Below are 115,343 nucleotides of genomic sequence, written 5' to 3' on the forward strand. Positions count from 1 at the left end.
ATCCCAGCGCCCTTCGGGTATGGGCAAGGCAGCAGCCGTGCGTAAAGTAATGGTCGACGGCGGCCTGTTTCTGCGAATCAGAGTAGCGCTCTTTGCGGGGCAGGGAACTGATATTGCCACCGCTGGCTTCCCATGCCTGTACCCATCGCCGGAGGTTGCGCTCTGTGGGGTAGCCCAATTCACGAATAACAGAGGTGATCTTTCTACCGAATTTAAAATAGAGCTCAATAGCACGAAGGCGCTCAGCTTTTGAATACATAAATTATCTCCTGAGAGTCCAGGAAATCGTCCGCACCCCCTTTCCGGTCTTATATCAGTGTTGCTGACAACTGCGGCCGCAGTCATGTTGTAGGGGGAAAGTAGCCGAAAATCAATGAATTGACTTTCCTGTTTTTTTATTGGGTGTCATCCTCTCGTTCTGTGCGAACATGAGGTTTGTCATCAGACTCAAAGCCCCCAAAGGAGATTTTAAATACAACTTAACACTTTGAAATAAAAGAATTTGTTTCATGTCATATCCACATGTTGACCACATCGATACTAGAAGAGGCCCCGCGAATGCGGGGCTTTCTTTTAATTATCCGTTTCGACAAATACTCCCTCGAAGACAACGAATAAACCGTAACCAGCCGCCCTGACAGGCGACTTTTTAATACCCGCCATCACACGCCCTTAGAGCGACGACACACCGCCGCAATCGACAACCTCCCAACGACTCACCCGACACCATCACAACGCGATAGCGAGCCGCTGAGACGCGAGGAAAATAAATAACCCGGCTCAGCGCGCAATGCTTTCCCCGCCACGCCAGCCCGGTTAACGGGTTGCTTTTAATGCAGGTACATCAGGAGCCCCGAGCCCTGCCAGCGCTGATGCTGGCTGACAAACGCTGGAATGTAAAACGGATGCAAACTCATGCACCTGATGCATGCAGAGTTTAAAAACGACATAATCGCCAGTAAATGGCATAAAAAGACCGGCATTCTAAGTGCCGGTCTTGTGGCTTAATTCAAGCATCAGTTTTGCCATGAAATGATGTCGTCCAGACCAGAGAGCAGGTCGGGAAAGTAACTTTCATCAATATCGAAGGAATCATCAAGAGTAATACTGTCAGCATGGTTTTCAGGCTTAAGTACCATACTAACGCCAACAGTTCCGGCAAAATGTGCCTGATGAAACTTAAGCACAACCTGCTCGAATGCCGAGGTTAAATTAATATCCTTAAATTTCGCCCCTGCCTTTAAGGCCTGATGGAAATCATGTGTATCATTCCTGAACTGCTCCAACTGACCGACAAAAAACTCTGCAGCAAACTCTGTTTTTAAGGCAGGGATTGAGAATTCAACCCAAACCATAATACGGCTATAGGCAGGCTCTTCGGGCTCAGCCAGCCTTTCATAAGGCGTTAATTTAAGGTGCCTGTCACCGCTTGTGATATCTATCATGATCCCCTCTTACGGCATGTACTGAAAATGCATGATAGTCCAGTCAGCTTCCCTGACCAAAACCTCAAGACGGTAAGACTTATAAATATAAGTGCCTTTATTTTGCCTGTCTTCCACAAGCTTATACATACGAGCCTCGTAACGGAAAAGCCCTGGCTTTTTGAGAGGATCCGGCTTTCTTATGCCATAACGAATGGCCTTTTCCTGAATCTGTAAAGGCACATAACGACCAGGGGTCAGCATGTGCTTTGCCGATGACTCACTCATCCTGAGCGCGCGAACTGATAAGCCCATTTTAAGACGGCCGCGCAAGAGACTGATGGTAGCCTCACTGAGCCTCACAGTTACGGCGGCTTTGACACCACTTTCCAGTAACGCCTTACCTGCCCGTAAAAGACGAAATGCACCAAAAGCAATTAAAGCGAGGTCTGTTGGGTCAATCAGGGGGGCCTCTAATGGCGCTTCTTCCAGCCTGACAAACATGCCGTCTGCATCATAAATCTGCCATAAACCGGGAGCCTGAGCGACGGAATAACCAATACACATCCCGCTTTCGTCATCAACGATGGGTTTTGAGTTCAGTGGAGGATTGCGGGGGCGAAATTCGAAATATTCACCGGCTGGCAATGTAGACTGGAAGGTGTAGAAACGTCCTGGCTCGTCTGTAATTAATCCAACGCTCATTGTCATGATTTCCTTTTGGGCTAACCTTTGAGTCATCATAAAGGACGTTTTTACTTCAATCTACTTTTCCTGATTCTGATTTTATCGACTTAGAAGCTAAGGTAATCCTCCCATTTTTAACCGTAGTTAAAAGTAGAGATTAAGCAGCCGGACAGCAGTTGCGCTTTCAGCTCCCTCGGGTCAGTGGTGTTTCAGGTGGCCCGCCAGTTCGCTTACGCTCCCGCCGCACCTTTATTCGCTTTCACTCTTTTCAAGGCTTGCCTGAGATTGACTGGTTCACAGATGGCTTCCATCAGCCACGCTGCTGACGACGGACTTTCTCTGCTCGCCAGTGCCTGCACGGTTTCAGCCTCCTGTTCGCCAGTTAGCCTACCCTACGGTACGCTCAGTTCTGAATGCAGAACGACGGACAGGCCTTCTGGGGTAAGTTCGGCCTCTTTCACCACGCCCTGCCCAATCTACCATCCCGGCTCTTGATGGTTATCGCCTTTTTAATCAATGAATTGCTCAGCCTGCCGGGTAGGCCTTTTATCGGGTTTCTGTTCGTCAGGTCATGGTTTTGCTTCACGCTTCCTTCAGACCCCACCTCGCGACGGCGCCCTTGCGCTTCACTAGTCCTTTGCCACCAACAGGCTGGACAGGGGATTTTCACCCCCCGATGTGCTGAGCATGCCCGGCACACCACAAAAAAACCCGCCGAAGCGGGTTTTTTTCAGTAACAGAGCAGACGATTAAGCCTGGCCTTTCACTTCTTTCAGACCGTTGAACGGTGCGCGGTCACCCAGAGCTTCTTCGATACGAATCAGCTGGTTGTATTTAGCAACACGGTCAGAACGGCTCATAGAACCGGTTTTGATCTGGCCTGCTGCAGTACCTACCGCCAGATCAGCGATGGTTGCATCTTCAGTTTCGCCTGAACGGTGAGAGATAACGGCAGTGTAGCCAGCATCTTTCGCCATCTTGATAGCAGCCAGAGTTTCGGTCAGAGAGCCGATCTGGTTGAATTTGATCAGGATGGAGTTAGCGATACCTTTTTCGATACCTTCTTTCAGGATTTTGGTGTTGGTTACGAACAGATCGTCACCAACCAGCTGGATTTTGTTGCCCAGCGCTTTAGTCTGGTATGCAAAACCGTCCCAGTCAGATTCGTCCAGACCGTCTTCGATAGATACGATCGGGTACTGTTTGGTCAGGTCTTCCAGGAAGTGAGTGAACTCTTCAGAAGTGAAGGCTTTGTTACCTTCGCCAGCCAGAACATATTTGCCGTCTTTGTAGAATTCAGAAGCAGCACAGTCCATAGCCAGAGTAACGTCTTTGCCCAGCTCATAGCCAGCAGCTTTAACAGCTTCAGCGATAACAGCCAGTGCTTCTGCGTTAGAACCCAGGTTAGGCGCATAGCCACCTTCGTCACCAACAGCAGTGCTCATGCCTTTAGATTTCAGAACCTTAGCCAGGTTGTGGAAAACTTCAGAACCGATACGGATCGCTTCTTTAACAGTTTTAGCGCCAACAGGCTGAATCATGAATTCCTGGATGTCCACGTTGTTATCAGCGTGTTCACCACCGTTGATAATGTTCATCATTGGCAGCGGCATGGAGTATTTACCCGGAGTGCCGTTCAGTTCAGAGATGTGTTCGTACAGCGGCATACCTTTAGCAGCAGCGGCAGCTTTGGCGTTAGCCAGAGACACAGCCAGGATTGCGTTAGCACCGAAGTTAGATTTGTTTTCAGTACCATCCAGATCGATCATGATCTGGTCGATAGCAGCCTGATCTTTAGCGTCTTTACCCAGAACAGCCTGAGCAATCGGGCCGTTTACCGCAGCAACAGCTTTGGTTACGCCTTTACCCATGAAACGGGATTTGTCGCCATCGCGCAGTTCCAGCGCTTCGCGGGAACCAGTGGAAGCACCTGACGGGGCTGCAGCCATACCTACGAAACCGCCTTCCAGGTGAACTTCGGCTTCAACAGTCGGGTTACCACGAGAGTCGATGATTTCACGACCGATGACTTTAACGATTTTGGACATTAGGTTTTCCTCAGTACAAGTTAAACTAAAACTCCAGACAACAACGCGCCAGTGTAGCCCATTACAACTGTTTTAGCCCGCTAACGTTTCCAGGTAACCAGGTATAACCACCAGGTCCCGTGATACGTTCGCGGGCTACGTTACCAGCGTGGCAGGTGCTTACCGACCCCGCCGCGTTGCTGTACTAATATTACTTTTCTTGCCGTTTCTGGTATTCACCAGCGGCTTTCACAAAGCCCGCAAACAGCGGATGCCCATCGCGCGGCGTTGAAGTGAACTCCGGGTGGAACTGGCAGGCCACAAACCACGGATGATCAGGCACTTCAATAATTTCAACCAGTTGGTCATCACCGGAACGCCCCGCAATACGCAGCCCTGCGGCTTCAATTTGTTTCAACAACATGTTGTTGACTTCATAGCGATGACGATGACGTTCAACAATCACCGGCGCGCCATACATTTTACGCACCAGGCTGTCGTCGCTCAGTTGGCATTGCTGGCCGCCTAAACGCATTGTCCCACCCAGATCACTTTTCTCAGTACGGACTTCAACATTACCGTCTTCGTCACGCCATTCAGTAATCAGTGCAACCACCGGGTACTTACAGTCTGGCACAAATTCAGTTGAGTTAGCATCCTGCATCCCTACCACATCGCGTGCAAACTCAATCAGCGCGACCTGCATCCCCAGGCAGATACCCAGGTAAGGGATTTTGTTCTCACGGGCATAACGCGCGGTGGCAATTTTGCCTTCCACACCACGGTAGCCAAAGCCGCCGGGGATAAGGATTGCATCGAGGCCTTTAAGCAGCTCGGTGCCACGCGTTTCTACATCCTGTGAATCGATAAGCTTGATATTCACTGTTAAACGGTTTTTCAGACCACCGTGTTTCAGTGCTTCAATTACCGATTTGTATGCATCTGGCAGTTCGATGTATTTGCCCACCATACCGATGGTCACTTCGCCTGCCGGGTTTGCTTCTTCGTATAAAACTTGTTCCCACTCGGAAAGGTTGGCTTCCGGGCAGGTTAAGCTGAATCGTTTACAAATATAATCGTCCAGCCCCTGTGATTTCAACAGGCCCGGAATTTTATAGATAGAATCGACGTCTTTCAGAGAAATAACAGCTTTTTCCGGGACGTTACAGAACAAAGCAATTTTCGCACGTTCGTTGGCCGGAACTGCACGGTCGGAACGGCAAATCAGGATATCTGGCTGGATACCAATAGACAGCAGCTCTTTTACAGAATGCTGCGTCGGTTTGGTTTTCACTTCACCAGAAGCACCCAGATATGGAACCAGCGTCAGGTGCATGTACAGGGTACGTTCACGCCCGACTTCGGCTGCCATCTGGCGAATGGCTTCCAGGAATGGTAAAGATTCGATATCGCCAACGGTACCGCCGATTTCAACCAGCACGACATCGTGGCCTTCGCCACCTTCAATGATGCGCTCTTTGATAGCGTTAGTGATATGCGGGATAACCTGAACTGTCGCCCCAAGGTAGTCACCACGACGTTCTTTACGCAAAACATCGGAGTAAATACGCCCGGTGGTGAAGTTGTTACGACGGGTCATCTTGGTACGGATGAAGCGCTCGTAGTGGCCCAGGTCCAGATCGGTCTCAGCGCCGTCTTCAGTAACGAACACTTCCCCATGCTGGATTGGACTCATCGTACCCGGATCGACGTTGATGTACGGATCCAGTTTCATCATGGATACATTGAGCCCGCGGGCTTCGAGAATAGCGGCAAGGGAGGCTGCGGCAATGCCTTTACCCAGAGAGGAAACAACCCCGCCGGTCACAAAAATATAGTTCGTTGTCATGCTGAACCTGAGAAGTTAGGTTTAAAAGACGATGGAATAACCAGGACGGGAAAGTAGTATACCTGAACAGCGCATTGCTCACAAACTTTCATTCTTCACTCTCTGGCCGGACACCGAACGTGGTACGACCGAAGAAAATAGCTTGTCAGCGATAAATGTTTTTGACGTAAATCAAGCGCTTGTTATTTAATTTTTCTGCTAACTCGCGCTTGCTCGTAAAAACCATTTAAATATCAATTTCCTGGCACTTAACTTGCTGCCATGCGCGTTCCATCTGTTCCAGAGTGGCTTGTTCGAGTGCCAGCCCCTGCTGGCGGATAATCGCCTCAACCTGGCGAAAACGGCGTTCAAATTTCAGGTTCGCTTTTTGAAGTGCTGTTTCGGCCTTTTTCCCTAAATGGCGCGATAAATTGACTGTGGCAAACAACAAATCGCCCACTTCTTCTTCCAGTTTATCTTCATCCACCACCGCCTGGCTGGCTTCATGCATAACTTCATCAATTTCTTCATGCACTTTTTCCAGAACCGGGCCAAGAGTGGTCCAGTCGAACCCTACGGCTGAGCAGCGTTTTTGTATTTTGTGTGCCCGCATCAACGCTGGCAGTGAGTGCGGGATATCATCCAGTACTGAAAATTGTTCTTTTTCTGCACGCTCTTCACGCTTAGTTTTTTCCCAATTGGCAAGCACAGCTTCACTGTCATTCAGTGTGGCATCACCAAAAATGTGTGGGTGACGGCGCTCAAGTTTATCGCTGATGGCGGCGCATACACTGGTGAAATCGAAATGCCCGGCTTCCTGCGCCATTTGTGCATAGAACACCACCTGAAATAATAAATCCCCCAGTTCGCCACGCAAATCGTCAAAATCTTCCCGTGCAATCGCATCCAGCACTTCGTAAGTTTCTTCCAGAGTATAGGGAGCGATACTGGAGAATGTTTGTTCTTTATCCCACGGACAACCACTTTGCGGGTCACGTAAGCGCCGCATAATGCCCAACAGGCGTTCTATTTCGGTCATTTCGGTTCCTTAAAGATTACAGCGAGAAAACAAACCATGAGGGATGACTACCGACTGGCATGGCCTGTGGAAATAACACTCCCGGGCTGAGAACCCAGCCGGGAGTGTATCAACGGGTGAGAGATAGACATTAAAACAGTGTGAGTTAACCGTGCAAACGGCGTGCGTCAATCACATCCGGCAGTTGGTTAAGCTTGCTCAGGACACGCCCCAACACCTGCTGGTTGTAAATTTCGATATCCATATCAATAGTGGCCAGTTGCTGCTTCACATCGCTGCGGCTGGCAACACCCAGCACGTTAACTTTTTCGTTTGCCAGTATGGTGGTGATATCACGCAACAGGCCACTGCGGTCATTTGCCGTTACCCGCACCACCAGCGAATAACCACTGGAATAGCTTTCACCCCACACCGCATCAACCACGCGTTCCGGCGCATTGGCCTGTAACTCCGCCAGTTGCTCGCAGTCTGCACGGTGAATAGAAATACCGCGCCCCTGGGTGATATAGCCCGTAATATCGTCCCCTGGTATCGGTTGGCAGCAACGGGCGATATGGTGCATCAGGTTCCCCACGCCTTCCACCACAACCCGGCCATTGTCCTTGCGGCTTTGGCTTTGCGGTGTATAGGTTTTTTGCTGAAGCTGTTTTAACGCCTGGGCATCCTGCTCTTCCGCACTGGGCTTGTTGAACTGCGATTGCAGGAAATTCACCATTTGGTTAAGGCGAATATCGCCTCCGCCAATCGCTGCCAGTAATTCATCCACTTCATTGAAGTTGTAACGCGGCAACAGATGTTTTTCAGCATCTTTCAGGCTGATACCTAAATGCGCCAGCTCATCATCAAGGATCTGCCGCCCTGCAAGGATATTTTTATCGCGGTCCTGCTTACGGAACCAGGCGTGAATTTTGGCCCGCGCACGGCTGGTTGCCACATAACCCAGGTTGGGGTTTAACCAGTCCCGGCTTGGGTTAGGTTGTTTCTGTGTGATGATGTCAATCTGGTCACCCATCTGCAATTGGTAGGTGAACGGGACAATACGCCCACCTATTTTCGCGCCAATGCAGCGGTGGCCCACATCACTGTGGATGTGGTAGGCAAAATCGAGCGGCGTAGACCCGGCAGGCAGGTCAACGACATCGCCTTTCGGGGTAAAGACATAGACCCGGTCGTCGAATACCTGGCTGCGCACTTCATCCAGCATTTCACCGGTATCCGCCATCTCCTCTTGCCAGGCTATCAGTTTACGCAGCCAGGCAATGCGGTCTTCATGGCCTGAACGGCCACTGGCCGATGCTGTGCCTTCTTTGTACTTCCAGTGCGCGGCAACACCCAGTTCAGCGTCTTCGTGCATCTGTTTGGTACGAATCTGGATCTCTACCGTTTTCCCTCCCGGCCCCAGCACCACTGTATGAATTGACTGGTAGCCATTGGGTTTAGGGTTCGCGACATAGTCATCGAACTCATCGGGCAAGTGACGATAATGGGTATGCACAATACCCAATGCCGCGTAGCAATCCTGTAAACGTTCAGCCACGATGCGCACAGCACGCACATCAAACAACTCATCAAACGCCAGATGCTTTTTCTGCATCTTGCGCCAGATGCTGTAAATGTGTTTTGGCCGGCCGTAAACCTCGGCCTTCACACCTTCTTCTTTGATGGCTTCACGCAATTGACCAACGAACTCTTCGATGTAGTGTTCGCGATCAAGCCGCCGCTCGTGCAGCAACTTCGCAATCCGTTTGTACTCATCAGGGTGCAGGTAGCGGAAGCAATAATCTTCCAGCTCCCATTTCAGTTGCCCGATACCCAGGCGGTTCGCCAGTGGGGCATAAATATTGGTACATTCTTTTGCAGCCAGTACCCGCTCATCTTCCGGCGCATCTTTCACTTCGCGCAAATGCACAATACGTTCAGCCAGTTTGATGACCACGCAGCGGAAATCATCCACCATGGCCAGCAGCATACGGCGAACATTATCAACCTGTTCTGACGAGACTGCGTCGGTATGGGTGGCTTTCAACTGGCGAATGGCGTCCATGTCGCGTACACCATGAATCAGCGTGGCGACCGATTTGCCCATGGCTTCCTGGATATCACTTTCGCTGACCACCTGGTTATCTGCCAGCGGGAACAGCAGTGCGGCGCACAGCGTGTCGGTATCCATGCTCAGCATAGTGAGGATTTCTACCATCTCGACACCACGCCACAGAATCAGGTTGGCATCGTCATGGCCTGCAATTTGCTGCTGGCAATAGCGCACGGTATCCGTTAAACGGGCGCACGACTGCTGGCTCGCTATACCCAGACTTTTTATCCACGTTTCAGGGGCAAACTCGCCAACGTTATTGATATGTGCACTTCTTACCGCAACCATTGTCCTCTCCTTTCGGGACTCATTCTGGCAGATGGGAGCCAGTGTCAATCTTTTGCTTTTTCGAACAACACCATCGATTCCAGGTGACCAGTGTGCGGGAACATGTCCAACATTACCAGCCGTGTTATCTGGTAACCCGCGGCCTGTAATGCTTCACTGTCACGCGCCAGAGTCGCCGGGTTACAGGATACATAAACAACCTTTTCTGGCGCGAGCCGGATAACCTGAGGTATGGCCACAGCAGCGCCCGCCCGGGCCGGGTCAAGTAATACTTTGGTAAAACCCTGCCTGGCCCAGGGTTGCCGGGTAACATCCGATTCCAGGTTCTCATGGTAGAACATGGCGTTCAGGCAACCATTATCAAGGGCATTTTGTTGCGCCTTTTCTACCAAAGCCAGAACCCCTTCCACCCCAACAACCTGCGCCGCGCGTTTCGCCAGTGGCAGGGTAAAATTTCCCATGCCACAAAACAGGTCCAAAACCCGGTCCTGTGGTGTAACAGCCAGCCACTCGCAAGCCCGTGCCACCATCTGCTGATTCACCTGGTCATTCACCTGGATAAAATCTCGCGGGCTAAAGCTTAAGCGTAGACCGTCCGACAGATACCAGGGGATGTCACCGCTGATTCTTGTTAATACGTCACTTTCCGGTGCCAGAAACAGTGTCACCTGGTGTAAATGCGAAAATTGTTCCAGTTTTTCCTGGTCTTGCGAATTTAACGGGCGAATGTGGCGCAGCACCATGACAGGGCCATTTTCAGCATCCACCAGTTCCACATGGCCGAGATAGCGCGCACCCTGTAATTGTTGTAAACAAGTTTGCAGTGGTTTTAATAATGCTTCAAGGCGACGCACCAAAACCGGGCATTGCTGTATGGTTACCAGCTCATTACTGGCACTTTTGCGAAAGCCCATCTGTAAAGACTGCGTTTTGGCAATAAAATTCAGGCTGAGCCTTGCCCGGCGGCGGTACGCCCAGGGTGCACCTGTAATGACATCATCTACCGGGCGTTTCAACATGCGGGCCAGAGAGCGTGATTTACTTTGCTGCTGCAACGCAACTGAAGCATGTTGTTGTTGGCAGCCGCCACATACGCCAAAATGGGGGCAGACGGGTGAAACCCGTTCCGGGCTGTCATTTAGCCTGCGTAACAGTTTTCCTTTGGAATACTGGCGTTTATCTTCTGTGATGGTGACATCAACACGTTCACCCGGCAATGCGCCAGGAATAAACAGTGCTTTACCGTTGTGGCGTGCCACGCCTTGCCCAAAGGTGTCCAGGTCGTCAATAGTAACGGTGAGTGATTGACGCGTCGCCACGCGTCTTTTTGCAGAGTAGAATTGCGCCATGTGCTCGTTTTTACTTAATAATTACTGCGACATATTGTCCCATACTGGAACGTCATGACCAACTACAGCCTCAGAGCCCGAATGATGGTACTGATCCTGGCACCCACGGTGTTGATCGGTTTGTTGTTGAGTATCTTTTTCGTTGTGCATCGCTATAACGATTTACAACGCCAACTTGAAGATGCCGGAGCCAGTATCATTGAACCGCTGGCTGTCTCCAGTGAATACGGCATGGACCTGGATAACCGTGAATCGATACGCCAGTTAGTCAGTGTGTTGCATCGCCGCCATTCGGATATTGTACGCGCCATCGCGGTGTATGATGACAAGAACAACCTGTTTGTTACATCTAATTACCATCTTTCGCCGGATAATTTACGCCTCGCGCCCGGCCAGCCTGTCCCCCAAAAGCTCACTGTCACACAGCAGGACAGCAATAGCCTGATACTCCGTACCCCCATCATTTCTGAAGGTTACCAACCGGATGAATCCCCGGCAGCTGGGGCAAAACAGCCACATAATACACTGGGCTATGTCGCTCTTGAGTTAGATTTGCGCTCAGTACGCTTGCAGCAGTACCAAGAAATTTTCATGGCATCACTCATGCTTATTCTCTGTGTGGCTATCGCGCTTGGGTTTGCCTGGCGCTTAATGAAAGATGTCACCCGCCCGATTCGCAATATGGTCAATACGGTAGACCAGATACGCCGTGGGCAACTCGATACGCGTGTCGAAGGTTTTATGCTTGGCGAACTTGATATGCTGAAAAATGGTATCAATGCTATGGCGATGTCGATAACGGCTTACCATGAAGAAATGCAGCATAACGTTGACCAGGCGACATCCGATTTAAGGGAAACCCTTGAGCAGATGGAAATCCAGAACGTTGAACTGGATCTCGCGAAAAAACGCGCTCAGGAAGCCGCCCGTATCAAATCCGAATTTCTGGCGAACATGTCCCATGAATTGCGTACTCCCCTTAATGGTGTCATTGGATTTACCCGCCTGACACTCAAAACAGAGCTTAACGACACACAACGCGACCACCTGCAAACCATAGAGCGCTCAGCCAATAACTTGCTGGCGATAATCAATGACGTTCTGGATTTTTCAAAACTGGAAGCGGGCAAACTGATTCTGGAAAGTATCCCCTTTTTGCTCCATAACTCGATGGATGATGTGGTCACTTTGTTGGCGCATTCCGCCCATGACAAAGGCCTTGAGCTGACACTCAGTATCAAAAATGATGTGCCGGATAGTGTAATCGGCGATCCGCTGCGCTTGCAGCAAATCATCACTAATCTGGTAGGGAACGCCATTAAATTCACGGAACAGGGCAACATTGATATTGTGGTGGAGTGCCGTTCACGCGCCAATCAGAAAGCGCAAATTGAGATACGTATTCACGATACAGGTATCGGTATTCCTGAACGCGATCAATCACGGTTATTCCAGGCATTCCGCCAGGCCGATGCCAGCATTTCACGCCGTCACGGTGGTACCGGACTGGGGCTGGTTATCACACAAAAATTAGTTAATTCGATGGGCGGAGATATCTCGTTCCACAGCCAGCCCGGCCAGGGTTCAACGTTTTGGTTCACGATTAATATCGACCTGAACCCTAATGCCATCATAGATGTGCATATCACTGAGTTTCTGGCAGGCAAACATATTGCTTATATTGAACCAAACCATACCGCAGCACAAAGTACACTTGAATGGCTGGAATCCACACCAGCGCAAATCTCATGGCGTGCCAAACTGGATGATTTAACAGCAGAAAATATCGATGTACTGATCATGGGTGTGTCAGTGACCTCCCATCAACCATTATCGATGGAACAGGACTTATTTGCCCGGGCTTTGCAGCGCTGTAACAGCCTGATTATCGCTCTGCCCTGTTATGCGCAAATTGATGCAGAAGGCCTGAAAAAAGGCGGAGCAGCCGCCTGTATTCTGAAACCGATTACGCCAACCCGCTTGCTGCCACTACTGGCTGAATGTTGCGGTAATCACCCGGAACATCAAACGGATACCCACCCATACAGCCCTCTGCCAATAACGGTTATGGCTGTCGATGACAATCCGGCAAACCTGAAACTGATTGGTGTATTACTGGAAGACTTAGTGCAGCATGTGGTGCTGTGCAACAGTGGTCGTCAGGCTGTGGAAAAAGCCCGCACTGGTCATTACGACATTATTCTGATGGATATCCAGATGCCAGATATGGATGGCATTCATGCCTGCGAGTTAATTCGCCAGATGCCTCATTTACACAAAACGCCGGTCGTTGCGGTTACCGCCCATGCAATTGCCGGGCAGAAAGAAAAAATGCTGCGTGCCGGTATGAATGACTACCTGGCAAAACCGATTGAAGAAGATAAATTACGCAGCCTGTTATTGCGTTACCACTCCTCCGTGCATGGCGTACTACCCGCTGCCGCAGCCTTCCAGCAACAGGATAATCCATTACCTGCCAATGATGTCTCCCTCGACTGGCAACTGGCAATACGCCAGGCAGCTAATAAGGTGGATCTGGCCCGTGACATGCTGCAGATGTTGATAGACTTCTTACCAGAAGTACGCAATACCGTAGAAGAGCAACTGGTAGGGGAAGCACCTGGAGACTTGCTGGACAATATTCACAAACTGCATGGTAGCTGTGGTTATAGTGGTGTGCCCAGGCTGAAGAACCTCTGCTTCCTGATAGAGCAGGCACTGCGTAACGATACGCCAGCCAGTGACCTTGAGCCGGAATTCCTCGAATTACTGGACGAAATGGACAATGTCGCCAAAGCTGCGAAAAAAATCCTTGGATGACACACAACAACTGCCCATTACAGCCAATGGGCAGGCAAAGGCATCAGCAAAAGCGGTTAATGCGCGAGGTTTTGGCCCACCTGGAGAATGGCTGCAATGTTACGTGCGGTATGTTCCAGGTTTTCGCCAGCATCATTCAGAGCCTCTTCCAGGGGACACACCCGGCTCAGCACACTGAATACGGCATTCAGGCCATGCTGGTAAACCACAGAGACATCTCTGGACAGGCTGCCGCCAATCCCGATAACGGGCTTCCCAAAACGTACCGCAATACTGGCAACACCCACCGGCACTTTGCCGTGAATACTCTGGCTGTCGATACGCCCTTCTCCGGTAATCACCAGGTCAGCATCCTTGATGACATCCGCCAGTGACAGTGCTTCTGTCACTATTTCAATACCCGGACGTAAGCTTGCATTGCAAAAGGCATACAACGCCGCGCCCATCCCTCCGGCAGCCCCGGCACCCGGCAGATTCAGGACATTTTTATCCAGCGTTTGCGCAATAATGCCAGCATAGTGCTCCAGCGCCTTGTCCAGTTGTTCGACCATGTCAGCACAAGCGCCTTTTTGCGGGCCAAACACAGCTGAAGCTCCCTGAGGACCGGTCAATGGGTTGGTGACATCGCATGCCGCGTCAATCTGGCATTGCGCCAGGCGCGGGTCCAGGCCACTGATATCAATCCGGGCCAGTTTCTGTAATGCCGCTCCCCCTGCAGGCAGCGGCTGGCCCTGGCTGTCCAGTAAGCGGGCACCCAACGCCTGAATCATTCCCGCACCACCATCGTTGGTTGCGCTACCGCCCAGGCCAATAATGATATGCTTTACGTCCTTATCAAGAGCATGGCGAATCAACTCGCCGGTACCCCAGGATGTTGTCAGCAATGGATTACGCTGCTCAGGCGCAAGCAACTCAAGACCACTGGCTGCCGCCATTTCAATAAACGCCACATTGCCATCGCCGGATATACCGTAAAAACCGTCACAGCGTTCACCAAGAGGGCCTGACACACTGACTTCAATGATACGCCCCTGTGTTGCCGCTACCATTGCATCAACGGTTCCTTCTCCGCCGTCAGCAACAGGCACACACACATATTCAGCGTCAGGATAAATTTCCTGAAAACCTGACCGGATATGCCCGGCAACCTCTTGTGCACTCAGACTTTCTTTAAATGAATCTGGCGCAATCACTATTTTCATATGCCATCCCTCTGCTTAATGGTGATCTCTTGGTTACATATTGGCAGTCTGTGCCAGGCCTGAAACTTGTACAAACCTGGCCTGTGTCGGTAAAAATCGCGGTTAACGCACCATGCATGGGCGTTTGTTATCAAACGTCCAGTCAGGGATAAGATACTGCATAGCCATGGCATCATCTCGTGCGCCAAGTCCGTGTTTTTGATACAACTCATGAGCTTTCATGACCTGGTCCATATCCAGTTCAATACCCAAACCGGGTTTGGCCGGTACCTGAACCATACCGCCTTTAATCTGCAGTGGTTCGCGAGTCAGACGCTGGTTACCTTCCTGCCAAATCCAGTGGGTATCAATAGCGGTGACCTTACCCGGTGCCGCAGCAGCCACATGGGTAAACATTGCCAGAGAAACATCAAAGTGATTATTGGAATGCGAACCCCATGTCAGCCCAAAATCATGGCACATTTGAGCAACACGCACCGAACCCTGCATCGTCCAAAAATGTGGGTCAGCCAGCGGAATATCCACAGACTGTAGCGATAAAGTATGGCCCATCTGACGCCAGTCTGTGGCAATCATGTTGGTTGCGGTTGGCAACCCGGTAGCACGGCGGAACTCAGCCATTACTTCACGGCCAGAGAAGCCCTGCTCCGCACCGCAAGGATCTTCTGCATATGCCAGAACACCTTTAAGTTGCTTGCCCAAAGCAATCGCTTCATTCAGCGACCAGGCCCCATTAGGATCCAGAGTAACCCGCGCTTTCGGGAAACGTTTTGCCAGTGCAGTAACCGCTTCCGCTTCTTCTTCGCCAGCAAGAACACCGCCTTTGAGTTTGAAATCATTAAAGCCGTACTTTTCATAAGCAGCTTCAGCCAGGCGCACTACGCTGTCTGGAGTCATGGCTTTATCATGGCGCAACCGGTACCAGTCGCATTTTTCATCTGCCTGGTTTTGGTAAGGCAGAGGTGTCTGTGTGCGATCACCGACGAAAAACAGGTAACCCAGCATTTCAACTTCATTACGTTGTTGCCCATCGCCGAGCAATGATGCAACGTTAACTCCCAGGTGTTGGCCCAGCAGATCCAGCAGTGCCGCTTCGATACCGGTCACAACATGAATCGTGGTACGTAAATCAAATGTTTGCAACCCGCGACCGCCTGCATCACGGTCTGCAAATGTTTGACGAACCAGGGTCAGCACATTTTTATATTCGCCCAGTGCTTTTCCCTTAACCAGTTCTACTGCATCTTCCAGCGTTTTACGGATTTTTTCGCCACCGGGAATTTCACCCACACCGGTATGGCCGGCGTTATCTTTAATAATGACAATATTGCGGGTGAAGAAAGGGGCGTGAGCGCCACTCAGATTCATCAGCATGCTGTCGTGGCCTGCAACGGGAATAACCTGCATACCGGTTACGACAGGAGTAGAAGTTACGTTACTCATTAGCTTGTCCTTGTGTTCATATAATCACGACCAAAAGCGGGGCGTTTACGATCAAATGTCCAGCCTGGTACCAAATACTGCATTGCACTGGCATCATTCCGTGCGCCTGCAGGCAATGTTTTATACAACTCATGGGCTGCCTGGACCTGCTCCCAGTCCAGTTCCACACCCAACCCGGGTGTATCCGGCACAGCTATTTGCCCATTAACAATTTCCAGTGGTTTTTTCGTCAGGCGCTGGTTACCTTCCTGCCAAATCCAGTGAGTATCCAGCGCGGTGGGTTGGCCCGGAGCGGCCGCGCCAACATGGCTGAACATCGCCAGTGAAATGTCAAAATGGTTGTTTGAATGGCAACCCCAGGTAAGCCCCCAGTCATCACACAGTTGTGCCACACGAATGGCACCACTGAGCGTCCAGAAATGAGGGTCCGCCAGCGGGATATCCACCGCGTTCAGCATGACTGAATGCCCCATTTCACGCCAGTTGGTGGCAATCATATTGGTTGCCACAGGCAACCCGGTGGCGCGCCGGAATTCAGCCATCACCTCGCGGCCAGAAAAGCCCTGTTCAGCCCCACAAGGGTCTTCGGCATATGTCAGCACATCCTTCATTCCCTTGCACAACGCCACGGCTTCATCCAGCAACCATGCCCCATTCGGATCTACGGTTATGCGGGCATCAGGAAATTGCTTTTTGAGCTGCACAGCGGCATCGAGTTCCTGTTCGCCAGGCAAGACACCCCCTTTGAGTTTGAAATCTTTAAAACCATAGCGGTCTTGTGCTGCCTGAGCCTGGCGTACAATCGCCTCTGAATTGAGCGCTTCCTGGTGGCGCAGGCGATACCAGTCGTGGGTTCCTGGGCTGCTTGCCAGATAGGGCAAATCCGTTTTCCGCCGGTCACCGACATAAAACAGATACCCCAGAACTGTCACGGTGTCGCGCTGGCGACCTGGCCCCAACAACTCACATACCGGTACATTCAGAACTTGCCCCAGTAAATCAAGGCATGCAGCTTCCAGTGCGGCAACAGCATTCACTCGTAATTCAAACGTCCACGCGCCTTTACCGAAAGTATCAAAATCCGCAGATTGATTACCTTTGTGCACTTGTTGTACCAGGCGGTTCAGACAGGCAACTTCCTGCCCGACAACCTGGGGAATTGCCTCATTCAGCGTGCGATAAATCACTTCACCGCCTGGGGCTTCCCCAACACCAGTATGCCCGGCGTTATCAGTAAGCACGACGATGTTGCGTGTGAAACAGGCGTTATGTGCACCACCAATATTGAGCAGCATACTGTCGTAACCTGCCACGGGGATAACCTTCATCTCCGTGATAACCGGGCTAGATTGTGTGTGCATGTTTCGCCTCCTGCCCTTTAACGGGTTTGAGCTCAATACGTTTGATATCACCGACAATAACCAGGAAGCTCAGCACCGCAACCAGGGCGTGAACACCGACATAAATCAGCGCGCCGTGGAAAGACCCTGTCATCCCGATGATGTAACCAATGGCAATCGGTGTCACAATGCCGGAGAGGTTGCCAAACATGTTGAACAACCCACCGCTCAGGCCACTGATCTCTTTCGGTGCAGTATCGGCCATCACCGCCCAACCTAATGCCCCCAGTCCTTTTCCGAAGAAAGCCATCGCCATAAAGCCAACCACCATCCACTGCGCATCAACGTAATTGCACAGCACCATCGTCATGGACAACAACATGCCACATACAATGGGTACTTTACGGGCAACATTGAGGGAACCGGTGCGACGCATCAGCCAGTCGGAAATAATGCCACCCAGCACGCCACCCGCAAATCCACAGACAGCCGGCACAGATGCGATAATCCCCGCCTTAAGAATTGACATTCCACGCGCCTGAACCAGGTACACCGGGAACCAGGTAATAAAGAAATAAGTCAGAGCATTAATGCAATACTGGCCGAGATAAACCCCCATCAACATCCGTGACGACAGTAATTGCTTAATTTGCCCCCATTTTTCAGACATTGGCACCTGATGTTTAGCCCCTTTCTGATCCATATTGATCAGAGCGCCGCCTTGCTCGATATACTCCAGTTCTGCTTTATTCACACCCGGGTGGTTGTTAGGTTCGTGGATCATTTTGAGCCACAGGAAGCTGATGAGGATCCCAAGTCCGCCCATAAAGAAGAAGACATGAGACCAGCCCACTGCATGAGTCAGCCAGCCCATAATCGGCGCGAAAATAACGGTAGCGAAGTACTGCGCAGAATTGAAGATAGCCACAGCAGTTCCCCTTTCCTGGGCAGGAAACCAGGCTGCGACAATACGGCTATTGCCAGGAAACGAAGGCGCTTCAGCGAGGCCGACAAGAAACCGCAACATAAACAGCGCAGCGATAATGCCAAACCCACTGAATATATCGACAAATCCTTGCAATAAGGTAAACAGTGACCAGATGAAAATAGACCAAAAATAAACCCGTTTAGAACCAAAACGGTCGAGCAACCAGCCTCCCGGGATTTGCCCAATCACATAAGCCCATGAGAAGGCCGAAAAGATATACCCCATACCAACAGGATCAAGACCAATGTCTTTCGCCATGGCGGACCCGGCTATAGACAGCGTTGCGCGGTCACCATAGTTGAATGATGTGACGATAAACAGCATCACCACAATCCAGTATCGGGCGTTAGTGCGCTTCTGCACATTATCCGCAACCTGGCTGACTGTGTTCATGTTGTGCTCCTGAATCTCTACGTTGAGCGACTCCCATTCTGAACAACAGAACCTGTAGGGCACTTCAGAATGATGAATAAAGGCCGCAGCGTTAGTTGTTATCTGGCGCCCTGAGGGCTTTACGCATACGGAATATGTACTGGCTTATGCAGTATAAAAACACGTAGTGCACTGCTCACCGTGCAAGAGCACAAGATTCAGGGGAAGAGGAATAAGAAATTTAAGCATCGGACCAACGTGCTGCGTACTTCTTCACGATTTGCCTGATTAGCTACCAAATGGGGCTCATCAGGCAGTGAATTGTATTGGGACGTGAGCGGCATCACTTGACAGCCATACCGCAAAACAAAGGCACACTAAATAAAGGGAAATTACAGAAACATCAGATGATTAAATCAAGTGGCCCCAGTGCTCAACCCAGGCATTGGTCACTTGCTCAGGTTCCGGGTCTTCTGCTGCGTCCACCAACAACATATCGCCAACTCGCTGCGCCGCTACATCCTTAAGCAAGGCATCAAACTGCTTCCCACCACCACAAAAGTGTTCATAGCCGCTGTCGCCAAGGGCTACCAGACCATAACGGTGGTGCGGGAAATACCCGGCATCTTTAATAGCGTGGTAGAGGGAGCGAATGTTATCGGGCAAATCCCCATTACCGGTAGTGGAAGTAATAACCAGGGAATAATGGCCCTGGTAACGCGCCCAGTCAGCGATTTCAGGGTCTTCAAAAATGGTGACATGATGCCCTTGCTGCGTTAATAATGCTTCTGCCTCTTCGGCAACTAACAGTGCGTTTCCATACACAGTGCCAACAAAAATACCGACTTCTGCCATCCTGTTAACCTCTTGTTGTTTCGCAATCACACCCATCCTGGCTACCACCAGAGACAAACTCAACCCTTTCATTCTCTTTCAGGATCCCTTGCCAGCCAAAATGTGACAATGCCTGCATCCAGCTTTTATCCAGCCCGGCATTTATCACCAGAGGTTTGCCAGTAAAAGGGTGTATCAGCGCCAGTTGGCTTGCATGAAGCATAAGCCGGTTACAACCAAAATGCTCGGCTGCTCCCCGGTTCTGGCGCAAATCACCATGTTTTGTATCGCCAATAATAGGATGGCGCAGATGCACCATATGGCGGCGTAGCTGATGTTTACGCCCGGTCTTAGGTAACAGTTCAACCAGGCTGTAACGTGCGGTGTCATAGCGGCCAACCGGCACCGGCATTTCCACTGTCGCCAGACCGCGATATTCAGTTACAGCAGGCTGTGCAACTTTATCTTGCCGGGAAAATTTATCCGCGATTTTATCCATTTCTTCTATCAGCGGGTAATCCAGTACATCAGTTCCCTCAAGCCAGCCACGGGTAATTGCATGATAGCGCTTTTGAATTTCATGCTGCTCAAATTGACGGGATAGCCTGCGCCCTGCTTCACTACTCAGCCCAAGCAACAACACGCCCGATGTCGGCCTGTCAAGACGATGCACAGTAAACACATGCTGGCCGATTTGATCACGCACTGTCTGCATGACCACCACTTTTTCGTCCCTGTCCAGCCAACTGCGGTGCACTAACCAGCCTGAGGGTTTATTGACTGCGACCAGCCAGTCATCCTGGTAGAGAATTTCCAGTGTCACGATTTATCACCTGAAAATAAGGCGTCCAGCTCCACCAATACTGCCAGTACGGATTCCCGGCCAGTGTGGTCTGGGGCAAGCGCCTGTTCATAATAAGGCGCGACTGCGAAGTTCTCGGGTAATGCATGTGGGCCATCCAGTAACGCATGCATCCGGGGAATAAGCACCCATTGCAACCATTCATAAGGTTGTAAGGTATCAAGAAAGAATGGCTGTGAACTTTCGAAAGCACTGGCATGAGGTGGTTCGGCCTGCCACTGCCCACAATCACGCAACTGTTGTTCAAGCATGTGCAGATGGCGGCGTACGGCCTGGTGGTGGTTCATGGTTTTCTCCGGGCAACATCAACAGGCACAAGCATACCATTGCCGGCGGTAATGAGAAAAACAGTGGGTGGGAAACAATAATAAAAAAGGGAGCACTGTTAAACAGTGCTCCCGGTTCGTTTAGCAGCTATCCGGCTACTTATTATGCTCCCTGCTCATCCTTGACAACTTTTCCTGATTAACAATCCTTGTTAGTGCTTCCTGCACGCGTCTTCCCGATGCTACAAGCGCCCCCCGACGCATCTTTCCTTAAGTCATCCTGACCCGCCTGACTCCTGTCGGGCTCTCATTCTCCATCCTGGAGGTGTCCTTTTGCGCAACCTTGCGCTATCCTCTTTGCTTCATCCTGAAGCCTTCCCTGTTACACCTTCTGGTGTGTCCTGTTTGAAGAGACGTCATCCTGATATCTGCTTCATTATCAACTCCCTGTCGATGACATTAGAATCGCTGATTCAGCAGGCAGTTACAAGATGGTATCAGATAAACCCTACGTAAAGTTTCATCCGCTAATGTATAGCTCACCTTTAACAGTATGATAATAAAAATTTTTTAAAAACAACCATCTAAAAGGTAATGCATTTTCTCTGGCAATTATCCTACAACTTTGTAAGAGATATCTCACAAGGAAGTAAGCCAAAAGGACTACAAAGTCCGCGGACTGGCCTCTTCAAGGAACCGGGTAAGTGAAGGAGCGAGAACCTGACGCACCTTACGCCCGAGTGTTTCGAGCACCACTTCACCACTCAGGTTACACACAGCAACCACCTGTGACTCACTTTCAACAGTGCCAATGAAAACCGTTGGTGAAAGTTTTAAACGCCGTTGAGTAACCAGATGCCCAATCACATTCTCCTGCACACGGGTAAAATCTTCTTCACTCCATACCTGCAGTAACGTTAACGGTAATCCCCCAAACGTTGCCAGCATATCACCGGCAAATTGCGTGGTGTAAAACTGGTGAATCGCTGGCTGAAGGGTTATCCCCATGGCTCGCTCAACAGCGCCCAAATCTTCAGACAGGCTAAAAGGCTGAGGTTGCCAGTACACCACATCTTTTTTAGTTTGCGTAATACAGGGTGATGGTACACCGAACAGTTCATCACTCGCCGGGTGGGTTCCACACAGTTGATCCCACGTCTGGCTGTATCGTGTGGTAAAATCCTGCAAAGCACTCTGAACAGCGTTATCCACTCTTTTCTCCGAAGAAGTCACTGCACACCGGCAACCAGGCGAGAAGATGCCGGGTAGCGTTAACGACCAAAGCGGACACCATACAGGATGGTAGCGCTGCTTGCTAACTTCCGGCTTCAAAATTTACGCTAAAAATAAGTACCACCTTTTCGGCATCCTATTTAAAGGTAAAGTATGACTGTTTACGATAACCACAAGGCGCTCAGCGGCCTTACACTGGGTAAAACAACGGATTACCGGGATCGCTACGACGCTAATTTATTGCAACCTGTTCCCCGCAGCCTGAACCGCGACCCACTGGGGTTGCACGCCGATAGCCTGCCGTTCCACGGTTGCGACATTTGGACATTGTACGAACTCTCCTGGCTTAACAGCAAAGGTCTGCCTCAGGTTGCTGTTGGGCATGTTGAACTGGAAGCGCGCAGCGTCAACTTGATTGAATCGAAGAGTTTTAAACTTTACCTCAACAGTTTCAACCAAACCCATTTTGAAAGCTGGGACGACGTACGCCAGACACTGATTCGTGATCTGAGCCAGTGTGCAAAAGGCCAGGTTGCCGTCACGCTGTATAGCGTTGGTTTTCTGGAAGGGCAACCTATCGCCGCTTTTAACGGGGAGTGTATCGACAACCAGGATATCACTATTGATGATTATCAGTTTGATGACACGTTGCTCGAAGGCGCCGCAAGCACAGGGCCGGTCATTGAAGAAACACTGGTCAGCCATTTACTGAAGTCAAATTGCCTGATTACTCACCAGCCAGACTGGGGTTCAGTACAAATCGCCTATCAGGGCAAGCGCATTGATCGCGAAAAGCTGCTGCGTTACCTGGTCTCTTTTCGCCATCATAACGAGTTCCATGAACAATGTGTTGAACGCATCTTTAATGATATCCAGCGTTACTGCCAACCCAAAGCGCTTAGTGTTTACGCCCGCTATACCCGTCGTGGTGGGCTGGATATCAACCCCTGGCGCAGCAATTATGCGTTCACCCCCGCGACAGGCCGCCTGCCCCGCCAATAATCCCTGTGGCTCATGGATGAGCTAAGTTCCAAATCAGTTTTCGCTATGCGAACCAACACGCGAATCAACACAATAATGCAAACTGTTGCACTCGTGTGGGTTGTTAAAACCCACAAGCCAGGGCTATTGTAATCACAGGGAGCTGTGCCTTTAGCCCCATAAGGAGTCTACTTGATTACACATATCAGCCCACTTGGTTCAATGGATTTGTTGTCGCAACTGGAAGTCGACATGCTTAAGCGCACGGCCAGTAGCGATCTTTATCAACTGTTTCGTAACTGTTCACTTGCCGTTCTGAACTCGGGTAGCCAGACAGACAGCAGCAAAGAACTGTTATCCCGTTTTCAGAATTTTGACATCAACGTACTGCGCCGGGAACGTGGCGTGAAACTTGAGCTGATTAACCCGCCTGAAGATGCTTTTGTCGATGGGCATATCATTCGTTCACTGCAGGCCAACTTGTTTGCCGTGTTGCGCGATATTCTGTTCGTTAACGGGCAGATTAATCTTGCCAGCCGGGTACAACACCTGAATATGGAAGCCTCGGTACATATCACTAACCTGGTGTTCTCGATTTTGCGCAATGCCCGGGCATTGCATGTTGGTGAAGCCCCGAACCTGGTTGTTTGCTGGGGTGGCCACTCAATTAATGAAACTGAATATTTGTATGGCCGCAGCGTAGGTAACCAACTCGGCTTGCGGGAATTGAATATCTGCACTGGTTGTGGGCCCGGAGCAATGGAAGCCCCGATGAAAGGTGCGGCGGTTGGGCACGCACAACAGCGTTACAAAGATGGCCGGTTTATTGGTATGACTGAGCCTTCAATTATCGCCGCTGAGCCGCCAAACCCACTGGTTAATGAACTGATAATCATGCCAGATATCGAAAAACGCCTTGAAGCATTTGTGCGTATTGCTCATGGCATCATCATTTTCCCGGGTGGTGTAGGCACTGCAGAAGAACTGTTATACCTGCTCGGTATTCTGATGAATCCGGAAAACCAGAATCAGGTACTGCCGCTGATCCTCACCGGGCCAAAAGGCAGCGCGGATTACTTCCGGGTACTGGATGAGTTCATTGTTAACACGCTGGGTGAAGAAGCCCGCAAACATTACACCATCATTGTTGATGATGCGGCTGAAGTGGCGCGCCAAATGAAAAAAGCGATGCCGATGGTGAAAGAGAACCGTCGTGAAAGCGGAGATGCTTACAGCTTCAACTGGTCATTACGTATTGCGCCAGACTTGCAACTCCCCTTCGAACCCACCCATGAAAATATGGCGAACCTTAACCTGCACACGGAGCAGCCAGCAGAGAAACTGGCCGCTGATCTGCGCCGGGCTTTCTCAGGAATTGTCGCGGGTAACGTGAAAGAAGTAGGTATCAAAGCGATTGAATCCTTTGGCCCGTATAAGATCCATGGTGACAGCCAAATAATGAAACGGATGGATGATTTACTGCAGGGTTTTGTAGCCCAGCATCGTATGAAGCTCCCAGGATCAACCTACATTCCCTGCTACGAAATTTGTAGTTGATAGTGAATTAATATCGGGTTAATGCGTAGCCATTCATAAAGGGCAGTGAATACTGCCCTTTTTTATTGAGTAACATCTTTTCGTTCGGTGCGAACATAAGGTTTGTTACTGAAAAAAATGGAAACTGCCGCGCATTGTTTTCCCCTGTCATGGTAGTAAAAGCCATAAAATGGTAGGGTTTATTTATGGTAACCTGCTGAAAAATACTGCTATGTCATCACACTTACTGATAATTGACGCGCTGAATCTTATCCGGCGCATTCATGCCGTATCCGGCTCCCCTTGTCGGGATACCTGCATACATGCGCTTAGGCAGTTACTTAACCACGCCAGCCCCACTCATGCTGTTGCAGTATTCGATGATGAGAACCGGCACGATGGCTGGCGCTACCGCCTGTTCCCGTCATATAAAGCAGGGCGTTCAGCAGTACCGGAAGATTTACAACATGAAATGCCGCTGATTCGCGAGACTTTCGCCGAACAGGGTGTCGCCTGCTGGTCTCTGGAAAACTGCGAGGCCGATGACCTGGCTGCAACGCTGGCCGCAAAAGTTGCTGCAGCCGGGCAGCTGGCCACCATCGTTTCCACCGATAAAGGCTACTGCCAACTCCTGTCGCCCACTATTCGTATTCGCGACTATTTCCAAAAACGTTGGCTGGATGCCCCGTTTATTGCAGAAGAGTTTGGCGTAACACCAGAGGCATTACCCCATTACTGGGGCCTGACGGGTGTTAGCAGCAGTAAAATTCCAGGAGTGCCGGGTATTGGCCCCAAAACCGCCAGCCAGTTAATCAGCCAGTACCAGACTCTGGAAAACCTCTGGCAACACCTGGATGACGTTCCGCAGAAGTGGAAGAAAAAGCTCACAGGGCAATATGATAATGCCCTGCTTAGCAGAAAACTGGTTACGCTGGAGACCGGGCTGGTGTTATCAGGCAACCTGCAGCAACTGCGCCTGAAGCGATAGCCCGGATTACTGGCGCGCAAAACCAGTCACTACAGTACGCTTAGCGCTCGTCGCGCCGCCCACCGACAGCTGCCCACCAGCGGCGTACATGTACGGTGACTTCCTCCCGGTCATGATACAACTGCCTGGCCTGAATGGTGGCATTAATACCCTGTTCATCCAGAGCATTACGAATAAATGCCAGATTTTGCGATACCTCTTCATAACGCTTTTTCATTGGCAGTTTGAGGTTAAAAATGGTTTCACGGCACCAGCCATTTACCAGCCACTGTACCATCAGTGCCGTTACTTTGGCGGGCTTTTCCACCATGTCGCACACCATCCATGAAATATTATTGCGATTAGGGCGGAAGCGGAAACCATCTTCCCGCAACCAGGTTACCTGCCCGGTATCCATCAGGCTTTGTGCCATAGGCCCGTTATCCACAGAGGAAACCCACATGTTGCGTTTCACCAGTTGATATGTCCAACCGCCCGGGCAGGCTCCCAGATCCACGGCATACATACCATTCGCCAGGCGTTCATCCCATTCATCTTCAGGAATAAACACATGAAAAGCTTCCTCCAGCTTGAGGGTGGAGCGGCTTGGCGCATCGGAGGGAAACTTAAGACGAGGTATTCCCATATAAAATGGCGAATTATTGGTACTCAGGGAATAACCCACATAGCAACAACCCGGAGCGATAAAAAAGACATGAACCACCGGGCGACGGTTGTTTTCAACTTTTGATAAGACCCCGGCAGCACGCAATGCACCGCGTAACGGTACCGTAAATTTACGGCAGAACTTCATCAGTTCTTTACTTTCGTTGGTATCAGCAACTTCCACACGCAAATCGCCGCCTTTATCAACCTGGCCGGTGAGTGTGGCAACAACTGGCGTGATACGATCCTCCGGCGGCAAATCTTTGAGTAACTCGCCAGTAATGAACATTTGCCGGGCAAAAATCAGCGACATAAATGGCAGATTTTTTATCAGTTTTTCTGCATCGCCATCCTGGTAGCATTCAAATAATACCCAGGCAGAATGCTCTTTTACCCGGGCAAAGCCGTACACTTCTAATTGCGCCGCTTTGTCAGTTATTTCCGCGGCACACTCTTTTTCAAAACCCTGCCGGCAGTAAAGTACTACCTTATTCATGCGTTACACCTTTGCGTTTCAATCGAATTGCGCCAATCAGCATCAATACCCAACCGGCTAAAAAACTCACTCCTCCAACGGGGGTGACAAACGCCCATAAACGGAGTTGGGACAAGGCCAGGCAGTACAAACTGCCGCTGAACAAAACCGTCCCTAATGCCAGAAAAACACTACTCCAGTAAAACCAGATACTGATCCGGCGTTGCATCGCCACCGCCAGGCCTAAAATTGCCAGCGTATGGAATGCCTGATACTGGAGCCCGGTATGTATCCATCCCAGTTCAGCAACCCCAATAGACTTACTGAGAACATGTGCGCCGAATGCGCCAAAGGCGACATAAACAAAACCGCTCACCGCGGCAAAAATCAGCATAAAACGGCTGGTCATGGTATTACCTTAAATTGTGCTCTGCCCTGGCAGTACAGATTAATGATCATAACGAAAACGGAATTTTTCTTGTTCACTGGCCGCTTTCGCAAGGATCCACTGCCGGAAGGCTGCGATTTTTCCCAGTTCCGCCTGGCTGTCATGACAAACCAGATAGAACGCGTTTTTACTCACCAGCACATCATTGAAAGGACAGACCAGACGGCCTGCTTCAATCTCAGATTGCGCCATAACATTGTTGGCTAACGCAATTCCTTGCCCGTGGATAGCCGCCTGCAACACCATTGAGCTGTGGCTAAATATCGGCCCCTGTTGCACATTAATATGGGCCAGCCCCAGTTGCCGGGTGTAGGCCTGCCAGTCACGGCGCGACGCATCATGCAAAAGCGTATGCTGAATTAAATCCTCAGGGGATTTTAACGGTTTATCTCCGGTTAACAACAACGGCGAACAAACAGGAAGCAAATACTCGGCATACAGCTTTTCAACACGCAGCCCCGGCCAGTTTCCCCGTCCATAAAAAATGGCCACATCGACATCATCCGCCAGTTTATCTTCCTGCCTGTCCACCGCCTGAATACGTACATCAATCCCCGGGTAATCAGCATTGAAGCTTGATAAACGCGGTACCAGCCACTGTATTGCAAAACTTGGCAGTAAACTGACAGTCAACGCCCCTTTCGCACTCCGCGCCTGTAGTTTGCGCGTTGCCTCAGTTAACTGGGAGAATATCTCTTTGATATCGAGAAAATAGCTCTGTCCTTCCTCTGTAAGCAGAAGGGAACGGTTACGTCGACGGAATAATTTAAGCCCCAGAAAATCTTCCAGGGACTTTATCTGGTGGCTGACCGCAGCCTGAGTCACGAATAGTTCTTCAGCCGCTTTGGTAAAACTCAAATGGCGTGCAGCAGCATCGAACACACGTAATGCGTTGAGAGGTGGAAGTCGCTTTGACATCTTTGCCTGGCTTTTATGTTAACCAATAATAACAAACAGGAAACAGAGTTTAACCTATTAGTTTTTTTTATCTGAGCCATTATAAATTGTCCGTTGAGGTTGCACCAGCAAATACCTATAGTGGCGTCACTTCCTGAGCCGGAACGAAAAGCTATTCTGAAATGAAGGTTTTAGAGGGGCTTTTGGCTTACGGTTGTGATGTTGTGTTGTTGTGTTTGCATTGGTCTGCTATTCAGACCCTGGCGGCAAGGGCTGCCTTTTTCACTTCCTGTACATTTACCCTGTCTGTCCATAGTGATTTGTATAGCACCGCGATTTGCGGTGCTTTTTTTTGCCTGAAGATCAGCGAATATCAATCATCCAGCGCCGTCATTTCTTTTACATCTGAACGGTTTATCTGTTGCTTAGCTCCACTGGCATCTTCATATTTAATCATGCCGGTTTCATCATCGGTTGAGGGTTTCCCCTGAGTGACAATCGTTCTGCCATCATTGGTGTGCATCACATAATTGGGTCCGGAGCAGGCTGAAAGTGCCAGTGTCATCATCCCCGCACACAGCATTGCATAAATCTTTGTCATTCTCGCCTCCTTCAGTATGAGATGCTGCTTTATAATGCAGCCACACTATTGAAAATAAAATTGCTAACACTATTCAGCATAACAAACTCCCTGACAGCCATTTTCATTCCTGGAGGAATCTGAATCCCCGTCATGGCTTGTAGAACAGTTTAAAATACGCCACGATCAGCGCTATGAAATGAGGAAAAGCATGAAATCATTTAATCCCAGCCAGTTTCGCGCCCAATTCCCCGCACTGAATGATGGCTCGATTTATCTCGATAGCGCAGCAACTGCCCTGAAACCCGGCGCAGTCATTGATGCGACCACAGCATTCTATAAAAGCAGCGGAGGCAACGTTCATCGTAGCCACTCAGCACAGGCGCAGCAATTGACGGAGCAGTACGAAAATACCCGTACTATGGTAGCCCAATACCTGAATACCCCAGACCCGAACACTATTGTCTGGACCCGGGGCACCACAGAAGCCATCAATCTGGTAGCCCAGGGTTTTGCCCGCTCTCGCCTGCTGGCCGGAGATGAAATTATCGTTAGTGAAGCAGAGCACCACGCTAACCTGGTACCCTGGCTTATGGTGGCTGAACAGACTGGTGCCAGGGTGGTGAAATGGCCGGTGAACAGTGAAGGCCTGCCGGATATTCAGCAATTACCCGGCTTAATGACCTCGCGCTGTAAAATTTTAGCTGTTGGCCAAATGTCTAATGTTACAGGTGGCCAGCCAGACCTTGTCCAGGCGATAACCCTTGCGCGCCAGGCCGGGGCATACGTTGTTGTTGATGGCGCGCAGGGCATTGTCCACAACCCACCAGACCTCACCACACTGGATTGTGACTTTTATGCATTCTCCGCCCACAAACTGTATGGCCCGACAGGGGTTGGCGTACTGTATGGGAAAGCGGAGCTACTGGCAGAGATGTCGCCTTTGTTGGGGGGTGGGAAAATGATTACTGACGTTTCCTTTGACGGCTACACTGTGCAATCAGCCCCCTGGCGCTTCGAGGCTGGCACGCCCAACATGGCAGGCGTCGCGGGCCTGAATGCGGCACTGCAATGGCTAAGCCAGGTTGATACTGCTCAGGCTGAAGCCTGGGCCTGCCAGTTAGCCGACAGCGCAGCGCACCAGTTAGCAAAAAGGCCCGGAGTCCGGCTGTTTCGGGCTCCCCACGCCAGCCTGTTTGCTTTCACGGTTGATGGCCTGCACCACAGTGACATAGCAACACTGATTAGTAGCGCCGGTATCGCTTTACGTTCTGGTCAGCATTGTGCGCAACCCTTGCTTGCTGCGCTGGGTGTGTCAGGTACACTACGGGTTTCATTTGCACCTTATAACACGCCAGACGATGTTGCCGCCCTGGTTGCAGCGTTTGACCAGGCGCTGTCAATTTTGTTGGACTAAGCCATATGCCTTTAACCGGACAACACCCTTTCGGAACCCAGATAACACCAGAATCCTTGCAACACGACTTTGCACCACTCACCACCTGGGAGGAAAAGTACCGTCAGTTAATTATGCTGGGCAAAAAACTCCCGCCACTACCCAGTGATGAACGGGAGCGGGCACACGAAATCAGCGGTTGTGAAAACCGTTTATGGCTTGGGTGGGAGCAGGCTGAGAATGGGCAACTGCATTTCTTCGGCGAAAGCGAAGGGCGAATAGTACGCGGCCTGCTGGCAATTCTGTTAACCGGTATTGAAGGGAAAACCCGTGAGCAACTGCAAAATAGTAGCCCACTGGCGCTATTTGAAACCTTAGAGCTGCGTGCACAATTGAGTGCCAGCCGCAACCAGGGGCTGAATGCTCTGGAAGCGGCGGTAAAAAAAGCGGCGCACAGTCAGCCCTGAGACAGGCGGGCAGCTTTAGCCAGCATCTTTTTCAATGCATGTGATACAGCAACAAAGCCAAAAGTTGCGGTAACCATCGTTGCCGCACCAAACCCGGAAGCACAGTCCATGCGTTTTGGTCCTTCTGCGGTACTTTTCGCGGCGCAAACAGTGCCATCCATTTGTGGGTACACCAGAGCTTCTGTGGAGAAAACACAGTCCACACCAAGCTTTCCTTTACTGTTTTTCACCACGCCGAAATCACTTTTCAGACGTTCACGGACTTTGGCAGCCAGAGGATCCTGGATAGTTTTCGCCAGATCTGCCACCTGAATCTGGGTAGGATCGATTTGACCACCCGCGCCTCCCGTTGTAACCAGAGGTACTTTATTGCGCCGGCACCAGGCTATCAGCGCTGCTTTCGGGCGCACACTGTCGATGGCATCAATTACGTAGCTGAAGCCTTTATCCAGCAGTTGTGCCACGTTATCCTGGGTAACAAAGTCATCCACAACCGTCACCTGGCATTCCGGGTTAATTGCGGCAATACGTTGTGCCATGACTTCCGCTTTCGCCAGCCCGACATTTCCCTGCAATGCATGTATTTGCCGGTTCGTGTTGGTGACACAAACATCATCCATGTCAATCAGCGTAATTGCACCCACACCAGTACGCGCCAGCGCTTCCGCCACCCATGAACCCACGCCACCAATGCCAACAACACAAATATGCGCATCAGCAAAACACTGCAGAGCCTCACGCCCATAAAGCCTCGCAGTACCGCCAAAGCGTTGCAGCCAGGCATCCGTCAGTACGACAGCCATGAAAAACCTCAGATGTTCTACAAATAAAACGGGCTGGATAATCCAGCCCACAAGGAAGAGAGTCAGCCATTAAATATACCGGTTCCTGGCGCTGTTTTCAGCACCCAAACACGGCCATAATGGTTGAACCAACCAGCGCGATGTCCTGCAGCATCGCCAATCCCCTGATAAATATCGAAATGCTGGCCTTTAATAGCACCACCGACATCCAAAGCGACCATCACTCGCAACTCATACTGACCAGCGAATTTGCCGTTGTCATCCAGCACAGGCACTTCTGCCAGAATCGTGCTGCCCGCAGGCACAATGGAACTGTCTGAAGCCACAGAAGCCCGGCCAACCAAAGGTACCGCACTGGCACCTTTTACCGGAGCCAGTTTTTCAGGTTTAAAGAAAACAAAGGAAGGGTTCTGCTCAAGCAGTTCGCGCACTTCTGCTTCACTGTGTTGCTGACCCCATTCACGAATCGCCTGCATAGACATGTCTTCGCGCTTTACTTCACCCCGGTCGATTAATACCTTACCGATACTCACGTAGGGGTGACCATTTTTACCGCCATAACCAAAGAATGTCAGTGGTTCGCCATCACCAAAGTCAACATAACCACTTCCCTGGACATCCATAATAAAATTGTCCATCAGGGAGTTACTCCAGGCGAGTACATATTTATCACTCAGTGCACCCGCGTATATCTGAGCACGAGAAGGTAACCGGCCGCGTTTTGGCGGCATACGGTAAATGGGGTACTGGAAAGCGCCCTGGCGGGTATGGCGGGCCTGAATAACTGGTGTGTAATAACCAGTGAACTGCACGTTGCCATAATTATCCACACCCTGCATTTGCCAGGCGTCAATGCCAAACTGGCGTAGCGTTCGGGTATCTCCCCCTGAGCGTAACCAACGTTCTACCGCCTCATAGACGGCACTCTGAGAACCGTACAACCGGGGTGATGCCCCCTGAATAAGCCCCACCTGCTTTGCAAAATCACCGGCATTGATTGGCGCACCTACGGCATCTGGCTGGTTTACCAGTGAGAAAGGCTGAGTGAGTTCACCGTCTTTATATTGTTGACCACGATCCGTTGGTTTTGAGGAACAGGCCGCCAGCATGGTCGCCAGACAGCCTGCAATTAATACCTTCCCCCAATGAGATTTCATGATTTTCCCTTCGTTATAACTGCGTTCGCTTCGCGAAGATAACAAACCCTTGGCCTGAATAAAATCAGCGGGCTCGCGCCAGCCGGTGATATGTACAAAAACCCGGCATTTAGCTGAATATTTCACCGGCACTGGCACGAATCAGCATGTTGATTTAAAAAAAGGTTGCATCACAACATGATGAGTGTATAGTGCGCTTCCACAGACGCGGGGTGGAGCAGCCTGGTAGCTCGTCGGGCTCATAACCCGAAGGTCGTCGGTTCAAATCCGGCCCCCGCAACCAATTTTGCAAAATAAGCGTTATATGCTGTTTGCAAAATAAAAAAGTGAAGAAGAAAGACGGACGCGGGGTGGAGCAGCCTGGTAGCTCGTCGGGCTCATAACCCGAAGGTCGTCGGTTCAAATCCGGCCCCCGCAACCAATAAATTAACACCCTGACGGGTGTTTTTTTGTTTTTAGCGCCAGAGAAAACGTTTACAACACCTCGTTGCCTGAAACGCCTCCAGCAGCCATGTTCATAAGCAACTACCCGCTATTTTTTTACTGACTGCAGCAAAGAAGAACCGCCTGAGGTGCTCTTCTCTGCTGGTCTATACCCAGGGGTTAGCTGCGACGAGCCAGTGTGGAGCTGTCTGAGAAATAAGCCTGTATTCCGGAGAAAATAGACTCGGCCACTTCCTGCTGGAATTTAGCGGTTTTGAGCTTACGCTCTTCTTCCACATTACTGATGAATGCGGTTTCCACCAGAATAGAGGGAATTTCAGGTGCTTTCAGAACAGCAAACCCCGCCTGATCCACACGGTTTTTATGCAGGCGGTTCACTCGCCCTAGTTTATTCAATACGTCTTTGCCAAACTTCAGGCTGTCTGTGATAGTTAACGACTGCACCATATCAAACATGGTGTGGTCCAGATAACGGTCACCACTTTTACTGACACCACCAATTAAGTCTGCAGCGTTCTGTGTCTGTGCCAGGTATTTCGCAGCGGTACTCGTCGCACCTTTCGTTGATAATGCGAACACGGACGAACCACGGGCTTCACGGCTGGTAAATGCATCCGCGTGTATCGAGACAAACAAATCCGCCCGCTGTTTCTGTGCTTTCGCCACCCGAACTTTCAATGGAATAAAGACATCTTCGTTGCGTGTCATGTAGGCCTTCATGTTGGCCTGCTTATCGATCAGTGACCGTAAACGGCGGGCAATCTGCAATACAACATCTTTTTCGCGTGTTTTATATTTCCCGATAGCCCCCGGGTCTTCGCCACCATGCCCGGGATCTATCATAATAATAATAGGTCGGTCACGACCGGCTTTACCTGGTTGTGGACCTTGCGGCTGCGCCGGCATTTTTTTATCTAAATCGCCATTGTTGTAATCTTCCAGCAATGCCAGCAACGGATCCTGTTCACTGGGAGCATTAACCGGGTAAAGATCCATAACCAGGCGTTCTTTGAATTCAGCAACAGGTGCCAGCGCAAACAAATGAGGGGTGACATTTTGTTTGAGTTCAAACACCAGGCGCACAGTGTGAGGGTCAAACTGGCCAACACGCGCGGAACGAATATAAGGATCATTGGCGCTGATAAGCTTACCCAGCCCTTTAAGAACCGAATTTAACTGTACGCCTTCTATATCCAGAACAAGGCGGGATGGGTTACTTAAGGCAAACTGCTTGTACTGGAGCTGGTGATTGGATTCAACAGTAACGCGCGTATAGCTTGATGCAGGCCAGACACGAATCGCGATGATCTGGCTTGCGGCAGCAAAACTCAACGGGCTGACGCTCAGGAGCCACATCGCGCCTGCACCTTTAAGTAAATTTCGACGGCTAAACAATGAATGAGAATCTGACATGCTTCTCCTGAGCATTTTAAAACGCTGCGTTGTCAGGCCGGAAAATGTGCCACAACGGTAAATATTAAATCGAAACTTTAACCAAAGGTTGTGCACCTGTCATCAATAAAAGGGTAAACAAACCTCAACAAATCAGGCCTTACCCCAAAGACCTGCTGTTTTACAGGGTTAAATTTGGGCTTGCACCCAGGCCCATAAAAGAATAAAAATACACTTATTTCGAATAATCATGCATTGAGGGTGTTGCCGTGGTAAAGGAGCGTAGAATCGAGTTGGTGCAGGGATTCCGCCATTCTGTCCCCTATATTAACGCACACAGAGGGAAAACCTTTGTCATCATGCTGGGTGGTGAAGCCATTGAGCATGAGAATTTCTCCAGTATTGTTAATGATATTGGTTTGCTGCACAGCCTGGGTATCCGCCTGGTTGTCGTATACGGTGCTCGCCCACAGATTGATGCAAACCTTGCCGAGCACCATCACGAACCGGTTTACCATAAGAATACCCGAGTGACAGACAGCAAAACACTGGAGCTGGTGAAACAGGCTGCAGGCCTGTTGCAACTGGATATCACTGCCCGCCTGTCTATGAGCCTGAACAATACCCCATTGCAGGGCGCACATATTAATGTCGTTAGTGGTAACTTTATTATTGCCCAACCTCTGGGTGTGGACGATGGTATTGATTATTGCCACAGCGGCCGTATTCGCCGAATTGATGAAGAAGCCATTCACCGCCAGTTGGATAGCGGCGCAATTGTATTAATGGGCCCGGTCGCTGTCTCCGTTACTGGTGAAAGCTTTAACCTGACATCAGAAGAAATCGCCACGCAACTGGCCATCAAACTCAAAGCAGAAAAAATGATTGGCTTTTGCTCATCGCAAGGTGTGACAGATGAAGACGGGAATATTATTTCTGAACTCTTCCCGAATGAAGCACAGCAACGCGTAGATGCGCTCGAAGCTGAAGGGGATTATTATTCAGGTACTGTGCGTTTCCTGCGTGGGGCAGTAAAAGCCTGCCGCAGCGGGGTACGCCGCAGCCACCTGATAAGCTACCAGGAAGATGGTGCATTACTGCAGGAGCTGTTCTCCCGCGATGGTATCGGTACTCAGATTGTAATGGAAAGTGCGGAACAAATTCGCCGTGCAACTATTAACGATATTGGTGGGATCCTTGAGTTGATTCACCCGCTGGAACAACAAGGTATTCTGGTACGCCGTTCTCGTGAACAGTTAGAAATGGAAATTGATAAATTCACCATTATTCAGCGAGATAACCTGACAATAGCCTGCGCCGCACTCTATCCGTTCCCAGAAGAGAAAATTGGCGAGATGGCCTGTGTAGCCGTGCACCCTGACTACCGCAGTTCAGCCCGGGGAGAAATACTGTTGGAACGAATTGCCAGCCAGGCAAAACAAATAGGGCTGGATAAACTGTTTGTGCTGACAACCCGCAGTATTCACTGGTTCCAGGAACGCGGGTTTACACCTGTTGATATCGACTCATTACCCGAAAGCAAAAAGAAAATGTACAACTACCAACGGCGCTCTAAAGTGCTGATGGCCAGCCTTACCTGACCAGTTTATCGCTTTGCTTACCGGTGGCGCGCCTGCCACCGGTATTGTTTCCGTTTCCCGTACTAACCCGCCTGAAAAGCTTCCGGCAAGCCACTGCGCCGTGCAGTGCGGTTTTTCACGGCCTGTAGCAAGACCGGCATATCGGCAAATACAGAAAGTTGTTTTTTTGCCCGGGTAACCGCGGTATAGACCAGCTCACGTGAAATCACCGGGTTCCAGCCTGGCGGCAAGATAAGTGCAGCATGGTCAAACTCTGACCCCTGAGATTTATGCACCGTCATGGCCCAGGCTGTTTCATGGGGCGGTAAACGCCCGGGGAGTACAGACTTAAGTGAACCATCCGGCATAGAAAACCATACCCGCAAGCCCTGCGGAGTGTTCAGCGTAATACCAATGTCACCATTAAATAGCCCCAAACCGCTGTCATTACGATTGATCATGACCGGGCGACCATGATACCAGCGCGACTCCCGGGCCGGGCGCTGGAGCAGATTTTTGCTAAAAAACACCTGTTCGATTCGATTATTCAGGCCCGCCACACCAAATGGCCCTTCCCGTAACGCGCACAAAACCTGGCTGGCTGCAAATGCCAGCAAAATACTCTGTGGTTCATTGTCTTGTTTCAGGGCTGAAAGAAATGGCTGATGGGCAGTGACAATCTGTTCCAGCATGCTGGCATAATCTTCCGTCGTCGCCAGCGGGAATAACCCAATATCATTAAATCGCCCGTCAAATGCAGCCTTTACAGCCGCAACCTGATTACCATTCACCGCACGGGCAAGGAAACCGATACCAGAGTCTTTCCCAAAACGGTAGCTTTCCTGCAACAGGCAAATGGCATCACGCAAGGCATCCACCCCGCTGGCCTGCCCTGCAGGAACAGTGCACTGGCATAACCGGGACAGTTCGAGGGCACGTTGTGGGCTGAACCCCTCGCCTACAAAATGGCAAATATCCCCGAGTACCGCGCCCGCCTCAACTGAAGCGAGCTGGTCGCGGTCACCCAGAAAAATAACCCGCGCATGTGCCGGTAAAGCAGCCAGTAACCGGGACATCATAGGCAAATCGACCATGGATGCTTCATCAACCACCAACACATCAAGGTGCAGTGGGTTGCCCTGGTGATAACGGACAGCCTGGCTCCCCGGCACAGCTCCCAATAAACGGTGCAGTGTACTGGCTTCATCGGGCAATGCCATCTTCAACGATTCATCCATATCCAGGCGCCGTAACGCAGCCCCCAAAGACTCGGTAAGACGCGCCGCAGCCTTACCTGTTGGCGCAGCCAGCCGAATGCGCGGCAAGGGTGGCCCGGAAAGTTGTACCAGTGCTGCCAGCAGCTTTGCCACTGTGGTTGTTTTCCCGGTTCCCGGCCCACCTGATATCACCGCAATGCGCCGGGTAAGGGCAACAGCCGCAGCCACTTTTTGCCAGTCTGGCCCAGACGGGTTTTCCGGGAATAAGGTATTCAGCACGCCGGCAAGAAGAACCTCATCGACAGTCAGGGGCTGATTAGTATCACGGAAAAACTGCGCCACACGCTGCTCATTACGCCACAGACGGTCAAGATATAAACGCCCTGCTGACAGTTTTATGGGGGTGGCATCATCTTCATTACTGACTGCGTCGCTGTGTAACAGTTTTTCCTGCCAGTCTTCAACCGGGCCAACGCAGGCAAACAACGGTTCACCAATTAAACTAACCGCTGGCCCGGAAAAACTCCGTTCCGGGCTAAGGCTGTCGAGTGGTACACAAACGTGCCCTTCCCCGGTATCACGGCTCAGAATGGCGGCAGCCAACATAACTGCCGGGTCACCCGCAGCAACCATTTGAGCAAACTGGACATCGAGATAACGAAAGTGCCCCTCAGCAGTTGCCTGCTCTAATAACGCCAGCAAGGGTGCCGTCATTTAACAACCTCCACGCTCTGCCCGGCAAACAATGTATCCATTGCAGATACTAGTTGTTCATCTGGCCTGGTGGTAAAAATGCCATTTCCAGGCAAACCGGGTTCAACACCACGCAGAAAGAGGTAAATAACCCCACCAAAATGGTGCTGATATTCGTAATCAGGCATCCGGTGGCGCAGGTAACGATGCAGAGCCAGCGTATACAACTGGTACTGGAGATCATAGCGATGTTCACACATCGCCTGGGCCATAGCTTCAGGGGTGTATGCCTCGCTGGTACTGCCTAACCAGTTGGACTTGTAGTCCAGCAAATAATAGCGGCCCTGCCAGCGGAATGTCAGGTCAATAAAGCCCTTCAGCATGCCGCGCACCTGCTGAAAATCCAGGGCCGGAGAACGTGCCGACAGAGGATCATACTGGCGAATCAACGCATCAAGTTCATCGGGGGCCAGAAGCGTATCAACAGGCAGGTAGAATTCCATTTCAACCCGTTTATCTTGCGCAGATAACACATTCAGGCTTAACCCCTCTTCCGTCAGTGGCGCGCAAAGCAATGCATCAAGCCAGGGTAATAAAACTGGCAGCCACTCAGCGCCATACCCTGCGGAAAGTAATTGCTGCTCCAGCCATTCGGCATCCACTGGCTGGGTGAAATCCAGTTGTTCAAACAGACTGTGAAGAAAAGTACCAGGCACTGCCCCACGCGGGAACGTATGGATGGTAAGTGCTTGCTCACCAGAGGAAGAGACGGCCCCTATGGCGTCAATATCCAAACGGGGTAACAAAGCCTGCCCGGCCGATGAACCATGTTGCTGTAGCCCGGAATAGCTGGTCACACGCCAAAAATCAGTGAATGTTCTTGTTACCTCACGGGCAGCCAGATTCTCTGCCGATAATGCCGGGGGGGACCAGGGCGTTTCGTCGCTAAGGTCAATGTCTTTTAAGGCAATATCGCCCCGGCATAACTGCTCCAGGGACTGCCTGAGCTCCCCAGCGTCACAAGGTTGCGCCTGCTGAATCAGACGCCCCGGCGCACTCAGATGGAAATCAGATGCGCCTTTTTTGGCCCTGTTGCCTCGGAAAAGGGGACCAATTCCCAGACTGCAGTGCCATATAGCCCGGGTGACCGCAACATAGAGCAGACGCAAATCTTCGGCCAGCCGTTCAGCTTCTGCCAGCTCAAGGCTGGTTTTTTCATTATGTAAATCTAATATCGCTTCGAATGTCTGGCGGTCGTGATATAGCCCTTCGGCCTGCGCGCGGTAATTGGCAATAAATGGCAACCACACCAGCGAGTACTCAAGCCCTTTTGACTTATGAATTGTCACAATCTGAACGAGGTGTCTGTCACTTTCCAGGCGGAGTTGCTGGCTGCTGGCGTTGTCATCCGGTTCGGCAATACGTTGCGATAACCAGCGCACCAGCGCATGCTCACTGTCCGCCGTAGCCGCCGCTTCCTGCAATAACTCACTGACATGCATAATATCGGTCAGGCGGCGTTCACCGTCCTGGCTTGCGAGAATGTTTTCCGACAGATGTCTGTGAGCCAGTAAAGAGCGCAACATCGGCATCACCCCACGCTTAAACCAGCACTGGCGGTAACCAACAAATTCATCAACCAGATTATCCCAGGCCGTTTCATTCTGAGATAACTGCTCAAGGGTTGCTGCATCCAGCCCCAACAGGCTGGTTGCCAGTGCGCTGCGCATGGCTGCTTCGTTTTCCGGGTTAAGCACTGCCTGCAGGACACGTAAAATATCCTGCGCCTCCTGGGTACTGAAAACGCTGTCGCGGTTAGAGAGATAGACAGACTGAATCCCCAATAAACTCAGCGCTTCTCGTATTAATGCTGCTTCCTGACGGCTGCGCACCAGTACCGTTATATCTGTGGCGGTGACCGGGCGCGTTTTCTCCTCACGTTCCAGTACAGCGTTACCAGCCGCACCAGCCACAAGCCAGTCACGAATCTGGCAAGCACACTGACGTGCCATGGTTTGCTGGTACTCCATCACCCCACAACCTTCGCCAGGCATTAACCAGACGGACATCGCCGGTTGAGTCTCCCCATTGAGCACAAAACGCACGCCCTGGTTACGCGGTGCGGCGTTGACCGGTAGAAAGGGGATCTGCTCAAACATGAACGGATTTTCAAGGTGGCTGAACAGCTGATTTACACTATTAACCATCGCCGGAGATGAGCGCCAGTTAGTCTCCAACGTATAGTGAGCACTAACTTCCCCGCGAGCTTTCATATAGGTAAAAATATCCGCGCCACGAAACGCGTAGATGGCCTGTTTCGGGTCGCCAATCAGTAACAGCGCTGTTTCAGCCTGCCCCAGCCAGATATGACGGAAAATACGGTATTGTTGTGGGTCTGTATCCTGAAACTCATCAATCATTGCAACCGGGAAGCGCCCACGAATAGCCGCAGCCAGGTTGTCACCTTCCGGTTGTGCCAGTGCCTGGTCAAGGCGACTTAGCATATCGTCGAACCCCAGCTCACCCCGGTAACGCTTTTCCTGCGTAACAGTGTAACGAATGTCCGCAAGTGCACGGGCAATAACCAAATCGCGAATAGTCAGTGGCTGAGAAAGAAAAACATCAATAGCGGAAAACAGCGCGTGCTCAGGCGGATTACCTTCTGCTTTAGTACGTTCATAAAGAAAGGACTGTGAGAAGCGAGCCAGTGCCTCTGGAAAGGTATAGTTTTCTGTTGGGCTTGCCGCCCAGGTTTCAACAGCATCAAACCAGATCCCCTGGTTTTTACGGTTATATTTACGCCTGTCGATGGCGGAATTTTCAATGATATCGGGAATATCGCCAGAGGAGCCCCGCCACTGAGCTTTCAGAGTATCAATGGCATGAATAATCGTATCATGGCGTGCCTGAAGGGTTTCATCTTCGTTCACTGGTTGCTTCAGCACAGGCGCGTCGCCAGACAGGTAACGCCCAATCTCGCGCAGCAGCGCCTGAGGCCCTGGCCATATTTCGCTGACCGCCTGAGCAACGGGTTTATTCAGCGGGTAACAGTAGCGCCGCCAAAAGTCAGCACAGGCTCTCTGGCGTAACTCTGTTTCATCTTCAATCAGTTGTTGTTCAAACGGCATACCTGATTCGAATGCATTCAGGCTCAGCATCCGCTGACAAAAACCATGAATGGTGAAAATAGCGGCTTCATCCATCTGCCTTTCAGCAAGGAGTAATATTCGGGCGGCCTGTTTTTTGTCACTGATTTCAGCCAGCAATTGCTGGTATAGCGGGTTGTTACTGCTTTTCCGTACACAAGCGATACGCAACTCATGAATATTGCTGCGTATACGCCCACGTAACTCTTCTGTAGCGGCTTCAGTAAATGTCACCACCAGAATAGATTCCACAGGTAGTGGCCGCACAAAAGCCGCCTCGCCCCCCAGGCCCAACAACAGGCGCAAATAAAGAGCGGCGATGGTATAAGTTTTTCCGGTACCAGCTGACGCCTCAATTAAGCGTGCCCCTGCCAGGGGTAAACGCATTGGGTCAAGGGCAGTCGGATTATTATGATGCGCCGGCATCACTCAGCCCCCGACTGAGGCAATGTCTTTTGCAATGCTTCAACACTGCCCCACTGTTTCCAGCCCTCAGGCGCGGCAAAATCTGCCTTCCCTTGTTGACTGCCACTAACCTCGGAAATAACCGCCATACCATTATGTTCGATAACTGCCTGCCGGAAGAAATCTGCAACTTTGGCCGGTGTTAAACTGCGAACCGCACGGATAACTGCATCATCACTATCAAACGCCATGTTTGCCCGGTCAAAATCCATACTGACTTTTGCCACTTCGTCGCCCAGAGTCTGAGGTGCCTGTTGTATCTGGTTAATTACCGCCTGTTGTACCTGAGCAAACTCCTGCTCAGGCATTTCACGCAGCCGTTTTTCTGTGCCGGTAAAGAATGCGTTATAGCGTTGCCACAGTTGAGCTGGTTGCCGGGTATTACTTTGCAACAGGAACCCCAACCCCCACTGGCGACCCACACTCATCGGAAACGCAAACACGGCATAGCCCAGTTGTTCCTGGGTGCGCAGCTGATTGTAGAACCACGGCTGGATAATCTGCCCCAGAACTTCGCTGTAAGCCGAACTGGTGTTTTCATCAAACCCTGAAGGTACAAAGACGGCCGCCAAAGCAGAATCACTGCCGGAAATCGTTTTTTCAAATACAATTCGCCGGGGCTGGTTAACCACCACAGACCGGTTACGGGTCCATTCCGTGCCTTTTGTTCCCAGCAAGTGTTGAACCTGCGATGCCAGGTTATGCGCTGCATCAGGGGTGAGGTTGCCTACCACCAAAAACTCAGGACGGCTGCCAGTTTTCAACTGCTCACGGTAATCCAGAATATCCTGCACCGTAATGGAGGGTAAGAGTTCCCGCCGCGCCTGCCGTTCGAAATATGGCACCTGTGACATCATTTGTACTGGCATAATCGCCAGTTCATAAGCTTTACCTTTCTCCGCCGATGCCAGCATTTGCTTATACCAGGATTTAGCCTGTTCAAGCTGGCTTTGCGTTGGTTGGTAGCTGAAATACCCCTGCAACAAATCAAGATAAAGTGGTGCCAGGCGCTGGGTATACCCATTTGCGCTGACCATCAGCCCGCTGTTGGCATTGGTAGAAAAATGGATACCACCCACCGCGGCCTGCTGACTCAACTGATCCAGAGCCAGGCCTGCCATATAGTCATTAAGTGCGAACATAACCTGATTTTTCACAGTATCCATTGCATGTGGGTTGCGCAGCACTAAAGTCACACTGGCTTTTGGTTCGTTGGCAAAATAGCGGCTGGGTTGATACACCACACGCAACCCAGGGTCATTGACAATCAGCTCAGGTTTTGTCCATTTTTTGTCTTGCTTAATCAATGAAAAATCATCAGGAATATAAGGGTTAAGCTCCGGTAAAGTGAACGAGAGCGACTGACCAAACTTATCCCATTCAGAAAATTTTTCTGCGCTGATTTTATCAACCTGATACGGCGCGTGAACAAAGTAAGCCAGTTTGTTATGAGGCTCATTCAGGCTGATATACCAGATACGGGCATGTTGTGGCGTCATTTCTGCCAGGCGGGCAGTGATCGCCTGCAAGTCGTACTCATCTGCAATATTACCGGCATCCAAAACATGGCTGACCGGCACACGAATCATGGTATCGGCTAACCACTGCACATAATCCATGTCGCGAGTAATGGAGGGAAAGCGAAAATCTAAATCAAGGACATGTGCCATTTCGTCAAAATAACGCTTGCTGATGCCTTGAGCCTTCAGGGTGTTGATATAACGGAAAATAGCAGAAACAACTTCATCGCGGTGAGCAAGGCCTTTATCAGTCAGAGAAACGGAAATGGCGAAAACACCGCTATTACCGGCAACGACGGGATCAGAATCAGCACGAATACTGTCCGCCAGTCCCTGAGTTTGCAACCAGTCAGACAAGGTATTTTTACTGCGGCTGCTAATCAGGTAGCCAATAAGCTCATCCGTTTTGCTGCGAAATTTATCGCTATTATTGGCAATGCGGAACTCAACCCGCACCACTTTGCGTGGTAACGCAGGCACATAGTGAATAATAATACCGGTCTGAGCAGCCGTGACAACAGGTACAGTTACCTCAGGGCGCTGGATATGCCTGTTGGGAACTCGCCCATAAGTTTGCACAGCCAGCGCGGCTAATTCCGCCAGCGGTTTATTGCTGTAAATAACCGCTTTCATGATATTTGCCGAGTAGTACTCGTCGTGAAAGTGATGCAATGCATCCAGCAATTTACTGCCGGGTTTATCGCGCAGTGTTTCCAGGTTACCCCCAGAAAAACGTGCTGCAGGGTGTGCCGGATTAATAGTTTCGGCACTGACCTGCGCCATGCGCATACCATCACGCTCCCGGGCAAGAGTCAGTTCCGCATTCACTGCGTTGCGCTCGCGCTCTGCGTATTCCGGTGCCAATAATGGCTGGGCGATGGCATCAGCAAGGCGGTCAACCGCACCCGCCAGCGCATCGTTTTCCACTTCAAGGTAGAACGCGGTGCGGTAGGGGGCGGTGCTGGCGTTATGGCTGCCACCATGAAGTTTGAGGTATTCGGCCAGGCAATCCGGTTGCGGATATTTTTTGGAGCCCATCAGGGTCATGTGCTCAAGGTAATGAGCCAAACCCAGGTGGTTATCCGGATCCTGCAAAGAGCCTACAGGAACAACAAGTGCAGACAGCGATTTCACTGCCTGTGGGTCGGAGACTAATAGTACCGTCATGTGGTTATCAAGCTGTATCGCCTGATACAGACGGGGGTCGCTCGCACTTTTATGGATAGTCTGCCGGATGGGTTGCCAGCCGGTATCGGCCTGGCTTAAAGGGGCCCAAAAGAGCACAACATAAACAAACAGCGCATAAAACCAGGTACTGCTCTTAGGCATTCAACAAACCTCACCTTTAACAACTTTGCTATTCATCATCTGGTACTGTTCAGTGCCGATGCCTGCTTCCACCGTTTAAGATACTGCAGACTGTTCTTTTATCTCATTTCGGCTGGTTGTACCTGAACAGGGGTAACAAAAAACGCTCTGCTTCACGTAATATTGCCTGGTAATATTCAGGTTCAAGAGTACGCCACAGCCTCTGCAACCACATATCTGCCCCTTCACCGGCTACCATTTGGTTGCCTTCCCATGCCTGAGTCAGCTTACGGCGGGCATTCTTTTGCGTATCGTCGTCCCATAAAATGGCACTATTTTCGGCATCGTAACAGGCTTTTATCCATGCACCCCCACTGTTTGGCAGTAAAACCAGGGGCTGGGACAAGCCTTCCCGATACCCTTCAATTAGTTGGGCAAGGTACTTTTCAGCAAGATCCTTTTCCAATGGTGGAAAGACCCAACCAGAGTCATTACGCCCATACAAACGGCTAATCCCCGTTCCACCGCCAACACAATAGACAAGGTGTTCAATCCAAAGTTGCAAACCATGAGCAACACTGAGCACCGATGGCCGCCAACGTAACAACCCATCAGGTTGGACATGCTGTAACCACCCCGTCAACTTAACACCTGCCAAAGTGATGTTCACTTCTTCCGCTGTATCAGATGCACGCTGCGACAATACCTGGTTGGCAATTTCCTGCATCTCGTCTTGTTGCTGTGCCCAAAAAATTTCACCAAATGGCCCGTAAGGTAAAGCCCCTGCGGCCCGGAATCGGCGATATAACCGGGAAGGTTCCTCTCCGTTTACCAGCGCATTGAGCAATTGCTGATTGACCAGGAAACGATCAAGGCTGTCGAGTTCAAAGGGCTCAGTATCAGGAATTTCTGTTTCATCCAAATGACCACTAATCCTCAACCGCATCTGGAAAAACGCCCTCACCGGATGGCGCCAGAAGCGTTGTAACGCCTCAAGCGCCAACTCCTCAGTTGGCAACTCTGGTAACGGCTGGCGAATAAAATGCGGCTGGGGTTGCCCTACGCCAGAGGCGGCAGGCAGCCACTCATGAGCAAAACTCTGTTGTGTGGTACCAGGAATAAAATTGTCAGCATCGAAAGGCGTTCGTGGATACACCCGCAATAAATGCTCACGTACATGATGTGCGCTGGTGTCAATATCCTGTTGTTCATCGCCCGGCAAATAGTGACTTTGAGCAACATAATCAATCAGTTCCTCAACCAGAACGGATGGATAACGCGGGGTGTTGTCCTGCACCGAGCGGCCTACATAACTGATATAGAGCTTTTCCCTGGCAGAAATGAGTGCTTCAAGGAACAAATACCGGTCGTCATCACGCCGGCTTCGGTCTCCACGGCGTGGTTTTTCGCTCATAAGATCGAACCCCAGCGGTGAGAGTGTTCTGGGGTAAACACCGTCATTCATGCCCAGCAGGCATACGACTTTAAAAGGAATGGAACGCATGGGCATCAGCGTGCAAAAATTAACTGGCCCGGCAAGAAAACGTTGGCTGATACGCTCCTGGTCCAAACGGCCAGTCAGCTCATCACATAATAAACTCAGTGGCACAGGCTCTTGATACTGTGCCTCCAGCGCCTGGTCTATGATGGACTGCCACTGCTTTTCAACCAGAGCGAGCGCGGCCTCTGCATCCGGGTCTGGTGCAAAAAAATCCGCCAGTAGTTCATGGCAAACAGGTGACCACGCCAGTGGAGTACGGGAGGTATTGAGCGTGTCACGCCAGGTTTTCAGGCGCGACAGCAATGTTGCCAGTTGGCCGGCAAGTTCCGCAACCAGGCCACTGGATTCATCATACGGCAGGATATCCCGCCACTCACCTTCAGCACTGTCCATCGCATAGCCCAGTAACATGCGCGTCAGGCCGAATTGCCAGGTATGTTGCCCGGTTACTGGCAGGCCAAGGTCATGGACATTCTCGTCGTCCAGCCCCCAGCGGATACCGGATTCATTCACCCACTGGCGTAAATACCCTAACCCGTCTTCATCAATGCCAAACCTGGCTGCTACTGCCGGCACTTCAAGTAATGCCAGAACATCTTCAGAAGTAAAGCGGCTGACTGGCAGGGCCAGTAGAGCAAGGAAAGCCTGCATCGCGGGGTGAGCCTGGCTGGCCCGGCGGTCAGAAATAGCAAACGGAACATAACGTTTCCCCTGCGCACTACCGAATACTGCCTGAATATAAGGGCTGTAACTGTCAATATCCGCAACCATCACAATGATGTCACGCGCTGACAGTTCAGACTGATTTGCCAGCAATGCCAGCAAGTAATCATGTAACACTTCCACTTCACGCTGGGGGCTGTGGCACAAGTGGAAAGTCAGACTCGTATCATCCACAGCCAGGCACTGCTTATAAGTACTGTGCTCAAAGCGTTCAGGGGTCAGACCTTCTTCCGTGGTATTGCTAAGGGTTAACACGTCATCCTGCAGACGGTGCAACAGCGTATCGCGCTCACCATCAACGAACACATCCAGATCATTAATATGTTCAAGGTCCGCCAACAACCAGGTGTAATCGCGGCCCAGTTTGCCCCATGAAGCCAGTAACGTGTTAGGAAGTTCCTGCTCGCCGTTATCATCAAACAATGAGTCCAGAGCCTCTTCGTCTCTGAACAGGGAACGTGACTCATCTGACTGGTGTCGTTTGCGTTGGCGAGTAACTAAACGGGCAAGCCAGGCCTGGTCTTTAATATCCCCCCAGTAATAACGGCACGGATTGGTGAACAACAAGTGAACGTCAATATGCCTCCCCAATGCTTCCAGCGCCTGGAGATAAACCGGCGGCAGAGCGGAAATCCCGCAAATAAAGACACGCGAAGGCAGGCCTTCTGGCACCGTATCACTGGTTTCAAGGGCATGGATAAATCGGGTATATAACCCGGCGCGGTGCCAGCCAGGCTGGCCCAGTTCAGCAGTATGTGCGACCAGTGCCCGCCATAATGGTGCCTGCCACACCTGGGCATCGTCTAATTCACCAAGTAACTGCCCGCTCTCCCAGGCAGTCAGCCATTCGGGCCGATACACCAGGTACTGGTCATAAAGGTCAGCTACCCGTGAAGCAAGTTGGAAGCACTTACGCTGGTCGATGTCATCGTCAAGGTAATGGCGCAGAGCCGCAAACTCAGGCTCTGGTATCATGGCTGGTAACAGTGACATGAGTTTCCAGGTCATCCCGGGTTTACTGAAGGCACTCTCCTGCGGAATGCCCGGCAGAACCGTGACAAACATTTCCCAGATAAAACGTGCCGGTAAGGGAAATGACATGTTAGCAGCAATACCGAATTTCTGTGCCAGAGTCATTTGCAACCATTGCGCCATCCCGGTGCTTTGCACCAATACCACTTCTTCAGCGAAGGGGTCGGGTAATGGTTGTTGCTCAATAATAAACGCCATGATCTCTTCCAGAACGTCCAGGCGATTTGAGTGATAGACCCTTAACATAAAAACTCCTGACTACCGTGCCAGTGGACAATGTAAACGAGATAGCTCGCCCTGTCTGCCTCCCGGGCTTACCAACTGAACCTGAAGCGTAAAACATGCCCCTTCTTCCCGCCGGGTGCGGCTTAACAGCCAGCCTTCAGGTAAGGGCGGGGCAACAATATTAACTTGCTGGCTGGCAAAGCGCCCAACCAGTAAGAATTCACGCTGCGCCTGTATGCCCTGCGACATTTCATGCTGCAGTGCCACCAGTGCCGCCAACATTATTGCAGACATCACGACTGCAGCCAGTGTCTCAACCAGGCTGAAACCTTGCTGGTTGCGTGCTATGGCAATATGCATGCTTTATTCTCAGATAATGGACAAAAATCAATCCACCCCTGGGGTAACCAGGTGATTCCGGTGTCTGTGGGTGTCCCCCACCGCCATAAGATCAAATGTGCCTTCTCATTATGTTCCTCTGCGGGCGTTTCGGGGCTTGCTGCCAGTAATACACGCGCCTGAGAAATCTGGCGCATACAGGCGCGCCCTGCCCCATTTGCCGGTACCTGGCAAAGCCAGTCAGTTGCCGGAGACCATTGCTGCTGCGTTCCCCATGCCAGCAGCGTAAACGCCATATTCCATTGCGCCAGGGCTGCGCGCTCCTGGTGAATACGGCGAAAACGCATTTCATACTGCTGTGTCTGCCCCGCCAGTACTAACATCCCTAACAAAAACAGCATCAGGACAACAACCAGTGTTGATGCACCATCTTGCTTTTTCATGGCAAATTATACCCTGCCACGCTGTGAAGCACAGACAGGCTAACCTGAGGATAACGGCGTAAGTAGCCAGCCAGCGAGACCTCAAAGACTGCCGGGTTCTGTGCTAATGGTGTGACAGTAAAACGAGTCACTGCCATCCATTCCGGGTCAGTAACACGCTCCCACGTACCTTGCTGGCAATCCGGGGCCCCCCGGCTGGTTTGCAGACTTTCTCCCTGAATGCGAAACCCAAATTGAGCAGGTTGCGCGGCGGGTAAAACAGGCCATTTCCCCGAGCTGTCACTATCCCACTGCACAACCAGACACCCCGGTTGCAGGTATATTGGAGAGCCAGCACATTCCCCATTACAGTAACCAGCCCGTTGAATATGCTTACCTACCATAAATGCCAGTTGCCAGAGCTCATCATCCAGTTGCATACGCTGAGTTTCCCGGCTTACCTGAAGAGTAAGAAAAGGCAATACTTTCATCACAGAAGGTAATAAAACTGCGCTAATGGCGAGGGCAAGCATCAGTTCCATAAGAGTGAAGCCGCGCTGTCTGGCTATTCGCATAATGTGTCTCCAGGCCCGCACACCCGAATTCTCCCCCATGCGGAGATAATAAGTTGCCCCTCACCTGCCGGGCTGCGCACAGTTATCCGGCCAGTGCGGGCAGTGTTACGGACACCGTAAAACCCCAGCCCGTCGGTCATACCCACCAACTGAATTTCAGGTGTTACCGGGGTATAAACCTGACGGGATGATGAGGTACACCCACCATAAATATGTTCAGTTGTGCTGATACACCACAAGCCATTTTCCTGATGGATATACAAGCGCACATCCTGATTTTTCCAGTTAGCATCATCTCGCCATGACATTAAAAATGCGCGTAACAGATTGATACTTTGCACCAGGCGCTGTTGCTGTTGCCAGCGCAACCACTGGGCATAACTGCCTACAGACAACCCCGCGACAATCACCATGACGACCAACATTTCCAATAGTGTAAAACCCGCATTGTTTCGTTTTTTCATGGTGGCAATTTGCCAGAGAGGTTCAGAAGAAGTGAAGGACGATATGGCAATTCAGGAAGGCTGACTGACAAAAACTTAACAAGGAATGTAAACGTTACAAGGCATTGCGAGCGCTGCCGAAAAAGCATGCAGGTAAAACCGTTAACATAACAGATGGCAGGCACAAAAAAACCCGCATCGCAGGATGCGGGCTAAGGTTACTGGCAAACAAGAAATTTTGTTTGCTGTGAGCAACCGGACGAGCCGCGCTTAGATAGCCACCGGCGCTTTAATTGCCGGATGCGGGTCGTACCCTTCGATTGCAAAGTCATCAAACTGGTAGTCAAATATTGACGCTGGTTTACGCTTGATAACCAGTTCAGGCAATGGACGCGGCTCCCGGGTCAGTTGCAGATTTGCCTGTTCAAGATGATTCATATACAGGTGAGTATCGCCACCGGTCCAGACGAAGTCTCCGGGGATTAAATCACACTGTTGCGCCACCATATGCACCAGAAGCGCATAGCTGGCAATATTGAATGGCAGACCCAGGAACACATCGCAAGAGCGCTGGTACAACTGGCAGGACAGCTTGCCATCGGCGACATAGAACTGGAAAAACGCGTGGCAGGGTGCCAGTGCCATTTTGTCCAGTTCAGACACATTCCATGCGGAAACGATAATACGGCGTGAATCAGGGTCGTTTTTTAGCTGTTCAATAACCCGGGTTATTTGGTCAATATGTTCACCGTCAGGTGTAGGCCACGCGCGCCATTGTTTGCCGTATACTGGCCCCAGATCACCCTTTTCATCTGCCCACTCGTCCCAAATCGTGACATTGTTATCACGCAGGTATGCGATGTTGGTATCCCCTTTCAGGAACCACAACAGTTCATGGATGATTGAGCGCAAATGGCAGCGTTTTGTCGTCACCAGCGGGAAGCCTTCCTGCAGATTGAAACGCATTTGGTGACCAAAGATTGAACGCGTACCGGTGCCGGTACGGTCATTCTTAAACGTGCCTTCATCCAGCACTTTTTTCATCAAATCAAGATACTGTTTCATGTTTTCTCACGATAACTGCGGCTGGCCTTTGTGACGATATGCCCAGACCATCATCACCACGCCAGCCAAGATCATTGGAATGGAAAGAATTTGCCCCATGCTGATGTACTGAACCCAGGCACCGGTAAACTGCGCATCAGGCTGGCGGAAGAATTCGACAATAATACGAAACGCGCCATAGCCTATCAGGAATAAACCGGATACAGCCCCTGCCGGACGAGGTTTACGAATAAACACATTCAGAATAATAAATAGTACGATCCCTTCGAGGAAGAGTTCATACAGTTGGGATGGGTGGCGGGGCAGCACGCCGTATTTATCAAACAAAGCCTGCCATTGCGGGTGACTTGGTAACAGCGCGATATCTTCACTACGTGACCCGGGGAACAGCATGGCAAACCGGAAGTTAGGGTCAACTCGCCCCCACAACTCACCGTTGATAAAGTTACCCAAACGCCCGGCACCCAGGCCAAATGGGATTAATGGCGCAATGAAATCAGATACCTGGAAAAAAGTCCGTTTCGTACGACGGGCAAACCAAAGCATCACGCAAATCACGCCAATCAGCCCGCCATGGAATGACATGCCGCCATCCCACACTTTGAATAAATACAACGGATTATTAAGAAACGATGGCAGATTATAAAACAGGACATAACCAATGCGGCCACCTAAAAAGACACCGAGAAAACCCGCATAAAGTAAGTTTTCCACTTCATTTTTTGTCCAGCCGCTTCCCGGGCGATTGGCCCGGCGCGTAGCCAGCCACATTGCAAAAACGAACCCAACCAGGTACATGACACCATACCAGTGGAGGGAGACAGGGCCGAGAGAGAAAATGACCGGGTCAAAGTCAGGGAAATGCAGATAGCCAGTGTTCATAGTCACCATATAAACGCTTATTTTTCTGCCCAAAAGCAGACTGTTGGTCATGCGTACACGGAGCATACGCGCCAGAAAGCGCGCATGATATCACAAAGGCAACAGCCAGCGGGTTGTCGAGTTGTAAAGAACTATTCAACCAGTAAAGCCGCTAACGGCCACCGCGAATAAGCCCACCCATGGAACGACGTTCCATAAATGCCGCCACCTGATGGCGAATTTCCGTGGTCATTTGCAGCTCCAGCGCACGTTTTGCCAGATCCTGCGCTTCTGCGATTTCAATATGACGTAACAAATATTTAATACGAGGTACTGAACGGCCATTCATTGATAAATGGTGATATCCAAGGCCAACCAGAAGCGCAACACACATCGGATCTCCGGCCATTTCGCCACATACGCATAAATCCAGACCAACCTGCTCTGCTTGTTCGGCAATCATTTTCAGCGCGCGTAATACAGCCGGATGCAAACTGTCATACAGGTTTGCTACACGCGTATTGTTCCGGTCAACCGCCAGTAAATACTGAGTCAGGTCGTTGGTACCCACAGAGATAAAATCAACCCGCCCGGTAAGATCCGGTAACAGGAACACCATAGAGGGTACTTCAACCATAATACCAATACGCGGACGGGGAATGTTGTATCCCAGCATTTCCTCCACTTCACGCCCAGCCCGTTCAATCAGACGCCTGGCTTCGTCGATTTCATCAAGGCTGGTTATCATTGGCAGCAAAATACTCAAGTTTTCGCTGGCTACGTTAGCTCGCAACATTGCGCGCATCTGCACCAGAAAAATCTCGGGTTGATCAAGCGTTATGCGGATTCCGCGCCAGCCAAGGCATGGATTCTCTTCACTGATAGGCATGTAAGGTAGTTGTTTATCTGCCCCGACATCCAGTGTTCGCAAAGTAACAGGCTTACCGTTAAACATTTGCAACATACCCTGATACTGCGCTACCTGCTCATCTTCCGAAGGAAAACCAGCCTGTAACATGAAGGGGATTTCTGTACGGTATAAACCAATCCCGTCAATTCGGTCGCCCAGCTTATCTTCATGTTGTGGGCTAAGACCGGCATTGAGCATGACCTGGATACGTTCGCCGCTTTTCAGTTGAGCGGGTTGCTCAACTTCACCTTCTGCCAGTTTACTCAGCTCAAGCTCTTCGGTTATCAGCCGCTGATATTCTTGCTCAAGTACCGGTTCCGGGTCGACCAGTACTTCACCACGGTAACCATCGACCACCAGGGTTCGGTTATGCAACATGCCGGGTTGCATGTCTGCTCCCATAACCGTAGGGATACCCAGTGCGCGAACCATAATTGCGGCGTGAGAGTTGGCAGCGCCATCACGCACCACAACCCCCACCAGCCTGTCTGTGGGTAACTCTGCCAGGGTCGCCGCGGATAGCTCATCCGCCACCAGAACAAAGCGTTCAGGCCAGGTATCGGGGCTTTGAATCGTGTCATCGAGATGGAAAAGAATGCGCTGCCCAAGTGTGCGTAAGTCACCGGCACGCTCTTTCAGATAACCATCGGTGAGCTCAGCAAACTGGGCGGCAAATTTCTCAATAATTTTTTTAACAGCCCACTCAGCAACCGCCCCTCCGTCAACTTCGTCGAACAACTCTCGACGCAGACGGGCATCACTCAATAAATGCGAATAGAGATCAAAAATTGCGGCTGTTTCTTTTTGCGCACCAGCAGAAAAGCGCTTGCTGTAGCGACGGAACTCATTAGCTGCCTCTTCCAGCGCTCCGGTCAGGCGCTCACGCTCAAGGCTCTTATCCAACGCCGAAGCTTCGAAGACCTGCTCAATCAGTGGCGACGTGGTATCCATCCACCCGGGGCCGATTGCCACACCAGGTGAGGCCGCCAGCGCACGAATACGGGTTTGGCGGTATTGCCCGAATAATGAGGTCAACTGAGATTGGGACAAAATGGCGGCCATTTGGGTGGCCAGCGTAACTAAAAAAGATTCTTCGCTTTCATCAAACTGGCGAAGTTCTCTTTGTTGCACCACCAGTACGCCCAGGAGCTGCCGGCGCTGGATAATAGGTACACCCAGAAAGGCTTTGAAGCGCTCTTCTTTAACGGCGGGAATATACTTAAAACTGGGGTGTTTTTGCGCATCAGCCAGGTTAATAGGCTCTGCAAGGCGCCCAACCAACCCAACCAGACCTTCGTCGTACGCCAGTGTGATGGTACGCCCACGTGGTTTTTTCAGCCCGCGGGTTGCCATTAAGTAGTAACAACGCCTGTCCTGGTCTGCCAGATATACCGAGCAAACCTCAGTGTTCATCGCCTGACAGATGTCAGTAACCAGAATATCCAGCGCCTCGTTTAAACGAGGCGCACTGGCGACCTTCTCTACTATTTCTCGCAACCGCGTTAACATATATCGTCTGTATTAACCTCTTTTACGCCGATAGTTAGCATTAGCAGCCGTGTTACGTTGCGGCGCGATCTCCTGCAATGCCATAACAACACTGGCGAACTCTTTCATTACCCGCCGGTAGACATCCCGCTTGAAGGAAACGACCTGGCGAACCGGATACCAGTAACTTACCCAACGCCAGCCATCAAACTCAGGCGTACTGCTGGTTTGCATATTGATATCAGTATCATTGCTCATCAACTGTAAAAGAAACCACTTCTGCTTCTGGCCTATACAGACGGGTTTTGTATCCCAACGCACCAAACGTTTCGGTAATTTGTAACGTAACCAGTTTCGGGTCGAGGCAAGAATCCGGACATCTTTACGCTGTAATCCGACTTCTTCAAAAAGCTCCCGGTACATCGCCTGTTCAGGCGACTCGCCGGGGTTTATACCTCCCTGAGGGAATTGCCAGGAGTGCTGACCAAAACGTCTGGCCCACATTACCTGTCCCTGGCGATTACAGATCACAATACCTACATTCGGGCGGTAGCCATCATCATCGATCACTGGACTACCTCAAAATAAACCTGGATACGTTTGATTGTTTCATACTCCTGTATGACGGTAAACCACTGTATGTGGGCAAGTACAAACGAATAACAATTGAATAACTCACAGAACATGCCTCAGTTATAAACACCCGGACAGCAATAACCGCGGTTTTATTCACTTTTTCTGTGGATATCATTGTGAAGAAGTACCGTATTACTCAGGGAAAACTAGTGACAGGTTGCGTAGCTCTCGTATTAAGTGGGGAATTAACTTCATAAATATCATTATATTAAAAAAGAAATCACCACAACCGAGCCCTGAAAAGTGATATTCATCACATTAAGGATCGACATGCTGATGAAAGATCAACCAGCGCCGATTTTATCCACAACTTATGCCAGTATCTTAGGCACAATTTGTCTGAAAATTGGATTTTATTCGCAAGTCAAGGCTGTAAATCAAACCAGTAGTTGCCACTTTTCCCGGTTATCCCACTTTTCTGTGGATAACCCGGTGTAAGATCCTGTTTATTCCCAGTGACCAGAATTGGAAAACCTTCGGACTGCCCAATAATTCTGTGGATGAATAATAAAAAATAGCTTAAAAATCATAAAACTGTAATTTCTTTTAGCATAACGGTAAACTGAGTGGATAACCCTGCACTTATGCGTTCAATTTTTAATCACTCAGGTGAATATCGTTATGCCCATCCTTCGTCCTCTGTCACATCCCCCCTCAAGCGAGCTGGAGCTGGTTAATCAGGCGCAACAATTGGCGGGTATGGCATTAGGCGAACTGGCAACACTGGCAGGAATGAACACCCCGCCAAATCTGAAGCGCGATAAAGGCTGGACCGGGGTTTTGCTTGAACGCTGGTTAGGCGCCAGTGCCGGGAGTAAACCTGAACAGGATTTTGCCGACCTGGGGATTGAGCTGAAAACCATTCCCATAGATGCTCAGGGGCGACCGCTGGAAACCACATTTGTGTGTGTAGCCCCACTCACGGGTAATACCGGTGTTGTATGGGAAACCAGCCATGTGCGCCATAAACTGCACCGGGTGTTGTGGGTTCCTGTAGAAGGTGAACGTAGCATTCCTCCAGGTGAGCGTCGCGTCGGTTCACCATTACTCTGGTCGCCTTCTGAAGAAGAGGATGACCAGCTACGCCGTGACTGGGAAGAATTGATGGATATGATTGTGCTGGGCCAGGTTGAGCGAATAACCGCACGCCATGGCGAAGTGCTGCAAATTCGCCCCAAAGCCGCTAACAGCAAGGCACTGACCGAAGCCATTGGGGAAAATGGGCAACCTATAATGACACTCCCCCGTGGCTTCTATTTAAAGAAAAATTTCACAGGCGCTATTCTCGCGCGGCACTTCATGCTGTAAAGCACAATAACCAGCCTGTATCAGACCAATCTGCTCCTAATATACCCAGGCAACAATACACCCGGCATCCTTGTAACAGGCAACTCTGCAACGCATTCAGGTTTGGGTATATAATATTTCCTTTCCTTTATTTTCAGGGTTTTTTGATGTTATTTGCATGGATAACCGACCCCAATGCCTGGCTGGCGCTGGGAACACTGACGCTGCTGGAAATTGTTCTGGGCATCGATAATATTATTTTTCTCTCTCTGGTGGTTGCCAAACTTCCCAAAGCACAACAAAACAAAGCCCGCCGCCTCGGTCTGATGGGGGCGATGGTAATGCGTTTACTGCTACTGGCCTCCATTGCCTGGGTAACGCGCTTAACGAATCCACTTTTCTCTCTGGCGGGCCATGCAATTTCATTGCGTGATTTAATTCTTATGGCTGGCGGGCTATTTCTTATCTGGAAAGCCAGTAAAGAAATACATGAAACGATAGAAGGTGATGAAGAGGATTTACGTACCAATGTGCATTCTTTCTTCGGTGCCATTGTTCAGATAATGCTGCTGGATATTATCTTCAGCCTGGACTCTGTGATTACAGCCGTAGGCTTATCTGACCACCTGTTTATAATGATGGCCGCCGTGGTTATTGCAGTCGGAATTATGATGTTCGCAGCCAGGCCGATTGGTGAGTTCGTCAGCCGACACCCTTCAGTAAAAATGCTGGCACTGTCTTTCCTGATTCTGGTGGGGTTCACGCTTATTTTGGAAAGCGTTGGCATTCATATACCTAAGGGTTACATTTACTTCGCAATGTTCTTCTCAATTGCGGTAGAAAGCCTGAATTTGTTACGAAATAAAAAAAAATCGCATTAATTTTACCGTGCGCGTGACCAACGCGCACTTATTTACATTTTTTCAGAATATACTGCTTCCTGAATTCTATGTAGTTCGCTATTAATAGTATAACTTCACAACCCTGAGAGGAAAATAATGATGAATAAATGGGCTGTCGCCATTTCCGCCGTGGGTCTGGTTTTTACTGTTTCTGGTTGTAGCAGCGATTACGTTATGGCAACCAAAGATGGCCGGATGATTCTTACTGATGGTAAGCCTCAGGTTGATAATGACACCGGCATGATCAGCTATGAAGATCAGAAAGGGAATAAGTTACAAATCAACCGCAACGAAGTCTCACAAATTATCAAACGCTAAACCTCACCCGGCTGGCTCAATGCCAGCCAGTAATTTTTTACTTCCCCTTTGTCGCCCGCTCTGCCATTTTGATAGCCCCCCAACAATTAATTGTGGTGGGCTTGTAGAATACGTCGCGATAAATCTGGCTCCATGAGGCCACGCAGCCTGCACGCCAACCCGCCTGTACAATTGAATGGCAGGAAACTGTTGTCGGGAAGCGACTCGTTGTAAACAACAAAAAGAAGGAAACCGGCTATGCATTATCACCGTATTCCCCACAGCTCACTTGAAGTCAGCGCCCTGGGCCTTGGGACAATGACATTTGGTGAGCAAAACAGCGAAGCTGAGGCCCACCTTCAGCTCGACTACGCCGTAAACCAGGGCATTAACCTGATAGATGTCGCAGAAATGTATCCCGTGCCTCCCCGCCCGGAAACTCAGGGTCTGACCGAAACCTACGTAGGCAACTGGTTACATAAACGCGGTAACCGTGAAAAACTGGTTATTGCTTCAAAAGTGAGTGGTCCTTCACGTAATAGCGACAGTGGTATCCGGCCAGATCAGTGTCTTGACCGCAAAAATATTCGTGCGGCGCTGGATGCCAGCCTCAAACGCCTGCAAACCGACTACCTTGACCTGTACCAGGTTCACTGGCCACAACGTGCCACCAATTGTTTTGGCAAGCTGGGGTATACCTGGACTGAAAACAAGCCAGCAGTGACGTTGCTGGAAACCCTGGAAGCCTTAACGGAATTACAACGCGCCGGTAAAATTCGCTATATCGGCGTTTCCAACGAAACTGCCTGGGGCGTGATGCGCTATCTCAATCTGGCAGAAAAACACGACCTGCCGCGTATTGTGACCATTCAGAACCCGTACAGTTTGCTTAACCGCAGTTTCGAGGTAGGTCTGGCCGAGGTGAGCCAGTATGAAGGTGTGGAGTTGCTGGCATACTCCTGTCTCGCTTTTGGTACGCTAACAGGTAAATACCTTAATGGGGCCCGCCCGGCGGGTGCCAGAAACACGTTATTCAGCCGTTTTACCCGTTACAGCAGTGAGCAGGCAGAACAGGCAGTGGCCGCTTATGTTGAGGTGGCAAAACGCCATAATCTGGATCCGGCGCAAATGGCGCTGGCGTTTGTTCGCCAGCAGGCGTTTGTTGCCAGTACCTTGCTGGGAGCAACCAGTATTGAACAGTTAGAAACAAATATTGGCAGCTATAACCTGACACTGTCTGAAGATGTGCTCGCAGAACTGGAAGCGGTACACAAGCGCTATACCTACCCGGCACCATAACCACTACGTTGCCTGTTTTCACAGGCAACGTTACCCCTGGCCCGTTAAGGCGCTGTGCGCTGGCGGGCTTTTTTATCCTGGCCGCGCTTCCACATCCACAGGCCACAGATAGCCACAGCAAACAGCACACCAAACCCAACACCAATGCCAATCACTGGTACACCCACTTTCACCGCCAGTGAGTAAAGACCAAGCATCAGCAACATGGCGATGTTTTCACCCAGGTTTTGGACTGCAATAGCATTGCCTGCTCCCACAGTATGTTTACCTCTGTCCTGTAACAAAGCATTCAGTGGCACAACAAAAAAGCCGCCCAACATCCCAATCACCATCAACAGAACATAAGCAGGCAACAGGCTGTGTTGTACGGCGAAAAAGGCCACGCCAACACCAATCAGCACCCCGGCTGGCATGCACCGGGCAACCGTTTTAAGCGTGACCAGGCGCGCTGCGGCTCCTGCACCGGCCACAATGCCAATCGCTACCATCGCGTTAAGATAGGTTGGCGTGGCGTTGTCCGTCAGCCCCAGCGCAACGGGTACCCACAGCACCAATAAGAAACGCAGAGTCACCCCTGCGCCCCAGAACATGCTGGTTCCCACCAGCGAAAAACGGGTCTCTCCCATATGCCAGAGTGTGCGGCAGGCCAAAGAAAAGTGCGCCACCATTTTCCCCGGATGCCAGGATAACCCGGTACGTGCAGGTTGCAGGCGGGGAATCAAAAAGTTTGCCGCCACTGCACCACCATAAACCAGTACACACACTCCCAGCGCCGCCAGTATGTGCCAGTCAGCCAGTACCCCCCCGGCCACTGAGCCCATAAGAATGGCGGCAATGGTTGAGGACTCCATCAAACCATTGGCTTTAACCAAACGGTCGCCGGTAGTCAGCTCACCCAGAATGCCATATTTCGCTGGCGAGTATGCCGCTGCGCCAATCCCAACCAGGGTATAGCCGACAAACGGATTCAACCCGGCGCAAATCACCGCTGCACCAAACAATTTCAGGGCGTTGGCAATCATCATTACTCGCCCTTTGGCAAGGCTGTCAGCAAACTGTCCGACAAAGGGGGCGAACAAAATATAAGCGCCAACAAATACCATTTGCAGTACCGGCTGGCTCCAGTCCGGGTAGAATTGCTGTTTGAGTACTGCCAGGGTGGCAAATAGCAATGCATTATCGCCAAACGCAGACAGGAACTGAGCCACCATCACCGCCATCATGCCGCGCGAATACAACCCTTGCTGAACCTCTGGTGCCTTAGCCATTAACGTTTTCTCCTTCAGCAACCATACTGGTCAGAGTTACAAAGTCAGGTTTGCCACTGCCCAGCAACGGCAGTTGCTTAAGGAAGCGGATATCACGGGGAACCGCCAGTTCTGGCATGCCCTGCTCACGCGCCTGGCGTAACAAACGTTCGCGAGTCAGTTCGCTGTCTGTGGTATACAGCACCAGCGCTTCACCTTTACTGGCATCATGGCGGATAACCGTGGCATGTAATTTTTCAGGGGAAACACCCAGCGCCAGTTGCTCAACGGCCTCCAGTGAAACCATTTCACCGGCAATCTTGGCAAAACGCTTTGCGCGGCCCTGAATAACGCAGAACCCCTGGTTATCAAACGCAACAATATCGCCAGTGTCGTACCAGCCTTCTTCAGGCTCACCATACTGATTTTCTGCACAAGGCGTTTCGAGGTAGCCCGGCTTTTCTACCCGCAAGTAACCTTTCATGATATTAGGACCTTTGAGCTGTAAACGCCCGCCGTCACTGATACCTGGAACAGCCAACAAACGTGCATCCATTCCCGGAAGAATACGCCCCACAGTGCCACTTTTTGCCGCCATAGGGACATTGATTGATACCACGGGAGCACATTCCGTCACGCCATAACCTTCAAGCACACGTAAACCAAATTTTTCCTGCCACAACGCGCGGGTTGTTTCCTGGAGTTTTTCGGCCCCAGCCACGACATAGCGAACTTTGAAGAAATCGTAAGGGTTAGCAAAGCGCCCGTAATTAGCAAGGAATGTAGGAGTACCGAATAACACCGTACAGTTACGGTCATAAACCAGTTCAGGGACAACCCGATAATGTAACGGGCTCGGGTAGAGAAAAACCTCGGCACCTGTCAGTAAAGGGGTTAATAACCCAACGGTTAATCCGAATGAATGGAACAAGGGTAATGCCGACATAAAGCGATCGCGTGCGGTAAAATCAGCAATGGTGCGAATTTGCTCAACGTTTGCCAGCAGGCTTTTGTGGCTGTGTACCACGCCTTTCGGGTGGCCTTCAGAGCCAGAAGTAAACAAAACCAGAGCTTCGTCTTCAGGCTGTTGAGCAACCTGAGCACAGCGAGGTACCAGAAGGTGTGCGAAGATCCAGGCTTTGTCACTGAATGTGATATCGGCTTTTAAATCCTCAAGGAATACCCATTTAACCTGAGTCAGTTGCTCCGGCAGGTGCCATAGTTTGCCTTTATCAAGAAACTGCCTGGACGTGAATACCGTTTTAATCTCTGCGGCAGTAATAGCGCTGGTCAGCCCTTTAACTCCGGCGGTGTAATTCATCATGGCCGGAATTCGCCCCCGGGAAACAGCCCCGAAAATAACCGCAGCCGAAATACCGGCATTAGGCAGCATCAGGCCAATTCGCTCACCTTTCTGGCTGTATTTTTCGAGGACCCGGCCGACGAAGAGGATCTTAGTCAGTAACTTCCGGTAGGTGTCTGGTGTGAAATTAATATCTTCAATACAGTGTTTGCGGGAGCCATAGCGGCGCTGTGCCGACAAAAGTGCTTCGAACAACGTTTCGCGCGGGCGAACAGCCATACGCGCTTCCATCATGATTTGGTGCAACATTTCCCCGGCCATGCGGCGGCGGTCGCGCGCTTTAGGGGCCTGCGGCATAGGCAATGAAGTCGGGGGAAGGATATGCAGCGTAATTCGTGGAAACAGGCGGCGTTTTACCACCCCTTTCAGGCGGCTGAAAAATGTCAGTTCAGCACCATCAATACGCAACGGTACAACAGTCGCCTGTGTTTTGGCAGCGACAAACCCGGCACCATCATAGATTTTCATCAGTGACCCCGTTGTACTGATACGCCCTTCCGGGAATATCACTACCGGCCTGCCCTGCTCAACCAGGCGAACCAGGTGCTTAATTGACATCGGCTTTGTCGGGTCCAGAGGAACAAAATCAATAATGGGGCGTAACCAGCGCATGAACCATTGGTTACTGATGGAGGTATAGACCGCAAAAACGGGCCTGACGGGAAGAAACAGTGCTAACAACACGCCATCGAGAAAAGAGACATGGTTCGGCGTAATCAGCACCCGCTCACTGGACAGCGCCGCGTTATCCCCACTGACAGTGACGCGAAAAACTATTCTGAACACTGCGCGAAAAAGACCAAAAAGCATATCAACTCCCTTTGTAGTCGGAAACCTGGACAGCCATAAATGAATACAGGGAGAGAGAGTACACGACTTACCAGACGGGAGCGACTGAATATCTGCAGAGTAAAAAAAACCTGCGCATCCGCGCAGGCTGGTGTAATGCTTGAGTTCAGCGAAAATTGGCTGACATCACCTATCAATACCTCTGGGACTTTTATCCTGACGGGTTGGCGGGCAATACACCACCTCTAAAAAGCAAGTAAATTGGGCGAATTGCAACCAGGTATGTCTTTTACAGATTTATGTTACAACACTGAAAAAAAACAAAAAAAAACCTGCGCATCCGCGCAGGCTGGTGTAATACTTGTGTTCAGCTAAAAAGCGGCTGACATCACCTATCAATACCTCTGGGATAATCAATTTACCAGCAGGCTCCTTTGCACCGCCACCCGTGAATCGCAACAGGCTTTCGCAAAGTGTAAGCAAAAATTTGCCCTGACATGCTTTCCACTCATCCCAGATAAACCGATTACACTATTTTGTTTTTTTGTGAGATGTCTGGGCAGAGCAACGGGCATTTACTTGATGTGAAGGGTTTTTTCCGCAACACTAAAGGAAGTGTAATCGTTTCCCCTAAATTTAAGGTCCGCTATGGCGACAATAAAGGATGTGGCCCGGCTGGCAGGTGTTTCTGTCGCCACTGTTTCACGAGTCATCAATGACTCCCCAAAGGCCAGCGAGGCATCACGCCTGGCGGTGACAAACGCGATGCAGGAACTGAACTACCACCCCAATGCGAATGCACGGGCGCTGGCACAACAAAATACGGAAACGATTGGTCTGGTCGTTGGTGATGTTTCTGATCCTTTTTTTGGTGCAATGGTAAAAGCCGTGGAACAAGTGGCTTACCACACTGGCAATTTTTTGCTGATAGGCAATGGCTACCATATTGAGAAAAAAGAGCACCAGGCTATTGAGCAACTGATACGCCACCGCTGTGCCGCACTGGTGGTTCACGCCAAGATGATCCCGGACAGTGAACTGATGCCGTTGATGCGGCAAATCCCCGGGATGGTGTTAATCAACCGTACACTCCCTGGTTATGAAAAACGCTGTGTGGCTCTGGACGACCGCTATGGCGCATTTATTGCCACCCGGCACCTTATTCAGCAAGGGCATACAGAGATTGGTTACTTATGCTCCAACCACCAGATATCTGATGCCACAGACCGCCTGCAGGGTTATTACGATGCTCTGAAAGCCCATGATATCCCTACTCAGGACAGGCTGGTGGCTTTTGCCGAGCCAGATGAAAGTGGTGGCGAGCAGGCTATGACTGAGTTGCTGGGCAGAGGGCGAAGTTTTACTGCCGTTGCCTGTTATAATGACTCGATGGCTGCAGGTGCCATGGGGGTTTTGAGCGATAATGGCATTGAAGTGCCACGGGAAATATCACTGATTGGCTTCGATGACATTCTCATTTCCAGATACATGCGCCCGCAACTCACCACAGTCCGTTACCCTATCGTCACCATGGCGACACAAGCCGCAGAGTTAGCGCTTGCCCTTGCGGAAAACAGGCCCATTCCGGAAATTACACATATGTTCAGCCCGACGCTGGTACGCCGCCATTCCGTCACGGCGCCAGCGGAGCTTCATAACGACTGATGGTAGAGATGAACGGGTTTGTCTGGTGTATCCAGCCCGTCACCAATGTAGCGCCAGCCAAAGCGCTCGTAGTACTCTTTACAGGCCGAGTACAGATACAGGTCACTAAACCCTTGTTTGCGGGCGTACTGCATCACATGGTGCTGTAACGACTCCCCCAGCCCTTGCCCACGCCATGGGGTATCGACATACAGGGCTGCCAGCCAGGGCCATAAATCCTGGCGGCTTATCAAATCACACCGCCATAACCCCACTGTCCCACAAAGTTGCCCCTGGTCGTTGGCAACAAAAGTAATGGGCAAAGCGCCAGGCTGCTGGCTGTGCTGTACTATGCTGGCATAGAAACCAGCATAATCGGCCCCACCGAAAGCTTCGGTGAGCCAGCGGGTAACCTGTGGTGCAAAATGCGCAGCCTGGTACAGAGGCTGGATTATCATTGCAACTTCCCCTGAAAAATGGGAACAGATTCAAACAGGTAGCCATCGAAATCCGGTGCGTCGGCATCAGAAAACTCCAGCATACTGTGTTTAAGATTTTCTAAATGTTGCCACATTGCCTGCCATGCGCCCATTACATCCCGGCGCCGTAGAGCGGCCAGAATGGTCTGGTGATCCCCCATCCATTTAAGCCGGTAAGCACGCGTTTCAATATGCCCACGCATGTGCTGCCATAACGGGCTGGCATCCATATGGCGCCAGATACTTTCCACTGTCTCCAGTAACATCTGGTTCTGTGAAGAACCCGCCAGCAGCAGATGAAAAACCTTATTGTTATCCTGGCTGGTATCATTCAGCGCAATAGCACGCTGCTCTTGCTCCAGGATACGTTTGAGATTATCGATATCTGCTTTAGTGGCCATTTTCGCCGCAAAAGCGGCAATATTGCTCTCGAGTAACTGCCTGGCCTGTAGCATTTCAAACGGGCCAATTTCACTATTAAAAAAGCGCTCTTCTTCCTCTTCGTTTTCCGCCGGAATACGCATCACATACACACCGGATCCCTGGCGAATATCTACCACACCCTGCAGTTCAAGCATGAGTAACGCTTCCCTGACGATAGTGCGACTGACCCCATATTTTTCAGCAATCATACGCTCGGTGGGTAAACGCGACCCCACAGGGTGCAATCCCTGAATAATATGGTTTCTGAGATCATCGCCTATCTCCTGATACTGTTTTTTTTCTGGCGGAACGGCCATCTTTTCCACGATGTCACCTGTGAGCATTACTATCAGCATAAAACCGCCGGGGAAAACGCTACTCATCTGTTCCCGGCGGAAATTTATGCTAGCTTACCAAACTCATTGCCTGATCGAGAACTTTCGCGCCGTTAAGCGTGCCATAGGCCACAGGATCGATAACAGCTATCGGGATCTGGTGTGCATCCGTCAACTTTTTGTTTTCAGCCAATTTAAACCGTACTTGCGGCCCCAGCAGCACCACCTGAATATCAGCACCAAAGTTCTCAAGTTCATCACGCAGGCCCTGTTCCGCAATCGCATAAATTTCAACGGTCATGCCACGCTCCCCGGCCTCCTTACGCATTTTGGTCACCACCAGTGAAGTGGACATCCCGGCAGAACAACACAGTACAATACGTTTCATGGTTATCCCCTATTTCCATTCGTCATCAACTGAGAGAGCCAATACCCGTGAATCGCGAATCTGGCGAAACCAGTACGCTGATTTTTTCAGGCGGCGATCACGGTTATTTTCAAGGTCGATTTCGACCAGCCCATACCGGTTCTTAAATGCGTTCATTGGCGAAACATTGTCAGTAAATGCCCACACCATATAGCCAAGGCAATTTGCGCCAGCTTCACGGGCACGCAATGCCTGAAAGAGATGTTCGCTATAGAATTCAATGCGGTAGTCATCTTCAATTACACCATCGCTGTTACGAAAACGCCCTTCATTTTCAATGCCCATACCATTTTCTGCGATGAACCACGGTATATTGCGGTAGTCTGTTTTCAGGCGCATAGCCATGTCATAAATGATTTGTGGGTAGATTTCCCAACCCCGTGATGTGTTCATTCTCCGTCCGGGCAGTGTAAAAGGCTCGTAATAGCAGGCAGGGTGAAATGGCGTTTCCGGGTTCCAGGCATGAGAAGGCGCCTGAACCCGGTGGGGGTAATACAGATTGATACCCAGTTCATCAACGCAGTTATCCCGCATCACAGCAAGATCGTTTTCGCTGTAATGCCAGGCAACTTCATGGCGGGCGAGTGTATCCAGCAGTAATTCGGGATAGCAGCCATGTACCATTGGGTCAAGAAACACCCGGTTATAGAACAAGTCATACATTTGTGCAGCTTTTTGATCATGAGCCGCACTGGAACGCGGATAGGTAACTTCCGGATTCAGGATGCAGCCAATCGTACCCGGATACCCTTTTTCCCTGAATAACTGGATAGCTCTCGCGGTTGCAAGGTTCTTGTGGTGATTCCATTGCATCCAGGTACCCGTATTTTGCTCATGGGGCCAGCGCAGGGCATCCAGGTAGACCCGGGTTTGCACCACAACCGGTTCATTAAACGTATACCAACGGCGTACTTTTGCATGGAAACGTTCAAATACTTTCCCGACATAACGCACAAACAGCTCAACAACCTCACGGGATGCCCACCCTCCGTCATTGTCAAATAACTCAGCGGGTAGCTCATAATGTTCCAGGCAGATCATGGGCTCAATGCCTGCACGAATCAGTTCATCGAGCACATTATCAATGTATGTCGCATAGTCTTCATCGACCACCGCATTACGGTAATCGGTGAAAAAACGTGACCAGTTAATTGAAGTGCGAAAATGAGTCAGCCCGGCCTGTTTCATCAGGGCGACATCTTCTTTGTACCGTTGATAGAAGTTCGTGGCGACAGCAGGACCATAGCCGTTATGCCATACATGGCGTTCGCGTTTGTACCATGCGTCCATCCATGAATCCTGCCCAGGCTGCTTCCCCTGCCAACCTTCTGTCTGCCAGGCTGAAGCGGCAGCGCCTAAAATAAAATCGTCCGGAATAGTTTTCGTTATTGATGCCATGATTTCCCTCATGCATTAGTGGGTGTGACACTTTGCTGCCGCTGTGCCTGCTCTGCACGATACGAAGCAATTTTTACAAAGGGTAAATAAATCAGTACCGAAACCAGGATACACACCAGTTGAGTCACTACTGCGCCCATAGAACCTGCTGTTGAAAGCCAGGCATTGATTAATGGCGGCGTTGTCCAGGGCACCATAACGACAGCTTTGCCAGCAAACCCGGTAACCGTGGCGAAATAGCCAATCGTTCCTGTAACCAGTGGTGTAATAATGAAAGGTACGGCGAGAATGGGGTTGAGCATAATCGGCATACCAAATATGACAGGTTCATTAATATTGAACACACCAGGCCCAATAGAAAGCTTGGCTATTTCCTTCATTTCTTTACGCCGGGTGGCAATCATTACCGCAAGCAACAGGCCAATTGTCAGGCCTGAGCCGCCAATACTCATGTAAACATCCCAAAATGGCATGGTAATAATATTCGGTACTTCTTTACCCTGTTCAAATGCTGACATATTGACGGTAATCGCCCCAAGCAAAAGAGGTTCGCGAATGGGCTTGATCATCTGATTACCATGAATGCCTATCACCCAAAATAACTGGGCAACAAACATCAAAAACAATATTCCCGGCAAACTTTGTACCACCCGTTCCAGCGGTTGCTGTACGACCTGGTACACCGCATCATATAAATACATGCCAGTAAGTTGATGAAAGATAAAGCCCAGGGTGGCAACCAGTGATGTGGTAATAATCGCCGGGATAAGCGCAGAAAAAGAGGCAGACACGTTAGGCGGTACTGTGTCAGGCATCTTAATTTTCAGGCGGTCGCGGTTTTCCAGCCAGGTATAGATTTCCACTGAAAAAATGGCGATAAACATGCCGAGAAATAAGCTGCGGGTATCGGAAAATTGCCGGGCCAGCACATCTTTCACCATATGTAACTGGCCATCCACCATCATTTCCACTGTGGTCGGTGTGACACAGATAAAACAGATAACGGCCAGTAACCCTGGGAACAGGGTTTTCATGCCATTAATCCGCCCCAATTCAATACCGATTAAAAACACAGCACCGATATTAAGAAAGTTTAATGTGGCGTAATTCAGTGCACTGGTAATCGGTTTCAGGGTGGAAAGGAAAGAAAACATCTCAAAACTGGCTAATCCATTTTTGGCGTCCAGAACCATATTCGAGATAAGCACAGAGAATGCACCGACTATAATCACTGGCATCAGTGTAATGAATGCAGCTTTGATTGCCATGATATAGCGGTAGCTATTGAATCGGGTGGCAAAACTCCCGAGGGAGTCGATAAGCTTTTCCTGTAAAGCCATGAGTTAATACCTCATATCGCAATTATTGTTATGTCAACGTGGGTACAGCAACCTCTATTTGGCATACCAAAAAGTAGTATCAGATAGGTTAATAAACTGTGACGAGATTCTCACAAGACAAATTTGGTATTCCAGTAAGATAAATATCACGAATTTTGGCATACCAAATAAGGTGAACTATGTTTGATTTCGAAAATTGCGTAATGGGGTTGCTGGTTCATGCAGGAGAAGCGCGTTCATGTGCCATGCAGGCGATGCAACTGGCTCGTGAGCAGCAATGGGATGAGGCACGCAAGGCACTGGCTGATGCGGATACTGCGGCCAGAGAAGCGCACAAAGTACAAACCGCATTAATCAGCGAAGATGAAGGTAGTGGGAAAATTGCCGTGCCGTTGATCCTGGTTCATGCCCAGGATCATCTGATGACAGCTATGCTATGCCGGGATCTGGCAGAAGAAATGATTCTCCTGCGCGAAGATATTTGGCATACGAAGCAAGGCTAACAAGCTTAGCCTGCTCCTGCGGAATTAACATTGCTCAAGTTGCAGCAACTCTTCAATGGTCTGGCGGCGGCGAATCAGGCGCGGGACGCCCTGTTCGAATAATACTTCAGGCAGTAATGGGCGGCTGTTGTAATTAGAAGACATAGAAGCACCATATGCCCCGGTATCATGCAGCACCAGGTAGTCACCAACATGCACTTCAGGTAACTGGCGTGGCTCGACCATGCCACCTTCCAGTTGGGTAAAGACATCGCCAGATTCACACAACGGGCCCGCGACAACGGTCCCCCGGGTGGAAGCCATGTCAACACTGCGCCCCGCTCCTGGCAACACAGAGATATGGTGATAACTGCCGTACATGGCCGGGCGCATCAGGTCATTGAACCCGGCGTCCACCAGCACAAAATGGCGGCTGCCCATATCTTTCACGCCGCGTACCTGGGTAACCAGCACACCCGCTTCAGCCACCAGAAAACGGCCAGGTTCAATTTCCAGTTTTACCGGATGCCCTAAATGCGCAGCAATTTTCTCGCGCGCCGCATTCCACAGACCAAAATAATGTGCAGTGTCAATCGATTCCTCATCATAATGATAGGGAACAGATAAACCACCACCCGCTGAAATGGCTTCAAGATCCTGACCGAACTGCACCACCTGGCTTACCATGGCATCACACACTTGTTCCAGATGGCCGTAATCGACACCGGAACCAATATGCATATGCAGCCCCACCAGTTTCAACTGGTAACGCTGAATCACGCGCAGTGCTTCTGGTAAATCTGCATACCAAATACCGTGCTTGCTGTTTTCTCCACCGGTGTTGGTTTTCTGACTGTGGCCATGACCAAACCCCGGGTTAATACGCAGCCAGACACGGTGGCCGGGCGAACTCTCGCCAACCTGTTCCAGCATATCCACCGAACCGGCATTAACAGGAATGTGCAATTCGCGCACCCGTTCAAGCGTTGCCTCATCAATCACATCTGCCGTAAAGACCACATCATCACCCTGCGCTACCGGGTCAAACCCCGCTACCAGAGCGCGCTCAATTTCCCCCAGAGATACGGCATCCACGCGAACCCCCTGCTCGCGCATCAGGCGAAGAATATGGGTGTTGGAACAGGCCTTTTGGGCAAAGCGAATCACATCAAACTGGGCGAGTTGCGCAATCTGCCGGGTGATAACGTCAGCATCATAAGCCCATACCGGGCACCCGAACTTTTCTGCCAGTGGTAATAAATGAGTGGCATTTAACGCAGTTTCGGTGGTGTTCAGCGGACGCGGCATAACAGATTTTCCTGGCTCGATAAAAGGTGATAACGCCATTACGCCACACTCAGCAAAAAATAAAAAATATCGATTTTTGTTAACTCTATGCAAAAATGATATGGATTTCGGAGGGGAATAATATGCCAGCAATCAATTTACGCCATATAGAGATCTTCCATGCAGTAATGACAACCGGCAACCTGACTGAGGCAGCAAGGCTACTGAGCACCTCTCAGCCGACAATAAGCCGTGAGCTGGCGCGTTTTGAAAAAATCGCTGGCCTGCAATTATTCACCCGGGTTCGTGGGCGGTTGCACCCCACAGCGCAAGGCCTGCGGTTGTTTGAAGAAGTTCAGCGTTCCTGGTATGGGCTTGACCGTATTATTGATGCAGCTGAGAGTTTGCGTGAGTTTCGCCAGGGGGAACTGTCGCTGGTGTGTTTACCTGTTTTTTCCCAGTCGCTGCTACCCACTTTAATTCAACCTTTTCTGGCGCGTTACCCTGAATTAAGCCTGACCATTGTTCCCCAGGAATCGCCCGTGCTGGAAGAGTGGCTGTCTGCCCAGCGCCATGACCTGGGCTTAACAGAAACCACCAGTACACCGGCAGGGACATCGCGCCAGACGCTGGCAACACTCAATGAAGTATGTGTCCTGCCCGCCAGCCACCCACTGGGAAACAAACCTTGCCTGGAGCCAGCTGATTTTAGTGGCGAAAACTTTATTAGTTTGTCTCGCCAGGACAGCTATCGCCAGTTGCTGGATGCATTGTTTCAGGAGCATAACGTTAAACGCCGCATGGTGGTGGAAACCCACAGTGCGGCGTCCATTTGTGCCATGGTGAAAGCGGGGGTGGGAGTTTCGGTCGTGAATCCTTTTACCGCCCTGGATTATGCCGGGCGCGATATCATCGTCCGGCCTTTTAGTGTGGACATTCCTTTCACAGTGAGCCTGATTCGCCCACTACACCGCCCTGCTTCTGCCCTGGTTGACGCCTTTAGCGCTCATATGTCCCAGGCCATAACCTCTGTCACGCAGCCACTTGCATCCTTGCTTAAACAGGGCAATCCGCCAGCATAAACCCCAGGGCATCTTCAACATGAATCGCAGTGGTATCAAAGACAGGCAGGGGAACATCTTCCTGCTTTATCAATAAACCGATTTCCGTACAGCCGAGAATAATCCCTTGCGCTCCGCGGGCAATCAGGCCTTCGATGGCGCCCAGAAAAGCGGTTTTCGCCTCGGGAGTGATTTGGCCCATGCACAGTTCATCAAAGATTATCCGGTTAATGTTCTGGCGTTGTTCCGGGGGTGGGACCAGGCACGCCAGGCCAAAATTTTGTGCCAGGCGGCCTGTCAGGAAATCCTGCTCCATGGTATAGCGCGTACCCAGCAGCCCCAGGCGTTGAATTCCTGCTCTGGCAATGCTGCGCCCTGTCGCATCGGCAATGTGCAAAAATGGCAATGTACAGGCGGATTCAATCTGGTCTGCAACCCGGTGCATGGTATTGGTACACAACACAATACCCTGCGCGCCAGCTGCCTGCAGGCCCTGTGCAGCACTGGCAAGAATTTCCCCGGCTTTTACCCACTGCCCTGATGCCTGGCAAGCCTCAATTTCATAAAAATCAACACTATGTAATACAATTTTTGCGGAGTGCAGTCCACCCAGCCGGGCTTTAACACCTTCATTAAGTAACTGATAATAAGGTAGAGTGGACTCCCAGCTCATACCGCCAATAAGGCCCAGTGTTTTCATCCTTCACCTCCTGTTAATTCTCCACAGACTACCCTGTTCAGCTAAGTAATAAAACGTGATCCCACTTCCAAATCCCTGGAGCATCGTTTCTTTTCTCAGTTGAGTACTATAAAATAATTGAAACAATGTTTCACTATCATGGAATCCACACATGTTTACGTTTATCAAAGAAACCGAACTTGAGGACCTGGGCGCAGGTGTTTCCCGCCGTATTCTGGCGCATGATGGCAATATGATGGCAGTTGAAGTGCATTTTGAAACAGGCGCTGTCGGCCCAATGCATAATCACCCCCACGAACAATTAACTTATGTTCTGGCTGGCGAGTTTGAATTCACCATTGGTGATGAAACCCATGTGGTTACCGCTGGTGATACGCTCTACAAGCAGCCTAATATCATGCATGGCTGTGTCTGCCTGAAAGCCGGAAAGTTACTGGATACCTTTACACCAATCCGGCAAGATTTCCTGAAATAAGCGGTTTGGCAGGCCGGGCGTCAGATTACCGCCAGGCCTGTGCGCAGGCGGCATTAAATTCCGGATTCTTTTACCGGGTCCGGATTCCACCCCATTATACGCGCCCGTTGTTGTTGCACGGCCTGTTTACCCAGCACCCACATACAGAAAGCGCATGCGCCAAACAAAGCCGCAATCACAGCCACAAAGGGCTTTGAAATACCGTCTTGTTTGATGGGTAAAGAAGGGGACATTTGATAGCGGAAAGGAGAGAAATCAATCTCCTTAATTTTTATCGCTTCCAGTTGCGACAGGACATGCTGCTGATTCAGCAGATCAGCATTAAGTTCCGCAACATCATGAATCGACTTCTCTATATCGAGTTTTGCTGCCAGGCCACGGGCCCCAAGGGCGATGCTGAAATCAGGGTCATCATTCACCGCCTGCCCATTGCTATAAACCGGTTCTTTGATACCTGCGGCATTTGCGACGGCCAGAGAATAATTCAGGCGCTGAATCGCTACATTGTGTGCATTTTCCAGCCGCGTGCGTTCCAAATCGAGTTGGTGTTGTTTATAGCGGATTGTAAGTGCCTGTTCGTCCTGAAGGGTTTTCACTTCTTCCGCCACTACCTGGCGCATCACATATTCGATGTACCCGGTCAGCACTTGCTGTGCTTCCTGCGCATCGGGTGCGGTAAACTTCAGTGTCCAGGATTCATATGGGCTGTTTTCAGAGCGTTTCACATCGATATTAGCCGCAGATGTTATCTTGCCCGAAACCAGAACCACTGAGCGGTGTAATTCCTCTGCACTGTATTTCGCCCCATTTAATTGAGACAAAATAAAAGGGGAATGGGACAAATAACTCGCTTTCAGTGTCTGTGAGTCAAACTTCGTCAAAAAGGATTTGAACAACTTTTGCGAGTCTGCATGGCGCTCCACACCCAACACGTTCAGGTGAACCAACTGACTCCTCAACGCTTCAAACTGAGCACTTTCGGCGGGTGTGATAACTGCCTCGCTGGTCCATTTTTGCGGCAACAGAAAAGTCACTGCCACACCAATGAGCCCACACAGGAATGTAAACATAATTAACTGTTTTTTAACCTTCCCAAGCAAGGAAAGTAACGCAATCAGGTCAATTTCATTCTCTGAGCGAGGTAAAGCAAGCGATTCATTCCCATTAAAAAAATCAGTTTTCCCCTGATTTTTCAAAACACTTTGCACTGTCATCATATCCCTCTAAGGTTTTTGCTACTGGTGTACACGCATCCTGCAATATCGCTTTATAATGTTATACAAAACAAAATTTCAATAAAATTATTCCGTATAATTCATTAACAACAATATTTTACATCACTAAACACACTGAAAATAGGAAAAAACGCTTACACCACTAAAAATAGTTGAGTTTAATGTCTTCCTCCACAGCTCGCCCATGTGGGCAAAAACCTCTGTCACTTCAAATTTTCGAAACATCGTTTCGACTTCGATCACATTTCCATTAAACAGCGAATGACGGAAAATAAAATAGCAATAGAATAAATTAAAACGCTGTTTTACAAACATGAAATAGCGGTTCATTTAAACCTGTACGCACTGTCTTTCCTGTTACAGGACAAAGAATTGAAATTGTTTTGCACAGTGCTGGCCATGCCAGCACTCACCGCTACAGCGCACCTGCGGCGCGCTGTACAGCAGTAAGCAGCCGTTTCTCTAATTGTTTGCCAGGTAGGTATATTATGAATGAAAACAAGCTTCTGGGTCTGGCCTGGATATCGCCCTATATTATAGGGTTGATAGTCTTCACGGCCTTCCCATTTGTTTCATCGTTTTTTTTAAGCTTTACCGATTATGATTTAATGAACCCGCCCACATTTAACGGTATTGAGAATTATCGTTACATGTTCCTTGAAGACGGCCTCTTCTGGAAATCAATGGGTGTCACCTTTGCCTATGTATTTATTACTATTCCGTTAAAATTAGCCTTTGCCCTGGGGATTGCGTTTGTTCTTAATTTTAAATTACGCGGCATTGGCTTTTTCCGCACTGCTTACTATATACCGTCCATTCTTGGCAGTTCTGTTGCCATTGCGGTTTTGTGGCGGGCACTGTTTGCGATTGATGGACTGCTCAACAGCTTTATCGGCTTTTTTGGTATGGATCCCATCAACTGGCTTGGCGAACCTTCACTGGCACTGATGTCGGTTACCTTGTTACGCGTGTGGCAATTTGGTTCAGCGATGGTTATTTTCCTGGCCGCACTACAGAATGTCCCGCAATCTCAGTATGAAGCAGCCATGATTGATGGCGCGTCTAAATGGCAAATGTTTATCAAAGTGACCGTGCCACTGATTACGCCGGTAATTTTCTTTAACTTCATCATGCAGACCACGCAGGCATTCCAGGAATTTACCGGCCCTTATGTCATTACTGGCGGTGGGCCAACATATTACACCTACTTATTCTCACTCTATATCTACGACACCGCGTTTAAATACTTCGATATGGGCTACGGTGCCGCGCTGGCGTGGGTATTGTTCCTGGTCGTCGCGTTATTCGCCTCTATTGCATTCAAGTCTTCAAAATACTGGGTGTTCTACTCTGCCGATAAGGGAGGCAAAAATGGCTGATATCCAGCATAGCCCGATGTCGTCGCAAAAACTCTCTCATGCTGAGCGGGAAGTTCAGCGTACTCTGCGACGGGAAAAAATAAACGCGTGGGTCCGTTATGTGATTCTGATTTTTGTCGGTTTATTAATGCTTTACCCACTGGCATGGATGTTCTCGGCCTCTTTTAAACCGAACCATGAAATCTTTACCACGCTGGGTTTATGGCCTTCAAATCCGACATCAGACGGGTTTATCAATGGCTGGAAAACCGGTACCGAATACACCTTTGGTCATTACATGCTCAATACATTTAAGTATGTCATTCCTAAGGTGTTGCTGACCATTATCTCTTCTACTGTGGTTGCCTACGGCTTTGCCCGTTTCGAGATCCCCTGGAAGAAATTCTGGTTTGCCACATTGATTGCCACCATGTTGCTGCCAAGTACTGTTTTGCTGATCCCACAGTATTTGATGTTCCGTGAAATGGGCATGCTGAATAGCTATTTGCCACTGTATCTGCCACTGGCATTCGCGACCCAGGGGTTCTTTGTCTTCATGCTGATTCAGTTTCTGCGCGGTGTCCCGCGCGATATGGAAGAAGCAGCTCAAATTGATGGTTGTAACTCCTTCCAGGTGTTGTGGTACGTGGTGGTGCCAATTCTTAAACCCGCCATCATCTCCGTCGCGCTGTTCCAGTTTATGTGGTCAATGAACGACTTTATCGGCCCACTGATTTATGTCTACAGCGTGGATAAATACCCCATTGCACTGGCGCTGAAAATGTCTATCGATGTTACTGAAGGCGCGCCGTGGAATGAAATTTTGGCAATGGCGAGTATCTCCATTTTGCCGTCAATTATTGTTTTCTTCCTGGCCCAACGCTACTTCGTTCAGGGCGTTACCAGCAGCGGAATTAAAGGTTAACGAGGGAATATCATGGCTGAAGTTATTTTTAATAAGCTCGAAAAAGTCTACTCCAACGGCTTCAAAGCGGTACATGGTATCGACCTGAAAATCGCAGACGGAGAATTCATGGTCATCGTCGGCCCGTCAGGTTGTGCTAAATCGACAACCTTGCGCATGCTTGCGGGGCTGGAAACCATTAGTGGTGGTGAAATCCGCATTGGTGAAAAAGTGGTGAATAACCTGGCACCTAAATCGCGCGGAATAGCGATGGTATTCCAGAACTACGCGCTCTACCCACATATGACGGTGCGCGAAAACCTGGCGTTTGGCCTGAAGTTAAGCAAGTTACCAAAAGAACAGATTAATGCGCACGTCGACGAAGCGGCCAAAATTCTCGAGCTTGAAGACCTGCTCGACCGGTTGCCGCGCCAGTTATCAGGCGGCCAGGCTCAACGTGTTGCCGTTGGCCGCGCCATTGTTAAAAAACCGGATGTTTTCTTGTTTGACGAACCACTGTCCAACCTTGACGCCAAATTACGCGCCTCCATGCGTATTCGTATTTCTGACTTGCATAAGCAGTTGAAGAAAAGCGGTAAACCTGCAACCACTGTCTATGTCACACACGACCAGACAGAAGCGATGACCATGGGTGACCGTATTTGTGTCATGAAGCTCGGCCATATCATGCAGGTAGATACACCGGATAACCTGTACCACTACCCGAAAAACATGTTTGTCGCGGGCTTTATTGGTGCGCCGGAAATGAATATCAAACCGTCAAAACTGCTGGTGCAAAATGACCGGCTGCATATTCGTGTCGGTGAAGACTTACTGGAACTCAACGACACACAGCAAAAGAAACTTGCCAGCTATAAAAACCAGGATGTGTTCTTCGGTATTCGCCCGGAATTTGTCTCCATTGCCGATGAACCCTTTGGCGGTAGCCACACAACCGGCCAAATGGTGCGCGTAGAAAACATGGGGCATGAATTCTTCGTCTATCTGAAAGTAGGTGACTTCGAGCTCACTGCCCGTATTCCTTCAGATGAAGCCAAACCGATTATTGAAAAAGGGCTTCATCGCCAGGTGTATTTCAAATTCGATATGAATAAATGCCATATCTTTGATGCAAAAACAGAACAAAACCTCTCTCTCTGACAGGAGTCATGATAATGAAAAAAATGTTATTGGGTGCCCTGATTACGACAACGCTGGCAATAACCGCCGGCCAGGCTTTTGCTGAGCAGGTGAATCTACGTATGTCCTGGTGGGGCGGTAACAGCCGACATCAGGCAACGCTTAAGGCACTCGACGAGTTTCATAAGCTGCACCCGGATATCAATGTTAAAGCGGAATACACTGGCTGGGACGGACATTTATCCAGGCTGACTACTCAGATTGCCGGGCGCACCGAGCCCGATGTCATGCAAACAAACTGGAACTGGTTGCCTATTTTTTCTAAAGATGGCACTGGTTTTTATGACCTCAACCAACAAAAAGATGTACTGGATTTGTCCCAGTTCTCGGCAAAAGAACTGCAATCCACCACCGTTAACGGCAAGCTCAACGGGATCCCGACATCGGTGACAGCCCGCGTCTTTTATTTTAATGACCAGACCTGGCAAAAAGCGGGTATCACCTTCCCGAAAACCTGGGATGAGCTGATGGCTGCCGGGAAAACATTTGAAACCAGGCTGGGTAAACAATATTACCCGGTAGTACTGGAACACCAGGATGTTCTGGCACTGCTTAACTCTTATATGGTGCAAAAATACAATATTGCCGCCATTGATGAGAAAACCAAAAAATTCGCTTACACCAAAGCACAGTGGGTAGAATTTTTTGAGATGTATAAAAAACTTATCGATAGCCATGTGATGCCAGACACCAAGTACTACGCTTCGTTTGGCAAGAGCAACATGTACGAAATGCGCCCGTGGATCCAGGGTGAATGGGGTGGCACTTATATGTGGAACTCCACAATCAATAAATATTCCGACAATCTCCAGCCACCAGCCAAACTGGTTCTGGGGAGTTACCCCATGCTGGAAGGCGCAACGGATGCAGGCCTGTTCTTTAAACCTGCTCAGATGTTCTCAATTGGCAAATCCAGCCAGCATCCAAAAGAAGCGGCTATGTTGATTAACTTCCTGCTGAACAGCAAAGAAGGTGTGGAAGCACTGGGGCTGGAGCGCGGTGTTCCGTTAAGCCATGCGGCAGTAGAGATCCTCACGGCAGATGGTTCAATCAAAGACAGTGATCCGGCTGTTGCCGGGCTGAAACTGGCTCAATCACTACCAACCAAACTTTCTGTCTCACCTTACTTCGATGACCCGCAGATTGTGGCGCAGTTTGGCACCACTTTGCAGTACATCGATTATGGACAAAAAACAGTAGCCGAAGCAGCGGCGGATTTTGAACGCCAGTCGGACCGCATTTTGCGGCGGGCCATGCGTTAATCACACGTCGGGTTGATGTTTGCCAATGGCTATCCACTCACCACCCTTATTTGCGGGCAGTGGTCCGGATAACTGAACACCGAATTACCCTGCCTCATATGGGGCAGGGTATTTTTTTACCTGTAAGGAGATAACATGGCTAAAGGAAGAAAAGTGCATCTTTCGTTTCGCCGCAGCATTGACCGTGAAACAGGCCACGAGGTTGTACGCTTAACGCCCCCGCATGTTATTTGTCATCGCAATTATTTTTACCAAAAATGTTTTACCCGGGATGGGCAAAAAATTGTCTTTGGCGGCGCATTCGAAGGCCACTGGAACTACTATCTGCTGGATCTCAATCGTGAAATTGCCACCCAACTGACTGAAGGCAATGGCGACAATACTTTTGGTGGTTTTTTATCCCATGATGACCGCCATTTATGGTACGTCAAAAATAAACGCGAACTGCGTAAAGTCTGCCTTGAAACCTGGGAAGAGCAGTGTGTCTACGAAGTGGATGCCAACTGGGTTGGCTACGGTACCTGGGTTGCCAACAGCGATTGCAGCCAGCTTGTCGGTATAGAAATCCGCAAGTCGGACTGGCGGCCACTGACCGACTGGCAAAAATTCCGCGACTTTTGGTACACCCGCCCGGAATGCCGGTTAATTCGGGTCGATTTACATTCTGGTGAACGCCATGTGGTGCTACAGGAAAAAAACTGGCTTGGTCACCCAATCTGGCGGCCAGATGACAACCAGACAATAGCGTTTTGCCATGAAGGACCACGCGACCTGGTCGGCGCCCGTATGTGGCTAACTGACCCACAAGGAAACAGGGTACGCAAAGTGTGCCAGCCGCAACCCGGTGAGAGTATGACTCATGAGTTTTGGGTGCCCGATGGAAGTGCGCTCTATTATGTCACGCACCATGAAGATGATGCCCACCGCTATTTATGCAGCGCAGATCCTGAAACCCTCGAGAACCGCAGGCTGAGAACTATCCCGCCCTGCTCCCATTTAATGAGCAGCCATGACGGGCGCTGGGTTGTGGGAGACGGTTCACCACATAAAACGGGTGCCACTGAGCTCAATGATCCGTTTATCTGGGTGTTCGATCTGCATAAAGGTAGCCAGAAGGCCATTTGTCGCCATGATACATCATGGAAAGTGCTGGAAGGCAACCGCCAGGTCACTCACCCACATCCGTCGTTTTCACCGGATAACCAGTGGGTTTTATTTACTTCAGATGCTGAAGGAATGCCTGCGCTGTGGCTGGCACATGTATAGTACCGTTAACCTTACCATGAGTCTGATGACAAACCTCATATCCGCACAGAACGAGAGGATATCACCCAATAAAAAACCAGGAAAATCAATTTATTGATTTTCGGCTGCTGACTAAAAAGAAGGAAAAACCACGCTTTTTCCTTCTTTTTCATCAATCTGATCACCTCCTTATGGCGGTGGCTCATGGATAATAAAAAGCCTCTGCCCGGTGTCCCGGGCAGAGGCTTTTTAGAGGTAGAAAAGCGAATTAACGTGCCAGCCAGCCACCGTCAACAGCAACGGTATAACCATTGATATAATCTGACGCTTCAGATGCCAGGAATACTACCGGCCCCATCAGATCACCTGGCTGGCCCCAACGCCCGGCAGGGATGCGGTCGAGGATTTCAGCGCTACGCTGTTCATCGCTACGCAGCTGCTGGGTATTGTTGGTTGCCATATAACCCGGCGCGATAGCATTCACGTTGATATTGTGTTTGGCCCATTCGTTCGCCATCAAACGGGTTATGCCCATAACGCCGCTTTTGGATGCAGTGTAAGACGGCACGCGGATCCCGCCCTGGAAAGAGAGCATGGAAGCGATGTTGATAATCTTGCCGCCTTTACCCTGAGCAATAAATTGTTTCGCAACAGCCTGAGACATAAAGAAGACGGTTTTGATGTTCAGATTCATCACGTCATCCCAGTCTTTTTCGCTAAATTCAATAGCGTCCTGGCGGCGAATCAGACCTGCGTTGTTGACCAAAATATCGATATGGCCAAATTCAGCAACAGCACGCTCCAGTAATGCCGGGATCCCTTCAATCTGGCGCAGATCCGCAGTCAAACTCAGGAAACGACGCCCCAGAGCAGCCACACGCGCGATAGTTTCTGTTGGTTCAACAATATTGATACCAACGATATCGCAGCCAGCTTCAGCCAGACCAATCGCCATGCCCTGACCAAGCCCGGTATCACACCCGGTAACCAGAGCGACTTTACCTTCTAAAGAGAATGAATTCAGAATCATAAGTAAGTTTCCTTTTAGAGCGCATGTTGCGAACGGGCGTTTCACGCGACATCAAATATGAATAGTTCAGTTAAACAGTGCATTAGCTTAAACGGCTCGCTTCAGGCACATGCGGTAACGGCTATCTGATGAAGCTGAAAACCCGTATTCCCTTAACACCGTTTAGTTTGTACGCTCATCTTAGACGGCTTGAAATACCATTTCAATTCTTATTGAAACGTTGTTTCAATTTTTAAGCATGTTATTTTCATTTTTGATATTCTGATCACGGTTAGGTACAGCGCATGAGGTTCTACAGAGGAATAACACACCACAGAAAGTAACGCCGCCCTGCCAGGCAGCAACAATTCTGCTATTTCACTGGCAATTTGCGCCAGTAATCACATAAAATGAAACGATGTTTTGATAAATTACCAACTTGTTTTTGAACTTGACCGTTACATGGGTATACCCACAGATTTTCCGGCTACAACATGAAGCTGATGTAACAGGTAACCTGATGACTGAAGGGTATAAAACTGGAATTTTGAGGAGTTAATTATGGCTAAGGGCATGCAGATTAAACTTCAGTACGAGGTGTATACTGACCCCGATACCGGTGCAGAGATTACCCGGTTAACACCACCTGAAGTCACTTGCCACCGCAACTATTTTTACCAGAAATGCTTCACCAACGATGGCAACCGCTTACTCTTTGCTGGCGCTTTTGACGGTAACTGGAATTACTATTTACTGGATATTGGCAAATCGGTAGCTACCCAGTTAACTGAAGGTACGGGCGACAACACCTTTGGGGGCTTTCTGTCACCTGATGATCAATTCCTCTATTATGTTAAAAATGAACGGGCACTGTTGCAGGTCAACCTGGACACACTGGCTGAGCGTGAAGTTTACCGTGTGCCGGAAGAGTGGGTAGGTTATGGTACCTGGGTTGCCAACAGTGACTGTACTAAACTCGTCGGTATCGAAATCGCGCAAAGTGACTGGGTACCACTGAATGACTGGAAAATTTTCCATGACTTCTTCCATAAAGGCCCACACTGCCGCCTGCTGCGCGTTGATTTAACAAGCGGCGAAAGCGCAGTCATTCATGAAGAGAAGAACTGGCTCGGTCACCCTATTTATCGCCCGTTTAACGATAAAACCGTGGCATTCTGCCATGAAGGCCCCCATGACCTGGTTGATGCCCGCATGTGGATGGTTAATGAAGACGGCAGCAATGTACGTAAAGTCAAAGAACATGCGCCAGGCGAAAGCTGCACACATGAATTTTGGGTGCCAAATGGATCTGCACTGGTTTATGTTTCCTACCTGAAAGGCAAACAGGGCCGTACAATTTTCAGCTACGACCCAGATACCGGTGCCAATGTTGCACTGATGCAGATGCCAGCATGTTCTCACCTGATGAGTAACTTTGATGGTACCCTGATGGTGGGTGATGGCTCAGGCACCCCCGTTGATGTAAAAGATACCAGCGGCTACACCATTGAAAATGATCCGTATTTATATGTGTTCGATGTAGCGAAAAAAGCCTGCTTCCGTGTTGCACGCCATGATACATCCTGGGACACCTTCGAGAACAGCCGCCAGGTTACCCACCCTCACCCGTCTTTTACACCAGACGACAAAGCCGTGCTATTCAGCTCAGATAAAGATGGCAAACCTGCACTGTATATCGCAAAACTCCCGCAACAACGCGAGTATTTACCTGCGTAATAACGCCTGTGTAACTGTTGTATTCTAAAATATGCACTGCCCTTGCCCCCATATTTATGGGGGCTTAGATTGATGAAAAAGAAGGAAAAAGCGTGGTTTTTCCTTCTTTTTAGTTAGCAGCCGAAAATCAATAAATTGATTTTCCTGTTTTTTTATTGGGTGACACCCTCTCGTTCTGTGCGGACATGAGGTTTGTCATCAGACTCTGCCCCCATATTTATGGGGGCTTTTTTATGTTCGCGGCCCACAAGCCGCGGTAAGTTGGATTCAATCCACCACCAGTTGAACGGGCAGAAGTCAGAAGTCAGAAGTCAGCATAAGAAAACAGACAGACAAATACTCACACAAACTCACAGCCATACTCAGCAAAAACATCAGCTAACTATTTATGCATTTAAAGGTTTTCATTAAATAAACTACAAAAAAAAGCACTCCCTGCGGAATGCTTACCTGAATACCCGGTATTACAATGTGGCGTCAAGAAAGTAAAGTCAGATGCTCTGTATCCTCAGTCTGCATTACAAGTTTATTAGTAATACCGGCATGACAGTCAATAGATTTAAAATGCGTACCTATCAGGAAAAAGGGTAATAACGCAACCTGGCATTTCCAACAAAGGAAATGTTTATTTCATGCATAATAGCACCACCTGTATTTCATGGCGCATTATGCATTTCAAAAAGAGAATATAGCAGCAGATAATTTATTACCTGCTGCCTGTTATCAGAAGGAATATGCAACCCCTACGCGGTAGCGAGTCTGGCGTTCATCCGTTTTCGAGCTACCGGAAATGTTGCCCAACTCAGCATATGGCGCCCAGTTTTTGTCCAGTTTATACGCGACTTTCAGGTTGTATTCTTCAGAGTATTTATTGTTATTAGAGCGAATATTATGCTCACTGCGTGCATACAGATAGTTCAGCTCGGCACGCCAGTCACCCAGAACATACCCCACCCAGACATCACCACGGTTTACCTTATCATCATCTTTATTGGCATTATCCGGATAACGCGTATATTCAAAGCGATAACGCGCAGCAACATACACCCCATTATCAAAGCTATATTGTGCGTGCAGGAAAGGCTTATAGGTTGATTTGCTGTCATTACTGTCAAGGTTCATACCAGGTGTCAGCGCAAAGTTCTTATTTGCACGCCAGCGCCAGCTGATTTGCTCTTCATGACCATTAGCAATGATATCGGTAAAAGGCTGGTCCTGATTGGTACCACCTGATTTCCATTTGGCTTCAACACTAAACCCAAAACCATTCGCAAAGCGGTGAGAAACAGAAACGCGGTCCGCATTACGGCCATCATCACGGTATTCATGACGCATATCTACCGTTACCGCAGAAGCCGCAAAACTTGCCCCACATAATACGACCAAACCCAGAGTTTTTCTTAACATGTTATATCCCCACTATTGAAAAACTGTTTCATTTTTATGGAATGTGATTTTATTTTTAAATAAATACTATTTTAGTGATCCGCATCAGAATTAATGACCAGTAAATTGAACCAATATCCCATTCGTGACATGAGTCATAATTTCTACTCAAAAAACAAACAAACCCCCTCTAAAAATCGCAACAAACAACCTTAAATGCATAAATGAAATAATATTTCAATTAAAAAATACGGATCGTTATCGCACTTTTTTAGTACAATTAAAAATACTTAGCTGGCTAATTTTCAGGTTTTCATATAAGGCGGGAAAGATACAAAGAGAAGCAATGCATGGCAGGTTTAAAAGCTAATATCTGGTAAATCTGTCATGCAATAGTGTGATGTCGAATTGCTACCACATACGATGAAGCGACAACAACCCGTGTTTTGTCAAAAAGGAATAATAATGAAAGCGTTGTGGTTTTCACTCCAGGAGTGTGGAATGGAAAAATAAAAGTATGAAGTATGAAAAAAACGTGTGAAGTATGAAATATTACGTAGCGTGATACAGGTAGTGCAATTGCTGTGAACACGCTAATTAAGCGAAAAAACAGACGTTATCAGTGTGCTGTGCCATCGAGAAATAACTGGCAACGACTGCCAGAGCCTTAGCGTTCTACTGCAAGTGCAACCCCCTGCCCCCCGCCAATACACAAGGTAGCCAGCCCTTTACGCGCTTCACGTTTCTTCATTTCATGCAGCAGAGAAACCAGAATGCGGCAGCCAGACGCGCCAATCGGGTGCCCCAGAGCCAAAGCCCCACCATTGACATTCACCTTACGGGTGTCCCACTCCAGGTGGCGGCTGACCGAGATCATTTGTGCAGCAAACGCTTCGTTGGCTTCAATGAGATCAAGTTCCTCCAGTGCCCAACCAGCCCTCTCAAGGCAACGCCGGGTAGCATGAACGGGAGCGATTCCCATAAATGCCGGGTCCACCCCGACGCTGGCAAACGCCTTGATGCGAGCCAAAACAGGTACACCTGATTGCTGTGCACATTCAGCACTCATCATCATAACAGCAGCGGCTCCATCATTAATTGACGATGCATTCCCTGCAGTCACGCTGCCCCGCACATCAAAAGCGGGTGAAAGTGCTGCCAGCAGCTCAGCACTGGACTGGCGCAACGGTTGTTCATCACTCTCGACCAGCGGCATTGTGCTGCCTGGCGCAGAACTGACTGGTACTATTTCGTCGCGAAAGCGCCCACCATGAATTGCTGATAATGCTTTTTGATACGAAGCCAAAGCCCAGTTATCCTGCTCCTGGCGGCTGATACCAAACTCACGCGCCAGGTTTTCTGCTGTAACACCTATATGATAATCATTAAAAGCATCCCACAGCCCGTCATGAACCAGGCTCTCCACCACCTGACCATTATCCAGACCACCTGCTGCTGATCCTTCCAGAAGTAGCTGAGGTGCCCGGCTCATATTTTCCTGTCCCCCCGCTATCACGACGTCCGCTTCACCACACTGAATCGCCTGGGTTGCGAGGTGTAATGCCTTCAGGCCCGAACCACAAACATCATTGATAGTAATGGCAGAAACAGTACAGGGCAGGCCACTTTTCAGGGCTGTTTGCCGGGCAGGATTTTGCCCGGCTCCGGCGGTGAGTACCTGCCCCATAATCACTTCATCCACCTGCCCGGCAGAAACACCACTGCGTGCCAGCAATGCCTTGACAACCAGGCTCCCCAGTTCAACAGCAGAGAGGTGAGATAATGCCCCCTGGTAACTGCCAATGGGTGTACGAACCGCACCAGTAATCACAACATCCCGCATAGCTGAACACTCCCTAAGTAAGATCCTGTTTTATGGTAAAGCAACAACTGCAGGTTATTTTTAAAATCTACGTAAAAAGTGAACAACATCACGATTACAAACAACCCCATTCCCTGGTCCTTTCAATGCTACCCGAGCACCATAAATCTTATTTCTGGTCAAAGAAAACCGTAATGTCTGCGTAACCGCCTCCATTTTATGAAGCAGCTCGCTTTTTCCGGTGCAATTCAGGCCGATGATTTTCTGAGAAAAGACACTAAAAACAGGCCAGTTTCAGGAGGACATCATGACGCAATTCACGGACATTCAGGCTTTTCGTAAGGATCTGACGAATGCGGTACTGTGCTGGCTGGCAACGGTTGATGCCAGCGGTGCCCCTAATGTCTCACCCAAAGAGATGTTTTCCTGGGATGGTAAGCAACAAATTGTGATTGCTGATATTGCCTCTGCCCGCTCTGTTGAGAATATCCGTCAGCAGAACAAGGTGTGCCTGAGTTTTATTGATGTGTTTCGCCAGAGAGGGTTCAAAATTACCGGAAATGCCAGCATTATACCGTCAGCTGATTCACGCTTTCCTGCAGTGGGGCGCGATGTTCTGGCACGCATCAAAGGTGAGTTCACAGTACAAAATCTTATCGTTGTGACGATTGAATCGGTTTCCCGTATCCTCGCTCCCAGCTACTTTACCTTGCCAGAGCGTAATGAAGAAGCGCATATCCGTCAGACACTGGAGTCTTACAGTGTGAACCGATTGCTTTATGGTAAATAGCTAAATTTCACTAAGAAACTCAATACGAAGTGGCAACCACCCGGTCAAAAACCGGGTGGCACAGTGTCAAAAATACTGTGGTCAAAATTTAGTGTGCATTATTATTCAACCCACCTCCCAAAGATTCCCACAGCGTAATACGGTTTTCAAAATCGGTTTGTTGCAGTGCAATTAACGATTCCTGAGCGGACCATAATGTCCGTTGCGCTGTCAGTACGGTGAGGTAGTCACCGCTACCTATTTGGTAACTTTTTTGCGCCAGTTCCAGCGTTTTCTGTGCCGCAGCCACATAGCCACGCTGGGCATCCATTTGTTCATCCAGGGTTTCACGGCGCGCCAGCGCGTCCGCCACATCTTTGAATGCACTCTGAATCGTTTTCTGGTAAGTCGCCACCAGACCTTTTTTCTCAGCCTCAGCGTAGTGCAATTGAGCCAGGTTCTTGCCTCCACTGAAAACAGGCAGACTAATCGATGGCGCAAAACTCCACACTTTCAGCCCATGGTTGAACAACCCGGACAGGCTGTCACTGCCCACACCAGCACTGGATGTCAGCGAAATAGTGGGGAAAAAATTGGCTCTGGCGGCACCAATATCGGCGTTGGCGCTCAGCAGGTTATGTTCGGCCTCCTGCACATCCGGGCGGCGTAACAGGACCGTTGAAGAGACGCCTGCAGGCACCAGTTCAATGCTGTTGTTGGCAAGCTTACTCAGCTCATCAGGCAATAGCGTGTCCGGTACCGGTTCACCAACCAACAAATCCAGTGCATTTTTATCCTGCATCACCAGTGTTTTGTAACTGGCAACGCTGGCACGGGCTTCCTGCCACACTTCCTGTGCTTCGGAAACATCCGTTGCCGCAGCCGTGCCAACGTCATGTTGTTTGCGGGTAATTGCCAGTGATTTTGCCGCACTGTCCATGGTGCTTTGCGCTAATGCCAGGTTGCTCTTATCTGCTGCCAGAGTAATCCAGGCCGTTGTGGTTTCAGAGATCAAGGTCAGCCGGGTATCTTGCGCTGTGTATTTACTGGCAAGCCAGGTTTCTTTTTCCGCCCGGCTCAGGCTCTGGTTATAACCGAATAAATCCAGTTCAAAGCTCGAAACCGTTCCTTCCGCACTGGCGCTGGTAGACACACCATTACTTGTCGTCCGGCTGCGGGTCACATCAAGCCCCGCATCCAGTGAAGGGAAAAGTGACGCACGTTGTTCAACATACAGAGCACGAGCAGCGTCGATATCGGTAATGGCCTTCTGTAAATCGCGGTTGCTGGCAAGGGCACGTTCCACCACCTGTTTCAGCCGCGGGTCATTCACAATATGCTGCCAGTCTTTCAACACCACTGGTGCTGCGCCATGCTGGCTGGCTCCCGGCCAGGTGCCGGGCACCGCAGATGCCGGGCGTTGATATTTCGGGTCCAGTGAAATACACCCGGCTAACAACAACGATAAAGCGATAACGGTAATTCGCGGTAACATGGGTTACTCCTGAACGGAACGGCGGCTGGCAAACAAGTGTTTCACCAGCACAAAGAACAAAGGCACAAAGAAGATAGCCAGTAACGTTGCGGTCAGTGTTCCGCCAATAATACCGGTTCCGATTGCAATACGGCTGTTCGCCCCGGCACCGGTTGCTATCGCCAGCGGGAAGACCCCGGCAATAAAGGCCAGTGACGTCATCATAATCGGGCGTAAACGGGTGCGGGCTGCCTGAATAGCTGCTGCACTCAATGACATTCCTCGTTTCACTCCGGCTTCAGCAAACTCCACTATCAAAATGGCGTTTTTCGATGACAGCCCGATGGTCGTCAGCAGCCCTACCTGGAAGTAGACATCGTTATCCAGGCCACGCAGCGTTGCTGCCAGAGTGGCACCCAGTACTCCCAATGGAATCACCAGGATGACAGAAAATGGCACAGACCAGCTCTCGTACAATGCCGCCAGACACAGGAACACCACCAGAATAGAAATGGCATACAAACTGGTTGCCTGCCCACCAGCCATTTGTTGCTGTAATGACAACCCACTCCATGCCCAGGTGGACCCTTTCGGCAATTTATTCGCCAGCTCGGCTATTTTGTCCATTGCTGCACCAGAACTGTAACCGGGGCTGTTATCCCCCTGGATTTCATACGCAGCATTACCGTTATAACGCACCAGAGCTTCCGGCCCGTAAGTCCAGTGAGTGGTAGCGAAGGCTGAAAACGGCGTCATGGTGTCACTGCTGTTGCGTACATACCATTTGTTGAGGTCAGACGGTTTGGAGCGGAACTGTTTATCCCCTTCGATATACACTTCTTTGACGCGTCCACGGTCAATAAAGTCGTTTACGTAGGTACCGCCCCAGGCGCTGGACAATGTATCTGTCACATCACTGAGTGTCAGCCCCAGAGCAACTGCTTTATTGTTGTCGATATCAACCTGCAACTGAGGCATATCCGGCAACTCATTAGCGCGTACAGAGGACAATTCAGGGCTCTTATTCGCTTCACTGATAAGCGTATCGCGCAGTTTCGCCAGTTCAGTGCGGTCGGTACTACCAGATGCCATCAGTTCAAAGGTAAAACCACTACTTTGCCCCATCCCGGAGACAGACGGAGGCACCATCGCAAAGACATGCGCATCACGCAGTCTGGAGAGATCATGCATCGCTCGCAGAGCAATGCTGCTGGAAGTGTTTTCTGCGCCTTTACGCTGGTCCCAGTTTTTTAATGCCACAAAGGCCATACCCGTGTTCTCACCGCTACCAGCAAAACTAAACCCGGTAATGGTGAAGATAACATCGGTATTGGCCCTTTCCTGGTGTAAAAACCAGTCGCTCACTGCTTTGTTAACCTGGTCAGTACGGTGCGCGCTGGCCCCTGAAGGCAATGTATACTGCACCATCACCTGCCCCTGGTCTTCAACGGGTAAAAAACCGCCCGGAAGATGCAGCAACAGAAAGCCCATCGCGCCTGCCAGCACGACATACACCACGGCCAGGCGCAGGGGTTTACGCAACACACCCAGTACGCGGTGGCGGTATTTACCTTCAGTTGACTGGTAAAAGCGGTTAAAACCGGCAAAGAAGCCTTTCGAATGCGGGCGGCTGTGTTGCAGGATACTGCCGCATAGCGCCGGTGTCAGCGTCAACGCAACCACTACCGAAAGCACCATGGCAGAAATAATAGTGACAGAAAACTGGCGGTAAATAACCCCAGTCGCACCGCCAAAAAACGCCATAGGCAAGAAGACGGCAGACAACACCAGAGCAATCGCTACCAGCGCACCAGAAATTTCCCCCATGGATTTTTCTGTTGCCGCTTTCGGCGAAAGCCCCTCCTCACGCATTATTCGCTCGACGTTTTCCACTACAACAATGGCATCATCCACCAGCAACCCGATGGCGAGCACCATCCCAAACAGAGTCAGGGTGTTGATAGAGTAACCAAATATGGCCAGCACACCGAAGGTACCCAGCAAAACTACCGGCACAGCGATCGCAGGAATCAGCGTTGCGCGGAAGTTTTGCAAAAACAGGTACATAACAGCAACCACCAGAATGATGGCTTCAAACAGGGTTTCCACCACATCATGAATGGACAGGCGAATAAACTCAGTGCTGTCTTTCGGGTATGCAACTGCATAACCTTCCGGCATATTGCGCTGGTATTCCTGTATTTTGGCCTTCACCAGCGCTGCGGTATTCAGTGCGTTAGCGCCAGGTGCCAGCATAACTGCCACACCAGCGGCCGGGTGGCCATTCAGCCGCGCCTGAGCAGTATAATCTTCACTGCCCATTTCCACCCGGGCAATGTCTTTTATTCGCACCACCGAGCCATCTGACTCGCTTTTCACAATAATATTGCGGAATTGCTCTGGTGTTTGCAGACGAGACTGGGCGCGTACAGTCGCGGTAAATTGCTGGCTGTCTGCAGAAGGCATGCTGCCGATTTTCCCGGCAGTAACCTGAACGTTCTGCGCTTTAATTGCCGTTTCGACATCGGACGGCATCAATGAGTAAGCAGCCAGTTTTGCCGGATCCAGCCAAATACGCATAGCATATTCCGCACCGAATACCTGCACACTCCCGACACCATTAAGCCGTGACAACGGGTCCTGCAGGTTGCTGACCAGCCAGTCCGAAACATCAGAGCTACTGGCTTTGTCGGTTTTATCATAGACCGCAGCAATCATCAGGAAGTCACTTTGGGTCTTGGTTACGGTTATCCCTTGTTCCTGGACTTCCGTTGGCAAGCGCGACTCAGCCTGTTGTACTTTATTTTGTACCTGCACCTGTGCTGTATCCGGATTCGTTCCCTGAGCAAAGGTCACGGTAATTTTCACACTACCATCGGAACTACTGGTGGATGAAAAATAGAGCAGGTTATCCAGCCCGGTCAGTTGCTGCTCAATAACTTTGGTAACACTGTTTTCCAGTGTATCGGCAGATGCTCCGGTATAGGTGGCTTTAATTTGCACGGAAGGAGGCGCAACATCCGGATATTGCGCAACCGGTAATGTCCGAATGGCAATGGCGCCTGCCATCATAATTAAGATGGCTATCACCCAGGCAAATACCGGGCGATTAACAAAGAAACGTGAAAACATCAGTTCGCCTCTCCGCTCAGTTTCACTTCAACTGGTTTGACGGTTTGGCCCGATGTCACTTTATCACTGCCTTCCACCACAATCCGGTCACCTGATTTCAGTCCACTCAACACCACCCAGTTGGTACCATCAGCCTCGCCAGTTTTAAGCGTACGCAATTCCACTTTGTTATTGGCATCGACTACATAGGCTGTGGCTTCACCTTTCGGATCACGGCCAATCCCTTTTTGCGGTGCGAGAATGGCATTCTCAACAACACCTTCATCAATACTTGCGCGCACAAACATGCCGGGGAGTAAAATATGCTGAGGGTTAGGGAAGACTGCACGCAGCGTAACTGAGCCAGTCGAGGTATCCACTGCCACTTCAGTAAGTTCAAGGTGCCCTTTCAGCGGATAAGTGCTGCCATCTTCCAAAGTAAGTGTCACGTCAAACGTATTGCTGTTTTGCGCCAGCGCCTCTTTACGCAGGCGTAGCAAATCCGCACTGGAGCGCGTCAGATCAACATACATCTTGTCAAGGCTGTAAATCGTAGTCAGTGCGGTGGTCTGAGAAGCACTGACCAGTGCGCCGGGTGTAACCGACGAAATACCAATTCGCCCGCTAATTGGCGCAGTGACTGTTGTCCAGTTCAGGTCAATGCGAGCCGCTTCTGCCGCTGCTTTTTTCTCTTCAAGCGTTGCTTTATCCACACCACAGGTTGCCACTGCGTCATCTGCATCCTGCTTTGATACCCCGTCAACTTTCACCAGTTGCGAATAACGGCGTGCTTTTTGGCAATCGCCCATCATTTGCGCCTGTGCTGTTTTTTGCGCCGCAATAGCTTCATCATAAGCCGCACGATAGCTGGACGGGTCTATCTGGTATAACGCCTGCCCGGCTTTGACGTCCTGGCCTTCGGTAAACAATCTTTTCTCAATAATGCCGCCAACCTGAGGGCGCACTTCGGCACTAAGCGTCGCGGTAGTCCGCCCGGTCAGTTCGCTTTTCAGGGTGTAAGGCTGTTGTTGTAAAGTGACCACTCCCACTTCGGTTACTGTGGAGGGTCTACTGGCGTTATCCTTGTTATCACATCCGAACAATAAACATACGGATAAAAGGTAAATACCACGAATTTTCATAATTCCTCTAACTCACACCCAAAGGCGCAAACAGCAAAAAGGAACCCTATTGAAAATCAGATAAATCAAATCATTAAACCGGCCTTCGCCAGCTCTGCTGGCACAATACCAGCAGAGAAAATCCCGTTCAGGGAAGAAATATTATTCAGCAAAGGGGTTTTCCCCGCTGTTATAAAATAGCCATTACGTAGAGTGCGTCTTTGTCGTGACAACTGCGTACCCGCAGCCAGGAAAAACTACCTGTAGATCAACAAATAGCTACTTACGAAATAATTACCTGCTTTGGTTTTCAGGGATAGCCAGCAATAACGCCATCACCAAGACTATTCTCATCTTATTTATTTTCACGATGCTGCTAATTATGAGAATTTTCATTCTCATTTTGTAGCTATTTGTGCCAATTCATAAAATGTCACGTTCCGGTACTTTTTACTGACAGAGACTTCAGAATATCTCGCATTTAACTTCATACTTTCTGCCATATTGCCGTTACAGGGGGTGTTAACAAACGAAAAGAGACATTTCAGTGCCTGAGAGATGGGTTAAGGTATACGTATCAGTAACAGTCAACAAGCCTTACCCGGCGCAATACCGGGTAAGAGGGACGGCAGGAAAAATAAGCAAATGGCATTAGCAGTTTTCAAAACCCGGACAGCACAATTTTGCCTTTTGCCCGGCCACTTTCCAGCATGGCATGCGCCCGGCGTAAGTTTGCCGCACTCATCACCCCGTAATGTTCGCCCACCGTTGTTTTCAGTGTTCCGGCATCAATAAGGTGGCTGACATGGTCAAGGATTTCATGCTGGCGAATACGGTCTGGTGTGGCAAACATGGAACGTGTGAACATGAGCTCCCAGTGCAAAGAAATTGCTTTCTTTTTTAACGGCATAACATCAAGAGTGGCCGGGTCATCAATTACCCCGAAACGCCCCTGTGGCGCCAGCACATCAACGCTATCAGCAAAATGCTGCTCTGTGTGGGTGAGGCTTGCGACATAGCGCACAGACTCAATCCCGGCTTGCTGTAAGCCTTCACGCAATGGTCGGCGGTGGTCGATAACATGATGTGCGCCAAAACTTTTTACCCACTCCACTGTTTCCGGGCGGGAAGCTGTACCAATCACCGTCAGGTTGGTCAGCTTTCTTGCCAGTTGGGTCAGCATGGTGCCCACACCACCGGCTGCGCCAATAATCAACAACGCTGCGTGTTCATCTTTTGCCGCATTAAGTCTGTCAAACAACAGTTCCCATGCTGTAAGTGATGTTAAAGGTAATGCTGCAGCATCTGCCACACTCAGCGAAGCCGGTTTGTGCCCGGCGATAAATTCATCCACCAGCCCATATTCGGCATACGCCCCCGGGCGGGTAATATCACCTGCGTAATATACTTCATCACCCGGTTTAAACAGGGTTACGGCTTCACCCACCGCATCAACGATACCAACGGCATCCCAGCCAAGAATACGCGGCTCAGCCACGGCTGCACTCTGGCGAACTTTCATATCTACCGGGTTGACCGCAATCGCCTGGATTTTTACCCGCAGATCATGGGGACCAGGCACTGGCATGGGGAGTTCTGTTTCATATAACGCCTGTTCATCGGTAATCGGTAAACCATGCTGGCTATAAACAATCGCTTTCACAACCTACCTCCTGTTCGTGGCAAAGGGCAATTAACATCTCAATTAAAGTTGGTTAACGCAGTCTACGCCTGGCAGATAACCAGAAAAATTAGCTAAAATGAGCAACACTTTCACTCCTGGAGTGTAAATCGAATCAGTTGTGAGAGGCCGCCTGTGATTCGTCTTGAAGATGTTCATTTGTTTATTCGTTCAGCGCTGCTTGGCAGTTTTTCCGCCGCGGCTCGCGAAGCCAGCCTGTTGCCAGCTCAGGTCAGTGCAGCCATTCGCCGCCTGGAAAGGGATTTGGACACTCGCCTGTTTGCCCGCTCCACCCGCAGCCTGCGCCTGACCGCTGAGGGTGAGAAATACTTGCCCTTTGCCCGGGAGATGCTCAGCGCAATGCAGGCTGGCGCTGAAAGTCTGCGTACCAGTGAGCAGGATTTCCAGGGAGAATTAAAAATAGCGATGCCCTCCGATGTGGGGCGTAATGTGCTGCTTCCGGTTATTACTGATTTTTGCCGGAGCCACCCGCGTATCAGCCTGCGTTTATTTCTATCCGACCACGTCAGCGATATCTTCCGTGACCCGGTGGATATTGCCATTCGCTATGGTGTACTGAACAACCGTGATTATGTTGCTCTGCCGCTTGCCCCGGAGAATCGCCGGGTACTGGTTGCGTCACCAGCATACCTTGATGAACACGGCAGGCCTGAATCACTGGAAGATATCCTTCACCACCCATGTCTGGCATTTACGCTCAACAACACATTTGTTGATAAGTGGTCATTTCCGGTGAACGGAGCAGTGCAGGAACTGCCAGTGGCAGCCAGGTTGCTTTGTGATGATGCCGATGTGGCCCGGCGCTGGGCAATTGAAGGGATGGGTATCGTCTACAAATCATGGCTGGATGTTTGCCACGATGTCCAGAACAACAGGCTCGAAGTTGTTCTGCCAGACCAGGCAGGGGAAACCGCGCCGTTAAACCTGATTTGCCCGCATCGTAAACAGTTCTCCCCCGCAATCAGAACCCTGCACAGTAATCTGGAAGAGCATCTGGCGGCGATTACCAGAGCACTGGATCATTACACCGGCTTTGGTGAACAACACTGACACTTACCACCACACAACACAGGGTTAAGTGTGCCTGTGGGATTAAATCCAACGGCACAACCACCAATATTCCAGCCCCCGATTTTGTGCTGATAACTGTTTGACTCTGCAACATGGTTACATGATAATCGAAATAGTTATCATTAACATAAGCAAATAATAATTCATCTCAAAAAAGGGTGTAATCATGGATCTGCAGAACTCATCTTTTAAACGGCATTTCTCTCACCTGGCGCTGGCGGTAATGCTTGGCGGCATGGCATTTGCTACCCTGGCCGCAGATACTGTTTTGCGCAAACCTGTTGGTTTTGGGGAGTACGAAATTGTTTATAACCCAAATAACAATGCGGTATATGCAGCAACAATCAAGCAGCGCGGCGAGCCTGGCGGTGCTGTTTACCAGCTAAACGCTGCCACACTGGATACAACTCATATTATTGATACACCGAACAAAGCTTTTGGTGCAGCGCTGAACAGTAAAACCAATACTCTGTATTTCGGCGATACCTTTACCAGTGCCCTGATGGCAGTGGATGCCACGACAGGTAAAGTTGCCGGCACTCTGGCCCTGGTACCACAGGCCGCCGCGCAGGATAAAAAACCGGGTGCAGAAAAAAACCGCCCACCTGCGCCGCGTGAACTGGCAGTTGATGAAGCAACCAATACCATTTACGTTGGCGGTATTGGCCGCGCTGACAGTGTAATCTGGGTGGTGGATGGCAAAAACCTCACACTGAAACACACCATTACACACCTGGGTAAACTGAATACCGGGCTGGCGCTGGACAGCCAGACCAGGCGCCTGTACACCACCAACGCAGATGGCGAGTTGATTATTATCGACACCACCAACAACAAGGTTCTGGAACGCCATAAAATTGTTGATGATGGCAAAGACCATATGCTGCTGAATATCAGTCTGGATACCCAGGGCCAGCGCGCCTTTATTTCTGATGGCAAACAACCTGGCTTATTTGTGGTGGATCTGAAAACCAATAAAGTGGTTAACCATATCGCCACACCAACGTCTGTAGCCGTGCTGTTTAACGCGAAGCGTGACGAAATTTATGCCACACACCGCACAGACGGCTCAGTCAGCATTATCGATGGCAAAACCCTGGCGGTAACCAAAACCATTAAGTTACCGGTTCATCCAAACAGCCTGGCTGTTTCACCAGAGGGTAATACGCTGTATGTCACGGTTAAGCAGGAAGCAACCCGCACCAAACCAGCAACCGCTCCAGATGATATTGTTCGCATCGCACTGAATTAATTCGCACAGGCAATGCCCGCCAGGGTATTGCCTGTTGTATTCAATGCCCACCAACTACAGAGCATACTGCAGTGACAACGGCTCACACAGTGGCGTATAAGCCGTTCAAATTAACGAAATGAAGTAAAGATTAACCCAGAACCGCAGTGCTCAGACGGCAGGTACAGCAACGCCGCCCTTGTTCATCAAACACCACGATTTCCCAACTTTGGCTTTGCCGCCCAGGGTGCAGTACCGTACAGCGCCCACGAACCTTGCCCTGAGCCACCGGGCGGTGATGAGTGACATTTAATTCAGTACCCACCGCACATTGCCCTTCCCGGGTAGTCAGAAAACAGGCCATTGAGCCTAATGTTTCTGCCAGTGCAGCGGATGCCCCGCCGTGCAGCAAACCGAAAGGCTGAAATGTCCGGCTGTCTACCGGCATTTCCGCCTCAAGGTAATCTTCGCCTAATGCGGTATAAACAATACCCAGTTGCGCCACCAGAGTATCTGCACTGGTGGCATTCAGTGCCTCAAGAGACAGTTGCCGTTTCCACACAGGCTATGCCCCCAGAGTTGAGCCACCGTCCACCACAATATCCTGCAATGTGATGTGGCTCGCGAGTTCGGAGGCCAGAAACAGCACAGTATTGGCGATCTCCTCAGGCCGGGCGATTTTCCCCAAAGGTATCCCCAGCTTGAATTGCTCAGCGAAACCGCGAATACGTTGCTGTTCGGCATCATTGCTCAGCCATAATGTGCGCTGCATGTCGGTATCCGTTGAACCGGGTGAGACCAGGTTACAGCGTACACCAAATGGGGCCAGTTCCAGCCCGACAGTTTGCGCCAGGCTTTTCAGCGCCGCTTTAGAAGCACCATAAGCACTCATACCAATACGTGGTGTATGTGCAGCATCTGAAGCAACGGTCACGACAGCCCCGCCTTTCTGGTGGCGAAACTGCGCCATGGTATGGCGGAACAGGTTGAACGCGCCGCCCACGTTAACCGCAAAGGTACGATGCCAGGCTTCAGGGGTGAGTTCATCGGTTGCGCCCATAGTCAGAATGCCGGCGGCATTCACCAGCACATCCAGCCTCTGGATTGATGCCAGTTGCCCCTTGCAAACGTCACTTACCTGCTGGTCATCCGCCACATCCATCATCACAGTTGAAAAGGTGTAGGTATTCAGCGGGAAAGCGAGGTCGAATCCGGTGACATTCGCACCTGCGGCGGCAAAGGCCTGCGCCGTCGCATAGCCAATACCTTTGCCCGCGCCGGTCACCCACACGGTTTTGTCCTGAAACCCAGGGGTCATACCCGAACCTCGCGGGATAACAACGCCCACCAGGCATCAATAGTGGGGGTTTTCGCCAGCATGACGAAGTCAATATCAGGGTGAACCTTACGCCAGCGTGCTGCCAGCGCCATCATCCGCACGGAATCCAGGCCGAAATCCACCAGATTTTCATCATCCATGGGTTCATCTTCTTCATCAATCAGTGGGCGAATAATCTCCCGCAGATGCCCTTTACTGGCAGGTAATGGCACCACATCCTGGGTCATTACCACCTGTCCGGCGCAGCCAGCCACATAGTTGAGTGCCATCAGGTGTTTTTCACGGCTGAAGTCCGCCAGGGCATCAGCCACCATAAACGGCTGAATGTCACGCATAAAGGCATCCGTGGCCGTCGTCATGCAGCCAATATGGGCATACACGCCAGTAATAATCAGTTGGTCGCGACCACTTTCTTTGAGCAACTGTTCCAGCGGTGAGCGATGAAACGCGCTGTAGCGCCACTTCACTAAGACGGTGTCATCTTTATCTGGTGTGAGTGCAGCCATCACTGCCTGTTGCTCCGGCGATTTGGTCAGCCCAGGCCCCCACATATCATTCAATAAAGCTCTGTCTTCTGCTGGCTGGTCTTTTGGCTGCGCAGTGTAATAAACCGGGATCCCCTGCTGCTTGCAGTGCTGGCGAAGGGTAGCGATGTTATTCACCACCTGGTTAATCATGGCGTTATTTTCCCCCCAGAACCCCAAGAAATACTCCTGCATATCGTGAATCAGCAGTGCTGCACGGGCAGGGTCCGCTTCCCAGTTGACTTTGCTGACCGGTAACTCACTGGCTTCAGGCAATGTATAAGCCGTTAATTTTGGAATCGCCATTTCACTCCTCCTCAGGTTGCGTCGCGTTCAGCCATCCAGCGGCGAAGCGCTTTTTTATCTACTTTGCCCACAGCCGTCAGCGGCAGGGCGTCCACACACACCACCCGGTCAGGTAGTTTGTAATCCGCCACGCCAAGGCTGCGCAGAAAACGCCGAATATCCACAGCGCGTAACGGTGCAGAAGTAACCAGGTAAGCGCAGCTCTTTTCCCCCAGCAAAGGGTCTTCAATACTGACCAGCCCGGCATGCACCACAGATTCATGGCGTTGCAGCAGGTTTTCTATTTCTTCTGCCGCAATTTTCTCACCACCACGGTTTATCTGATCTTTCTCGCGCCCCTGAACAGTGATGTAACCCGCTTCATCAATCGCAATCAGGTCGCCAGAGCAGTAAAAACCGTTCTGGTCGAATGCGCTGGCATTGTGTTCCGGGCTGTTGAAATACCCACGGAAGGTATAAGGCCCACGGGTCATCAGACGCCCCACCTGGCCTGTTGGCAGTGGGTTATTGTTTTCATCTGCCACCCAGACTTCGTCATCGGGGCACATAGGTTTGCCCTGAGTGTGGATAATGCGTTCTGGTGAGTCATCCAGCCGGGTGTAGTTCACCAGCCCTTCTGCCATGCCAAACACCTGCTGTAACTGGCAACCCATTTCTGCCGGAATTCGTGCCGCAAGGGCCGGTGACAGGCGCGCGCCCCCTACCTGTAATAACCGCAGTGATGCAAGTTGCTGGTTACTGCCCCACTCACTAATAGCCTGCAACCACAAGCTGGCCGCCGGTGGCACCAGGGCTGTGACATTGATTTGGTGCTGTTCAATTAAGGGGAAGCACAAAGTGGCGTCCGGGTCTGAAGCCAGTACCACACAACCGCCAGCCAGAAAGACCCCCAGTGTTCCCGGTGAACTCATGGAATAGTTATGGGCGGCAGGCAGCGCGCACAGGTAACGGGTTTGTGCACTGAACCCACACACTTCGTTACTGCGGCGAATGCTGTAGTAATAATCGTTGTGCGTGCGGGGAATCAGTTTAGGTGTGCCGGTACTGCCGCCGGATAACTGAAAAAACGCCACCTGGTCTGCCGGGCCGGGGACCAGTTCAGTACCACCAGCCGGTTGTTCAATCGCCGCAGTCAGGCTCTGTGAGCCTTGCGTCCCCAACAGTAAAACTGTGCGAATGGAAGCATGCCGGGTAACAAAATGGTCCACCGCTTCTGCATTCTGGTAAAGGCTGTGCTGCTGGTCGGCAATCAACAATGTTGGCGAAATTTGTACCGCGTACGCATCCACTTCATTACGCTGATGACTGAACAACGCATTAACCGGCACTACGCCAATTTTCAGCAATGCGAAGAAGGTAATAAAAAATTCCGCGTTATTGCCCAGATGCACCAGCGCAGTGTCACCGGGTTTAACCCCACGGTCTAACAGGCTGGCCGCCAGATTGCTGGAAAGCTGGTCGAGTTGTGTGTAACTGAACGACCGTGCGCCATCAACCAGCGCAACAGACGGGTTTTCACATTGGTTTTCAATAATGTCTGTCAGGGGACGGTCCAGCCAGTACCCTTTTTCCCGGTAACGCCGGGCGAATTCATCTGGCCAGGGAGTGAAAGGAATAGCCATTGGTATGTCCTTGTTCATTAATTCAACCCGAACACATTGAGCATGGTGGAGAGCTTAACGCCGGTCTCCTGCCACTCTTTTTCAGGCAACGATGCCGGTACAATTCCTGCGCCAGCAAACAAGCGCACCTGGTTACCATTCAGCGCGGCACAGCGAATGGTAACCGCCCACTCGCCATTGCCCTGTTCATCACACCAGCCAACAATGCCACCGAACAGTTCGCGGTCGAATGGTTCCAGTTCGCGTATCAATGAGGTGGCAATCTCATGAGGGAAACCACTCAGTGCTGGCGTCGGGTGTAGTCGGCTGGCAAGGGACAACACATTGTCACCCTGGTTGGCTATGCCATGTATGGAAGAAGCCAGATGCCACAACGTGGGAGTTGAGATCAGTTGTGGCGAAGCGGGGATATCCAGCTGTTGGCAGTGTGGCGCGAGGACGCTTTTCATAGCCTGCACCACCAGCGCGTGTTCATACTGGTCTTTTTGTGAAGCCAGCAGTTGCTGCCCGGCAACGTTATCCAGCACAGCATCATGGTGGCGATGAGCAGAACCCGCGAGGGGTAGCGAAGCGAACGCATCCCCCTCTTTACGCACCAGTAATTCCGGGCTGGCCCCCAGTAAAACGCCCCCATCAGCCAGTGGAACATGGAAATTAAAACTGCCCGGGTTTTGCGCACTCAGTTGCCGGAGCAGCACAATGCTGTTCAGTGGGGATTGCGCAGTAATGTCAATCAGCCGGGATAAAACAATTTTGTCCACTTGCGGGGTAGCGGTTAATGCCACCGCCCGGGCAACCATTGCTTCAAAGGTCGCCTGTTCAGGAATAGCTTTTCGGTGCACCACCGTCAGGGGATTTTTTTCAGGCTTATTCACCTGGTTTAGCCAGGCTTCGCGTGAGAATTCCGACCAGGTTTCAGGGACAAATAACGCGCAAGGCTTACGCGTATCGAAAGGAATCGCCCCAACCACAACAGGCCGGGTTAACCCGGCATCATGCGCCTTAGCAAACGCATCAGATAACGCCTGTTGAAACGGGCTGTCTGCATCCTCACCACCTGCCAGCGGTGTGGTAATGCGGGAAAAACACCCCTGCGTCACCAGGCTGCGAAATGGCGACATAAAAAAGAAGCTATCGGATCTCAGTATTGCAGTCATTGACTGAATCCCCACCCTCAGAAACATCACTGTCACTTATCCTCAATAGTTCTGGCCGCTGTGATTTTGCGTTGTACCAGAATTATCTTCGGGCCATTAACGAAATGATAAATATTTTAATAACAATTATCATTTACATATTTTATGCCTGCTACCCTAAAAGCAACCAAATGGGATGTCAACCACACAAACCATATGAGCAGTGGGCTGGTGCTATTTTCGACCTGAGCGTTTCCCGTAAAATCGCCCCATTCACCACCAGGCCATATCCGGCAAACTGCCAGAGGGCGACCAGTGGCACCCCATTTTCAGACATTCCTTACATAAAACTTATGCCTGCCCGGGCGTACCGGAGGCAGAAGAGACCGCCTCCTGGTGAAAGCGGCGCAGTTGCCCCAGACTGAGTAACAGGATTACCCCAATAATGCACAGTACAACACCGCTGACACTGGCCGAGTGTGCTGGCGAAACAACCGCCCCCAACCCACCCAGCACCGCTGCGCCAATGGCATCGCCAGTGACGTTTTGCGCCGTCCATAAACCATTTATCCGGCCCAGCATGTGTTCCGGTGTCTGGGTTTGTAGCAAGGTGTACTGGAGTAGCGCACTGATGGCGCTGAGCCAGCCAAATCCCACCAGGCACACGACACCAGGCAACCAGGCTGGCATAAGCCCGAACAGAGCAATAGCAATAAACGCCCCCAGCGTAGTCAGGAGCATCAATAAACCGGGGCGTGGGTGATGCGCCAGGTTACCACTGGTTAGCGCCCCCACCGCAGCGCCAAGTGGTATAGCCGCATACAACAGACCAATATGGGAGTCAGATACCTGCCAGACTTCGGCCAGCGACGGGTACAGCACCCTCACGGCACTCGCCATGGTCACCAACCCACCTGACAATGCAATGCCGCCAATTAACGGGTTTTTCACCAGGTAATGCCCGGCACCGAGCAGTGATTTCAGTGGGTTTTCCCGCGGCTGAGGCGGAGGAGGTAAATGGGGCAGGAACAGCAAAGGCAACAGTGTGATAAATGTCCCCAGTGCCGCCAGGCCATAGTTCCATTCCACACCGCCACTCGCCAGTAACAACCCACCCAGCATGGGGGAAATCACTGACCCAAGGCGCACCGTCAGCATGGTTATCGCCCCGGCCTGCATCAGATTTTCGCGGCCCACCAGCGCCGGTGTTGCCGCCAGTAAGGCCGTAACGCCCAGTGAAGCAAAGAAACCATCCCAGATACCCAGCAAATAAATCACCACCAGTGATGGCGCTGGCAATAACGCATTGATGCACAGCCCAATAAACCCGACACCACAGGTGGCTCGCGCAAACAGAATCAACTGCTTACGCTCGTAGCGGTCGGCCAGCACGCCGCCCGTCATCAGGCCAATAAACATCGCTCCGCCAGTCAGTGTCACCGCCAGGCCTACCATCCAGGTTGACTGGGTAAGAGTCTGGATTTGTACCGGCACCGCCACCCCTAATAACCCTAGCGAGAGGATGGAAATAAACCGGGCAAAGAACACAGCGCGGAATGCCGGGTGTGTTTTCAGCAGGCTGAGATTAAGCCAGCGTGAAGGCGGCCTGTTCATAAAGGTGCTCCCAACAATTGACTGATTTGCGGGCCAATAGTGGCAAAGGCATCCGGCGTAATAATCCCGGCATGAGTACATGGCTGGTGATATACCGACAATGACCCGCTCCAGGGTGCCCAGGCGCTGTGCGGCTCAAGCCCGCTGGCGAGTGTCTGGTCTGCCACAAACAAGGTGGCATGCCCGTTAAAGCGCTGGCTTCGCGCCGTTGCCAGTAAACGAACGGCATCGGCATAGTTGGCCTCAATAGCGCTGAACAATTCATCCGCCGCATTTTGCCCCTGCTGTGCCGCGATAAAGGCTTCACGTTCATGGGCGATTTTCTCAAGCACTTCCGGGTCAGGCTGCTGGTGGTCTTTACCTGACCAGTTTTGTGTTTCTGGTGGCCAGGTGTCGAGCAACCCAAGGAAAGCTACGGTTTCGCCCTGTGCTTCCAGCCTGGATGCCAGAGCATGAGCGAGGGTTCCCCCTAATGAATAACCAAGCAGATAATAAGGCCCGTGGGGCTGATGCGCAGTCAGTATGGCAAGATGGTGCTCACACAATGCTTCAAGCGTTGCCGCCGACTGCATTGGCCCTGCCGGGCCTGCCGCCTGCACGCCAACCACAGACCAGCATGGTGCCAGGTAGCGGGATAACACGCTGAACTGCCAGGCAAAACCAGAAGCGGGATGGAAGCAAAACAGCGCAGGTCCATTGCCTTCCCGCAAGGTCAGTAACGGCTCAAAACCGGCTGGCTGAGATGAGCCTGAGTTGCCCTGCCCAAGCGCTTCGCTGAGTTTTTCAACTGTGGAGGCTGCCATGATTTGCCCGGGCCGTACCCGCAGCCCCAGTTGGTGGCTCAGTTTGGCTGCAAGGCGCATCGCCAGCAGGGAGTGCCCGCCAAGGGCAAAGAAATCGGCGCTGGCATCGTTGATTTCACACCCCAACAATTGCGCAAATGCGCCAGCAATCAGGCTTTCAGTGCCGGGCAAAGGCGCTCGCCCCGGAGATGGCTGGCGCAGTTGTGGGAGCGGTAGTGCTTTACGATCCAGTTTACCGTTAGCGCTCAATGGCAATGTATCAAGCGTAATCAGGACAACCGGCACCAGGTGCGGTGGCAGTTGCTGGCGTACCTGTTCCAGTAACACGGCTTCATCTGGCACGCAGCCCTCTTCCGCCACCAGGTACCCCACTAACTGGCGGGCATCGCCCCCCACATCTGCGGCATGGTTGAAAACACAGGCATGGGACACCGCCTGGGCAACACCCGGCAGGCTCTGTAATACCGCGTCTATTTCACCCAGCTCAATACGCTGGCCACGGATTTTCAACTGGAAGTCGCTGCGGCCCAGGTATTCGACAGCACCATTGCTTAGCCAGCGTGCCACATCTCCCGTTCGGTACATCCGTTCACCAGCGACAAACGGGTCGGCAATAAACCGGCTGGCAGTTAAATCAGGTCGATGCATATACCCCTGAGCCAGTTGAACACCTGTAAGGTACAGGTCTCCGGCAACGCCAACGGGCACTGGCTGCATCATGTCATCCAGAACTCGCAACCCGGTATTCCACACAGGGAAACCAATTGGCACACTGGGGGTGGTCACGGCGGCCAGAGTCTCGCCATAAGCCGGGTACCAGGAGACATCCACAGCGGCTTCGGTTGGCCCGTACAGGTTATGGAGCGCCACACCGGTCAGTTGTTCCCACTCACGGCATAACCCCGAGGGAAGGGCCTCTCCACTGCAAAAGACCTGGCGTAATGACTCACAATCCTGGTCACGTTCTTTGGTGGAAAGCATGGCAACAAAAGCCGCCAGCATGGAAGGCACAAAGTGGGTGGTTGTTACCCCATAATGGCGGAAAAACTGCAGCATCATTTCCGGGTCACGGTGAGCATCTGGCTCAGCCATAACCAGTTTTGCCCCGGCGATAAACGGCCAGAAGAACTCCCACACCGAGACATCAAAACTGCAGGGTGTTTTCTGCGCAACAACGTCATTCGCCGTCAGGGCATAATGCTCCTGCATCCACAGCAAGCGGTTAACAATTGCCGACTGCCCCACCATAACGCCTTTCGGCCTGCCGGTAGAGCCAGAGGTAAAAATAATGTACGCCGTATGTTCCGGGCGGGAGAGCGCCAGCGGTGTTGCCCCTTGCGTGGGCAGAAGCCCGTCATAACCAATAAACGCGGGCACACCACTATGCCGGAAACGCTCTTGCTGTTGGGGCGTGGTAATCAGTACCGCGGGGCGGGCATCTTCCAGCATCATATGCAGGCGGTCGTCCGGGTAACCGGTATCCAGAGGGAGCCAGGCGGCTCCTGCTTCCACAATGGCATGCAGCGCCAGTGTCAAAAAGACGGAACGCGGCAAAGCGACAGCAACACAATCTCCGGGGCGGACACCCTGCTGGCGTAACTGATGCGCCAGGGCAACCACCTGTTCACGCATTTCCCGGTAATTCAGGCTGATTTCGGCATCAACCAGTGCTGGCGCATCGGGTGTCTGGTTTGCCTGGCGCGCAAGCAACTCACTTAATGTAGTGCGCGGAAGCGGTGTCTCAGTCTGGTTAATGCGTGCCAGTTGAGCCTGTTCTTCGTCGAGCAGTAACTGACTGTCGCCACAGCGCAAACCCGGGTTTGCAGCAAACTGCCTGAGCAACAATGGCAGGCGTTGCATATGGCGGGAGAGGCTGTCCGCCTGGTAGCGGTGAGCATTAGCCAGTAATTCAATGCCGAACGCACCACCCGCTTCACCCGGTAACAACACCAGTTCCAAATCTTTGACCGGGCCGGTGGCCAGGATATGTGTTTTGCCACGCAGGCCATCCATATCAACCTGGTAATCAAACACTTTTACGTTAAATACCGGGCCATACAGTGGTTCGTGGCTGACTACGCGCCCGGTATCCCGCAGGATCTGTTCGGTGTCGTAGCGCTGGTGGCGGCGCATTTTCTTTAACTTACCCGCCAGTGACTGCGCCAGCTCAGCCAGCGTTTGGTTAGGGTCAATCGTGACAGCCAGTGGCAACACATTCAGCACCGGCCCGGTTGAACTCAATGCGGCCGAGCCCATACGCCGCATAAAAATAAACCCGGTGGTATAATCGCGCCGCCCGGATAACCGCCCCAGCCACAGCGCCACCAGAGCCAGAACGATGTCTTCTCCACGGCACCCAGGTACAGCCTGCATAAGTTGGTTAAATACCTGAGCATCAGCCTGCTGAACCAGTTTTATAATCTCATGGCCAGATGCATTGTCCTGTAATGGCACCTCAGATAGTGAGACCGCAGGCGGTAGCTGTTGTGCTTCCTGCGCCCAAAACGCGCTATCCCGTCGTCGGGCCTCACTGTGCTGGTAATGCTGATACTCTTCCACGACATCGGCAAAGGGTGTGAATGGTGAAGCTGGAAGTGGCATGCCGCGCAACAATGCACGGTAAATGGCAGTAATGTGCTGAGTGATGGCAACAAAACTGAAGCCATCCACCAGCAAGTGGTGATAACGCTGATACCAGTACCAGCGGTTGTCACCCACACGATAGATATGGTGGTAAACCAGCGGATTACCGCTGTCCACCCGCAGATTCTGGTTTAAATCCTGCTGCATTAACGCCATTGCCGCGTTATGAGGCGCGGCTTCATGGCGCAAATCAGTCAGCCCGGGAGCAGGCAAGGCCAGGGACTCATCCACTGATTGCCAGATTTCACCGTCTGTTTCATGAAAACGCAGATGAAGGGTATCTGCCTGTGCCAGGCCGCATTCAATTGCACGGGACAACAATGCAGCATCCAGTTCCCCATCGAGCTCAACATAATGCGCCACACTCCATTCACTTTGCGGTGAAGAAGAGAGCTTTTCCGCCATCCAGATGCCAGGTTGTGCCGCCACTAAAGGTAAATTCATGCACTTTCCCCCTCACAACTCACCTGATGACGGGGATGAAGAGACTGCCACTGAGCATTCAGCCAGGTATTACAATCAGCCTGGGGCTGTGCGTTACAGGCAACCTGCCATCCAATAGGCAGCGCGCACTGCTGCGGCCACAAACAATACTGCTGCTGCGCATTACACAAAATGAAAAACAACCCTTGCGGGTTATCGAAGGGGTTGCTGAACTCCATACCTGGCTCCTCTGTCATGAAAAATACGCTTTACTGGCCCAACAGTGGTGCCCAGAGCGTGGTTAATCCGCTGGTTAACCCACCGCGCCAGCAAAACGCGTCATGTCCGCCGTCAAACTGACGCCACAAAACGTTGTACTGTGCGTGTTGTAGTTGTGTATACATGGCCTGACTGGCCCGAAAGATAAGGGGCTCACGTAAGCCCGCTTCAAGAATGATACGAGGACTGCCCGTCGGGAGCTGGCCACTTTGCACCTGATGGATAAGCTCGCCATCCACGGTTTCCCCCCGGTTGGGCCACCAGTAGGAACCAGACAAGCTGAGCGCACAGCCAAAATGCTCAGGCCAGTGTAATGCGGCATATAACGAGGCCAGGCCACCGAAGCTTTGCCCGGCAACCACGGTATGTTGTGCGTCAGGATTAAAGGGGGCAAGCTGCGCAATACGGGGTAATAAGTCGTTTTTCACCGCCAGCCAAAAATCCGGGTTACAGGGTAATTCCCGGCTGCGATGAGCAGTATCGATAGCATCGACCAGTACATAAACGGCCGCGGGCAATTGCCCGGCCAGAGTCAGTGATTGCAGTACCGGCCAGACTGGCATGCTCTGCGCCCAAAACTCCCCGTCCAGCAGTATTGCCAGTGGCCGTTCGGCAGGATCAAAAACCTCACCAGTGGTGTAAACCCAAACCCGGCGGGTATTGTGCAAATGTTCGCTGTACCAGTTAATACACTGTGGTGCTGTGTAAGCCACTTGCGTGTTCTTCCACCCTGGTTGTTCTGGCGCATCCGGCAGTTCCAGACCTGAAACCGGGTGACCACGCCCCCCTCGCCAGCTTAGCGGGTTTAGTGGGTCAGCAATCGCCTGGGGTAACAACCGGCGCCAGCTTTCTCGCAGCGCCATTTTATCGCTCATGTCGCCCTGCATGACAGCTTCACTGAAGTCGTTTTCAGCGAGCGAGGGAATAAGGCAATAGCTGCCACGCCAGTGCGAACTTAATGAGGTGGTCCATGACCAGGCATCGGTACCCTGAGTACGTTGCAGAGACTGGGGAACCGCTTGCTGATGGTGGTCAGTGACCCCGGTAATATAGAGCCATACCCGGCGAACGGGTGAAGTTGATTCATCTCCGTTCGGGTCACGCCACCAGAACGTTACCCGGCACTTATCTGTGCCTTCAGCCACCCACTCCGGGCTTTGTTTATGTTGCCACCACGCATGGCTCCCAAAAGCCAGTTCCATTGCCCAATAACCTCATCGTTAAAATGGTTTTTAACTGTAACAGGAATTGCGCATTATAGTATTGATAATAATTTTCATTTTCAATGTTATTATAATTCTCATGAATGACTTTGGGATGGCAGAAGAAAAGTAACAAAACCCTGTTTTTAATCAGCGTTACTTCTTCAGGAATATCTGTTCTGGAAGATAATTTTCCCCAAAGGGAGAGAGTACAGGCGATGTTTCGTGGGGAATAACCAGTGGAGTTCAAACCAGAAAAACCTTATATGCGGTTTTTCTGGTTCCACAGCCAGCGCTGCGTGATTATTTGGTCAGCTCTGCAGTCATATGAACTTTGTTGTTCGTATTTGCTTCAGTAATATGGTAGGACGCTCCTTCCTGCTGTGCTTTTGCAGCAATTTTTGCTTCAGCGCTATCCAGCGTATCCGCGGTCACACTGACAGATTGTGCAAAGCTTGCAAATGAAACCAGAGTAAGAGCAGCGACAGCAGCGATGGTTTTAATATTTTTCATAGTCATATTCCTTCATTTATTAATTCGTTAATCAACACAAGTGATTTGGTTGAACGATGCCTTAAGGTCAATGCACATATAGTAACCAATGAAATTATATCTATAATAACTAAAAGTGCGCTTATAATTACAATTCGCACATATTAATAAAAATAATCGGGTCCTGGAAAAAGAGATGATGAAGGAATACGATTTAAAATCAGTGGATTAAATGATGTTAACCAGAATAAAACGGAAGGTGTCACCAGGATTATTACCTGGTGAGCAGGACAAATGCCCTGCTCACTGGTTGATGAAGGTTATTCTTCTTCGCCAAAGAACCAGTATCCCTGGTTTACCAGAGCAGTCAGTTCAGCGACAAACGCCGGGTTATTCAGCCCGTTACCCAGTTCCTGTTCACCAATAGTGGTATAGCGGCACAGCGCATCTGCGGCATTGTCATCGCTGGTGTTCAGCGCTTCACTGTGAACAAAGAAATGTTCACCAATATGCAGAACTCTCAGCCCACTGAGCCGGGTCAGGGCTTCACCTGAACGCAGCGCATTAACCACTTCATCAGCCTGATAAGCGGGTTCTGGCGGCGCAATGTCCAGTTCATGGCGTGGCGTAGTGGCAAAGCGGCCAAACCATTGCACAAAGTCTTCGGGCTGGTTGATCAGATCAAGCATCATATTGCGCACCCGATCCAGTTCATAATTCTCTACCCTCCCAGGGTGTTCGCGGCATGTCAGATCCGGATCACTGTAATGCTCACCACCCAGATCGTTTTCCAGCGCATAATCCGCAAAACTGCTGATCAGATCGCGTCCATTAGGCCCACGAAAACCAACAGAGTAATTTAATGCTGTTTCGTGGGTAAAGCCGTCATGGGGGAATCCGGGCGGGATATAAAGAATATCGCCAGGCGCCAGATCTTCATCAATGATTGGTTCAAACGGATCAACATGCAGTAACGCCGGATGTGGGCAGAACTGCTTCATTGGTAGTTTATCTCCTACCCGCCAGCGGCGGCTGCCCATGCCCTGAATGATAAATACATCATACTGATCGATATGCGGGCCAACACCACCACCCGGTACCGAGAACGAGATCATCAAATCATCAAGCCGCCAGTCTGGTAATACCCGAAAAGGGCGAACCAGTTCAGCCGAAGGCGCATGCCAGTGGTTTACCGCCTGTGCCAGTAAAGACCAGCCCGTTTCGCCCAGATGGTCAAATTGTTCAAACGGCCCGTTCCAGGCCTGCCATTCCCCATTCTGCTGGCTCACAATACGGCTGTCGACTTCAGCTTCCATTGCAAGGCCAGCCAGCTCATCTGGCGTAATAGGATCGATAAAATCTGGCAAAGCATTTTTTAAGATAACCGGTTTTTTCTGCCAGTAAGTTTCCAGAAACTCCGGCCAGTTGATATTGAGTTGGTAAGCCATTTATGTGTACCGCGCAAGGGAAATGGGGGCTGATTATAAAGAGGTGGGGTTGCGGAGCTCTTTGTTGTGGGTCAAACCTGCGAGCGAAAGGATGGGAATGACAGGAAGCCCGAACTTAAAGGCTTCCTGTCGCTGGTTTAGAATTCTGCGTCAATATCTACAACAGAAATCAGTTTGTGGTTAACAAACTCTTTAATACCCAGCCCGGTTAATTCACGACCATAGCCGGAGCGGCGTACACCACCAAATGGCAGGTCTGCTTTCACGCGTGTTGGGTGGTTAATGTAAACCATCCCGGTAGAGACTTTGGTTGCCAGTTCCGCACCACGAGCCGTATCACGAGTGAAAATAGAGCCCCCCAGGCCAAACGGGGAATCATTGGCTATACGTACAGCATCTTCATCATCTTTGGCACGCAGGATCATTGATACCGGGCCAAAGAATTCCATGTAATAAGCCGGGTTATCGGGTGCCACATCAGTGAGAATCGTGGGCTGAACAAACGCGCCCTGGGTGGGTACTTTCGGCCCAACTTCCAGTGCCTGCGCACCGTGGGAAACCGCTAACTGGATTTTCTCTTTGACTTCGTCTGCCGCCTGTTGCGAGGATAGCGGTGCCAGTGTGGTTGCCGGGTCGAGAGGATCGCCTGCTTTCAGCGCCGCCACACCTGCAGTATAGCGTTCAAGGAACGCATCATAGACGTCATCAACAATAATCATCCGTTTGGAAGAAACACAAACCTGCCCGCCATTCCAGTGGCGGCCAAATACGGCCCATTTTACTGTTTTGTCCAGGTCGGCATCCGCCAGCACAATAAAGGCATCAGCCCCACCTAATTCAAGGGTGGATTTTTTCAGCGCTTTCGCGGCTTGTGCAGCGACTATTGCCCCGGCGCCTTCTGAACCGGTGAGCGCCACGCCCTGCACTCGCGGGTCATTCAGGATTTGTTCAATATGGTGACGCGCGGCATACAGGTTGATAAACCCACCATCCGGCAGACCAGCATCATGCATGAGTTTTTCAAAACGAGCCGCACTTTGCGGCACATTGGAGGCATGTTTCAGAAGGATGGTATTCCCGGCAGAAAGCTGCGGTGCAATGATACGGGCAATCTGATAGTACGGGAAATTCCACGGTTCAATCGCCAGCAAAACACCTAACGGTTCATGAACAATTTTAGCGGTGGCTTCCTGGGGATTAGCTACTGGTAGGTTTTCCGGCGCTAATAGTTTTTCCGCATTTTTAACATAATATTCAAAAATCTGAGCTGACAGTTCTACTTCAGCCAGCGCTTCACTATATAACTTGCCCATTTCAAGCGTCAGTAAACGAGCAAATTCGTCTTTCTGTTTACGCAGCAAGTTAGCTGCGTTTTGTAAGATTTCACCACGTTGTGCAAATGAAACATTACGCCATGCAGTGAAAGTATTATGTGCCCTGGCAATAGCGTCTGCGACTTCTGCGTCTGTTGCATCAGGAAATGTCTTAATAACTTCCCCAGTGTAGGGGTTCGTTGTTGCGTATGCCATGGAAATTCTCCTTAACAATAATCAGCCACATAACGTGGCACCCTTTTTTATCTCATTAAGTGTTTCCGACCCTGGCATGCCTGACAGGGCTAAAAAGTTAAATTATCCTGCATCAGTCTGGCACAGATAACGTCACGTTACCGGGGGTACCACACATAATGAAAAAATAGTATCCAGCGAACATAACAAGAGAAAGACAGTTGTTTTGTTGGTATTAATCAGAATTATTGAACATTCAACAAATTCGTTTACTTTGCTTATTATTTCCCTTATTTACTATTTATTTTTATTTTAACCACAGCCAGCAATTTTCCTGAAAAAGCACGATGTTATCTAACAAACCTTCACGATAAAAACAGTAATATATTGTTTTATATGGATAAAAAATAAGTTCACATATTACAAAAAAAGATATAAAACAACATTAATATAATAAAATATTTGTAATACAAATGACATTCACACCTTGAACACGAAACCAAAAAGGGTTGATAATAATCTCAAGTTGATAACATTTTATTTACTTTGTGTTATTACCATTCTCTTTTTAGGGAGTTTTGTATGTCGAAAAGTATTGCAAATTTCATTACTGAAACGCTTGATAAAGCGGGTGTTAAACGTATTTGGGGTGTTACTGGCGATTCATTAAATGGCATCAGCGACAGCCTGAGAAAATTAGGTACAATCGAGTGGTTGGGTACCCGTCATGAAGAAACAGCAGCATTTGCCGCAGGTGCTGAAGCTCATGTTACTGGCAAATTATCGGTATGTGCGGGGTCCTGTGGGCCGGGTAACTTGCATTTAATCAACGGATTATTTGATTGCCACCGTAACCGTGTTCCGGTTCTGGCCATTGCCGCACATATTCCTTCCGCAGAAATTGGCACCAATTATTTCCAGGAAACTCATCCGCAAGAACTCTTTAAAGAATGCAGTGTTTATTGCGAATTAGTTTCCAACCCGGAACAAATGCCTTATTTGCTGGAAACAGCCATGCGCCAGGCCATACTTCACCGTGATGTCAGCGTATTAGTATTGCCGGGCGATATTGCATTACAGGCTGTTCCTGAAGGAATTGAGCCGAAATGGAATGTACCTAAACCCGCTTATTACCAGCCTCAGCAGGCAGATCTCGCTGAACTGGCCGAAAAACTCAATAACAGCGCAAAAATCACCTTAATGTGTGGCGCGGGTTGTGCTGAATCCCATAAGGAAGTTCTCGCACTGGCCGAAAAATTACAGGCTCCGATTGTTCATGCCATGCGTGGTAAAGAATATATCGAATATGACAACCCTTATGATGTGGGTATGACGGGTTTAATCGGGTTTTCATCGGGCTACCACGCCATGCGCCAGGCCGATACAGTTTTACTGCTTGGCACCAGTTTCCCATACCGCGCGTTCTACCCGGAAAATGCCAGTATACTGCAAATCGATAATAACCCGGCGTCTTTGGGCCGCCATACCCAAATCGACCTCGGTGTATTAGGGGATATTAAGTCCACATTGCAGTCTCTTCTGCCAATGATTAACAGTAATCACAGCTCTGCGCATCTGGAGCAGTGTGTGGCAAATTACACTGAAGCACGTAAAGGTCTGGATGAACTGGCTAACGGAAAAACAGCCTATGGCCTGATTCACCCACAGTACCTGGCACGCCTGGTGAGCGAAGCCGCAGCCGACGATGCGGTATTTACTTGTGATGTGGGCACTCCAACATTATGGGCTGCGCGTTATCTGAAAATGAATGGGAAACGCCGTTTAATTGGTTCGTTTAACCACGGCTCCATGGCCAACGCATTGTCACAGGCCATGGGGGCACAATCCATCGACAGAAAACGCCAGGTTGTCGCACTGTGTGGTGACGGGGGCTTCTCCATGTTAATGGGGGATCTGTTGTCCCTTAATCAATTGAAACTCCCTGTAAAAATTGTGGTGTTCAATAACCGTTCTTTAGGCTTTGTCGCCATGGAAATGAAAGCTGGTGGTTATCTTTCTGATGACACGAACTTAGAAAACCCGAGCTTTGCCGCCATTGCCGAAGCCTGCGGTGTAAAAGGTATTCATGTTGGTAAACCGGAGGACCTGCCTGGCGCGCTGAAAGAAACCCTGGCACATGAAGGCCCGGTGGTTCTGGAAGTGGATACAGCCAAACAGGAACTTGCGATGCCACCACAAATTAAAATGGAACAGGCGAAAGGCTTCAGCCTGTATATGATGAAAGCGCTGCTCAATGGCCGTGGTGATGAAATTATTGAGCTGAGCAAAACTAACTGGCGGCGATAAAGCCAGATGCGGAAAGCTGTGTCTGACACGGCTTTCCGTTCCCCCCTGCAAACGAAAACTCGGGTTCAATTTCCCGTCGATGCTTTTTACCCTCTTCGGAGTAACATGATGGTTACATGGCCTTCTGCTGCGTCTCTTCATGCGCAGCAAAACAGTGACAGCTTAATTTCTCAATTAAACCAAATAGTTGGTAACAAATATGTGTTAACGGATGAAGAACACACAAAACAATACCGTACAGGTATTCGTTTTGGCTGTGGGAAAGCCCTCGCGGTAGTTCGTCCGGGTTCACTCGTTGAGCAATGGCAAGTTTTGAAAGCCTGCATTAATGCGGGTGTGATTGTTCTGTCGCAGGCGTCTAATACCGGATTAACCGGTGGTTCAACGCCGGATGGCGATGATTATGACAGGGATATAGTCATTGTCAGTATGACCCGGATGAAAACCATTCATGTTATTCAGCAAGGGAAACAAGTTATCTGTTTACCTGGATCAACTCTTGATCAATTAGAAACAATACTACGTCCACTGGGACGGGAACCCCATTCAGTGATTGGTTCAAGCTGTATTGGTGCCTCGGTGTTTGGTGGTATTTGTAATAACTCTGGTGGCGCACTGGTTCGCCGTGGTCCGGCATATACCCAGATGTCACTGTTTGCACAAGTCGATAGTCAGGGTGAACTACATTTAGTCAACCACCTGGGTATTTCGTTAACAGGTTTAGAAGAAGATGTCCTCCAGCGTATTGAACAGGGGGATTTCAGTGATGCAGATATTGAAAATAACCAGGGGAATTGTTCCGATCACGATTACGAAAGCTACGTGCGCCAAATTGATGAAAATACGCCAGCCCGATTTAATGCCGATCCGCATCGTTTGTATGAATCCTCCGGATCGGCCGGAAAAGTTATGGTGTTTGCTGTACGCCTTGACACCTTTCCAATAGAGAAAGATCCGCAGGTTTTCTATATTGGCACCAATGACCCACAGGAATTAACGGATATACGTCGTTATATTCTGTCGACGTTTGAGCAGTTACCTATTTCTGGGGAATATCTACACAGAGTAGCTTTTAATGTCGCTGAAAAATATGGCAAAGACACCTTTCTGATGATTCATTACTTGGGGACATCACGCCTACCCAGGCTTTTCGCCCTCAAAGCCAAAATGGATAATATTTTTACCAAACTGAGAATATTCCCTTCTAATTTCACGGACAGAATCATGCAGTTCGCCAGCACTCTGTTCCCCAACCATTTGCCCCCAAGAATGCGTGAATATCGGGACAAATTTGAGCACCACTTGCTACTTAAAGTGTCGGCTGAAGGAAAGGAAGAAGCCAGGAACTTTTTATCAAGCTATTTTAGCCATAAAAGTGGTGATTTTTTTGAATGCACAAAAGAAGAAGGCACCAAAGCTTTTTTGCATCGGTTTGCTGCTGCCGGTGCGGCAAATCGATACCGGGCAGTGCACACCCGGACAGTCGAAAACATTCTTGCGCTGGACATCGCACTACCAAGAAATACTCAGCAATGGTGTGAAACCTTGCCCAGGGAGATTGAAAAGCCGATTTTGCTGAAACTCTACTACGGCCACTTTTTGTGCCATGTATTCCATCAGGATTATATTGTGAGTAAAGGCCATGATTGCCTCGAACTTGAACACAAAATGTGGAAGCTGCTGGATAACAGAGGAGCGGAATACCCTGCAGAGCATAATGTCGGGCACTTATACTTTGCAAAAGCAGCCTTGAAAAACCATTACCAAACACTGGATCCTTGCAACTGTTTTAATCCAGGGATTGGGCATACCTCAAAATACCGCCACTACCACGAACATGCAGAGGAATAGCTCTGTCAGGCGCACGAGGAATTTATGTATCGGCCGATGTGCGCCCATTTTACTGTTAATTGTTACCAGACATGTTTTAAACGTGTTTGCAGTTTTTTTCCGTCGCTCAGGTTCAACACATACCCACTAATGCGACAAAACGCCTCTGTCTGACAACATATTTTTATATGGCCAAAAGAAAGGCACCGAAGTGCCTTTCTGGCATAACTTTACTAACCTGTTAATTCATAACCAGATATCAGGCAACTTCATTAACCATGTTAGTGCCCTGATTCGCCGACAATGTGGACGCAAAATTCTGCAAAACAGAACTGAGTGTGACATTGCTGCTACTTTGTCCCAGACTGGAAAGCATAGAGCTGAAAGCACTTTGCAGATCACTGATTTCCGAACCTGATGATGAACTGGTTGCTGAACTGGAAGAAGAAGCCAGCTCGCTAATCAGCGCATTCAGGTCGGTCTGCATCGGGTTTTCTGATGACGAATCTGCCACCACAGTCTGCGGCGGTGGTGGTGCATCGG

At 50.3% G+C, this 115,343-nt stretch carries 92 protein-coding genes and 2 tRNA genes (1 of these 94 running past the window's edge); 29 read left to right on the forward strand and 65 right to left on the reverse strand.

The features are described 5' to 3' along the window. The 8 genes from A9B99_RS21235 to rlmD form a co-directional block, all read right to left on the reverse strand. A partial coding sequence (locus A9B99_RS21235; protein WP_156519093.1) for a helix-turn-helix domain-containing protein occupies window positions 1-259 on the reverse strand: 259 nt, incomplete at its 3' end. A gap of 757 nt (window positions 260-1,016) precedes the next feature. Continuing rightward, window positions 1,017-1,445: a WapI family immunity protein gene (locus tag A9B99_RS21240; protein WP_231889232.1), complete on the reverse strand. Its 429-nt coding sequence runs from the start codon at window positions 1,443-1,445 to the stop codon at window positions 1,017-1,019. Window positions 1,446-1,454: 9 nt separating this feature from the next. Continuing rightward, window positions 1,455-2,135 (reverse strand): hypothetical protein, encoded by a 681-nt coding sequence (locus A9B99_RS21245; RefSeq protein ID WP_231889233.1) that lies wholly within the window; start codon window positions 2,133-2,135, stop codon window positions 1,455-1,457. A gap of 725 nt (window positions 2,136-2,860) precedes the next feature. After that, complete coding sequence (eno, locus tag A9B99_RS21250; RefSeq protein WP_036102559.1) at window positions 2,861-4,159, reverse strand: phosphopyruvate hydratase; 1,299 nt, start codon at window positions 4,157-4,159, stop codon at window positions 2,861-2,863. A gap of 190 nt (window positions 4,160-4,349) precedes the next feature. Continuing rightward, window positions 4,350-5,987, reverse strand: coding sequence for a glutamine hydrolyzing CTP synthase (gene pyrG / locus A9B99_RS21255; protein WP_064601047.1), 1,638 nt, complete (start codon window positions 5,985-5,987; stop codon window positions 4,350-4,352). A gap of 226 nt (window positions 5,988-6,213) precedes the next feature. After that, window positions 6,214-7,005, reverse strand: a complete 792-nt coding sequence (gene mazG, locus A9B99_RS21260) for a nucleoside triphosphate pyrophosphohydrolase (RefSeq protein ID WP_064601049.1) — start codon at window positions 7,003-7,005, stop codon at window positions 6,214-6,216. Between the two features lie 145 nt (window positions 7,006-7,150). Continuing rightward, window positions 7,151-9,385: a GTP diphosphokinase gene (gene relA, locus A9B99_RS21265; RefSeq protein ID WP_064601051.1), complete on the reverse strand. Its 2,235-nt coding sequence runs from the start codon at window positions 9,383-9,385 to the stop codon at window positions 7,151-7,153. A gap of 44 nt (window positions 9,386-9,429) precedes the next feature. Beyond that, window positions 9,430-10,734 (reverse strand): 23S rRNA (uracil(1939)-C(5))-methyltransferase RlmD, encoded by a 1,305-nt coding sequence (gene rlmD, locus A9B99_RS21270; RefSeq protein ID WP_064601053.1) that lies wholly within the window; start codon window positions 10,732-10,734, stop codon window positions 9,430-9,432. Window positions 10,735-10,788: 54 nt separating this feature from the next. Between rlmD and barA the strand changes: the two genes are divergently transcribed. After that, window positions 10,789-13,554 carry a two-component sensor histidine kinase BarA gene (gene barA, locus A9B99_RS21275; protein WP_064601055.1) on the forward strand — a complete coding sequence of 922 codons (2,766 nt, stop codon included), beginning with the start codon at window positions 10,789-10,791 and terminating at the stop codon, window positions 13,552-13,554. Window positions 13,555-13,610: 56 nt separating this feature from the next. On the opposite strand, the gene A9B99_RS21280 is transcribed toward barA, so the two are convergent. The 8 genes from A9B99_RS21280 to syd form a co-directional block, all read right to left on the reverse strand. Next, entirely contained in the window at window positions 13,611-14,756 is a 1,146-nt protein-coding gene (locus A9B99_RS21280; protein WP_064601057.1) for a glycerate kinase, read from the reverse strand. A gap of 102 nt (window positions 14,757-14,858) precedes the next feature. Beyond that, entirely contained in the window at window positions 14,859-16,199 is a 1,341-nt protein-coding gene (gene gudD, locus A9B99_RS21285) for a glucarate dehydratase (protein ID WP_064601059.1), read from the reverse strand. Then, window positions 16,199-17,560 carry an enolase C-terminal domain-like protein gene (locus A9B99_RS21290; RefSeq protein ID WP_064601061.1) on the reverse strand — a complete coding sequence of 454 codons (1,362 nt, stop codon included), beginning with the start codon at window positions 17,558-17,560 and terminating at the stop codon, window positions 16,199-16,201. The genes gudD and A9B99_RS21290 overlap by 1 nt, the downstream gene beginning before the upstream one ends. Further along, the gene (locus A9B99_RS21295; RefSeq protein ID WP_064601063.1) at window positions 17,544-18,920 is read right to left on the reverse strand and encodes an MFS transporter; all 1,377 of its coding nucleotides are present in this window, start codon (window positions 18,918-18,920) and stop codon (window positions 17,544-17,546) included. Before A9B99_RS21295 ends, A9B99_RS21290 begins: the two co-directional genes overlap by 17 nt. A gap of 390 nt (window positions 18,921-19,310) precedes the next feature. Beyond that, the gene (locus A9B99_RS21300; protein WP_064601244.1) at window positions 19,311-19,754 is read right to left on the reverse strand and encodes a flavodoxin; all 444 of its coding nucleotides are present in this window, start codon (window positions 19,752-19,754) and stop codon (window positions 19,311-19,313) included. Window positions 19,755-19,758: 4 nt separating this feature from the next. Further along, window positions 19,759-20,550 (reverse strand): tRNA pseudouridine(65) synthase TruC, encoded by a 792-nt coding sequence (truC, locus tag A9B99_RS21305; RefSeq protein ID WP_231889237.1) that lies wholly within the window; start codon window positions 20,548-20,550, stop codon window positions 19,759-19,761. Window positions 20,551-20,552: 2 nt separating this feature from the next. Beyond that, window positions 20,553-20,882: a YqcC family protein gene (locus A9B99_RS21310; protein ID WP_064601067.1), complete on the reverse strand. Its 330-nt coding sequence runs from the start codon at window positions 20,880-20,882 to the stop codon at window positions 20,553-20,555. A 642-nt stretch (window positions 20,883-21,524) separates the two neighbouring features. Then, window positions 21,525-22,073 (reverse strand): SecY-interacting protein, encoded by a 549-nt coding sequence (gene syd / locus A9B99_RS21315; RefSeq protein ID WP_064601069.1) that lies wholly within the window; start codon window positions 22,071-22,073, stop codon window positions 21,525-21,527. Window positions 22,074-22,247: 174 nt separating this feature from the next. On the opposite strand from syd, the gene queF reads away from it, so the two are divergent. From queF to xni, 3 genes are all read left to right on the forward strand, one after another. After that, the gene (queF, locus tag A9B99_RS21320) at window positions 22,248-23,096 is read left to right on the forward strand and encodes an NADPH-dependent 7-cyano-7-deazaguanine reductase QueF (protein WP_064601072.1); all 849 of its coding nucleotides are present in this window, start codon (window positions 22,248-22,250) and stop codon (window positions 23,094-23,096) included. A 171-nt stretch (window positions 23,097-23,267) separates the two neighbouring features. Beyond that, the gene (ppnN, locus tag A9B99_RS21325) at window positions 23,268-24,632 is read left to right on the forward strand and encodes a nucleotide 5'-monophosphate nucleosidase PpnN (RefSeq protein WP_064601074.1); all 1,365 of its coding nucleotides are present in this window, start codon (window positions 23,268-23,270) and stop codon (window positions 24,630-24,632) included. Window positions 24,633-24,843: 211 nt separating this feature from the next. Beyond that, the gene (gene xni / locus A9B99_RS21330; RefSeq protein ID WP_064601245.1) at window positions 24,844-25,599 is read left to right on the forward strand and encodes a flap endonuclease Xni; all 756 of its coding nucleotides are present in this window, start codon (window positions 24,844-24,846) and stop codon (window positions 25,597-25,599) included. A 40-nt stretch (window positions 25,600-25,639) separates the two neighbouring features. On the opposite strand, the gene rlmM is transcribed toward xni, so the two are convergent. The 4 genes from rlmM to A9B99_RS21350 form a co-directional block, all read right to left on the reverse strand. Then, complete coding sequence (gene rlmM, locus A9B99_RS21335; RefSeq protein WP_064601076.1) at window positions 25,640-26,740, reverse strand: 23S rRNA (cytidine(2498)-2'-O)-methyltransferase RlmM; 1,101 nt, start codon at window positions 26,738-26,740, stop codon at window positions 25,640-25,642. Then, a complete protein-coding gene (locus A9B99_RS21340; RefSeq protein ID WP_064601079.1) occupies window positions 26,733-27,128 on the reverse strand; it encodes a DUF423 domain-containing protein in 396 nt (131 codons plus the stop codon). Before A9B99_RS21340 ends, rlmM begins: the two co-directional genes overlap by 8 nt. Window positions 27,129-27,167: 39 nt before the next feature. Continuing rightward, window positions 27,168-28,085: a glycine cleavage system transcriptional regulator GcvA gene (gene gcvA, locus A9B99_RS21345; RefSeq protein WP_064601081.1), complete on the reverse strand. Its 918-nt coding sequence runs from the start codon at window positions 28,083-28,085 to the stop codon at window positions 27,168-27,170. Between the two features lie 352 nt (window positions 28,086-28,437). Beyond that, window positions 28,438-28,665, reverse strand: a complete 228-nt coding sequence (locus tag A9B99_RS21350) for a YgdI/YgdR family lipoprotein (protein WP_064601083.1) — start codon at window positions 28,663-28,665, stop codon at window positions 28,438-28,440. Window positions 28,666-28,855: 190 nt separating this feature from the next. Here A9B99_RS21350 and csdA point away from each other — a divergent pair, with 190 nt between their 5' ends. Together csdA and csdE are read left to right on the forward strand one after the other, a co-directional pair. After that, window positions 28,856-30,061 carry a cysteine desulfurase CsdA gene (gene csdA / locus A9B99_RS21355; RefSeq protein WP_064601085.1) on the forward strand — a complete coding sequence of 402 codons (1,206 nt, stop codon included), beginning with the start codon at window positions 28,856-28,858 and terminating at the stop codon, window positions 30,059-30,061. Between the two features lie 5 nt (window positions 30,062-30,066). Next, window positions 30,067-30,507, forward strand: a complete 441-nt coding sequence (csdE, locus tag A9B99_RS21360) for a cysteine desulfurase sulfur acceptor subunit CsdE (RefSeq protein ID WP_064601087.1) — start codon at window positions 30,067-30,069, stop codon at window positions 30,505-30,507. Here csdE and tcdA read toward each other — a convergent pair. Together tcdA and mltA are read right to left on the reverse strand one after the other, a co-directional pair. Beyond that, a complete protein-coding gene (gene tcdA, locus A9B99_RS21365) occupies window positions 30,498-31,310 on the reverse strand; it encodes a tRNA cyclic N6-threonylcarbamoyladenosine(37) synthase TcdA (protein ID WP_064601246.1) in 813 nt (270 codons plus the stop codon). The genes csdE and tcdA overlap by 10 nt on opposite strands. 62 nt (window positions 31,311-31,372) lie before the next feature. Continuing rightward, entirely contained in the window at window positions 31,373-32,467 is a 1,095-nt protein-coding gene (gene mltA / locus A9B99_RS21370; protein WP_064601247.1) for a murein transglycosylase A, read from the reverse strand. Between the two features lie 206 nt (window positions 32,468-32,673). Between mltA and A9B99_RS21375 the strand changes: the two genes are divergently transcribed. Both A9B99_RS21375 and A9B99_RS21380 read left to right on the forward strand, forming a co-directional pair. Then, window positions 32,674-32,750, forward strand: a tRNA-Met gene (locus A9B99_RS21375). Window positions 32,751-32,811: 61 nt separating this feature from the next. Beyond that, window positions 32,812-32,888, forward strand: a tRNA-Met gene (locus A9B99_RS21380). Between the two features lie 182 nt (window positions 32,889-33,070). Here A9B99_RS21380 and amiC read toward each other — a convergent pair. Next, a complete protein-coding gene (amiC, locus tag A9B99_RS21385) occupies window positions 33,071-34,324 on the reverse strand; it encodes an N-acetylmuramoyl-L-alanine amidase AmiC (RefSeq protein WP_064601089.1) in 1,254 nt (417 codons plus the stop codon). 248 nt (window positions 34,325-34,572) lie between these two features. Between amiC and argA the strand changes: the two genes are divergently transcribed. Then, on the forward strand, window positions 34,573-35,904 hold the full coding sequence (argA, locus tag A9B99_RS21390) for an amino-acid N-acetyltransferase (RefSeq protein WP_064601091.1): 1,332 nt from the start codon (window positions 34,573-34,575) through the stop codon (window positions 35,902-35,904). 62 nt (window positions 35,905-35,966) lie between these two features. Here argA and recD read toward each other — a convergent pair whose 3' ends face one another. The 12 genes from recD to rppH all read right to left on the reverse strand — a co-directional run bounded on the left by recD (window position 35,967) and on the right by rppH (window position 54,386). Then, the gene (gene recD / locus A9B99_RS21395) at window positions 35,967-37,814 is read right to left on the reverse strand and encodes an exodeoxyribonuclease V subunit alpha (RefSeq protein WP_064601093.1); all 1,848 of its coding nucleotides are present in this window, start codon (window positions 37,812-37,814) and stop codon (window positions 35,967-35,969) included. Further along, window positions 37,811-41,365, reverse strand: coding sequence for an exodeoxyribonuclease V subunit beta (gene recB / locus A9B99_RS21400; protein WP_064601095.1), 3,555 nt, complete (start codon window positions 41,363-41,365; stop codon window positions 37,811-37,813). Before recB ends, recD begins: the two co-directional genes overlap by 4 nt. Then, window positions 41,365-44,253 carry a pitrilysin gene (ptrA, locus tag A9B99_RS21405; protein ID WP_064601097.1) on the reverse strand — a complete coding sequence of 963 codons (2,889 nt, stop codon included), beginning with the start codon at window positions 44,251-44,253 and terminating at the stop codon, window positions 41,365-41,367. Before ptrA ends, recB begins: the two co-directional genes overlap by 1 nt. A 103-nt stretch (window positions 44,254-44,356) precedes the next feature. Further along, window positions 44,357-47,734 carry an exodeoxyribonuclease V subunit gamma gene (gene recC, locus A9B99_RS21410; RefSeq protein ID WP_064601099.1) on the reverse strand — a complete coding sequence of 1,126 codons (3,378 nt, stop codon included), beginning with the start codon at window positions 47,732-47,734 and terminating at the stop codon, window positions 44,357-44,359. Between the two features lie 12 nt (window positions 47,735-47,746). Further along, window positions 47,747-48,073, reverse strand: coding sequence for a prepilin-type N-terminal cleavage/methylation domain-containing protein (locus A9B99_RS21415; RefSeq protein ID WP_064601100.1), 327 nt, complete (start codon window positions 48,071-48,073; stop codon window positions 47,747-47,749). Then, entirely contained in the window at window positions 48,058-48,495 is a 438-nt protein-coding gene (locus A9B99_RS21420) for a DUF2509 family protein (protein WP_064601102.1), read from the reverse strand. The genes A9B99_RS21415 and A9B99_RS21420 overlap by 16 nt, the downstream gene beginning before the upstream one ends. Further along, complete coding sequence (locus tag A9B99_RS21425) at window positions 48,492-49,049, reverse strand: prepilin peptidase-dependent protein (protein ID WP_064601104.1); 558 nt, start codon at window positions 49,047-49,049, stop codon at window positions 48,492-48,494. Before A9B99_RS21425 ends, A9B99_RS21420 begins: the two co-directional genes overlap by 4 nt. After that, window positions 49,040-49,513, reverse strand: coding sequence for a prepilin peptidase-dependent protein (locus A9B99_RS21430; RefSeq protein ID WP_064601106.1), 474 nt, complete (start codon window positions 49,511-49,513; stop codon window positions 49,040-49,042). Before A9B99_RS21430 ends, A9B99_RS21425 begins: the two co-directional genes overlap by 10 nt. Before the next feature lie 249 nt (window positions 49,514-49,762). Then, window positions 49,763-50,557: a thymidylate synthase gene (gene thyA, locus A9B99_RS21435; protein WP_064601108.1), complete on the reverse strand. Its 795-nt coding sequence runs from the start codon at window positions 50,555-50,557 to the stop codon at window positions 49,763-49,765. Window positions 50,558-50,563: 6 nt separating this feature from the next. Continuing rightward, on the reverse strand, window positions 50,564-51,439 hold the full coding sequence (gene lgt, locus A9B99_RS21440) for a prolipoprotein diacylglyceryl transferase (RefSeq protein WP_064601248.1): 876 nt from the start codon (window positions 51,437-51,439) through the stop codon (window positions 50,564-50,566). A 151-nt stretch (window positions 51,440-51,590) separates the two neighbouring features. Then, window positions 51,591-53,837 carry a phosphoenolpyruvate--protein phosphotransferase gene (ptsP, locus tag A9B99_RS21445; RefSeq protein WP_064601110.1) on the reverse strand — a complete coding sequence of 749 codons (2,247 nt, stop codon included), beginning with the start codon at window positions 53,835-53,837 and terminating at the stop codon, window positions 51,591-51,593. 12 nt (window positions 53,838-53,849) lie between these two features. Continuing rightward, window positions 53,850-54,386 carry an RNA pyrophosphohydrolase gene (rppH, locus tag A9B99_RS21450; RefSeq protein ID WP_064601112.1) on the reverse strand — a complete coding sequence of 179 codons (537 nt, stop codon included), beginning with the start codon at window positions 54,384-54,386 and terminating at the stop codon, window positions 53,850-53,852. Between the two features lie 442 nt (window positions 54,387-54,828). On the opposite strand from rppH, the gene A9B99_RS24340 reads away from it, so the two are divergent. The 5 genes from A9B99_RS24340 (at window position 54,829) to A9B99_RS21470 (ending at window position 58,237) form a co-directional block, all read left to right on the forward strand. Continuing rightward, entirely contained in the window at window positions 54,829-54,960 is a 132-nt protein-coding gene (locus A9B99_RS24340; RefSeq protein ID WP_414855561.1) for a hypothetical protein, read from the forward strand. Window positions 54,961-55,073: 113 nt separating this feature from the next. Next, a complete protein-coding gene (gene mutH / locus A9B99_RS21455) occupies window positions 55,074-55,760 on the forward strand; it encodes a DNA mismatch repair endonuclease MutH (protein ID WP_064601114.1) in 687 nt (228 codons plus the stop codon). A 146-nt stretch (window positions 55,761-55,906) separates the two neighbouring features. Next, a complete protein-coding gene (locus tag A9B99_RS21460; protein ID WP_064601116.1) occupies window positions 55,907-56,620 on the forward strand; it encodes a TerC family protein in 714 nt (237 codons plus the stop codon). 120 nt (window positions 56,621-56,740) lie between these two features. Then, window positions 56,741-56,959, forward strand: coding sequence for a YgdI/YgdR family lipoprotein (locus A9B99_RS21465; protein ID WP_036102670.1), 219 nt, complete (start codon window positions 56,741-56,743; stop codon window positions 56,957-56,959). 237 nt (window positions 56,960-57,196) lie between these two features. Then, window positions 57,197-58,237 carry an NADP(H)-dependent aldo-keto reductase gene (locus A9B99_RS21470; protein ID WP_064601118.1) on the forward strand — a complete coding sequence of 347 codons (1,041 nt, stop codon included), beginning with the start codon at window positions 57,197-57,199 and terminating at the stop codon, window positions 58,235-58,237. A 44-nt stretch (window positions 58,238-58,281) separates the two neighbouring features. On the opposite strand, the gene lplT is transcribed toward A9B99_RS21470, so the two are convergent. Next, entirely contained in the window at window positions 58,282-59,505 is a 1,224-nt protein-coding gene (gene lplT, locus A9B99_RS21475) for a lysophospholipid transporter LplT (RefSeq protein ID WP_197499309.1), read from the reverse strand. Then, a complete protein-coding gene (gene aas, locus A9B99_RS21480; protein WP_064601120.1) occupies window positions 59,498-61,657 on the reverse strand; it encodes a bifunctional acyl-ACP--phospholipid O-acyltransferase/long-chain-fatty-acid--ACP ligase in 2,160 nt (719 codons plus the stop codon). Before aas ends, lplT begins: the two co-directional genes overlap by 8 nt. Before the next feature lie 627 nt (window positions 61,658-62,284). On the opposite strand from aas, the gene galR reads away from it, so the two are divergent. Then, window positions 62,285-63,301, forward strand: coding sequence for an HTH-type transcriptional regulator GalR (gene galR, locus A9B99_RS21490; RefSeq protein ID WP_064601123.1), 1,017 nt, complete (start codon window positions 62,285-62,287; stop codon window positions 63,299-63,301). Here galR and A9B99_RS21495 read toward each other — a convergent pair. The 5 genes from A9B99_RS21495 to A9B99_RS21515 form a co-directional block, all read right to left on the reverse strand. Then, the gene (locus A9B99_RS21495) at window positions 63,289-63,738 is read right to left on the reverse strand and encodes a GNAT family N-acetyltransferase (RefSeq protein ID WP_064601125.1); all 450 of its coding nucleotides are present in this window, start codon (window positions 63,736-63,738) and stop codon (window positions 63,289-63,291) included. The genes galR and A9B99_RS21495 overlap by 13 nt on opposite strands. Further along, on the reverse strand, window positions 63,735-64,508 hold the full coding sequence (locus A9B99_RS21500; RefSeq protein ID WP_064601250.1) for an FCD domain-containing protein: 774 nt from the start codon (window positions 64,506-64,508) through the stop codon (window positions 63,735-63,737). Before A9B99_RS21500 ends, A9B99_RS21495 begins: the two co-directional genes overlap by 4 nt. A 79-nt stretch (window positions 64,509-64,587) precedes the next feature. Beyond that, the gene (locus A9B99_RS21505) at window positions 64,588-64,905 is read right to left on the reverse strand and encodes a PTS sugar transporter subunit IIB (RefSeq protein ID WP_064601127.1); all 318 of its coding nucleotides are present in this window, start codon (window positions 64,903-64,905) and stop codon (window positions 64,588-64,590) included. A 9-nt stretch (window positions 64,906-64,914) separates the two neighbouring features. Further along, complete coding sequence (locus A9B99_RS21510; protein ID WP_064601251.1) at window positions 64,915-66,342, reverse strand: glycoside hydrolase family 1 protein; 1,428 nt, start codon at window positions 66,340-66,342, stop codon at window positions 64,915-64,917. An 8-nt stretch (window positions 66,343-66,350) separates the two neighbouring features. Further along, window positions 66,351-67,682, reverse strand: a complete 1,332-nt coding sequence (locus A9B99_RS21515; protein ID WP_064601129.1) for a PTS sugar transporter subunit IIC — start codon at window positions 67,680-67,682, stop codon at window positions 66,351-66,353. Window positions 67,683-67,861: 179 nt separating this feature from the next. On the opposite strand from A9B99_RS21515, the gene A9B99_RS21520 reads away from it, so the two are divergent. Then, entirely contained in the window at window positions 67,862-68,185 is a 324-nt protein-coding gene (locus A9B99_RS21520) for a PTS lactose/cellobiose transporter subunit IIA (RefSeq protein WP_064601131.1), read from the forward strand. A 24-nt stretch (window positions 68,186-68,209) separates the two neighbouring features. Here A9B99_RS21520 and lysA read toward each other — a convergent pair whose 3' ends face one another. Next, entirely contained in the window at window positions 68,210-69,472 is a 1,263-nt protein-coding gene (gene lysA / locus A9B99_RS21525) for a diaminopimelate decarboxylase (RefSeq protein WP_064601133.1), read from the reverse strand. Window positions 69,473-69,594: 122 nt separating this feature from the next. Here lysA and A9B99_RS21530 point away from each other — a divergent pair, with 122 nt between their 5' ends. Further along, window positions 69,595-70,533 carry a LysR family transcriptional regulator gene (locus tag A9B99_RS21530; protein WP_064601135.1) on the forward strand — a complete coding sequence of 313 codons (939 nt, stop codon included), beginning with the start codon at window positions 69,595-69,597 and terminating at the stop codon, window positions 70,531-70,533. Here the strand turns inward: A9B99_RS21530 and A9B99_RS21535 are convergent. Continuing rightward, complete coding sequence (locus A9B99_RS21535; RefSeq protein ID WP_064601137.1) at window positions 70,508-71,212, reverse strand: amino acid racemase; 705 nt, start codon at window positions 71,210-71,212, stop codon at window positions 70,508-70,510. The two genes, A9B99_RS21530 and A9B99_RS21535, sit on opposite strands and share 26 nt — an antisense overlap. Window positions 71,213-71,363: 151 nt before the next feature. Between A9B99_RS21535 and A9B99_RS21540 the strand changes: the two genes are divergently transcribed. Further along, on the forward strand, window positions 71,364-71,687 hold the full coding sequence (locus A9B99_RS21540; protein ID WP_064601138.1) for a cupin domain-containing protein: 324 nt from the start codon (window positions 71,364-71,366) through the stop codon (window positions 71,685-71,687). Between the two features lie 53 nt (window positions 71,688-71,740). Here the strand turns inward: A9B99_RS21540 and wzz(fepE) are convergent, their stop codons facing one another. Further along, the gene (wzz(fepE), locus tag A9B99_RS21545; RefSeq protein WP_082917934.1) at window positions 71,741-72,904 is read right to left on the reverse strand and encodes an LPS O-antigen length regulator Wzz(fepE); all 1,164 of its coding nucleotides are present in this window, start codon (window positions 72,902-72,904) and stop codon (window positions 71,741-71,743) included. Window positions 72,905-73,410: 506 nt separating this feature from the next. Between wzz(fepE) and A9B99_RS21555 the strand changes: the two genes are divergently transcribed. The 5 genes from A9B99_RS21555 to A9B99_RS21575 all read left to right on the forward strand — a co-directional run bounded on the left by A9B99_RS21555 (window position 73,411) and on the right by A9B99_RS21575 (window position 78,912). Then, window positions 73,411-74,301, forward strand: a complete 891-nt coding sequence (locus tag A9B99_RS21555; protein WP_064601142.1) for a carbohydrate ABC transporter permease — start codon at window positions 73,411-73,413, stop codon at window positions 74,299-74,301. Beyond that, a complete protein-coding gene (locus tag A9B99_RS21560; RefSeq protein ID WP_064601144.1) occupies window positions 74,294-75,205 on the forward strand; it encodes a carbohydrate ABC transporter permease in 912 nt (303 codons plus the stop codon). The genes A9B99_RS21555 and A9B99_RS21560 overlap by 8 nt, the downstream gene beginning before the upstream one ends. Window positions 75,206-75,217: 12 nt before the next feature. Then, on the forward strand, window positions 75,218-76,345 hold the full coding sequence (locus tag A9B99_RS21565) for an ABC transporter ATP-binding protein (protein ID WP_064601146.1): 1,128 nt from the start codon (window positions 75,218-75,220) through the stop codon (window positions 76,343-76,345). Window positions 76,346-76,359: 14 nt separating this feature from the next. Then, on the forward strand, window positions 76,360-77,646 hold the full coding sequence (locus A9B99_RS21570) for an ABC transporter substrate-binding protein (RefSeq protein WP_064601148.1): 1,287 nt from the start codon (window positions 76,360-76,362) through the stop codon (window positions 77,644-77,646). Window positions 77,647-77,781: 135 nt separating this feature from the next. Then, window positions 77,782-78,912: an oligogalacturonate lyase family protein gene (locus A9B99_RS21575; RefSeq protein ID WP_064601150.1), complete on the forward strand. Its 1,131-nt coding sequence runs from the start codon at window positions 77,782-77,784 to the stop codon at window positions 78,910-78,912. A 247-nt stretch (window positions 78,913-79,159) separates the two neighbouring features. Here A9B99_RS21575 and kduD read toward each other — a convergent pair whose 3' ends face one another. Further along, complete coding sequence (gene kduD / locus A9B99_RS21580) at window positions 79,160-79,921, reverse strand: 2-dehydro-3-deoxy-D-gluconate 5-dehydrogenase KduD (RefSeq protein ID WP_064601152.1); 762 nt, start codon at window positions 79,919-79,921, stop codon at window positions 79,160-79,162. A 540-nt stretch (window positions 79,922-80,461) separates the two neighbouring features. Between kduD and A9B99_RS21585 the strand changes: the two genes are divergently transcribed. Further along, window positions 80,462-81,637: an oligogalacturonate lyase family protein gene (locus A9B99_RS21585; RefSeq protein ID WP_064601154.1), complete on the forward strand. Its 1,176-nt coding sequence runs from the start codon at window positions 80,462-80,464 to the stop codon at window positions 81,635-81,637. Between the two features lie 723 nt (window positions 81,638-82,360). Here A9B99_RS21585 and A9B99_RS21590 read toward each other — a convergent pair. Beyond that, window positions 82,361-83,044, reverse strand: a complete 684-nt coding sequence (locus A9B99_RS21590; RefSeq protein ID WP_064601156.1) for a porin — start codon at window positions 83,042-83,044, stop codon at window positions 82,361-82,363. Window positions 83,045-83,690: 646 nt separating this feature from the next. Further along, on the reverse strand, window positions 83,691-84,866 hold the full coding sequence (locus tag A9B99_RS21595; protein ID WP_064601158.1) for an acetyl-CoA C-acetyltransferase: 1,176 nt from the start codon (window positions 84,864-84,866) through the stop codon (window positions 83,691-83,693). 286 nt (window positions 84,867-85,152) lie between these two features. Between A9B99_RS21595 and A9B99_RS21600 the strand changes: the two genes are divergently transcribed. Beyond that, entirely contained in the window at window positions 85,153-85,635 is a 483-nt protein-coding gene (locus A9B99_RS21600; RefSeq protein ID WP_064601160.1) for a pyridoxamine 5'-phosphate oxidase family protein, read from the forward strand. An 88-nt stretch (window positions 85,636-85,723) separates the two neighbouring features. Here A9B99_RS21600 and A9B99_RS21605 read toward each other — a convergent pair whose 3' ends face one another. The 4 genes from A9B99_RS21605 to A9B99_RS21620 form a co-directional block, all read right to left on the reverse strand. Further along, window positions 85,724-87,109 (reverse strand): efflux transporter outer membrane subunit, encoded by a 1,386-nt coding sequence (locus tag A9B99_RS21605; protein WP_064601161.1) that lies wholly within the window; start codon window positions 87,107-87,109, stop codon window positions 85,724-85,726. Window positions 87,110-87,112: 3 nt separating this feature from the next. Further along, a complete protein-coding gene (locus A9B99_RS21610; protein ID WP_064601162.1) occupies window positions 87,113-90,220 on the reverse strand; it encodes an efflux RND transporter permease subunit in 3,108 nt (1,035 codons plus the stop codon). Further along, complete coding sequence (locus A9B99_RS21615) at window positions 90,220-91,341, reverse strand: efflux RND transporter periplasmic adaptor subunit (protein WP_064601163.1); 1,122 nt, start codon at window positions 91,339-91,341, stop codon at window positions 90,220-90,222. Before A9B99_RS21615 ends, A9B99_RS21610 begins: the two co-directional genes overlap by 1 nt. A 640-nt stretch (window positions 91,342-91,981) precedes the next feature. Beyond that, window positions 91,982-92,983 (reverse strand): zinc-binding alcohol dehydrogenase family protein, encoded by a 1,002-nt coding sequence (locus A9B99_RS21620; RefSeq protein ID WP_064601164.1) that lies wholly within the window; start codon window positions 92,981-92,983, stop codon window positions 91,982-91,984. A 153-nt stretch (window positions 92,984-93,136) separates the two neighbouring features. Here A9B99_RS21620 and A9B99_RS21625 point away from each other — a divergent pair, with 153 nt between their 5' ends. After that, on the forward strand, window positions 93,137-94,072 hold the full coding sequence (locus tag A9B99_RS21625; RefSeq protein WP_064601165.1) for a LysR family transcriptional regulator: 936 nt from the start codon (window positions 93,137-93,139) through the stop codon (window positions 94,070-94,072). Window positions 94,073-94,259: 187 nt separating this feature from the next. Beyond that, window positions 94,260-95,345: a 7-bladed beta-propeller protein YncE gene (gene yncE / locus A9B99_RS21630; RefSeq protein ID WP_064601166.1), complete on the forward strand. Its 1,086-nt coding sequence runs from the start codon at window positions 94,260-94,262 to the stop codon at window positions 95,343-95,345. A gap of 130 nt (window positions 95,346-95,475) precedes the next feature. Here the strand turns inward: yncE and entH are convergent, their stop codons facing one another. The 12 genes from entH to A9B99_RS21690 all read right to left on the reverse strand — a co-directional run bounded on the left by entH (window position 95,476) and on the right by A9B99_RS21690 (window position 110,684). Continuing rightward, the gene (gene entH / locus A9B99_RS21635) at window positions 95,476-95,886 is read right to left on the reverse strand and encodes a proofreading thioesterase EntH (protein ID WP_064601167.1); all 411 of its coding nucleotides are present in this window, start codon (window positions 95,884-95,886) and stop codon (window positions 95,476-95,478) included. Between the two features lie 3 nt (window positions 95,887-95,889). Continuing rightward, a complete protein-coding gene (gene entA / locus A9B99_RS21640) occupies window positions 95,890-96,642 on the reverse strand; it encodes a 2,3-dihydro-2,3-dihydroxybenzoate dehydrogenase EntA (RefSeq protein ID WP_064601168.1) in 753 nt (250 codons plus the stop codon). Further along, window positions 96,639-97,493, reverse strand: a complete 855-nt coding sequence (locus A9B99_RS21645) for an isochorismatase family protein (protein WP_064601169.1) — start codon at window positions 97,491-97,493, stop codon at window positions 96,639-96,641. Before A9B99_RS21645 ends, entA begins: the two co-directional genes overlap by 4 nt. Before the next feature lie 11 nt (window positions 97,494-97,504). Then, a complete protein-coding gene (locus A9B99_RS21650; protein WP_064601170.1) occupies window positions 97,505-99,115 on the reverse strand; it encodes a (2,3-dihydroxybenzoyl)adenylate synthase in 1,611 nt (536 codons plus the stop codon). Between the two features lie 17 nt (window positions 99,116-99,132). Beyond that, window positions 99,133-100,299 carry an isochorismate synthase gene (locus A9B99_RS21655; RefSeq protein ID WP_064601171.1) on the reverse strand — a complete coding sequence of 389 codons (1,167 nt, stop codon included), beginning with the start codon at window positions 100,297-100,299 and terminating at the stop codon, window positions 99,133-99,135. A 303-nt stretch (window positions 100,300-100,602) separates the two neighbouring features. Beyond that, complete coding sequence (gene entS / locus A9B99_RS21660) at window positions 100,603-101,865, reverse strand: enterobactin transporter EntS (protein ID WP_064601172.1); 1,263 nt, start codon at window positions 101,863-101,865, stop codon at window positions 100,603-100,605. Continuing rightward, window positions 101,862-105,755 carry an enterobactin synthase subunit F gene (locus tag A9B99_RS21665; protein WP_064601173.1) on the reverse strand — a complete coding sequence of 1,298 codons (3,894 nt, stop codon included), beginning with the start codon at window positions 105,753-105,755 and terminating at the stop codon, window positions 101,862-101,864. The genes entS and A9B99_RS21665 overlap by 4 nt, the downstream gene beginning before the upstream one ends. Continuing rightward, window positions 105,752-105,973: an MbtH family protein gene (locus tag A9B99_RS21670; protein ID WP_064601174.1), complete on the reverse strand. Its 222-nt coding sequence runs from the start codon at window positions 105,971-105,973 to the stop codon at window positions 105,752-105,754. Before A9B99_RS21670 ends, A9B99_RS21665 begins: the two co-directional genes overlap by 4 nt. Window positions 105,974-106,003: 30 nt before the next feature. Continuing rightward, complete coding sequence (fes, locus tag A9B99_RS21675) at window positions 106,004-107,215, reverse strand: enterochelin esterase (RefSeq protein WP_064601175.1); 1,212 nt, start codon at window positions 107,213-107,215, stop codon at window positions 106,004-106,006. Between the two features lie 303 nt (window positions 107,216-107,518). Next, complete coding sequence (locus tag A9B99_RS21680) at window positions 107,519-107,728, reverse strand: YdgH/BhsA/McbA family protein (protein WP_064601176.1); 210 nt, start codon at window positions 107,726-107,728, stop codon at window positions 107,519-107,521. Between the two features lie 299 nt (window positions 107,729-108,027). After that, window positions 108,028-109,155, reverse strand: coding sequence for a ribosomal protein uL16 3-hydroxylase (locus tag A9B99_RS21685; protein ID WP_064601177.1), 1,128 nt, complete (start codon window positions 109,153-109,155; stop codon window positions 108,028-108,030). Between the two features lie 137 nt (window positions 109,156-109,292). Beyond that, window positions 109,293-110,684: an NAD-dependent succinate-semialdehyde dehydrogenase gene (locus A9B99_RS21690; protein ID WP_064601178.1), complete on the reverse strand. Its 1,392-nt coding sequence runs from the start codon at window positions 110,682-110,684 to the stop codon at window positions 109,293-109,295. Between the two features lie 561 nt (window positions 110,685-111,245). Between A9B99_RS21690 and poxB the strand changes: the two genes are divergently transcribed. Both poxB and dld read left to right on the forward strand, forming a co-directional pair. After that, window positions 111,246-112,970: a ubiquinone-dependent pyruvate dehydrogenase gene (poxB, locus tag A9B99_RS21695; protein WP_064601179.1), complete on the forward strand. Its 1,725-nt coding sequence runs from the start codon at window positions 111,246-111,248 to the stop codon at window positions 112,968-112,970. A 108-nt stretch (window positions 112,971-113,078) separates the two neighbouring features. Continuing rightward, complete coding sequence (gene dld / locus A9B99_RS21700; RefSeq protein WP_082917938.1) at window positions 113,079-114,821, forward strand: D-lactate dehydrogenase; 1,743 nt, start codon at window positions 113,079-113,081, stop codon at window positions 114,819-114,821. Between the two features lie 238 nt (window positions 114,822-115,059). Here dld and A9B99_RS21705 read toward each other — a convergent pair whose 3' ends face one another. Then, window positions 115,060-115,343 carry the final stretch of a hypothetical protein gene (locus A9B99_RS21705; protein ID WP_064601180.1) on the reverse strand. The gene runs 340 nt beyond the window's last position, so only the last 284 of its 624 coding nucleotides appear in the window; the start codon falls outside the window, past its right edge; the stop codon is at window positions 115,060-115,062.

It is taken from the genome of Mangrovibacter phragmitis (assembly GCF_001655675.1).
Taxonomy (GTDB): Bacteria; Pseudomonadota; Gammaproteobacteria; order Enterobacterales; family Enterobacteriaceae; genus Mangrovibacter; species Mangrovibacter phragmitis.

Excerpts from the sequence above, each read along its gene's own strand:
- A9B99_RS21240 (WP_231889232.1), bottom strand. The coding sequence starts at position 1,445 with ATGATAGATATCACAAGCGGTGACAGGCACCTTAAATTAACGCCTTAT.
- A9B99_RS21245 (WP_231889233.1), bottom strand. The coding sequence starts at position 2,135 with ATGACAATGAGCGTTGGATTAATTACAGACGAGCCAGGACGTTTCTAC.
- eno (WP_036102559.1), bottom strand. The coding sequence starts at position 4,159 with ATGTCCAAAATCGTTAAAGTCATCGGTCGTGAAATCATCGACTCTCGT.
- pyrG (WP_064601047.1), bottom strand. The coding sequence starts at position 5,987 with ATGACAACGAACTATATTTTTGTGACCGGCGGGGTTGTTTCCTCTCTG.
- mazG (WP_064601049.1), bottom strand. The coding sequence starts at position 7,005 with ATGACCGAAATAGAACGCCTGTTGGGCATTATGCGGCGCTTACGTGAC.
- relA (WP_064601051.1), bottom strand. The coding sequence starts at position 9,385 with ATGGTTGCGGTAAGAAGTGCACATATCAATAACGTTGGCGAGTTTGCC.
- rlmD (WP_064601053.1), bottom strand. The coding sequence starts at position 10,734 with ATGGCGCAATTCTACTCTGCAAAAAGACGCGTGGCGACGCGTCAATCA.
- barA (WP_064601055.1), top strand. The coding sequence starts at position 10,789 with ATGACCAACTACAGCCTCAGAGCCCGAATGATGGTACTGATCCTGGCA.
- A9B99_RS21280 (WP_064601057.1), bottom strand. The coding sequence starts at position 14,756 with ATGAAAATAGTGATTGCGCCAGATTCATTTAAAGAAAGTCTGAGTGCA.
- gudD (WP_064601059.1), bottom strand. The coding sequence starts at position 16,199 with ATGAGTAACGTAACTTCTACTCCTGTCGTAACCGGTATGCAGGTTATT.
- A9B99_RS21290 (WP_064601061.1), bottom strand. The coding sequence starts at position 17,560 with ATGCACACACAATCTAGCCCGGTTATCACGGAGATGAAGGTTATCCCC.
- A9B99_RS21295 (WP_064601063.1), bottom strand. The coding sequence starts at position 18,920 with ATGAACACAGTCAGCCAGGTTGCGGATAATGTGCAGAAGCGCACTAAC.
- A9B99_RS21300 (WP_064601244.1), bottom strand. The coding sequence starts at position 19,754 with ATGGCAGAAGTCGGTATTTTTGTTGGCACTGTGTATGGAAACGCACTG.
- A9B99_RS21310 (WP_064601067.1), bottom strand. The coding sequence starts at position 20,882 with ATGAACCACCACCAGGCCGTACGCCGCCATCTGCACATGCTTGAACAA.
- queF (WP_064601072.1), top strand. The coding sequence starts at position 22,248 with ATGACTGTTTACGATAACCACAAGGCGCTCAGCGGCCTTACACTGGGT.
- xni (WP_064601245.1), top strand. The coding sequence starts at position 24,844 with ATGTCATCACACTTACTGATAATTGACGCGCTGAATCTTATCCGGCGC.
- rlmM (WP_064601076.1), bottom strand. The coding sequence starts at position 26,740 with ATGAATAAGGTAGTACTTTACTGCCGGCAGGGTTTTGAAAAAGAGTGT.
- A9B99_RS21340 (WP_064601079.1), bottom strand. The coding sequence starts at position 27,128 with ATGACCAGCCGTTTTATGCTGATTTTTGCCGCGGTGAGCGGTTTTGTT.
- gcvA (WP_064601081.1), bottom strand. The coding sequence starts at position 28,085 with ATGTCAAAGCGACTTCCACCTCTCAACGCATTACGTGTGTTCGATGCT.
- A9B99_RS21350 (WP_064601083.1), bottom strand. The coding sequence starts at position 28,665 with ATGACAAAGATTTATGCAATGCTGTGTGCGGGGATGATGACACTGGCA.
- csdA (WP_064601085.1), top strand. The coding sequence starts at position 28,856 with ATGAAATCATTTAATCCCAGCCAGTTTCGCGCCCAATTCCCCGCACTG.
- csdE (WP_064601087.1), top strand. The coding sequence starts at position 30,067 with ATGCCTTTAACCGGACAACACCCTTTCGGAACCCAGATAACACCAGAA.
- tcdA (WP_064601246.1), bottom strand. The coding sequence starts at position 31,310 with ATGGCTGTCGTACTGACGGATGCCTGGCTGCAACGCTTTGGCGGTACT.
- mltA (WP_064601247.1), bottom strand. The coding sequence starts at position 32,467 with ATGAAATCTCATTGGGGGAAGGTATTAATTGCAGGCTGTCTGGCGACC.
- amiC (WP_064601089.1), bottom strand. The coding sequence starts at position 34,324 with ATGTCAGATTCTCATTCATTGTTTAGCCGTCGAAATTTACTTAAAGGT.
- recD (WP_064601093.1), bottom strand. The coding sequence starts at position 37,814 with ATGACGGCACCCTTGCTGGCGTTATTAGAGCAGGCAACTGCTGAGGGG.
- recB (WP_064601095.1), bottom strand. The coding sequence starts at position 41,365 with ATGCCGGCGCATCATAATAATCCGACTGCCCTTGACCCAATGCGTTTA.
- ptrA (WP_064601097.1), bottom strand. The coding sequence starts at position 44,253 with ATGCCTAAGAGCAGTACCTGGTTTTATGCGCTGTTTGTTTATGTTGTG.
- recC (WP_064601099.1), bottom strand. The coding sequence starts at position 47,734 with ATGTTAAGGGTCTATCACTCAAATCGCCTGGACGTTCTGGAAGAGATC.
- A9B99_RS21415 (WP_064601100.1), bottom strand. The coding sequence starts at position 48,073 with ATGCATATTGCCATAGCACGCAACCAGCAAGGTTTCAGCCTGGTTGAG.
- A9B99_RS21420 (WP_064601102.1), bottom strand. The coding sequence starts at position 48,495 with ATGAAAAAGCAAGATGGTGCATCAACACTGGTTGTTGTCCTGATGCTG.
- A9B99_RS21425 (WP_064601104.1), bottom strand. The coding sequence starts at position 49,049 with ATGCGAATAGCCAGACAGCGCGGCTTCACTCTTATGGAACTGATGCTT.
- A9B99_RS21430 (WP_064601106.1), bottom strand. The coding sequence starts at position 49,513 with ATGAAAAAACGAAACAATGCGGGTTTTACACTATTGGAAATGTTGGTC.
- thyA (WP_064601108.1), bottom strand. The coding sequence starts at position 50,557 with ATGAAACAGTATCTTGATTTGATGAAAAAAGTGCTGGATGAAGGCACG.
- lgt (WP_064601248.1), bottom strand. The coding sequence starts at position 51,439 with ATGAACACTGGCTATCTGCATTTCCCTGACTTTGACCCGGTCATTTTC.
- ptsP (WP_064601110.1), bottom strand. The coding sequence starts at position 53,837 with ATGTTAACGCGGTTGCGAGAAATAGTAGAGAAGGTCGCCAGTGCGCCT.
- mutH (WP_064601114.1), top strand. The coding sequence starts at position 55,074 with ATGCCCATCCTTCGTCCTCTGTCACATCCCCCCTCAAGCGAGCTGGAG.
- A9B99_RS21460 (WP_064601116.1), top strand. The coding sequence starts at position 55,907 with ATGTTATTTGCATGGATAACCGACCCCAATGCCTGGCTGGCGCTGGGA.
- A9B99_RS21465 (WP_036102670.1), top strand. The coding sequence starts at position 56,741 with ATGAATAAATGGGCTGTCGCCATTTCCGCCGTGGGTCTGGTTTTTACT.
- A9B99_RS21470 (WP_064601118.1), top strand. The coding sequence starts at position 57,197 with ATGCATTATCACCGTATTCCCCACAGCTCACTTGAAGTCAGCGCCCTG.
- lplT (WP_197499309.1), bottom strand. The coding sequence starts at position 59,505 with ATGGCTAAGGCACCAGAGGTTCAGCAAGGGTTGTATTCGCGCGGCATG.
- aas (WP_064601120.1), bottom strand. The coding sequence starts at position 61,657 with ATGCTTTTTGGTCTTTTTCGCGCAGTGTTCAGAATAGTTTTTCGCGTC.
- galR (WP_064601123.1), top strand. The coding sequence starts at position 62,285 with ATGGCGACAATAAAGGATGTGGCCCGGCTGGCAGGTGTTTCTGTCGCC.
- A9B99_RS21495 (WP_064601125.1), bottom strand. The coding sequence starts at position 63,738 with ATGATAATCCAGCCTCTGTACCAGGCTGCGCATTTTGCACCACAGGTT.
- A9B99_RS21505 (WP_064601127.1), bottom strand. The coding sequence starts at position 64,905 with ATGAAACGTATTGTACTGTGTTGTTCTGCCGGGATGTCCACTTCACTG.
- A9B99_RS21510 (WP_064601251.1), bottom strand. The coding sequence starts at position 66,342 with ATGGCATCAATAACGAAAACTATTCCGGACGATTTTATTTTAGGCGCT.
- A9B99_RS21515 (WP_064601129.1), bottom strand. The coding sequence starts at position 67,682 with ATGGCTTTACAGGAAAAGCTTATCGACTCCCTCGGGAGTTTTGCCACC.
- A9B99_RS21520 (WP_064601131.1), top strand. The coding sequence starts at position 67,862 with ATGTTTGATTTCGAAAATTGCGTAATGGGGTTGCTGGTTCATGCAGGA.
- lysA (WP_064601133.1), bottom strand. The coding sequence starts at position 69,472 with ATGCCGCGTCCGCTGAACACCACCGAAACTGCGTTAAATGCCACTCAT.
- A9B99_RS21530 (WP_064601135.1), top strand. The coding sequence starts at position 69,595 with ATGCCAGCAATCAATTTACGCCATATAGAGATCTTCCATGCAGTAATG.
- A9B99_RS21535 (WP_064601137.1), bottom strand. The coding sequence starts at position 71,212 with ATGAAAACACTGGGCCTTATTGGCGGTATGAGCTGGGAGTCCACTCTA.
- A9B99_RS21540 (WP_064601138.1), top strand. The coding sequence starts at position 71,364 with ATGTTTACGTTTATCAAAGAAACCGAACTTGAGGACCTGGGCGCAGGT.
- A9B99_RS21555 (WP_064601142.1), top strand. The coding sequence starts at position 73,411 with ATGAATGAAAACAAGCTTCTGGGTCTGGCCTGGATATCGCCCTATATT.
- A9B99_RS21560 (WP_064601144.1), top strand. The coding sequence starts at position 74,294 with ATGGCTGATATCCAGCATAGCCCGATGTCGTCGCAAAAACTCTCTCAT.
- A9B99_RS21565 (WP_064601146.1), top strand. The coding sequence starts at position 75,218 with ATGGCTGAAGTTATTTTTAATAAGCTCGAAAAAGTCTACTCCAACGGC.
- A9B99_RS21570 (WP_064601148.1), top strand. The coding sequence starts at position 76,360 with ATGAAAAAAATGTTATTGGGTGCCCTGATTACGACAACGCTGGCAATA.
- A9B99_RS21575 (WP_064601150.1), top strand. The coding sequence starts at position 77,782 with ATGGCTAAAGGAAGAAAAGTGCATCTTTCGTTTCGCCGCAGCATTGAC.
- kduD (WP_064601152.1), bottom strand. The coding sequence starts at position 79,921 with ATGATTCTGAATTCATTCTCTTTAGAAGGTAAAGTCGCTCTGGTTACC.
- A9B99_RS21585 (WP_064601154.1), top strand. The coding sequence starts at position 80,462 with ATGGCTAAGGGCATGCAGATTAAACTTCAGTACGAGGTGTATACTGAC.
- A9B99_RS21590 (WP_064601156.1), bottom strand. The coding sequence starts at position 83,044 with ATGTTAAGAAAAACTCTGGGTTTGGTCGTATTATGTGGGGCAAGTTTT.
- A9B99_RS21595 (WP_064601158.1), bottom strand. The coding sequence starts at position 84,866 with ATGCGGGATGTTGTGATTACTGGTGCGGTTCGTACACCCATTGGCAGT.
- A9B99_RS21600 (WP_064601160.1), top strand. The coding sequence starts at position 85,153 with ATGACGCAATTCACGGACATTCAGGCTTTTCGTAAGGATCTGACGAAT.
- A9B99_RS21605 (WP_064601161.1), bottom strand. The coding sequence starts at position 87,109 with ATGTTACCGCGAATTACCGTTATCGCTTTATCGTTGTTGTTAGCCGGG.
- A9B99_RS21610 (WP_064601162.1), bottom strand. The coding sequence starts at position 90,220 with ATGTTTTCACGTTTCTTTGTTAATCGCCCGGTATTTGCCTGGGTGATA.
- A9B99_RS21615 (WP_064601163.1), bottom strand. The coding sequence starts at position 91,341 with ATGAAAATTCGTGGTATTTACCTTTTATCCGTATGTTTATTGTTCGGA.
- yncE (WP_064601166.1), top strand. The coding sequence starts at position 94,260 with ATGGATCTGCAGAACTCATCTTTTAAACGGCATTTCTCTCACCTGGCG.
- entA (WP_064601168.1), bottom strand. The coding sequence starts at position 96,642 with ATGACCCCTGGGTTTCAGGACAAAACCGTGTGGGTGACCGGCGCGGGC.
- A9B99_RS21645 (WP_064601169.1), bottom strand. The coding sequence starts at position 97,493 with ATGGCGATTCCAAAATTAACGGCTTATACATTGCCTGAAGCCAGTGAG.
- A9B99_RS21650 (WP_064601170.1), bottom strand. The coding sequence starts at position 99,115 with ATGGCTATTCCTTTCACTCCCTGGCCAGATGAATTCGCCCGGCGTTAC.
- A9B99_RS21655 (WP_064601171.1), bottom strand. The coding sequence starts at position 100,299 with ATGTTTCTGAGGGTGGGGATTCAGTCAATGACTGCAATACTGAGATCC.
- entS (WP_064601172.1), bottom strand. The coding sequence starts at position 101,865 with ATGAACAGGCCGCCTTCACGCTGGCTTAATCTCAGCCTGCTGAAAACA.
- A9B99_RS21665 (WP_064601173.1), bottom strand. The coding sequence starts at position 105,755 with ATGAATTTACCTTTAGTGGCGGCACAACCTGGCATCTGGATGGCGGAA.
- A9B99_RS21670 (WP_064601174.1), bottom strand. The coding sequence starts at position 105,973 with ATGGAGTTCAGCAACCCCTTCGATAACCCGCAAGGGTTGTTTTTCATT.
- fes (WP_064601175.1), bottom strand. The coding sequence starts at position 107,215 with ATGGAACTGGCTTTTGGGAGCCATGCGTGGTGGCAACATAAACAAAGC.
- A9B99_RS21680 (WP_064601176.1), bottom strand. The coding sequence starts at position 107,728 with ATGAAAAATATTAAAACCATCGCTGCTGTCGCTGCTCTTACTCTGGTT.
- A9B99_RS21685 (WP_064601177.1), bottom strand. The coding sequence starts at position 109,155 with ATGGCTTACCAACTCAATATCAACTGGCCGGAGTTTCTGGAAACTTAC.
- A9B99_RS21690 (WP_064601178.1), bottom strand. The coding sequence starts at position 110,684 with ATGGCATACGCAACAACGAACCCCTACACTGGGGAAGTTATTAAGACA.
- poxB (WP_064601179.1), top strand. The coding sequence starts at position 111,246 with ATGTCGAAAAGTATTGCAAATTTCATTACTGAAACGCTTGATAAAGCG.
- dld (WP_082917938.1), top strand. The coding sequence starts at position 113,079 with ATGGTTACATGGCCTTCTGCTGCGTCTCTTCATGCGCAGCAAAACAGT.